The 115,343-nt window shown below is 39.0% G+C and carries 105 protein-coding genes, 3 tRNA genes and 2 pseudogenes (1 of these 110 running past the window's edge); 69 read left to right on the plus strand and 41 right to left on the minus strand.

All coding sequences use genetic code 11. From position 1 onward, the window contains the following. A pseudogene (locus JEP36_RS17755) lies at positions 1-311 on the plus strand (MFS transporter); the annotation flags it as partial. A gap of 63 nt (positions 312-374) precedes the next feature. On the opposite strand, the gene ppa reads toward JEP36_RS17755, so the two are convergent. Together ppa and fbp are read right to left on the minus strand one after the other, a co-directional pair. Continuing rightward, on the minus strand, positions 375-902 hold the full coding sequence (gene ppa / locus JEP36_RS07385) for an inorganic diphosphatase (protein WP_072069581.1): 528 nt from the start codon (positions 900-902) through the stop codon (positions 375-377). 199 nt (positions 903-1,101) lie between these two features. Next, entirely contained in the window at positions 1,102-2,109 is a 1,008-nt protein-coding gene (fbp, locus tag JEP36_RS07390) for a class 1 fructose-bisphosphatase (RefSeq protein ID WP_023583589.1), read from the minus strand. Positions 2,110-2,273: 164 nt separating this feature from the next. On the opposite strand from fbp, the gene mpl reads away from it, so the two are divergent. Then, positions 2,274-3,653 (plus strand): UDP-N-acetylmuramate:L-alanyl-gamma-D-glutamyl-meso-diaminopimelate ligase, encoded by a 1,380-nt coding sequence (gene mpl, locus JEP36_RS07395; protein WP_109372688.1) that lies wholly within the window; start codon positions 2,274-2,276, stop codon positions 3,651-3,653. Positions 3,654-3,711: 58 nt separating this feature from the next. Here the strand turns inward: mpl and argR are convergent, their stop codons facing one another. Further along, the gene (argR, locus tag JEP36_RS07400) at positions 3,712-4,182 is read right to left on the minus strand and encodes a transcriptional regulator ArgR (RefSeq protein ID WP_006535714.1); all 471 of its coding nucleotides are present in this window, start codon (positions 4,180-4,182) and stop codon (positions 3,712-3,714) included. Between the two features lie 447 nt (positions 4,183-4,629). Here argR and mdh point away from each other — a divergent pair, with 447 nt between their 5' ends. Then, positions 4,630-5,568 carry a malate dehydrogenase gene (mdh, locus tag JEP36_RS07405; RefSeq protein WP_196533556.1) on the plus strand — a complete coding sequence of 313 codons (939 nt, stop codon included), beginning with the start codon at positions 4,630-4,632 and terminating at the stop codon, positions 5,566-5,568. Positions 5,569-5,670: 102 nt separating this feature from the next. Here the strand turns inward: mdh and JEP36_RS07410 are convergent, their stop codons facing one another. Continuing rightward, the gene (locus JEP36_RS07410; protein ID WP_198620218.1) at positions 5,671-5,937 is read right to left on the minus strand and encodes a helix-turn-helix domain-containing protein; all 267 of its coding nucleotides are present in this window, start codon (positions 5,935-5,937) and stop codon (positions 5,671-5,673) included. Positions 5,938-6,123: 186 nt separating this feature from the next. On the opposite strand from JEP36_RS07410, the gene JEP36_RS07415 reads away from it, so the two are divergent. Next, on the plus strand, positions 6,124-6,474 hold the full coding sequence (locus tag JEP36_RS07415; protein WP_109372684.1) for a DNA-binding protein: 351 nt from the start codon (positions 6,124-6,126) through the stop codon (positions 6,472-6,474). 82 nt (positions 6,475-6,556) lie between these two features. After that, positions 6,557-6,973: a DNA-binding protein gene (locus tag JEP36_RS07420; protein ID WP_023583583.1), complete on the plus strand. Its 417-nt coding sequence runs from the start codon at positions 6,557-6,559 to the stop codon at positions 6,971-6,973. 49 nt (positions 6,974-7,022) lie between these two features. Here the strand turns inward: JEP36_RS07420 and ispB are convergent, their stop codons facing one another. Next, the gene (ispB, locus tag JEP36_RS07425; RefSeq protein WP_196571106.1) at positions 7,023-7,994 is read right to left on the minus strand and encodes an octaprenyl diphosphate synthase; all 972 of its coding nucleotides are present in this window, start codon (positions 7,992-7,994) and stop codon (positions 7,023-7,025) included. Between the two features lie 263 nt (positions 7,995-8,257). Here ispB and rplU point away from each other — a divergent pair, with 263 nt between their 5' ends. The 3 genes from rplU (at position 8,258) to cgtA (ending at position 10,146) form a co-directional block, all read left to right on the plus strand. Continuing rightward, on the plus strand, positions 8,258-8,566 hold the full coding sequence (gene rplU / locus JEP36_RS07430) for a 50S ribosomal protein L21 (protein ID WP_006535707.1): 309 nt from the start codon (positions 8,258-8,260) through the stop codon (positions 8,564-8,566). A 19-nt stretch (positions 8,567-8,585) separates the two neighbouring features. After that, complete coding sequence (gene rpmA / locus JEP36_RS07435) at positions 8,586-8,843, plus strand: 50S ribosomal protein L27 (RefSeq protein WP_006535706.1); 258 nt, start codon at positions 8,586-8,588, stop codon at positions 8,841-8,843. 130 nt (positions 8,844-8,973) lie between these two features. Beyond that, positions 8,974-10,146, plus strand: coding sequence for an Obg family GTPase CgtA (gene cgtA / locus JEP36_RS07440; protein WP_036914694.1), 1,173 nt, complete (start codon positions 8,974-8,976; stop codon positions 10,144-10,146). A gap of 85 nt (positions 10,147-10,231) precedes the next feature. On the opposite strand, the gene dacB is transcribed toward cgtA, so the two are convergent. Then, positions 10,232-11,674, minus strand: coding sequence for a serine-type D-Ala-D-Ala carboxypeptidase (gene dacB, locus JEP36_RS07445; protein WP_198626352.1), 1,443 nt, complete (start codon positions 11,672-11,674; stop codon positions 10,232-10,234). Between the two features lie 409 nt (positions 11,675-12,083). Here dacB and greA point away from each other — a divergent pair, with 409 nt between their 5' ends. Beyond that, positions 12,084-12,560 carry a transcription elongation factor GreA gene (gene greA, locus JEP36_RS07450; RefSeq protein WP_088493984.1) on the plus strand — a complete coding sequence of 159 codons (477 nt, stop codon included), beginning with the start codon at positions 12,084-12,086 and terminating at the stop codon, positions 12,558-12,560. 120 nt (positions 12,561-12,680) lie between these two features. On the opposite strand, the gene yhbY is transcribed toward greA, so the two are convergent. Beyond that, positions 12,681-12,974: a ribosome assembly RNA-binding protein YhbY gene (yhbY, locus tag JEP36_RS07455; protein WP_036914752.1), complete on the minus strand. Its 294-nt coding sequence runs from the start codon at positions 12,972-12,974 to the stop codon at positions 12,681-12,683. 145 nt (positions 12,975-13,119) lie between these two features. On the opposite strand from yhbY, the gene rlmE reads away from it, so the two are divergent. The 16 genes from rlmE to JEP36_RS07535 all read left to right on the plus strand — a co-directional run bounded on the left by rlmE (position 13,120) and on the right by JEP36_RS07535 (position 31,260). After that, positions 13,120-13,749: a 23S rRNA (uridine(2552)-2'-O)-methyltransferase RlmE gene (gene rlmE, locus JEP36_RS07460; RefSeq protein ID WP_036939360.1), complete on the plus strand. Its 630-nt coding sequence runs from the start codon at positions 13,120-13,122 to the stop codon at positions 13,747-13,749. 47 nt (positions 13,750-13,796) lie between these two features. Continuing rightward, complete coding sequence (ftsH, locus tag JEP36_RS07465; protein ID WP_198620216.1) at positions 13,797-15,743, plus strand: ATP-dependent zinc metalloprotease FtsH; 1,947 nt, start codon at positions 13,797-13,799, stop codon at positions 15,741-15,743. 82 nt (positions 15,744-15,825) lie between these two features. Next, positions 15,826-16,668 (plus strand): dihydropteroate synthase, encoded by an 843-nt coding sequence (folP, locus tag JEP36_RS07470; protein WP_198620215.1) that lies wholly within the window; start codon positions 15,826-15,828, stop codon positions 16,666-16,668. Continuing rightward, positions 16,665-18,002, plus strand: a complete 1,338-nt coding sequence (gene glmM, locus JEP36_RS07475) for a phosphoglucosamine mutase (protein ID WP_088493982.1) — start codon at positions 16,665-16,667, stop codon at positions 18,000-18,002. Before folP ends, glmM begins: the two co-directional genes overlap by 4 nt. Positions 18,003-18,167: 165 nt before the next feature. Further along, complete coding sequence (gene secG, locus JEP36_RS07480) at positions 18,168-18,512, plus strand: preprotein translocase subunit SecG (RefSeq protein WP_036914692.1); 345 nt, start codon at positions 18,168-18,170, stop codon at positions 18,510-18,512. Positions 18,513-18,570: 58 nt separating this feature from the next. Next, positions 18,571-18,660 (plus strand) — tRNA-Leu (locus JEP36_RS07485). 60 nt (positions 18,661-18,720) lie between these two features. Then, positions 18,721-18,797: transfer RNA gene (locus JEP36_RS07490), tRNA-Met, on the plus strand. A 202-nt stretch (positions 18,798-18,999) separates the two neighbouring features. Then, complete coding sequence (gene rimP / locus JEP36_RS07495) at positions 19,000-19,452, plus strand: ribosome maturation factor RimP (RefSeq protein ID WP_036914691.1); 453 nt, start codon at positions 19,000-19,002, stop codon at positions 19,450-19,452. A gap of 20 nt (positions 19,453-19,472) precedes the next feature. Continuing rightward, positions 19,473-20,981: a transcription termination factor NusA gene (gene nusA, locus JEP36_RS07500; protein ID WP_006535691.1), complete on the plus strand. Its 1,509-nt coding sequence runs from the start codon at positions 19,473-19,475 to the stop codon at positions 20,979-20,981. Between the two features lie 22 nt (positions 20,982-21,003). Next, positions 21,004-23,760, plus strand: coding sequence for a translation initiation factor IF-2 (gene infB / locus JEP36_RS07505; RefSeq protein WP_196533553.1), 2,757 nt, complete (start codon positions 21,004-21,006; stop codon positions 23,758-23,760). A 302-nt stretch (positions 23,761-24,062) separates the two neighbouring features. Continuing rightward, positions 24,063-24,464, plus strand: coding sequence for a 30S ribosome-binding factor RbfA (gene rbfA / locus JEP36_RS07510; RefSeq protein ID WP_006535687.1), 402 nt, complete (start codon positions 24,063-24,065; stop codon positions 24,462-24,464). Further along, positions 24,464-25,417 carry a tRNA pseudouridine(55) synthase TruB gene (gene truB, locus JEP36_RS07515; protein WP_198620213.1) on the plus strand — a complete coding sequence of 318 codons (954 nt, stop codon included), beginning with the start codon at positions 24,464-24,466 and terminating at the stop codon, positions 25,415-25,417. The genes rbfA and truB overlap by 1 nt, the downstream gene beginning before the upstream one ends. Positions 25,418-25,540: 123 nt before the next feature. Continuing rightward, on the plus strand, positions 25,541-25,810 hold the full coding sequence (rpsO, locus tag JEP36_RS07520; RefSeq protein ID WP_023583571.1) for a 30S ribosomal protein S15: 270 nt from the start codon (positions 25,541-25,543) through the stop codon (positions 25,808-25,810). Between the two features lie 250 nt (positions 25,811-26,060). Next, complete coding sequence (pnp, locus tag JEP36_RS07525) at positions 26,061-28,190, plus strand: polyribonucleotide nucleotidyltransferase (protein ID WP_109419174.1); 2,130 nt, start codon at positions 26,061-26,063, stop codon at positions 28,188-28,190. Positions 28,191-28,302: 112 nt separating this feature from the next. Next, positions 28,303-29,190 (plus strand): lipoprotein NlpI, encoded by an 888-nt coding sequence (gene nlpI / locus JEP36_RS07530; protein ID WP_098941350.1) that lies wholly within the window; start codon positions 28,303-28,305, stop codon positions 29,188-29,190. Positions 29,191-29,361: 171 nt separating this feature from the next. Beyond that, positions 29,362-31,260: a DEAD/DEAH family ATP-dependent RNA helicase gene (locus JEP36_RS07535; RefSeq protein ID WP_160229903.1), complete on the plus strand. Its 1,899-nt coding sequence runs from the start codon at positions 29,362-29,364 to the stop codon at positions 31,258-31,260. Between the two features lie 195 nt (positions 31,261-31,455). On the opposite strand, the gene btsR is transcribed toward JEP36_RS07535, so the two are convergent. Next, on the minus strand, positions 31,456-32,172 hold the full coding sequence (gene btsR / locus JEP36_RS07540; protein ID WP_109372676.1) for a two-component system response regulator BtsR: 717 nt from the start codon (positions 32,170-32,172) through the stop codon (positions 31,456-31,458). Positions 32,173-32,174: 2 nt separating this feature from the next. Beyond that, a complete protein-coding gene (locus JEP36_RS07545) occupies positions 32,175-33,878 on the minus strand; it encodes a sensor histidine kinase (protein WP_109372675.1) in 1,704 nt (567 codons plus the stop codon). Between the two features lie 234 nt (positions 33,879-34,112). Between JEP36_RS07545 and JEP36_RS07550 the strand changes: the two genes are divergently transcribed. From JEP36_RS07550 to JEP36_RS07560, 3 genes are read left to right on the plus strand one after another with little or no spacing between them, the layout of a single operon-like run. Next, positions 34,113-35,084, plus strand: coding sequence for an HlyD family secretion protein (locus tag JEP36_RS07550; RefSeq protein WP_198620212.1), 972 nt, complete (start codon positions 34,113-34,115; stop codon positions 35,082-35,084). A 9-nt stretch (positions 35,085-35,093) separates the two neighbouring features. After that, positions 35,094-36,239: an ABC transporter permease gene (locus JEP36_RS07555; protein ID WP_100157966.1), complete on the plus strand. Its 1,146-nt coding sequence runs from the start codon at positions 35,094-35,096 to the stop codon at positions 36,237-36,239. After that, positions 36,239-37,402, plus strand: coding sequence for an ABC transporter permease (locus tag JEP36_RS07560; RefSeq protein WP_196533589.1), 1,164 nt, complete (start codon positions 36,239-36,241; stop codon positions 37,400-37,402). The genes JEP36_RS07555 and JEP36_RS07560 overlap by 1 nt, the downstream gene beginning before the upstream one ends. Before the next feature lie 220 nt (positions 37,403-37,622). Here the strand turns inward: JEP36_RS07560 and JEP36_RS07565 are convergent, their stop codons facing one another. Together JEP36_RS07565 and ubiU are read right to left on the minus strand one after the other, a co-directional pair. Continuing rightward, a complete protein-coding gene (locus JEP36_RS07565; protein WP_198620211.1) occupies positions 37,623-38,501 on the minus strand; it encodes a U32 family peptidase in 879 nt (292 codons plus the stop codon). A 13-nt stretch (positions 38,502-38,514) separates the two neighbouring features. Next, on the minus strand, positions 38,515-39,510 hold the full coding sequence (ubiU, locus tag JEP36_RS07570) for a ubiquinone anaerobic biosynthesis protein UbiU (RefSeq protein WP_088493968.1): 996 nt from the start codon (positions 39,508-39,510) through the stop codon (positions 38,515-38,517). Between the two features lie 216 nt (positions 39,511-39,726). Here ubiU and ubiT point away from each other — a divergent pair, with 216 nt between their 5' ends. Continuing rightward, the gene (ubiT, locus tag JEP36_RS07575; RefSeq protein ID WP_109372670.1) at positions 39,727-40,260 is read left to right on the plus strand and encodes a ubiquinone anaerobic biosynthesis accessory factor UbiT; all 534 of its coding nucleotides are present in this window, start codon (positions 39,727-39,729) and stop codon (positions 40,258-40,260) included. Further along, positions 40,254-40,757: a GNAT family N-acetyltransferase gene (locus JEP36_RS07580; RefSeq protein WP_196533542.1), complete on the plus strand. Its 504-nt coding sequence runs from the start codon at positions 40,254-40,256 to the stop codon at positions 40,755-40,757. Before ubiT ends, JEP36_RS07580 begins: the two co-directional genes overlap by 7 nt. Positions 40,758-40,770: 13 nt before the next feature. On the opposite strand, the gene JEP36_RS07585 is transcribed toward JEP36_RS07580, so the two are convergent. Then, a complete protein-coding gene (locus JEP36_RS07585; RefSeq protein WP_109372668.1) occupies positions 40,771-41,055 on the minus strand; it encodes a GIY-YIG nuclease family protein in 285 nt (94 codons plus the stop codon). A 286-nt stretch (positions 41,056-41,341) separates the two neighbouring features. Here JEP36_RS07585 and JEP36_RS07590 point away from each other — a divergent pair, with 286 nt between their 5' ends. Next, positions 41,342-41,593, plus strand: a complete 252-nt coding sequence (locus tag JEP36_RS07590) for a YdgH/BhsA/McbA-like domain containing protein (RefSeq protein ID WP_198630040.1) — start codon at positions 41,342-41,344, stop codon at positions 41,591-41,593. Positions 41,594-41,707: 114 nt separating this feature from the next. After that, complete coding sequence (locus JEP36_RS07595; protein WP_198630041.1) at positions 41,708-42,148, plus strand: YhbP family protein; 441 nt, start codon at positions 41,708-41,710, stop codon at positions 42,146-42,148. A gap of 25 nt (positions 42,149-42,173) precedes the next feature. Here the strand turns inward: JEP36_RS07595 and JEP36_RS07600 are convergent, their stop codons facing one another. The 5 genes from JEP36_RS07600 to JEP36_RS07620 form a co-directional block, all read right to left on the minus strand. Further along, entirely contained in the window at positions 42,174-42,536 is a 363-nt protein-coding gene (locus JEP36_RS07600; protein WP_232799445.1) for a hypothetical protein, read from the minus strand. Between the two features lie 159 nt (positions 42,537-42,695). Then, a complete protein-coding gene (locus JEP36_RS07605; RefSeq protein WP_023583554.1) occupies positions 42,696-42,905 on the minus strand; it encodes a hypothetical protein in 210 nt (69 codons plus the stop codon). A gap of 31 nt (positions 42,906-42,936) precedes the next feature. After that, complete coding sequence (nrdG, locus tag JEP36_RS07610) at positions 42,937-43,401, minus strand: anaerobic ribonucleoside-triphosphate reductase-activating protein (protein WP_196533539.1); 465 nt, start codon at positions 43,399-43,401, stop codon at positions 42,937-42,939. 4 nt (positions 43,402-43,405) lie between these two features. After that, positions 43,406-45,544 (minus strand): anaerobic ribonucleoside-triphosphate reductase, encoded by a 2,139-nt coding sequence (gene nrdD, locus JEP36_RS07615; protein WP_198620209.1) that lies wholly within the window; start codon positions 45,542-45,544, stop codon positions 43,406-43,408. A 344-nt stretch (positions 45,545-45,888) separates the two neighbouring features. Further along, a complete protein-coding gene (locus tag JEP36_RS07620; RefSeq protein ID WP_006535650.1) occupies positions 45,889-46,275 on the minus strand; it encodes a RidA family protein in 387 nt (128 codons plus the stop codon). Between the two features lie 490 nt (positions 46,276-46,765). Here JEP36_RS07620 and JEP36_RS07625 point away from each other — a divergent pair, with 490 nt between their 5' ends. Together JEP36_RS07625 and JEP36_RS07630 are read left to right on the plus strand one after the other, a co-directional pair. Then, positions 46,766-48,076: an AAA family ATPase gene (locus JEP36_RS07625; protein WP_098941338.1), complete on the plus strand. Its 1,311-nt coding sequence runs from the start codon at positions 46,766-46,768 to the stop codon at positions 48,074-48,076. A gap of 2 nt (positions 48,077-48,078) precedes the next feature. After that, positions 48,079-48,690, plus strand: coding sequence for an HNH endonuclease (locus JEP36_RS07630; RefSeq protein ID WP_198630042.1), 612 nt, complete (start codon positions 48,079-48,081; stop codon positions 48,688-48,690). A 53-nt stretch (positions 48,691-48,743) separates the two neighbouring features. Here JEP36_RS07630 and pyrI read toward each other — a convergent pair whose 3' ends face one another. From pyrI to argF (JEP36_RS07650), 4 genes are all read right to left on the minus strand, one after another. Then, positions 48,744-49,202, minus strand: a complete 459-nt coding sequence (gene pyrI / locus JEP36_RS07635) for an aspartate carbamoyltransferase regulatory subunit (RefSeq protein ID WP_109372664.1) — start codon at positions 49,200-49,202, stop codon at positions 48,744-48,746. Positions 49,203-49,215: 13 nt separating this feature from the next. Beyond that, entirely contained in the window at positions 49,216-50,151 is a 936-nt protein-coding gene (gene pyrB / locus JEP36_RS07640; protein WP_109372663.1) for an aspartate carbamoyltransferase, read from the minus strand. Further along, positions 50,148-50,321, minus strand: a complete 174-nt coding sequence (locus JEP36_RS07645) for a hypothetical protein (RefSeq protein ID WP_162558370.1) — start codon at positions 50,319-50,321, stop codon at positions 50,148-50,150. The genes pyrB and JEP36_RS07645 overlap by 4 nt, the downstream gene beginning before the upstream one ends. A 178-nt stretch (positions 50,322-50,499) precedes the next feature. Continuing rightward, complete coding sequence (gene argF / locus JEP36_RS07650; protein ID WP_198620208.1) at positions 50,500-51,504, minus strand: ornithine carbamoyltransferase; 1,005 nt, start codon at positions 51,502-51,504, stop codon at positions 50,500-50,502. 184 nt (positions 51,505-51,688) lie between these two features. On the opposite strand from argF (JEP36_RS07650), the gene rraB reads away from it, so the two are divergent. Next, positions 51,689-52,123, plus strand: a complete 435-nt coding sequence (gene rraB / locus JEP36_RS07655; protein ID WP_088493956.1) for a ribonuclease E inhibitor RraB — start codon at positions 51,689-51,691, stop codon at positions 52,121-52,123. 109 nt (positions 52,124-52,232) lie between these two features. Here rraB and JEP36_RS07660 read toward each other — a convergent pair whose 3' ends face one another. The 6 genes from JEP36_RS07660 to pepA form a co-directional block, all read right to left on the minus strand. Then, positions 52,233-53,102 (minus strand): pirin family protein, encoded by an 870-nt coding sequence (locus JEP36_RS07660; RefSeq protein ID WP_198630043.1) that lies wholly within the window; start codon positions 53,100-53,102, stop codon positions 52,233-52,235. A 363-nt stretch (positions 53,103-53,465) separates the two neighbouring features. After that, complete coding sequence (locus JEP36_RS07665; protein WP_036914671.1) at positions 53,466-53,633, minus strand: YhfL family protein; 168 nt, start codon at positions 53,631-53,633, stop codon at positions 53,466-53,468. Between the two features lie 420 nt (positions 53,634-54,053). Next, the gene (locus JEP36_RS07670) at positions 54,054-54,563 is read right to left on the minus strand and encodes a GNAT family N-acetyltransferase (RefSeq protein WP_198620261.1); all 510 of its coding nucleotides are present in this window, start codon (positions 54,561-54,563) and stop codon (positions 54,054-54,056) included. 375 nt (positions 54,564-54,938) lie between these two features. Beyond that, a complete protein-coding gene (locus tag JEP36_RS07675) occupies positions 54,939-57,827 on the minus strand; it encodes a valine--tRNA ligase (RefSeq protein ID WP_198620206.1) in 2,889 nt (962 codons plus the stop codon). A 13-nt stretch (positions 57,828-57,840) separates the two neighbouring features. Further along, positions 57,841-58,290 (minus strand): DNA polymerase III subunit chi, encoded by a 450-nt coding sequence (locus JEP36_RS07680; RefSeq protein ID WP_023583544.1) that lies wholly within the window; start codon positions 58,288-58,290, stop codon positions 57,841-57,843. A gap of 105 nt (positions 58,291-58,395) precedes the next feature. Beyond that, the gene (gene pepA, locus JEP36_RS07685; RefSeq protein ID WP_006535637.1) at positions 58,396-59,904 is read right to left on the minus strand and encodes a leucyl aminopeptidase; all 1,509 of its coding nucleotides are present in this window, start codon (positions 59,902-59,904) and stop codon (positions 58,396-58,398) included. 286 nt (positions 59,905-60,190) lie between these two features. Between pepA and lptF the strand changes: the two genes are divergently transcribed. After that, positions 60,191-61,288, plus strand: coding sequence for an LPS export ABC transporter permease LptF (gene lptF / locus JEP36_RS07690; protein WP_198620205.1), 1,098 nt, complete (start codon positions 60,191-60,193; stop codon positions 61,286-61,288). Further along, positions 61,288-62,367, plus strand: coding sequence for an LPS export ABC transporter permease LptG (gene lptG / locus JEP36_RS07695; protein ID WP_196533526.1), 1,080 nt, complete (start codon positions 61,288-61,290; stop codon positions 62,365-62,367). Before lptF ends, lptG begins: the two co-directional genes overlap by 1 nt. A 66-nt stretch (positions 62,368-62,433) precedes the next feature. Here the strand turns inward: lptG and ampH are convergent, their stop codons facing one another. Then, positions 62,434-63,663, minus strand: a complete 1,230-nt coding sequence (gene ampH / locus JEP36_RS07700) for a D-alanyl-D-alanine-carboxypeptidase/endopeptidase AmpH (RefSeq protein WP_198620204.1) — start codon at positions 63,661-63,663, stop codon at positions 62,434-62,436. Between the two features lie 1,472 nt (positions 63,664-65,135). On the opposite strand from ampH, the gene JEP36_RS07705 reads away from it, so the two are divergent. Then, positions 65,136-65,220: transfer RNA gene (locus JEP36_RS07705), tRNA-Leu, on the plus strand. A 123-nt stretch (positions 65,221-65,343) separates the two neighbouring features. Beyond that, positions 65,344-65,588, plus strand: a pseudogene (locus tag JEP36_RS17760) (tyrosine-type recombinase/integrase); the annotation flags it as partial. Between the two features lie 445 nt (positions 65,589-66,033). Here the strand turns inward: JEP36_RS17760 and JEP36_RS07715 are convergent. From JEP36_RS07715 to JEP36_RS07735, 5 genes are all read right to left on the minus strand, one after another. Further along, a complete protein-coding gene (locus JEP36_RS07715) occupies positions 66,034-67,095 on the minus strand; it encodes a fimbrial protein (RefSeq protein WP_198626344.1) in 1,062 nt (353 codons plus the stop codon). 9 nt (positions 67,096-67,104) lie between these two features. After that, positions 67,105-69,618 carry a fimbria/pilus outer membrane usher protein gene (locus JEP36_RS07720; RefSeq protein ID WP_198630044.1) on the minus strand — a complete coding sequence of 838 codons (2,514 nt, stop codon included), beginning with the start codon at positions 69,616-69,618 and terminating at the stop codon, positions 67,105-67,107. Between the two features lie 18 nt (positions 69,619-69,636). Then, complete coding sequence (locus JEP36_RS07725; RefSeq protein ID WP_198626342.1) at positions 69,637-70,317, minus strand: fimbrial biogenesis chaperone; 681 nt, start codon at positions 70,315-70,317, stop codon at positions 69,637-69,639. Positions 70,318-70,375: 58 nt separating this feature from the next. Further along, positions 70,376-70,948 (minus strand): fimbrial protein, encoded by a 573-nt coding sequence (locus JEP36_RS07730; protein ID WP_198620195.1) that lies wholly within the window; start codon positions 70,946-70,948, stop codon positions 70,376-70,378. A gap of 647 nt (positions 70,949-71,595) precedes the next feature. Further along, positions 71,596-73,398, minus strand: coding sequence for a sigma-54 interaction domain-containing protein (locus tag JEP36_RS07735; protein WP_198630045.1), 1,803 nt, complete (start codon positions 73,396-73,398; stop codon positions 71,596-71,598). Positions 73,399-73,762: 364 nt separating this feature from the next. Here JEP36_RS07735 and dpaL point away from each other — a divergent pair, with 364 nt between their 5' ends. The 4 genes from dpaL (at position 73,763) to JEP36_RS07755 (ending at position 79,225) form a co-directional block, all read left to right on the plus strand. Further along, positions 73,763-74,980, plus strand: a complete 1,218-nt coding sequence (gene dpaL, locus JEP36_RS07740) for a diaminopropionate ammonia-lyase (protein WP_198620193.1) — start codon at positions 73,763-73,765, stop codon at positions 74,978-74,980. Between the two features lie 31 nt (positions 74,981-75,011). Next, complete coding sequence (locus JEP36_RS07745; protein ID WP_198630046.1) at positions 75,012-76,196, plus strand: YgeY family selenium metabolism-linked hydrolase; 1,185 nt, start codon at positions 75,012-75,014, stop codon at positions 76,194-76,196. 72 nt (positions 76,197-76,268) lie between these two features. Next, the gene (locus JEP36_RS07750) at positions 76,269-77,855 is read left to right on the plus strand and encodes an N-acyl-D-amino-acid deacylase family protein (RefSeq protein ID WP_100157995.1); all 1,587 of its coding nucleotides are present in this window, start codon (positions 76,269-76,271) and stop codon (positions 77,853-77,855) included. A gap of 95 nt (positions 77,856-77,950) precedes the next feature. Then, the gene (locus tag JEP36_RS07755; RefSeq protein ID WP_109372631.1) at positions 77,951-79,225 is read left to right on the plus strand and encodes an MFS transporter; all 1,275 of its coding nucleotides are present in this window, start codon (positions 77,951-77,953) and stop codon (positions 79,223-79,225) included. Between the two features lie 221 nt (positions 79,226-79,446). Here JEP36_RS07755 and prfH read toward each other — a convergent pair whose 3' ends face one another. The 4 genes from prfH to deoC form a co-directional block, all read right to left on the minus strand. Then, a complete protein-coding gene (gene prfH / locus JEP36_RS07760) occupies positions 79,447-80,058 on the minus strand; it encodes a peptide chain release factor H (protein ID WP_198620192.1) in 612 nt (203 codons plus the stop codon). Continuing rightward, on the minus strand, positions 80,058-81,194 hold the full coding sequence (locus JEP36_RS07765; RefSeq protein ID WP_232805431.1) for an RNA ligase RtcB family protein: 1,137 nt from the start codon (positions 81,192-81,194) through the stop codon (positions 80,058-80,060). Before JEP36_RS07765 ends, prfH begins: the two co-directional genes overlap by 1 nt. A gap of 314 nt (positions 81,195-81,508) precedes the next feature. After that, complete coding sequence (locus tag JEP36_RS07770; protein ID WP_196533494.1) at positions 81,509-82,285, minus strand: DeoR family transcriptional regulator; 777 nt, start codon at positions 82,283-82,285, stop codon at positions 81,509-81,511. Between the two features lie 55 nt (positions 82,286-82,340). After that, positions 82,341-83,009, minus strand: a complete 669-nt coding sequence (deoC, locus tag JEP36_RS07775) for a deoxyribose-phosphate aldolase (RefSeq protein WP_198630047.1) — start codon at positions 83,007-83,009, stop codon at positions 82,341-82,343. Positions 83,010-83,188: 179 nt separating this feature from the next. Here deoC and rbsK point away from each other — a divergent pair, with 179 nt between their 5' ends. The 9 genes from rbsK (at position 83,189) to JEP36_RS07820 (ending at position 92,451) form a co-directional block, all read left to right on the plus strand. After that, the gene (gene rbsK / locus JEP36_RS07780; protein ID WP_072064518.1) at positions 83,189-84,109 is read left to right on the plus strand and encodes a ribokinase; all 921 of its coding nucleotides are present in this window, start codon (positions 83,189-83,191) and stop codon (positions 84,107-84,109) included. A 236-nt stretch (positions 84,110-84,345) separates the two neighbouring features. Then, positions 84,346-85,257 (plus strand): N-acetylmuramic acid 6-phosphate etherase, encoded by a 912-nt coding sequence (gene murQ / locus JEP36_RS07785; protein ID WP_198626334.1) that lies wholly within the window; start codon positions 84,346-84,348, stop codon positions 85,255-85,257. A 42-nt stretch (positions 85,258-85,299) separates the two neighbouring features. Further along, positions 85,300-86,664, plus strand: a complete 1,365-nt coding sequence (locus JEP36_RS07790) for a PTS transporter subunit EIIC (protein ID WP_198630048.1) — start codon at positions 85,300-85,302, stop codon at positions 86,662-86,664. A 24-nt stretch (positions 86,665-86,688) separates the two neighbouring features. Further along, the gene (locus JEP36_RS07795) at positions 86,689-87,540 is read left to right on the plus strand and encodes a MurR/RpiR family transcriptional regulator (protein ID WP_198626333.1); all 852 of its coding nucleotides are present in this window, start codon (positions 86,689-86,691) and stop codon (positions 87,538-87,540) included. Next, the gene (locus tag JEP36_RS07800; RefSeq protein ID WP_109372622.1) at positions 87,540-88,328 is read left to right on the plus strand and encodes a sulfite exporter TauE/SafE family protein; all 789 of its coding nucleotides are present in this window, start codon (positions 87,540-87,542) and stop codon (positions 88,326-88,328) included. The genes JEP36_RS07795 and JEP36_RS07800 overlap by 1 nt, the downstream gene beginning before the upstream one ends. Before the next feature lie 313 nt (positions 88,329-88,641). Beyond that, positions 88,642-88,743, plus strand: coding sequence for a leader peptide SpeFL (gene speFL / locus JEP36_RS17845; protein WP_109372621.1), 102 nt, complete (start codon positions 88,642-88,644; stop codon positions 88,741-88,743). Between the two features lie 136 nt (positions 88,744-88,879). Then, on the plus strand, positions 88,880-89,872 hold the full coding sequence (gene argF / locus JEP36_RS07810) for an ornithine carbamoyltransferase (RefSeq protein WP_109372620.1): 993 nt from the start codon (positions 88,880-88,882) through the stop codon (positions 89,870-89,872). 15 nt (positions 89,873-89,887) lie between these two features. Continuing rightward, positions 89,888-90,835 (plus strand): carbamate kinase, encoded by a 948-nt coding sequence (arcC, locus tag JEP36_RS07815; protein ID WP_196533486.1) that lies wholly within the window; start codon positions 89,888-89,890, stop codon positions 90,833-90,835. Between the two features lie 104 nt (positions 90,836-90,939). Next, positions 90,940-92,451 (plus strand): YfcC family protein, encoded by a 1,512-nt coding sequence (locus JEP36_RS07820; RefSeq protein WP_198620188.1) that lies wholly within the window; start codon positions 90,940-90,942, stop codon positions 92,449-92,451. 190 nt (positions 92,452-92,641) lie between these two features. Here the strand turns inward: JEP36_RS07820 and JEP36_RS17920 are convergent, their stop codons facing one another. Then, positions 92,642-92,809 (minus strand): hypothetical protein, encoded by a 168-nt coding sequence (locus JEP36_RS17920; protein ID WP_420902346.1) that lies wholly within the window; start codon positions 92,807-92,809, stop codon positions 92,642-92,644. 90 nt (positions 92,810-92,899) lie between these two features. Between JEP36_RS17920 and ilvB the strand changes: the two genes are divergently transcribed. Continuing rightward, positions 92,900-94,594: an acetolactate synthase large subunit gene (gene ilvB / locus JEP36_RS07830; RefSeq protein WP_198620187.1), complete on the plus strand. Its 1,695-nt coding sequence runs from the start codon at positions 92,900-92,902 to the stop codon at positions 94,592-94,594. A gap of 3 nt (positions 94,595-94,597) precedes the next feature. Further along, on the plus strand, positions 94,598-94,882 hold the full coding sequence (gene ilvN, locus JEP36_RS07835; RefSeq protein WP_109372615.1) for an acetolactate synthase small subunit: 285 nt from the start codon (positions 94,598-94,600) through the stop codon (positions 94,880-94,882). Positions 94,883-94,975: 93 nt separating this feature from the next. Here ilvN and JEP36_RS07840 read toward each other — a convergent pair whose 3' ends face one another. Continuing rightward, on the minus strand, positions 94,976-95,554 hold the full coding sequence (locus JEP36_RS07840; protein ID WP_151434082.1) for a helix-turn-helix domain-containing protein: 579 nt from the start codon (positions 95,552-95,554) through the stop codon (positions 94,976-94,978). Between the two features lie 184 nt (positions 95,555-95,738). Between JEP36_RS07840 and JEP36_RS07845 the strand changes: the two genes are divergently transcribed. From JEP36_RS07845 to JEP36_RS07870, 6 genes are all read left to right on the plus strand, one after another. After that, on the plus strand, positions 95,739-96,485 hold the full coding sequence (locus JEP36_RS07845) for a sulfite exporter TauE/SafE family protein (protein WP_160229926.1): 747 nt from the start codon (positions 95,739-95,741) through the stop codon (positions 96,483-96,485). Between the two features lie 200 nt (positions 96,486-96,685). Next, positions 96,686-97,873 carry an MFS transporter gene (locus JEP36_RS07850; protein ID WP_198630049.1) on the plus strand — a complete coding sequence of 396 codons (1,188 nt, stop codon included), beginning with the start codon at positions 96,686-96,688 and terminating at the stop codon, positions 97,871-97,873. Positions 97,874-98,618: 745 nt separating this feature from the next. Beyond that, on the plus strand, positions 98,619-99,965 hold the full coding sequence (locus JEP36_RS07855) for an NCS2 family permease (protein ID WP_099075192.1): 1,347 nt from the start codon (positions 98,619-98,621) through the stop codon (positions 99,963-99,965). 127 nt (positions 99,966-100,092) lie between these two features. Beyond that, positions 100,093-100,596, plus strand: a complete 504-nt coding sequence (locus tag JEP36_RS07860; RefSeq protein ID WP_198620184.1) for a GNAT family N-acetyltransferase — start codon at positions 100,093-100,095, stop codon at positions 100,594-100,596. 400 nt (positions 100,597-100,996) lie between these two features. Next, complete coding sequence (locus tag JEP36_RS07865) at positions 100,997-102,646, plus strand: Na+/H+ antiporter (RefSeq protein WP_198630050.1); 1,650 nt, start codon at positions 100,997-100,999, stop codon at positions 102,644-102,646. 2 nt (positions 102,647-102,648) lie between these two features. Then, positions 102,649-103,521: a carboxylate/amino acid/amine transporter gene (locus JEP36_RS07870; RefSeq protein ID WP_198630051.1), complete on the plus strand. Its 873-nt coding sequence runs from the start codon at positions 102,649-102,651 to the stop codon at positions 103,519-103,521. On the opposite strand, the gene metR is transcribed toward JEP36_RS07870, so the two are convergent. Further along, a complete protein-coding gene (metR, locus tag JEP36_RS07875) occupies positions 103,436-104,389 on the minus strand; it encodes an HTH-type transcriptional regulator MetR (RefSeq protein WP_196533479.1) in 954 nt (317 codons plus the stop codon). The two genes, JEP36_RS07870 and metR, sit on opposite strands and share 86 nt — an antisense overlap. Positions 104,390-104,495: 106 nt before the next feature. Here metR and metE point away from each other — a divergent pair, with 106 nt between their 5' ends. Then, on the plus strand, positions 104,496-106,769 hold the full coding sequence (metE, locus tag JEP36_RS07880; protein ID WP_198620181.1) for a 5-methyltetrahydropteroyltriglutamate--homocysteine S-methyltransferase: 2,274 nt from the start codon (positions 104,496-104,498) through the stop codon (positions 106,767-106,769). 180 nt (positions 106,770-106,949) lie between these two features. Then, on the plus strand, positions 106,950-107,777 hold the full coding sequence (locus JEP36_RS07885) for a hypothetical protein (RefSeq protein WP_198620180.1): 828 nt from the start codon (positions 106,950-106,952) through the stop codon (positions 107,775-107,777). 83 nt (positions 107,778-107,860) lie between these two features. Here JEP36_RS07885 and JEP36_RS07890 read toward each other — a convergent pair whose 3' ends face one another. Next, positions 107,861-108,253, minus strand: coding sequence for a YidB family protein (locus JEP36_RS07890; RefSeq protein WP_198626327.1), 393 nt, complete (start codon positions 108,251-108,253; stop codon positions 107,861-107,863). Positions 108,254-108,843: 590 nt separating this feature from the next. Here JEP36_RS07890 and udp point away from each other — a divergent pair. The 7 genes from udp to ubiB form a co-directional block, all read left to right on the plus strand. Beyond that, positions 108,844-109,602, plus strand: coding sequence for a uridine phosphorylase (gene udp / locus JEP36_RS07895; protein WP_196571057.1), 759 nt, complete (start codon positions 108,844-108,846; stop codon positions 109,600-109,602). Positions 109,603-109,754: 152 nt separating this feature from the next. Continuing rightward, a complete protein-coding gene (locus JEP36_RS07900; protein ID WP_198630052.1) occupies positions 109,755-110,537 on the plus strand; it encodes a tyrosine-protein phosphatase in 783 nt (260 codons plus the stop codon). A 69-nt stretch (positions 110,538-110,606) separates the two neighbouring features. Then, positions 110,607-111,137: a DedA family protein gene (locus tag JEP36_RS07905; RefSeq protein WP_198620177.1), complete on the plus strand. Its 531-nt coding sequence runs from the start codon at positions 110,607-110,609 to the stop codon at positions 111,135-111,137. Positions 111,138-111,239: 102 nt separating this feature from the next. Beyond that, the gene (gene rmuC, locus JEP36_RS07910) at positions 111,240-112,580 is read left to right on the plus strand and encodes a DNA recombination protein RmuC (protein ID WP_109372603.1); all 1,341 of its coding nucleotides are present in this window, start codon (positions 111,240-111,242) and stop codon (positions 112,578-112,580) included. Positions 112,581-112,663: 83 nt separating this feature from the next. Continuing rightward, a complete protein-coding gene (gene ubiE / locus JEP36_RS07915) occupies positions 112,664-113,419 on the plus strand; it encodes a bifunctional demethylmenaquinone methyltransferase/2-methoxy-6-polyprenyl-1,4-benzoquinol methylase UbiE (protein WP_075672293.1) in 756 nt (251 codons plus the stop codon). A gap of 1 nt (position 113,420) precedes the next feature. Further along, positions 113,421-114,062 (plus strand): ubiquinone biosynthesis accessory factor UbiJ, encoded by a 642-nt coding sequence (locus tag JEP36_RS07920; protein ID WP_075672295.1) that lies wholly within the window; start codon positions 113,421-113,423, stop codon positions 114,060-114,062. Continuing rightward, a protein-coding gene (gene ubiB / locus JEP36_RS07925; protein ID WP_196533472.1) for a ubiquinone biosynthesis regulatory protein kinase UbiB crosses the window boundary here: on the plus strand, positions 114,062-115,343 show its 5' portion. The gene runs 356 nt beyond the window's last position; the window shows 1,282 of its 1,638 coding nt (coding positions 1-1,282); it begins with the start codon at positions 114,062-114,064; its stop codon lies beyond the right edge, outside the window. The genes JEP36_RS07920 and ubiB overlap by 1 nt, the downstream gene beginning before the upstream one ends.

The following is a 115,343-nucleotide window of genomic DNA, read 5'->3' on the forward strand; positions in this document are numbered from 1 at the left end:
TAATTATATTTATTATTTGCTATGCGGTTTCAATTATTGGAAAAGTCTTTTCAGGTAATATACTGAGAATATTAAGAATAGAAATTATTCCCATAAATCAGCTCGCTAGCGTTTCATCATTGGTTATTTTATTAAATCAGATGATATTACCCATTGTTGGTGGGCTTTTGTTTTTCTCTATGGGGGAGGTCACCGTTATTTACACACTGATGATTATTTCTATAGGAATAACATTGATAAGTGGTGGATTGCTTGTAATACGCTTAAAAAAGAGACGTCGTTATCATAAAAAAAGCCCTTCAATAAAATGAAGAGCTTATTTATTAGTAAATTATTAAGTTATAATTCACTTAGTTATTCTGAGTGGGTCAGAATTATTTTTTAGCGCGTTCGAAAGAAGACAGAATTTCAGCTTTAGCTGCTTCTACGCCTTCCCAACCGTCAACTTTAACCCATTTGCCTGCTTCTAAATCTTTGTAGTGTTCAAAGAAATGTTTGATTTGTGCTTTTAAAAGCTCTGGCAGATCAGTCACATCTTTAATGTGATCGTATTCTTTGCTCAGTTTAGTGTGTGGAACTGCAACCAGTTTCGCATCTTCACCTGATTCGTCAGTCATTTTCAGTACGCCAACAGGGCGGCAACGAATAACTGAACCTGGTTGTAATGGATATGGAGTTGGAACCAGAACGTCTACTGGGTCACCATCTAAAGATAACGTGTTGTTGATGTAACCGTAGTTGCATGGGTAGAACATTGCAGTTGACATAAAACGGTCAACGAACAGTGCGCCACTTTCTTTATCAACTTCGTATTTGATAGGATCAGCATTTGCTGGGATTTCAATAACAACATAGATATCTTCTGGTAGTTCTTTACCAGCAGGAACATGATTCAGGCTCATAAAAAATTTCCTATAAAAAAATTAATTTTACGTGGGCTTTAGTATAGCGAAAAGTTTTTAACAATACCCGTTTTTTGCCGAACATGTTGCGTTCTGACGTAAAAATAAGCAGCAAATAAAAGAAAGAGTTATTTTCAAAGATGAAAAAACCGGACGAATAAGAAGTCCGGTTTATCTATGTTAGTGCTAAACGAATGGATTATTCTTCGTCTGGATATTGCGCCATAAAGCTTTCAGCTTGTTCAACCATCGATTTAGTCCCTACAAAGAAAGGCATACGTTGGTGAAGTTCTTTTGGTTCGATATCAAGAATACGCTCTTTACCGTTACTTGCTTTACCGCCAGCTTGTTCGGCTAAGAACGCCATTGGATTGCATTCATAGAGTAAACGTAATTTACCAGTAGGGTGGCTTGCAGTACTTGGGTAAATATAAATACCGCCCTTCAGTAAGTTGCGGTGGAAATCAGCAACTAAAGAGCCAATATAACGTGTGGTATAAGGGCGATTTGTTGCTGCGTCTTGTTCTTGGCAATACTTAATGTATTTTTTTACACCTAATGGGAATTTGATGTAGTTACCTTCGTTGATTGAGTACATGTTTCCTGTTGGTGGGAAATGTACGCTTTCATGAGATAAACAGAATACACCTAAAGATGGATCGTAAGTAAAGGCATGAACACCACAACCTGTTGTATAAACTAACATGGTTGATGAGCCATAAACGACATAGCCCGCGGCTACTTGGCGATGACCTGGTTGTAAGAAGTCATCTAAAGTGACAGATTGGCCAATAGGCGTAATACGGTGGTAAATAGAGAAAATTGTTCCGACGGAAACGTTTACATCAATATTCGACGAACCGTCTAAAGGATCCATTAGTACAACATACTTAGCATTTTCAGCACGATCACCTTCAAAGATAACAATATCATCTTCTTCTTCTGATCCGATACCCGCAACTTCACCACGCGCTTTTAATGCAGCTTTTAGTTTCTCATTCGCGTAAAGATCCAGTTTCATCTGGGCTTCACCTTGAACATTAGAAACACCGTTAGTACCAAGGATATCGACTAACCCTGCTTTGTTAATATCACGGTGGATAATTTTAGCCCCAAGCTTAATCGCCGAAAGTAATGCAGTAAGTTCGCCAGTTGCATGGGGAAAATCTTGTTGTTTCTCGACGATAAATTCGCCTAATGTTTTCATGACGCAGGTCCTGAATGTGAGTGGGTAAAGTAAAAAAGGAGAAAAATCTCCTTGGTGGTGGCAAGTTTAGCCAAAGAATCGCACGATTCAAAGGTTAATCCGTTTCTTATCTGCTTTTTGATCGTTAGAATAGTGACCAACTTCATGCTATTGGACAGAAATTCATGCACATTCATATTCTTGGTATTTGTGGCACCTTTATGGGAAGTCTTGCCATTTTAGCTAGAGCGAAGGGACATAAAGTCACAGGCTCAGATGCTAATGTCTATCCACCCATGAGTACTTTATTAGAAAATCAGGGAATCGAACTGATTGAGGGATATGACCCAAAACAATTAGAACCTGCCCCTGACATGGTGATTATTGGTAATGCGATGACACGAGGAAATCCTTGTGTTGAAGCTGTACTTGAAAAAGGTTTACCTTATACCTCAGGCCCTCAGTGGTTACATGATTATATTTTACCTGAACGTTGGGTGTTAGCCGTTGCTGGAACCCACGGTAAAACCACAACAGCAGGTATGCTGGCTTGGGTTTTAGAAGACTGTGGTTATAAACCTGGTTTTTTAATTGGTGGTGTGCCGGGTAATTTCCAAGTATCTGCACAGTTAGGCGAAAGCCCTTTCTTTGTGATTGAAGCTGATGAATATGATAGTGCTTTCTTTGATAAACGCTCTAAATTTGTTCATTATTCTCCACGCACACTGATTTTAAATAATCTTGAATTCGATCACGCCGATATTTTTGATGATTTAGCGGCAATTCAAAAACAATTCCATCATTTAGTTCGTATCGTCCCAGGCACAGGAAAAATCATCATGCCTGATAGCGATATGAATTTAAAACAGACCATTGGTATGGGATGCTGGAGTGAACAAGAATTCACAGGTGAAACAGGAGATTGGCAAGCTAAAAAACTCAGTAATGACAGTAGTCATTTTGAGGTATTTCACAAAGGTGAGCGAGTTGGTGAAGTGTGTTGGGGACTTTCTGGTGAACACAACATGCAAAATGGCTTAATGGCGATTGTTGCAGCGCATCATGTTGGTGTTTTACCTGCTGATGCTTGTGAAGCGTTAGATAAGTTTATTAATGCGCGTCGTCGCTTAGAGCTACGTGGTGAGGTTAACCAAATAAGTGTTTATGATGACTTTGCACATCATCCCACAGCGATTTTGGCAACGCTTGAAGCGTTACGCAGTAAAGTCGGTGGAACTGCTCGTATTATTGCGGTGTTAGAGCCTCGTTCAAATACCATGAAAATGGGAATTAGCAAGGATGATATCGCACCTGCATTAGGTCGTGCTGATGAAGTCTTTTTATTTCAGCCACCTAATATTCAGTGGTTAGTGAGTGACATTGCAGAGCATTGTGTACAACCTGCTCGTTGGAGTACGGATCTTGATACATTAGTCGATATGATTGCGAAAGAAGCTCAAGCGGGCGATCATATTTTGATTATGAGTAATGGCGGTTTTGGTGGTATTCACGAAAAACTGCTCGCAAAATTAGCACAGCCTAAAGATCTTGATAGCCAGTATTAAAAATAAATAAGCCACTGAAAATTCAGTGGCTTATTTTTTGAAGCTGTAGAAAGGCTAATTATAATTCCTGATCAAAAAGATTCAGAATAGCGTCTCGTAATTCTTCTGTGGAAAATCCTGGTGCCGGTGTTGAAAAAATGGTGTCATCACCCGCAATACTGCCAAGGATCCCTTCTGCTTTGCCTAATGAATCTAATAAACGTGCAATAAGTTGTGCCGCACCCGGACTTGTTCTTATCACCACAACAGAATGGTTATGATCGATATCGAGTACCAGATTTTTTAGTGGGCTGCTTGCTGTTGGTACGCCAAGCTCAGTAGGAAGACAATAAACCATTTCCATTTTGGCGTTACGGGTTCTTACTGCACCAAATTTTGTTAGCATACGAGAGATTTTGGACTGATTAATATTATCAAATCCAGCCTCTTGTAATGCAGTCACAATCTCGCCTTGTGAACTGAATTTTTCTTCTTTCAGCAGGGCTTTAAACGCTTTAACCAAGTCTTCTTGCTTAGAAGGAACGCGCATAGTTCACCTTTAGTGAGTTATCAATAACCTGTGTATTATGCAGAGAAGTGAATTTTTATGCAACAAAAGACGAAGAAAGGCGCGTGATAGCCTCCTCAAAATTGTAAAGTAGAATGTACTGCAAAAAAAATTTATTTACGGCGCGTGAATGTGATAATTTAAGGAAGGTAAAATATTTGTTAAATAAATGATAAGGTTAAATGATTATCATAAGGATGATGGTGTACTTAACACTTTGTCATGTTTATTGAAATTATTTATCAAAAGAGTGTCCACTATCTCATTAACAGATAAGCAATTTGTTTAGAATAACCAAAGTATTATTTTTCACTGTAAATGCCTTATTATGCAATATTGCTGTTAAATAATTGTTTTTTACAAGGTGAATTGCGTAATAGTGAATATCTCTAAGGCGTTCCACTATCTTGTAAACTAAGGAGTATCAGAATGAAAGTAGCAGTTCTCGGTGCAGCAGGTGGTATTGGTCAAGCACTGGCACTTCTTCTTAAAAACCAGCTTCCTGCTGGTAGTGAACTCTCTTTATATGATATCGCTCCCGTCACGCCGGGTGTCGCAGCTGACTTAAGCCATATCCCGACTCAAGTTACTGTAAAAGGTTTTGCGGGTGAAGATCCTTCTCCTGCACTAAAAGGCGCTGATGTTGTTCTGATTTCTGCGGGTGTTGCCCGTAAGCCAGGCATGGATCGTTCAGATCTTTTCAATGTTAACGCGGGTATTGTGCGTAACTTAATTGAAAAGGTTGCACAAAACTGCCCTAAAGCACTTATCGGTATCATTACTAATCCAGTGAATACAACGGTTGCTATTGCCGCTGAAGTACTCAAAAAAGCAGGCGTTTATGATAAAAAACGTCTCTTCGGAATTACTACACTCGACATTATTCGCGCCAATACCTTTGTCGCTGAACTAAAAGGTAAAGATCCACAAAAAACCAATGTTCCTGTAATCGGTGGACACTCTGGTGTGACTATCCTTCCTCTATTATCTCAAGTTGATGGCGTTTCATTTACTGATGATGAAATTGCTGCACTGACTAAACGCATTCAAAATGCAGGTACTGAGGTAGTAGAAGCAAAAGCTGGTGGCGGATCAGCTACATTATCAATGGGCCAAGCAGCGGCTCGTTTTGGTCTTTCATTAATTCGCGCTCTAAATGGCGAGAAAAATGTTATTGAATGTACCTATACAGAAGGTGACGGAGAATATGCCCGTTTCTTTGCACAACCTATTCTTTTAGGTAAAAACGGTGTAGAGGAATATTTATCTATTGGTAAATTAAGTGATTTTGAAAAGCAATCTCTTAATGGCATGTTAGATGTATTGAAAAAAGATATAATTCTTGGTGAAGAATTTATTAATAAATAAAGAAATACTTTTTTTGCTATAAAAATAATGCAAATTTAAATAAAAACCGCTGATACTATATCAGCGGTTTTTTTTATTAATTATAATGTCTGTAATTATTAGTTAATTATTAGTTTTGGTACGAATCTTTCGCTCAAGTAATTCTCCTGTTTCAGGGTGAAAATAACGGCTAGGCCAAATTTCAGAGGGGGAGATACCAAGATAATCAGCAATGATTTTTTCTCCTTTAGGCCAAGGGCGTGATAGCGCATTAGCGAGTGTTGAAGAGCTTAACCCTGCTTGGCGAGAGATGGCAGCAAGTGTTGTTCCTCGTTTTCTAAGTGCGGCAATAATATCGGCAGGATGCCAATCAGATTTCCTTGAAATCATTTTTAATCCTTTTTCTATAAAATTAATTGCTGTGTTAGTGGTATAAATAACAGTTTATTAGAAATGTCCTAAAGCATTTAAACTGATTATTTAGAAAATAAAATAACATTATTTTTCTAAAAAGATTTCTGATTTTTTTCTTAATAATTTCTTTTTTGAAGTTGATAACAATTTTAGAGAAACATAATGAAAAAAGAGTGGTATACGGCAAAGGAATTGACGGGTATAGGTGGATTACCTAAATCACCACAAGGTATAAATTCAAAAGCAAGACGCGAATCTTGGCAAAAACAGAATGTAAAAAATAAGCAAGGTAATGGTGTTGAATATCATTATTCTTGTTTACCAGAAGAAACTTTAATTGCTCTAGAACTTTATGAGCCATTAGCACATTACAAATTAAATAAAAAAGAGGAGCCACTCGTTATCTGGGTGAAAGCATTCCAACAACTAAATGATGGTGAACAAAAAACCTTAACAGAGCTGATATTGCGGGATGGTATTAGAAGTTTTTTAGAAAAAGTCGTCAATGATTAAGCGATTTTAAAGAATCTATTATTGCGTTATCCGCAACAGATATCTATCTGACTAACCTCTTAGTTGAATGTGAGATGAGATCATGAAAAAAGAATGGTATACAGCGAAAGAATTAGTGGGGCTTGCGGGGTTACCTAACTCACCGCAGGGAGTTAACTTGATGGCGCGTCGTGAAGGATGGGAAAACCGTCGTAAACGTGGCGTGCAGGGAAAAGCTGTTGAGTATTCTGTAAAAAGTCTGCCTGATGAGGTGATCAGTGTGCTCGCTGCACATGAACCTCCGGCTGAGTATTTATCGAAACGTCAGGATGCCTTTTTGATTTGGGTTGAAGCCTATTATCAACTGACTAAATCAGAACGAGAGAAAATTGTAAAATTTGTGCTCCGTGAAGGATTAGCAAAGCTCATTAGTTATATTGATGCAGATAATCAAGATGCTATTGAACGAGAAAACGAAGAAGTTCTCAATAAATTAAAAAGCCCACCAGAGTCGACGTAGTTGCTCTAGCGGGCTTCTTTACATAACTAATAGGGATTATATATCAAAGTTATGATTGACGTTGTACAGCGACGTGAGCAAGCCCAATAAGCGCATCTTTATACGGTGAGTCAGGTATAATTGATAAAGCTTCAATCGCTTTGTCTGCTTCTTCTTCTGCTTTTTGGCGGGTATATTCCAAAGAGCCACACTGTTTCATAGTATTTAAAACAGTATCCAATAAATGGCGGCCATTACCTTGTTCAATGGCTTGGCGAATTAATTGGGATTCTTCTTCATTGCCGTTATGCATAGCATGAAGTAATGGCAACGTTGGTTTACCTTCATCAAGATCATCACCAGTGTTTTTACCCAACTGGTTGTTATCTGCATCATAATCAAGTAAATCGTCAATGAGCTGGAAAGCAGTCCCAAGATAACGACCATAATCTTGGAATGCTTTTTCTTGCTCAGGTGTCGCACCTGAAAGGATCGCTGATGCATGAGAAGCCGCTTCAAAGAGACGAGCTGTTTTGCTGTAGATAACTTGCATATAGTCATCTTCAGAAATGTCGGGATCGTTACAATTCATTAATTGTAAAACTTCACCTTCAGCGATCACATTGGTGGCGTTAGACATTAATTTTAATACACGCATCGAATCAAGATCCGTCATCATCTGAAAGGATCGTGTATAAATAAAGTCGCCAACAAGTACACTGGCAGCATTTCCAAAGACGGCATTTGCCGTTTGTTTTCCTCTGCGCATATCAGATTCATCAACAACATCATCATGTAACAACGTTGCAGTATGAATAAATTCGATAAGCGCTGCGACCGAGATATGTTTGTCACCTTGATAGTCCAATGCTCGTCCAGTGAGCACTGCGATCATTGGTCGGATCCTTTTACCACCACCACTAATGATGTAGTAACCAAGTTGGTTTATCAAAGAAACATCTGAATTAAGCTGGTAAAGGATTGCCTCATTTACCGCAGTCATATCAGCGGATGTTAGTTTTATAATAGATTCTAAATTCATGTTTTTTCGACTTTGGCTCGCCAATGAGCGCGTTATTATTAATAAAAAATGATCATGCCATAGATTTTACTCTCTTATAATTTAGATTGTACTTTAAAAATGGCTGAAATAAATATCGTGTAAAAAACTCTTTTTTTTAACGCTAGTTTGCGATCTGTACTTGTCATCGGCACTAAATTTGCGTAGAATTCGCGCCCTATGTGAATATTTTAATTGTGCACTCAAATTATACATATTGGGAGTGTGCGGAAAGCGGAGTTTATATGTACGCGGTTTTCCAAAGTGGTGGTAAACAACACCGAGTCAGCGAAGGTCAAACTATTCGTTTAGAGAAGCTGGAAGTAGCTACTGGCGAAACAATCGAGTTTGATACTGTAATGATGGTCGCTAATGGCGATGACATTCAAATTGGCGCTCCAATCCTTGCGGGCGTTAAAGTTAAAGCGGAAGTGGTTGCTCACGGTCGCGGCGATAAAGTTAAGATTGTTAAGTTCCGTCGTCGTAAACACAGCCGTAAACAACAGGGCCACCGTCAGTGGTTTACTGATGTTAAAATCACTGGTATCGCTTAAGGTTTAGGAGAGTAGTTCAATGGCACATAAAAAGGCTGGCGGCTCGACTCGTAACGGTCGTGATTCCGAAGCAAAACGTCTGGGTGTTAAACGTTTCGGTGGTGAAGCTGTATTAGCAGGTAGCATCATCGTTCGTCAACGTGGTACTAAGTTCCATGCAGGTACTAACGTTGGTTGTGGTCGTGACCACACCCTGTTTGCATTAGCTGACGGAAAAATTAAGTTCGAAGTTAAAGGTCCAAACAACCGTAAATTTATCAGCATCGAAGCTGAATAATTACTGGTCCTTTAAGCACCGAGTCAAAAGCCCTGCAAATCTGTTGCGGGGCTTTTTATATTTAAAAAAGGCCATCTCTGGGTAATTTCGGCCATCCAGCACGTTAATGGCTACTATACGGAGTAAAATCATGAAATTTGTTGATGAGGCCAAGATCCTAATCGTCGCGGGCGATGGTGGTAACGGCTGTGTAAGCTTTCGTCGCGAAAAATATATCCCTAACGGGGGACCAGACGGTGGTGATGGTGGTGATGGTGGTGATGTCTACATGATTGCAGACGAAAACCTTAACACCTTAATTGATTACCGTTTTACTAAATCTTATCGTGCAGAGCGTGGTGAAAATGGCCACAGCCGTGATTGCACCGGTAAGCGTGGTCAAGATATTACTATCAGTGTTCCTGTCGGAACGCGTGTCCGTGATTTAGCAACAAATGAAGTCATTGCTGACTTGACTGCTCACGGTCAAAAGCAAATGGTTGCTAAAGGTGGTTTCCACGGTTTAGGTAATACGCGTTTTAAATCGTCGGTGAACCGTGCTCCACGTCAACGTACAATGGGAACGCCAGGTGAATCTCGCGAAGTCCTATTAGAGCTAATGTTATTAGCTGATGTGGGTATGCTTGGTATGCCAAATGCGGGCAAATCTACATTTATTCGTGCAGTATCAGCAGCAAAACCTAAAGTTGCTGATTATCCATTTACAACATTAGTACCAAGCCTAGGTGTGGTGCGTATGGATAATCACCAAAGCTTTGTGGTTGCAGATATTCCCGGATTAATCGAAGGCGCTGCTGATGGTGCAGGTCTTGGGATCCAATTCTTAAAACACTTAGAACGCTGTCGTGTGTTATTACACTTGATCGACATTGATCCTATTGATGGATCGGATCCTGTGGAAAATGCAAAAATTATTATCTCTGAATTAGAGAAATACAGCGAAAAATTAGCACAAAAACCACGTTGGTTAGTGTTCAATAAAGTTGATCTTCTTGATGCTGAAGAAGCAAAAGAGAAGGCAAAAGCAATTGTTGAAGCGCTAGGTTGGGATGAAAACTATTACATGATAGCGGCAATCAACCAAGAAGGTGTGAAAAAACTTTGCTGGAATATCATGGAATTCCTGAATGTTACTCCGCGTGAGCAAGATATTGTTGCAACAAAAGCAGAGCCAGGAAAAGTTGACTTTATGTGGGATGATTACCATAAAGAACAACTAGAAAATCCTGATTTCGAAGAAGATGACGATGATGATTGGGATGAAGAGGATGACGACGGTATCGAGTTTATCTACCAACGTTAATCATTATTTTCATCATGATAAAATAAAAACGCCTGATTAATCAGGCGTTTTTCATATACATTGACTACATTTACTGAGTGTAAATCTAGCGGTTGTTGTACATATCTTTATACAGATTAGTTTCAAAACGCACTAAATAAGCACGTCCAGCATTGCGATTCTGTGTAGGAGGTGAATACGCCGAAACGTATTGTACAAACGCAACTTTTTGCCCATTTGCCGTGGTCATAAAGCCCGCTAGATTGTAAACCCCTTTTAATGATCCCGTTTTGGCAGAAACCTTGCCATCCACACCCGCTTCATGAAAACCGCCTCGATATTGTAATGTACCGTCATGTCCTGCAAGGGGAAGCATAGTGATAAAGTTTAATTCACTTTCATGTACTCCAATATATTGAAGGATTTGCATCATGGTTGCAGGTGAAATGAGGTTATGGCGAGAAAGACCAGAGCCATCAACTATAACGGTATTTGCTAAATCAATTCCGGCTTTTTGTTTTAAAATAGCGCGGGTTGCTTCTGCGCCAGAGCGCCAAGTACCTGCAACGCCATAATACTCACGACCAATAGTTCTAAATACGGTATCTGCAATCATATTGTCAGACTCTTTTAGCATGGTCGTCAGTAAGCTATGTAACGGTTTTGATTGTGTCTGTGCCAGTACAGTAACAGGCGCTTTTAGTTGAGATCGACGTTTGATATATCCATCAAGTTCAATATTGGCGCGTTGTAACTCTTCTTTTAAAATTGTACCCGCCCAATGAGCACCATCTTGAATAGAAAACATTAAAGGTACTGCATCATCACGTTTAGGAATACAACCTGTGATTACATAGGTATTTAAGTCACGAACCGTGACATCTAATTCACAAAAACGGGTACGAGTTGATCCTTTCTCATAAGTTTCAACTTCACTTAAAACAGTGACAGGATAGAAAGAAGCTTTACGTATTGTGGCAATATCACCTTCTTTTTTGCCACTTTGCAGTAAGACGGAAAAGCAGTTCTTATCAACAATTGCAGCACTAGGAGGGGCACTAAAGCATTGTGTCAGATCATTCCAAACCCAACCTGGGGCCTTGTCGTGGCTTGAAAAAGCAGAAGTATCAATAAGCAAATCACCATGTACTTTTGTAACACCTGATTGCTTTAATATGGCAACCATTGCTCTTAATTGCTGACGGGTTAATGTAGGATCGCCAGTAAAACGAAAGATCAAATCACCATTAAGCTGATTGTCTTTTATCTTGCCTTCTGTTTCCATTGTTGTGGTGAATTGATAATTTCCACCTAATTGAAGTAATGCAGTAAGTGCAGTCACCACTTTCTGAGTACTTGCTGGAAGTGCTAATTGCTCGGCATGATAGTTAAGATTAGGAGAAGCCGCGCCAACGGGTTGAGTTATTAAACCTACTTGTGTTCCTTCAGGAAGAAGGGATGTGTAGTTTTCAACAGGTATTGCTTGGGTTGAAAAACTAATGATACTTAATGTGTAAAGTATCCGTCGAAATGTTGATAGTAAGTGCATAATTTCTCTATCCGTGACTATAGCGTGTAACGTTACAGTATTGATTGCCAGAGGCTAATACTAAAGGGCAATGAGGGCAAAAGTAAACGGTAACAAGCAGGATTAGCTCATTATCGGAAAAAGTCTGTTTATCTCTTTATAAAGAGAGATAAGGCGTGAAGCAATGCGTCTGTTGTGTTAGATTTAGTTTTAAGTATGGGAGGTTTAGTTTACGTCCCAATAGCATGAGTTGGGAATATAATAGCGTCCCCTCATTTACCGAATATATGTAGAGACAGGCCCAATTTAAGGTTGCCTGTGTCTTTTTTTGTCTTGAGAAGAGTAAATAGATCCTTTTCTCTGTGTTGTTAGTATAAAAAATCAGGATGATACCTATTTTTTATTAGGAATAGTATTGAGGTATTAACACATGAATCAGATCCCTATGACAGTTCTAGGTGCAGAAAAATTACGCGAAGAGCTGGAATATTTAAAAGGTGTTCGTCGTCCCGAGATTATTGCTGCTATCGCTGAAGCTCGTGAACATGGAGACTTAAAAGAAAACGCGGAATATCATGCTGCAAGAGAGCAACAAGGTTTCTGTGAAGGCCGCATACAAGAAATTGAAGCAAAATTATCAAATGCTCAAGTCATTGATATTACAAAGATGAATAACAATGGTCGTATTATTTTTGGTTCAACAGTGACACTATTGAATGTTGAGACTGAAGAAGAGCAAACTTACCGCATTGTGGGTGATGATGAAGCGAACATTAAAGAAAACTTAATCTCTGTTAACTCACCGATTGCGCGTGGGTTAATTGGTAAAGAGTTAGATGATGTCGTGGTTATCACAACACCTGGTGGACAAGTCGAGTATGAAGTTTTAAACGTAGAATATATTTAATTTGTAATTTACGTTTCTATAGAAAACTAGACTGTTATCCTGTGGTAATATAAAAAAGGCCTTAAAAGGCCTTTTTTGCCATAGAGTTACTTATGGCATTTTTATATAAAGATACAAGTTTTATTTCGGTAAAATGATCTTACGTGCTTCTGAAGGACGATAAAGAACAAGAATTTTTCCGATAACTTGTACATTCTGTGCACCGCTTTCGCGTACAATCGCTGCCACGATCAAGTTTTTAACATCTCGGTCTTCGCCTGCGATTTTGACTTTGATAAGCTCATGGTGTGCCAGAGCGAGTTCAATTTCTGCAAGAACGCCTTCAGTCAGCCCGTTGTTACCAATCATAACGACTGGATTCAGGTGATGAGCGAGCCCTTTCAGGTGTTGAATTTGTTTTTTGTTAAGAGTCATCATTAATTTTTGCTTTGTTGGGATTGAAAACGATCTATTCTAACGCCATCTCTCACTTATCACCATAAAATGTCGTTAAGACGAGGTTAAATGAGTGAAAGAGTAAAAATTTTGATAGCTAAGTGTATGATAGTTGGAAAACGCAATGGCCAATAAGAAACGTTCGGCAAGCTCTAGCCGCTGGTTACAAGAACATTTTAGTGATAAATATGTTCAGCAAGCAAAGAAAAAAGGGTTTCGCTCTCGTGCTTGGTTTAAACTGGAAGAAATTCAGCAAAGCGACAATATCTTTAAACCAGGTATGACCGTTGTCGATTTAGGAGCAGCCCCAGGTGGGTGGTCTCAATATGTTGTACAGCAGTTAGGAAGCAAAGGTCGAATTATCGCATGTGACCTTTTACCTATGGATCCTATTGTTGGAGTCGATTTCCTTCAAGGCGATTTTCGTGATGAACTTGTGTTGAAGGCGTTGCTTGATAGAGTAGGTGAAAACAAAGTCCAGGTTGTCATGTCTGACATGGCTCCAAACATGAGCGGTACACCCGCGGTCGATATCCCTCGATCCATGTATTTAGTAGAGTTAGCGCTTGATATGTGTCGTGATGTACTGGCTCCCGGGGGAAGTTTTATTGTCAAAGTGTTTCAGGGAGAAGGCTTTGATGAATACCTGGGGCAAATACGCTCCCTGTTTACGAAAGTGAAAGTTCGTAAACCAGACGCTTCGCGGTCTCGTTCTCGTGAGGTATATATTGTAGCCACAGGGCGTAAACTTTAGTACCCTAAAGCTATTTGTTAACACAGTTGTAATATGAGGTTAATCCCTTGAGTGACATGGCGAAAAACCTGATCCTCTGGCTAGTTATTGCAGTCGTTTTGATGTCATTATTCCAGAGCTTCGGACCCAGCGATTCGAATAGTCGTAAGGTGGATTACTCTACCTTTATCAATGAGTTAACTAATAACCAATTACGCGAGGTCAGCATAAGTGGTTATGATATTAATGTAACTAAAACAGATAACTCAAAGTACAGCACGTATATGCCTATGCGTGATGATAACCTGCTGACCACTTTAATGAACCGTAATGTAAAAGTAACGGGTGAACCACTTGAAGGCCAAAGCCTTCTGACTCAAATTTTTGTGTCTTGGTTCCCAATGCTATTACTGATTGGTCTTTGGATTTTCTTTATGCGCCAAATGCAAGGTGGTGGCGGTAAAGGTGCGATGTCTTTCGGTAAAAGCAAGGCGCGCATGTTGACAGAAGACCAAATCAAAACAACCTTTGCTGATGTAGCGGGTTGTGATGAAGCGAAAGAAGAAGTAAGCGAATTAGTTGAGTATTTACGTGATCCAGGTCGTTTCCAGAAGTTAGGGGGTAAAATCCCTAAAGGTATTCTGATGGTAGGGCCTCCAGGTACAGGTAAAACATTATTAGCAAAAGCCATCGCGGGTGAAGCTAAAGTCCCATTCTTTACCATTTCAGGTTCTGATTTCGTTGAAATGTTCGTGGGTGTGGGTGCTTCTCGTGTTCGTGATATGTTTGAACAAGCTAAAAAAGCAGCACCTTGTATTATCTTTATCGATGAAATCGATGCGGTTGGTCGTCAACGTGGTGCTGGTTTAGGCGGTGGTCATGATGAACGTGAACAAACACTGAACCAAATGCTAGTTGAAATGGATGGTTTTGAAGGTAATGAAGGAATTATCGTTATCGCGGCAACGAACCGTCCAGATGTGTTAGACCCAGCATTACTTCGTCCAGGTCGTTTTGACCGTCAAGTGGTTGTTGGTTTACCTGATGTGCGTGGACGTGAGCAAATACTTAAAGTCCATATGCGTCGCGTACCTTTATCACCAGATGTTGATCCAGCAATTTTAGCGCGTGGTACTCCAGGTTTCTCTGGTGCTGACTTAGCTAACTTAGTTAACGAAGCGGCTTTATTTGCTGCTCGTGGTAATAAACGTGTTGTCTCAATGGTCGAGTTTGAGAAAGCGAAAGATAAGATAATGATGGGCGCAGAGCGCCGTTCAATGGTGATGACTGAAGAACAAAAAGCATCAACCGCTTATCATGAAGCTGGTCACGCAATTATTGGTCGTTTAGTACCTGAACATGATCCTGTGCATAAAGTGACGATTATTCCTCGTGGACGTGCATTAGGTGTGACTTTCTTCTTACCTGAAGGCGACCAAATTAGTGCGAGCCGTCAGAAGTTAGAGAGCCAAATTTCAACACTTTACGGTGGCCGTTTAGCTGAAGAAATTATCTATGGTGTAGAGCATGTTTCTACGGGTGCTTCTAATGACATCAAAGTTGCAACCAATATTGCACGTAACATGGTGACACAGTGGGGTTTCTCTGAAAAATTAGGGCCATTGCTGTACGCAGAAGAAGAAGGTGAAGTGTTCTTAGGTCGTTCTGTTGCTAAAGCGCAACATATGTCTGATGAAACAGCTCGTACAATTGACGAAGAAATTAAAGCTATCGTTGATCGTAACTATGTTCGTGCTCGTCAGATCTTAATGGACAACCTTGATATTCTACACTCAATGAAAGATGCACTGATGACTTATGAAACTATCGATGCGCCTCAAATTGATGATTTAATGAATCGTCGTGATGTTCGTCCACCTGCGGGTTGGGAAGGCAATAATGGCAATAGTGGTGCAACGACTACTGCCCAGCCAGCACAAACGCATGTAGCGAGTGAGCCAAAAGACAAGCCTGAGTCAGAAAGTGATACGCCTTCTGATAACAATACTCACTAATCCTTATTGGGTTACGCATATTGAGTAAGCTATAAATACAAACCCCAGGCTTCTGGGGTTTTTTTATGAAGGTATCAATGAAATGAAATTAATGGCTAGAGGAACCGAACTTAACTTATCAACACCTCAAGTTATGGGGATTTTGAATGTCACTCCAGACTCTTTCTCTGATGGTGGCACTCATAATTCACTTAATGATGCAGTTGACCATGCAGCAAAATTGATCGCTGAAGGGGCTTCTATCATCGATATTGGTGGTGAGTCTACCAGACCTGGTGCAAGTGACGTCTCTATTGATGAAGAGTTACAGCGTGTTGTTCCTGTTGTTGAGGCTATTCGTCAGCGTTTTGATGTTTGGATCTCTGTTGATACATCTAAAGCTCAAGTCATTACTGAATCCGCAAATGTAGGTGCTTCAATTATCAATGATATTCGCTCATTACAAGAGCCGGGAGCACTTGAAGCAGCCGCTAAAACAGGTTTGCCAGTGTGTATTATGCATATGCAGGGTGACCCTAAAACCATGCAACAGTCACCACATTATGAGAATGTGATGATGGATGTTGATCGTTTTTTACAAGAAAATATTCAACGTTGTGTTGATGCAGGTATCGAAAAAAATCAAATTATTCTTGATCCAGGATTCGGCTTTGGTAAAAATTTAGCGCATAATTACCAACTATTAGCACACCTAAGTGAATTTCATCACTTTGGTTTACCCATACTTGCCGGAATGTCACGCAAATCAATGGTTGGACAACTATTGAATGTACCACCACAAGAGCGTGTTGCTGGTAGCGTGGCATGCGCAGTCATTGCAGCGATGCAAGGCGCACAAATTATTCGTGTACACGATGTTAAAGAGACGGTTGATGCGATGAAAATCGTACAAGCGACTCTTTCTGCAAAGGAAAATAATGAATGAGCGAACGTAAATACTTTGGAACAGATGGTATCCGTGGAAAAGTAGGTGATAGTCCAATTACACCTGATTTTGTATTAAAACTGGGTTGGGCTGCGGGCAAAGTATTAGCACGTCATGGCTCTCGTAAAATCATTATTGGTAAAGATACACGTATCTCAGGCTATATGCTGGAATCTGCATTAGAAGCGGGTTTAGCAGCGGCAGGTTTATCCGCCTCATTTACAGGGCCAATGCCAACACCTGCTGTTGCTTATTTAACGCGTACATTCCGTGCTGAAGCAGGGATTGTTATTTCAGCTTCTCATAACCCTTATTACGATAACGGGATCAAATTCTTCTCTATTGATGGTACAAAATTACCAGATGAAGTAGAAGAAGCCATTGAAGCCGAAATGGAAAAGCCAATTACCTGTGTTGAATCAGCAGAGCTTGGTCGTGCAAATCGTATCGTGGATGCGGCAGGTCGTTATATTGAATTCTGTAAAGGGACTTTCCCAAATGAAAACAATCTTAATGGTCTAAAAGTGGTTGTCGATTGTGCTCATGGTGCAACATACCATATTGCACCAAACGTATTTCGTGAATTAGGTGCTGAAGTGATCACTATTGGCTGTGATCCAACGGGTATCAATATCAACGAAGAGTGTGGCGCAACAGATGTTCGTATGTTGCAAAAACGCGTCTTAGAAGAAGGCGCTGATGTTGGTTTAGCTTTTGATGGTGACGGCGACCGTATCATCATGGTTGACCATCAAGGCCTAAAAGTTGATGGTGACCAAATTCTCTACATTATTGCGAGAGAAGCGTTACGCCAAGGTCAATTACGCGGTGGCGCAGTTGGTACTCTAATGAGCAATATGGGATTAGAGATTGCACTTAAACAACTGGGTATTCCTTTTGTAAGAGCAAAAGTGGGCGACCGCTATGTGCTTGAAAAATTACAAGAGAAAGGCTGGCGTTTAGGTGCTGAAAACTCAGGCCACATTATTTTATTAGATAAAACGACTACAGGTGATGGTATTGTTGCAGGTTTACAAGTTTTAAGTGCAATGGTGCGTAACCATATGAGTCTGCATGATCTATGTAGTGGTATGAAACTATTACCACAAATTTTAGTGAATGTTCGCTTTACCGGTAGCCACGATCCGCTACAAACACCTGAAGTTCAGAAAGTCGCTAAAGCGGTTGAAGAAGAACTGGCTGGTAAAGGTCGTGTATTACTGCGTAAATCAGGAACAGAACCTTTAATTCGTGTCATGGTTGAAGGTGAAAATGAAGAGCAAGTCACTGCGATGGCAAATCGTATTGCTGACGCTGTGAAGCACGTTGGTTAATTGATGCTTTTTTCTTCAATCAATCACTTTGTAGAAAAATAACCTTGCTTGTCAGTTCAGCTTTGGTTAGTATTCACACCCGCTTAGTAAGGTCTTGAACTAAAGCGGGTGAAGCAATCGAAGGTTATCGTTAAGACGATAAGTTCCATAGAAAAGGTAACGCAAATGTATACGGCACTCATTGTTATTCTTATCATTGTAGCAACAGGGCTAGTTGGTCTGATCCTGTTACAGCAGGGTAAAGGTGCTGATATGGGCGCTTCTTTTGGTGCAGGTGCTTCTGGTACAGTATTTGGTTCAAGCGGTTCAGCTAACTTTATGACCCGTATGACCGCTGTTTTAGCGACAGCTTTTATTGTACTTGCCCTTATTTTAGGTAATCTAAGTGCCAATAAAACTGTGCGTGAAGACAGCAAATGGATGTCTATCGAGCAGACTACAGAAGAAGCTAAAAAAGCTGAGCAATTAGCAGCGCCTGTAGCGCCAGCAAATACAGATATTCCGCAGTAAACTAAGTAAAGATTTAAATGAGATTGTTAATTTTTACGCAGTAACAGTCTCATTAAGTGCCGAGGTGGTGAAATTGGTATACACGCTACCTTGAGGTGGTAGTGCCTATAAAACGGGCGTACGGGTTCAAGTCCCGTTCTCGGCACCATTATTCCAGATAGCTTGCGTTTTGCTTGTTATCAGCGTAAAATTTGCCACGTTTTTCGAACGCGGGGTGGAGCAGCTTGGTAGCTCGTCGGGCTCATAACCCGAAGGTCGTCGGTTCAAATCCGGCCCCCGCAACCACTTCTAACAATACAGCACTTTTCTCATTAATCATCTTGTTGAACCGATTATGATCCTGAGTGGAATGTGCCGTAAGAAGAGGTTATTCTCGAATGGCAAGTTACAGGGTCCAGTTGCATAAAGCCCCGAATTTCGGGGTTTTTTGTTATCAGAGAATAGAATACTGGGCTATAGGCCCTTTTTTTATGCCTTGGGGGTGGGTTTGTCCACATTAGAGCAAAAATTAACAGCGATGGTTTCAGCACCAGTAGAAGCATTAGGCTTTGAATTTGTCGGTCTTGAGTTTATTCGTGGCCGAGAATCAACATTGCGCATCTATATTGATAGTGAAGACGGTATCACTGTTGATGATTGTGCTGATGTTAGCCACCAGGTCAGTGCTGTGCTGGATGTTGAAGATCCAATTCAAACAGTTTATAACCTTGAGATTTCTTCTCCTGGTTTAGAACGACCTTTATTCACTGCAACGCATTATGAGCAATTTATCGGCGAAGAAGCCGCTATCGTATTACGAATTGCAATGCAAAACCGCCGTAAATGGCAGGGCATTATTAAGTCTGTCGCTGGCGAAATGATCACGGTTACTGTGGATGGTAAAGACGAAGTGTTCGCACTGAGCAACATCCAGAAAGCTAACCTGGTACCCCACTTTTAAGTTTTGAAGAGGCAACTAGGATGAACAAAGAGATTCTGGCTGTTGTGGAAGCGGTCTCTAACGAAAAATCTCTTCCTCGTGAAAAGATTTTTGAAGCACTGGAAACCGCACTAGCGACAGCAACTAAGAAAAAATACGAGCAAGAAATTGACGTTCGTGTATGTATCGACCGTAAAACGGGTGACTTTGATACATTCCGTCGTTGGGTTGCCGTTGATGAAGTCACTCAACCTACTCGTGAAATCACACTTGAAGCTGCTCAATATGAAGATCCTAGTATTGAACTAGGTGGTTATATTGAAGATCAGATTGAATCTGTCACTTTCGACCGTATTACAACACAAACCGCTAAACAAGTTATCGTACAAAAAGTACGTGAAGCTGAAAGAGCAATGGTTGTTGATCAATTCCGCGAACAACTCGGCGAAATTATCACGGGTGTTGTGAAGAAAGTGAACCGTGAAAATATCACTTTAGACTTAGGCAACAACGCTGAAGCGGTTATTTTACGTGAAGATATGTTACCGCGTGAAAACTTCCGTCCAGGTGACCGTTTACGTGGTGTTTTATACGACGTACGTACAGAAACCCGTGGTGCACAACTTTTCGTGACACGCTCTCGCCCTGAAATGCTGGTTGAACTTTTCCGTATTGAAGTACCAGAAATTGGCGAAGAAATCATTGAAATTAAAGCTGCAGCGCGTGATCCAGGTTCTCGTGCCAAAATCGCAGTAAAAACTAACGACAAGCGTATTGACCCTGTGGGTGCTTGTGTTGGTATGCGTGGTGCGCGTGTACAAGCCGTTTCCAGTGAATTGGGCGGCGAGCGAATTGATATTGTTCTGTGGGATGATAATCCTGCACAATTCGTCATTAATGCAATGGCTCCGGCAGATGTTGCTTCTATTGTTGTCGATGAAGACAAATGTACAATGGATGTTGCAGTTGAAAGCAGTAACCTTGCACAGGCAATCGGCCGTAATGGTCAAAACGTTCGTCTGGCAGCACAGTTACTGAAAAAACATCGTGGTGATGACAAGTGGGAATTAAACGTCATGACTGCTGATGAACTGAATGCAAAACATCAGGCAGAAGCAAACGCAGCCATTGAAATATTTACTAAGCATCTCGACATTGATGAAGACTTCGCAACTGTTTTAGTTGAAGAAGGTTTCTCTACCCTTGAAGAGTTAGTTTATGTGCCAATCAGTGAACTGCTGGCTATTGACGGATTAGATGAAGATACCGTTGAAGCTCTACGTGAAAGAGCAAAAGCTGCACTAACAACGATTGAGTTGGCTCAAAAAGAAAGCCTAGGCGATAACCAGCCAGCCGAGGACTTATTAGCTCTCGAAGGATTGGAGCGCTCTTTAGCATTTGATCTAGCTGCCCGTGGTATCTGCACACTGGAAGATCTTGCCGAACAGGGTATCGACGACCTAACTGATATTGAAGGTTTAAATAGTGAGCGCGCAGGCGAACTCATTATGGCCGCACGTAATATCTGCTGGTTTGGGAATGATGCGTAACAACTGAGCAGGAAGGAACAGAATGACAGATGAAACAGTAAAATCACTGGCAGAAGAGATTCAGACACCGGTTGAACGTTTGGTACAGCAGTTTGCTGATGCCGGTATTAAGAAGACCGTCTCTGATTCTGTCTCCCAAAAAGAGAAAGAAACCTTACTGGCTTGGTTGAATCGTGATAAAGACGTATCAACCAACCAACCAGAAAAATTAACGTTACAACGCAAAGTGCGTAGTACGTTAAGTGTTCCTGGTACAGGTGGCAAAAGTAAATCAGTAGCCATCGAAGTCCGCAAAAAACGCACTTATGTGAACCGTGACGCCGTTGAAAAAGCGCAAGCGGATGAGCAAGCTCAGCGTGAAGCGGAAGAAAAGGCGCATCGCGAAGCCGAAGAAAAAGCCCAGCGCGAAGCACAAGAGAAAGCACAGCGCGAAGCTGAAGAAAAAGCAAAACGTGAAGCTGAAAAGGCGAAGAAAGACGCCGAAGAAAAAGCGAAACGTGAAGCTGAAGAAGCAAAACGTGAAGCAGCGGAATTAGCTAAGCGCGAAGCAGCGGAAAAAGATAAAGTGAAACAAAACGATAAACCAAAAGCTGATAAAGCAGCAGATCAGGAAAAAGCACGTCGCAATGCTGAACAGGCTGAACTGAAGCGTAAAACGGAAGAAACACAGCGCCGTAAAGCGGAAGAAGAAGCACGAGTTGCAGCAGAAAAAGCACGTCGTTTAGCTGAAGAAAATGCTGAAAAATGGACTGCTGAACCTAAAGCGCCAGAAACTGAAGGCTCAGACTATCATGTAACAACATCACGTTATGCTCGTGATGCAGAAGATGAAAGTGATGCTGAGGTTGAAGGTGGCCGCGGTCGTGGTCGCAACGCTAAGGCTCCTCGTCCTAAGAAAAACAACCGCCATTCTGAAAAAGCAGATCGTGAAGAAGCACGTGCTGCTGGCCGTACTAACAAGAAAGGTAAACGTAAAGGTAGCTCATTACAGCAAGGCTTCAATAAGCCAGCTGCTGTTGTAAACCGTGATGTTATCATCGGTGAGACTATTTCTGTTGCCGAACTTGCTAACAAAATGGCAGTAAAAGGGTCTGAAGTTATCAAAACTATGATGAAAATGGGTGCTATGGCGACCATTAATCAGGTTTTAGACCAAGAAACTGCACAGCTTGTTGCTGAAGAAATGGGCCATAAAGTTATCTTACGTCGTGAAAACGAGTTAGAAGAACAAGTCATGAGCGATCGTGATACTGGCGAAGAAAGCGCAGTATCTCGTGCACCAGTTGTAACTATCATGGGTCACGTTGACCACGGTAAAACATCATTACTGGACTACATTCGTTCAACGAAAGTAGCATCAGGCGAAGCGGGTGGTATCACCCAGCATATCGGTGCTTACCACGTTAAGACTGACAAAGGTGAAATCACCTTCCTAGATACTCCAGGTCACGCCGCGTTTACTTCAATGCGTGCTCGTGGTGCTCAGGTAACGGATATCGTTGTTCTGGTTGTTGCGGCAGATGATGGTGTAATGCCACAAACTATCGAAGCAATCCAACACGCAAAAGCGGCAAACGTACCCGTTGTTGTTGCAGTGAACAAAATTGATAAACACGAAGCTGATCCAGATCGCGTTAAAACTGAATTGTCTCAATATGGCATCTTGCCAGAAGAGTGGGGCGGCGAAACTCAGTTTATGCACGTATCTGCAAAACAAGGTTTAGGTATTGACGAACTGCTGGATGCTATTCTTTTACAAGCTGAAGTTCTTGAACTGAAAGCAGTTAAAGAAGGTATGGCAAGCGGTGTTGTTATCGAATCTTACCTTGATAAAGGCCGTGGCCCAGTTGCTACTATTCTTGTCCGTGAAGGTACACTGAATAAAGGTGACATCGTTCTGTGTGGTTTCGAATACGGTCGTATTCGTGCGATGCGTAACGAATTAGGTCAAGACGTTCAATCTGCTGGTCCATCAATGCCAGTTGAGATCTTAGGTCTGTCTAACGTTCCTTCTGCGGGTGATGAAGCAACGGTTGTTCGTGACGAGAAGAAAGCGCGTGAAGTTGCATTATACCGTCAAGGTAAATTCCGCGATGTTAAACTGGCTCGTCAGCAGAAATCTAAACTGGAAAACATGTTCGCTAACATGGAGGAAGGTAAAACTTCTGAACTGAACATCGTTCTGAAAACAGACGTTCAAGGTACTTGTGAAGCGATTACTGATGCCTTAGTTAAACTGTCTACTAATGAAGTTAAACTGAAAATCATCGGTTCAGGCGTAGGTGGTATCACCGAAACTGACGCAACATTAGCAGCGGCTTCTAACGCAATCATTCTTGGCTTTAACGTTCGTGCTGATGCATCTGCTCGCCGTATCATTGAACAAGAAAGCGTTGATTTACGTTACTACTCTGTTATCTATAGCCTGATTGACGAAATCAAACTGGCAATGAGCGGTATGTTGGCACCTGAATATAAACAAGAAATCATGGGTCTTGCAGAAGTCCGTGATGTGTTTAAATCACCTAAATTCGGCGCGATTGCGGGCTGTATGGTGGTTGAGGGTAACATCAAACGTAATAACCCAATTCGTGTTCTACGTGATAACGTGGTTATCTATGAAGGCGAACTTGAGTCACTGCGTCGCTTTAAAGATGATGTCAACGAAGTACGTAACGGCATGGAATGTGGTATCGGTGTGAAAAACTACAACGATGTTCGTGTTGGCGACATGATTGAAGTCTTCCAAGTTATCGAAATCAAACGTTCTATTGATTAATTTAGTCCGTTTTGTTTTAAAAGGGAGCTCAAGGGCTCCCTTCTTATTCCTTTCTTTGCTGTATTCTCCTTTTATTTCCTCTCCATTTTTCAACATAACCGAAATAGATTGCCTTTCAGTAATTTATGAAAGTGAAATAACAGGGTAAAATAGCACCAAAGAAACATTTTATTTCTAAAGAAAGAAATCAGAGAAAGCGGTTGTTAAATATCACTTCATGTATACTCTTTAGATATCATTGATTTTAGATTTGAATTAACAATGACAATCAGGGCGATACCCTATTGTCAGGGAGAGATAAAATGGCAAGAGATTTTAGCCGTAGTCAGCGTGTTTCTCAGGAAATGCAAAAAGAAATCGCCATCATTTTACAACGTGAAGTCAAAGATCCACGTATTGGAATGGCAACGGTTTCTGGCGTTGAAATTTCTCGTGATTTGGCTTATGCCAAAGTATTTGTCACCTTTTTAAACTTATCAGGTGGTGAAAAAAGCGAAGAAGAGATGGTTGCAGAGGGTTTAACTGCACTTAATGAAGCCGCTGGTTTTATTCGTTCTTTATTAGGTAAAGCGATGCGTTTACGTATTGTGCCTGAACTGACATTTGCTTATGACAACTCATTAGTTGAAGGTATGCGTATGTCTAACTTAGTTTCTAACGTCGTTAAAAGCGATGAAGAGCGTCGTCATAAAGAGGATAAATAATGGGGCGTCGTCGTAAGGGGCGTGAGATTAACGGCGTATTGCTACTCGATAAACCCCAAGATATTTCCTCTAACGATGCACTCCAAAAAGTCCGCCGTATGTTTAATGCCAGTAAGGCTGGGCATACAGGGGCATTGGATCCTTTAGCAACAGGTATGCTCCCTATTTGTTTAGGTGAAGCAACAAAATTTTCACAGTTTCTATTGGATTCTGATAAGCGTTATCGTGTTATTGCACGTTTAGGGCAACGAACAGATACCTCCGATGCACATGGTGAGGTTATTCAAGAACGCCCAGTACAATTTACACAGCAGGCTTTAGATGACGCCTTAGAGAGTTTTCGCGGTGAAACATTGCAAATCCCTTCAATGTACTCCGCTTTAAAACATCAAGGTAAACCGCTTTACGAATACGCTCGACAAGGTATTGAGGTTGAGCGTGAAGCAAGACCCATCACGGTTTATGAACTTCAGTTTATTCGCTGGGAAGGTGATGAGCTAGAGCTAGAAATTCATTGTTCTAAAGGTACTTACATTCGAACAATTATTGATGATCTTGGTGAGAAATTACAATGTGGTGCTCACGTTATTTTCTTACGTCGATTAGAAGTCGCAGATTATCCTAAAGAGCGAATGGTCACATTAGAGCAATTAAGAGCGATGATAGAGAATGCACAAGCTGCTCAAGAAGATCCTTTCTTAGCACTTGATGCACTGTTATTACCTATGGATACCGCTGTTGCACATTTTCCTGTTGTGAATTTGACCACGATTATTGCGGGTTATCTCAAGCTGGGGCAACCTGTTCGTGTTAATCATGACATCAATGAAGGCGAATGGGTAAGAGTAACTGAAGGCGATGAAAAAAAATTCATTGGTCTTGCTATCATTAAAGATGGCCTAGTTGCTCCGAAAAGAGTGGTTGTAGACTATAGCGCACAAGATAACACTTAATAGCAATCTTGCGCTAAAAGTGTTTGAAGCGTAGAATAATGCGGCTATCTGTTTAGGTGGCTGAGTTGGATAGCTGAATTAGAGATTGGCTATCTGAAAATTTTACTTAATTTGGAGTTTATTATGTCTCTAAGTACTGAAGCGAAAGCACAAATCGTTGCTGAATTTGGTCGTGATGCTAACGATACTGGCTCAAGCGAAGTTCAGATTGCACTGCTGACTGCAGAAATCAACCACCTGCAAGGTCACTTTTCAGAGCACAAAAAAGATCACCACAGCCGTCGTGGTCTGCTGCGTAAAGTTTCCAGCCGTCGTAATCTGCTGGACTACCTGAAACGTAAAGATGTTGCTCGTTACTCTGCACTGATTGAACGTTTAGGTCTGCGTCGCTAATCAAGCGAGTTTCAGTGGAAAGGGGCCTGTTGGCCCCTTTTCTACTAAAAAGTGCTATTTTTAATATTAGTCGTTATGTTTTAATGTGGTGATTGTTATTTAATCTCTCTAGTTACGACAATTCGCGCGGCTAATGAAAGTATTTATCATTAAATGGTTAATATTTTCATTAGTCGCGAGGGGACGTAGCGGAGAAAAGATCATTCATCGTCGCTAAACATCTGGCGACAATAAGATAAAGGATATTATTTTGCTGAATCCTACAGTTCGTAAATTTCAATACGGTCAACATACTGTTTCGTTAGAAACAGGCATGATGGCTCGTCAAGCAACAGCCGCTGTTATGGTTGACATGGACGGCACTGCTGTTTTTGTTACCGTTGTTGCAAAGAAAAAAGTTAAAGCTGGACAAGATTTCTTCCCATTAACTGTTAACTACCAAGAGCGTTCATACGCTGCTGGTCGTATCCCAGGTAGCTTCTTCCGTCGTGAAGGTCGTCCTGGTGAAGGCGAAACGTTGATTGCACGTTTAATTGACCGCCCTTTACGCCCATTATTCCCAGAAGGTTTCTTAAACGAAATTCAAATCGTTGCTACCGTTGTTTCAGTTAACCCACAAGTTAACCCAGATATCGTTGCAATGATTGGTGCTTCTGCGGCATTAGCGCTGTCAGGTGTTCCATTTAATGGTCCTATCGGTGGTGCGCGTGTTGGTTTTATCGATGGACAATATGTTCTAAACCCAACTGTTGATGAGCTGAAAGTTAGCAAATTAGACTTAGTGGTTGCAGGTACTGCGGGTGCGGTACTGATGGTAGAATCAGAAGCTGATTTATTATCAGAAGAAGAAATGTTAGGTGCAGTAGTATTTGGTCATGATCAACAACAAGTCGTGATCGAAAACATCAATGCATTAGTTGCAGAAGTTGGTAAAGAGAAATGGGATTGGGCGCCAGAAGCCATCAACCAAACTTTACATGACCGTATTGCACAATTAGCACAAGCTCGCATTGGTGATGCTTACCGTATCACTGAGAAACAAGAGCGTTATGAACAAATCGAAGCTATCCGTGATGAAGTTATTGCGACGTTAGTAGCTGAAGATGAAACTTTAGATGAAGCTGAAATCAGCGAAATCTTCTCAGGTCTTGAGAAAAACATCGTTCGTGCTCGCGTATTAGCTGGCGAACCACGTATTGATGGCCGTGAAAAAGACATGGTACGTGCATTAGACATTCGCACTGGCTTATTACCACGTACTCACGGTTCAGCACTGTTTACTCGTGGTGAAACTCAGGCTCTGGTAACTGCAACATTAGGTACTGCGCGTGATGCTCAAACTATTGATGACATCATGGGTGAGCACACTGATACATTCTTGCTGCACTATAACTTCCCTCCATACTCTGTTGGTGAAACAGGCATGATGGGTTCACCAAAACGTCGCGAAATCGGTCATGGCCGTTTAGCAAAACGTGGTGTGTTAGCAGTAATGCCAACAATTGAAGAATTCCCATATACCGTTCGTGTGGTTTCTGAAATCACTGAATCAAATGGTTCATCTTCAATGGCATCTGTTTGCGGTGCTTCTTTAGCACTGATGGATGCAGGTGTACCAATTAAAGAATCTGTTGCAGGTATTGCAATGGGTCTAGTAAAAGAAGGCGACAACTTTGTTGTTCTTTCCGATATTCTGGGTGATGAAGACCATTTAGGCGATATGGACTTTAAAGTTGCGGGTAGCCGTAACGGTGTCAGCGCATTACAGATGGATATCAAAATCGAAGGTATCACTCGTGAAATCATGCAAGTTGCATTAAACCAAGCGAAAAGCGCACGTCTACATATTTTAGGCGTAATGGAAGATGCAATTAGCCAACCTCGTGCTGATATTTCTGAATTCGCACCGCGCATTCACACTATCAAAATTAATCCAGACAAGATCAAAGACGTTATCGGTAAAGGCGGCTCTGTTATCCGTGCATTAACGGAAGAAACTGGCACAACTATCGAAATCGAAGATGATGGTACAGTGAAGATTGCTGCAACAAGTGGCGATCAAGCAAAACAAGCTATCGCTCGTATCGAAGAAATTACTGCTGAAGTTGAAGTGGGTCGTATCTACAACGGTAAAGTAACTCGTATTGTAGATTTCGGTGCATTCGTTGCTATCGGTGGCGGCAAAGAAGGTCTGGTTCATATTTCTCAAATCGCAGACAAACGCGTTGAGAAAGTGAGTGACTACTTGGAAATGGGTCAAGAAGTTCCAGTTAAAGTACTGGAAATTGACCGTCAAGGCCGTATTCGCTTAAGCATGAAAGAAGCTCAAGCTAATCAGCAGGAAGCAACAGAAACTTCTTCTGAAGATTCTGCGAATTAATGATATTCTACTACCGATATCTAGACATAGGTATCGGTAGAGACTTATTATGATTGACAAGTAGGACGTCTAGAACGCTTTTTGTTGAAAGGTCTGACTTTGGGAGTGAGAAATGAAAACATTTCTGCGCAGTTGTTCTATTGCTGTTTTCATCTTTATTTCCGGATGCAGCACTAGTCCAGAGTGGCGTCAGAATGCGATTTTTGCCACACCATTGCAGCCTTCTTTACAACAAGAAGTGATATTGGCTCGTATAGAACAAATCTTAGCGAGCCGCTCATTAACTGAAGATGAATACGCACAGCTTTTATATGAGCGTGGTGTGCTGTATGATAGTCTCGGTTTACGAGCTTTAGCGCGCAATGATTTTTCAATGGCGCTATCAATACGACCAGATATGCTAGAAATTTTTAATTTTCTAGGTATCTATTTTACGCAGGCAGCGAATTACGATGCTGCTTATGAAGCGTTTGATTCTGTTTTAGAGCTTGATCCAACTTACAATAATGCGCGTTTTAATCGTGGTATCGCTTCGTACTACGGTGGCCGATTGAAATTGGCGCAGGATGATCTGCAGGCGTTTTATCAGGTCGATCCAAATGATCCCATTCGTTCGCTTTGGTTATATCTTGTAGAAAAAGAGATAAACACTGATTTGGCTAAACAACAGCTAAAACAGCGATACCAGCAGGCGGATAAAACGGGGCAATGGGGATGGAATATAGTTGAGTTTTATTTAGGCGATATTAATGAGAAAACATTAATGTTGAAACTAAATGAGGCTTCAACCGATAACACTTCGCTCGCTGAGCATCTTAGTGAAACTAACTTCTATTTAGGTAAGTATTACCTAAGTCTGGGGGACATGGATAGCGCAGAAGCGTTATTCAAGCTGACGGTTGCCAACAACGCACATAACTTTGTTGAGCACCGCTACGCATTGTTGGAATTAGCACTGTTAGGCCAACAAGAAGACCTAGCGGAATCGGACCAGCAATAGCTGACGAACATTTCTCTGATCAGTTTGAAAGCCATCATCTACATAGGATGAGGGCTTGTTTGTTCGTTTAATAATATAATTTGAGCCAGTTCACATTTTAGATGATAAAGACCGACAAACCATGCGGTATGTTATGTCAACTGGCTGCCATAATGAATGAGGCACAGTGACATGACTACTGAAACCGATATGACTTTTGCTGATCTAGGTTTATCAGCACCTATTTTGACTGCACTGAATGACTTAGGCTACGAGAAGCCTTCTCCAATTCAGCAACAATGTATTCCTTTCCTTTTAAACGGCAATGATGTTTTAGGTATGGCACAGACAGGTAGTGGTAAAACTGCCGCATTTAGCCTGCCTTTATTACACAATCTTGATGAATCATTAAAAGCACCACAAATTTTAGTTTTAGCACCTACTCGTGAACTTGCGGTTCAGGTTGCTGAAGCAATTGAAGATTTTTCTAAACACTTACCAAAAGTAAATGTTGTTGCACTGTATGGTGGTCAGCGTTACGACGTGCAATTACGCGCGTTACGTCAAGGTCCACAAGTTGTTGTGGGTACACCAGGTCGTTTATTAGACCATTTAAACCGTGGCACATTAGATTTATCTAAACTGAAGGGCTTAGTATTAGATGAAGCTGATGAAATGTTACGTATGGGCTTTATTGAAGATGTTGAAAACATTTTAAGTAAGATCCCAGCAGAACACCAAACTGCACTGTTCTCTGCAACAATGCCAGAAGCAATTCGTCGTATTACACGTCGCTTTATGAATGATCCTAAAGAAGTGCGCATTCAAAGTAGCGTAACGACACGTCCAGACATTAGTCAAAGCTATTGGATGACATTCGGCGCACGTAAAAATGAAGCGTTAATTCGTTTCTTAGAAGCTGAAGATTTTGATGCGGCAATTATTTTCGTTCGTACTAAAAACGCAACATTAGAAGTTGCTGAAGCTTTAGAGCGTAACGGCTATAACAGCGCAGCGTTAAATGGTGATATGAACCAATCACTGCGTGAGCAAACATTAGAGCGTCTGAAAAATGGTCGTTTAGATATTTTAATTGCAACTGACGTTGCTGCTCGTGGTCTTGACGTTGACCGTATCAGCCTTGTTGTGAACTATGATATCCCAATGGATTCAGAATCTTATGTTCACCGTATTGGTCGTACTGGTCGTGCGGGTCGTGCTGGCCGTGCAATTTTATTCGTTGATAACCGTGAGCGTCGTTTACTGCGCAATATCGAACGTACAATGAAGATGACTATTCCTGAAGTAGAACTGCCAAATGCAGAGCTTATCAGCCAACGTCGTCAGGAAAAATTTGCACAGCAAATCGCACAACAATTAGAAACTAGCAACCTTGACCAATACCGTGCTCTGTTACCTAAATTAGCTCCACAAGGTGAAGAAGCGCTGGATATGGAAACACTGGCTGCGGTATTACTGAAAATGGCTCAAGGTGAGCGTGCACTTATTCTGCCACCAGATCCAGTTCGTCGTCCTCGTCGTGAATTTAACGATCGTGACGATCGTCGTGGTGATGATCGCCGTCGCGGTGATAACGATCGCGAGCGTTCTCCTCGTCGTGAACGTCGTGATGCTGGCGAGATGGATTTATACCGTATCGAAGTGGGTCGTGATGATGGTGTTGAAGTGCGTCATATCGTTGGTGCGATTGCTAACGAAGGCGATATCAGTAGCCGTTACATTGGTAATATCAAACTGTATGGTTCTCACTCAACCATCGAATTACCAAAAGGTATGCCAACAGATTTATTAAGCCATTTCACACGTACGCGTATTATGAACAAACCACTGAATATGCAATTAGTGGGTGATGCTCAATCTCAGCCTTTCCGTGAGCGTCGTAATAACAGCCGTCGTGATGGTCAGCCACAAGGTGGTCGTCGTTTTAACAATGGTGATCAACCACAACGTCGTGGTAATAACGACCGTGGTGGTGAGCGTAGCAACGATCGTGGTGGCGAGCGCGGTAACTTCCGCAGTCGTAACAACGAAGGTACACCACGCCGCCGTAGCAGCTCTCATAACCAATAAGAGTTGGTAATTAACTTAATTTTTAATTGAGTTGATGACAAAAAATAAAACCAGTCAATGAAAGTTGACTGGTTTTTTTATCATTTGATTAGTAATATAAAATTTATTACGACACATTTCTGTCAATATAAACAATAGGAAAGCTTATTCAAGTAAATCGGTTAGATTTACGTGCAGATTTTAATTTATAACAAATTAGCTTAAGCCAATCGCTTCTTTTAATGGCTTTAAATATCGACGGCTGACAGGAATTTGGCTGTTATTGTGTAATATCAACTCCGCTTGCCCATTATCGCCAAAAACAATCTCATTAACATAATCCATATTCACTAAATATTGGCGATGGCAACGGACCAGCTGTGTCCGTGTTTCTAACGTGCGTAATGTTAATTCTGTAAAGCCTTCTTGACCTTGATTATTGGTTACATAAACCCCACTGAGCCTTGATGTTGCAAATACCGCTTCATCAATGGGCATTAACCAAATACGGCTATGACCTGTACAAGGAATACACTTTAAACGTTCTTCAGGAGGCGTTAAGAGATCAATATTCTGCTTATTACCTTGGCGTAAACGGTTTAATGTTTTTGTTAGGCGCTCTTGCTCTAAAGGTTTGAGTAGATAATCAAAGGCGTGCTCTTCAAAGGCTTGGATTGCATACTCTTCAAATGCGGTTAAAAAGACGATATACGGGCGATGTTCAGGATCAAGCATTGTGACCATTTCAAGCCCTGTAATGCGTGGCATTTGAATATCAAGAAAGACGACATCGGGTTTCTTACGGTGTATCTCTCCTATGGCTTCAATTGCATTACTGCATTCACCAACAATATGAATATCCTTTTCGACTTCAAGTAAACAACGTAAATTTTCACGAGCTAACGGCTCATCGTCAACGATTAATATATTCATTGTTATGCAACGTTATCCATGCTTTTTTCTAGGGGTAAGCAAATTTTCACCTTTGTATATTCATCAGCTTGGCATTCCACTAAAACACCATAAAGTTCGCCATAGCGTAATTTTAATCGCTTATCCACCAGCCTCATTCCTAACCCTAATTCATGAGAAGGGCATTGGGGTTGATAAAGCCCCGCATTATCACAGATTTCAATAATGATTAAATGGTGCTCTTGGTGTGCTCTAATTGTAATCTTTCCTGTATCTAATAACTGTGATGTTCCATGTTTAATTGCATTTTCGACCATTGGTTGAAGCGAAAAAGCAGGCAAACGGGCATTAGCTAGGCTTTCAGGAATTTGAATATCAATCTGTAATCGTTCCTGAAAACGGGCTTTTTCGATTTGCAAATATGCATTCACATGTTCAATTTCATCACTTAATGTCACAACTGCTTCAGGTCTTTTTAAATTTTTACGAAAGAAAGCAGAGAGAAATTGCACTAATTGCTTTGCTTGTTCGCTATCTCGTCGAATAACTGCTTGTAGTGTATTTAATGCGTTAAAAAGAAAGTGGGGATTCACTTGCGCATGGAGAAGTTTAATCTCTGACTCTAAAAGAGATTGCTTATTTCGCTCATATTGTCCAGCCAGAATTTGTGCAGATAATAGACTTGCAATCCCTTCACCTAGGGTTCGGTTAATAGAACTAAATAGGCGATTTTTAGCTTCATAAAGTTTTATTGTGCCAATGACTTGGTTATTTTCGCCTCTTAATGGAATAACTAAGGTTGAGCCAAGTTTGCAATGGGGTGAAAGCGTACAACGGTAAGGTGTTTCATTACCATCTGCATAAACAACTTCATTATTATTGATGGCTTGTTTGGATTGTTCTGATGAAATAGGTGTACCCGGTAAATGATGATCAGCGCCAATACCAATAAAGGCGAGGAGTTTTTCTCTATCTGTAATCGCAACGGCACTGACTCTTAGTTCTTGATAAATGACTTTTGCCACTCGAGTGCTATTATCTTGATTAAACCCTTTACGCAAAATACCTTCGGTGCAAACGGCAATTTTTAATGCTTGAGCTGAAAATGCACTGGTATATTTTTCAAATATTGCCCGTCTATCTTGTAATATTCGAATAAACATCGCCGCACCAACGGTATTTGCGACAATCATTGGGGCAGCAATATCTTTCACTAAGGCAAGCGCTTCATTAAATGGGCGAGCTAATAATAAGATAATGCTCATCTGTATTATTTCGGCAAAGAAAGTCACGGCTGCTGCGGTCCATGGATTAAATATGCGGTGCATTTGCCCGCGTTTGACGTAATAACGGTGAACTAATCCGCCAATTAATCCCTCTACAATAGTAGACACCATACAGCTAAATGCGGTCATACCGCCCAGAGAATAACGGTGTAAGCCTCCCGTAAAACCGACAAGGAAGCCGACATAAGGGCCACCTAGTAATCCGCCTAATACCGAACCAATGGCACGCGTATTGGCAATAGAATCATTAATATGTAGCCCAAAATAGGTGCCCATAATACAAAAAATAGAGAAAATGACGTAGCACATCAACTTATGCGGAAGCTTTATCGTGACCTGTAGAAGTGGCGTAAATAAAGGTGTTTTGCTTAAAAACCAAGCAATGATTAAATAAACGCACATTTGCTGTAATAACAGCAAAATAAGATCAAATTCGTACATAAGTATCGAGTACCGTTCTCTTCTTTATCTGATAAATATAAAAATACCAGATAAAACAGGGCTATTAATGAGGCGATAAAGTTTGATATAAGAATAACTTAATCGCACTTTCAAAGAAAATATTCCTTTGCGTCAGTGATCTGGCGCACAAAATTCTTAAAGAAATTCTGAGTTATTGTGTAATATAACTCCGTCAGTGAGTGTTCTACTTCACTATTAAGGTCTAATCGTTATATGAAAAAAAGAGCCATCTATCTTATTTTATTAATGCTAATACTAATTGCATTAGCCATACTTTTCCGCGCGCATAATCAATATTTATTACTGCAAGGCGAAGTGGATGCACCGGAAGTGATTGTCGCCTCTAAAGCCAAAGGCCGTGTGATTGAGCGTCATATAGAGCGAGGTGATGATGTAAAAGCGGGGCAATTGATGATCACATTAGAAAGCCCCGAACTCAATGCGCAAGTTGCTGCACTTGAGGCCGCTAAAGCACAAGCACAAGCTCAGTTAGATTTGTCATTACATGGCACAAGAGAAGAGAGTATTCGTAACCTAGAAGCCGTGTTATCTCAAGCAAAAGTGGAAGCTGCAAATTCAGCAAGAGATTATCAGCGTATCAGTGCTGTGGCGAATAAAGGCTATGTATCAGCGACAGAACTTGATAATGCACGCCGTAGCCGTGATGTTGCTTCACAACGTGTAAGAGCCGCGCAAGCTGAGCTTGATGAAGCCCAAAATGGTGATCGTATTGAATTACGCCACAAATATACGGCGGCGGTGCAACAAGCAGAACAACAACTTATTGAGTTGAAGATCCAACAAAACGATCTACAAGTTAAAGCGCCAGTGGATGGAGAAGTTGGTCCTATTCCTGCGGAAATTGGTGAGCTTTTTAATGCGAATAGCCCACTTGCTACACTGATCCGAATTCCTGATGCTTATTTTGTTTATAACCTCCGCGAAGATATCTTAGCGGATATACGTAAAGGTGATCGCATTACTATCACGGTTCCCGCATTAGGCAATAAAGAAGTAGAAGCTGAAATTCGCTATATCGCCCCAATGGGCGACTACGCAACAAAAAGAGCAACAAGAGCAACAGGTGATTTCGATTTAAAAACATTTGAAATCCGACTGTATCCTGTTACGCCAATTGAAGGGCTACGTCCTGGTATGAGCGCATTATGGCGCTGGGATAAATAAGGACGAATAATGAGAGTAAAGGCAGCTTGGCGTGGCTTTAGTAGCGCATTTTCACGAGAAACTCATATGGCAGTTCGTAGCCCCGTTTTTCACTGGCTAAGCTGGCTGTTTCCATTGATGTTGTTTACGTTAATTAGTGCTAACTTTTCTGAAGGCACATTGCTGAACTTGCCTGTTTCCGTGATTAATAATGACAATAGTCCATTATCAAGGACCCTGATTAGAGACCTAAATGCAGGCTCTCATGCACAATTAAATACGCTAGACGGTAATCCTCGCACAGCAATGGAGCGATTAGGTAGCGCAAAAGATTACGCGATACTGACCATCCCTCGACACTTTGAAAGTAAGGTATTAGCAGGAAAGCAACCGACCACACGGATGTATTACAACGGATTGTATTATGCGGCGGGGAGTTATGCGATTCAGGACTTTAGCGGACTCATTGCAGAGCTTAATGCGCAATATCGCACTGTTTTAGCGCAAGAGATGAATAAGCCCGTTCCACCATTGGCAAAAGTTACGCTCTCTTATGACAGTTTGTTTAATGCCAGCGGGAGTTATATTTATTACCAGCAATTTGCGGCTACGATCCATATGCTCCAACTGTTCGTCGTGACTTGTACTATTTATTCTTTGTCACGAGGAAATATGCTCCTGAATATTAAGCCTTTTACTTTTGCGCTTATTGGGAAGCTTACACCTTATACGCTGTTTTTCTTAACCTTATTAATTGTCGAACTCGCGGCATTAGTGCATTTTTCAGGGGCAAAGGTGAACGGTAATCCGCTATACATGGTGTTAGTGGGATTCTTCTATATTATTGCAGCTCAAAGTGTGGGGTTGCTGCTCTTTGCGTTTACCAATAGTGCGATAACGGCATACAGTATGATAGGTATGTTGGTGAGTATCGCATTGGCATTTTCAGGCATGGCTGTGCCCGAGCTTTCGATGATATTGCCTGCAAGGATCATCTCTAACTTAGAACCATTAACGCACGCCTTAAATGCGATGTTTGATATCTTCTTAAGAGAAGTATCACTACAAGGCATTTTATATGTGTGTTCACTTTTGCTGATTTATCCTTTTGCTATCGCCTTTTTAGTTCGTAAACGTATTTTTAAACGATTGGAATTACAGGTAGGTGTTGCATGATGCAAATGTATTTCCAAACCTTTAAGCGTGTTCTATTGGGTATGTTAGAAAAACCCATGTGGATGTTACTTATTGTTTCTCTGTGCATTATGAGTTTGGTTTATGCCAAGCCTGTACTGTGGGATCTTCCTGTGGCTGTTATCAATCAAGATCACAGTCCCGCAAGTTATTCACTGATCCGCGCATTAAACTCCACACCAAAACTAAGTATCAAGAATTACGATAATTTAGATGAAGCTCGCCACGATATGATTATGCGAGAGTTATTTGCCATTATTATTGTTCCAACCGATTTTGAGAAAAAACTACTCAATGGTAAAGATGTTACTGTGCCTGTATTTGGTGATGCGACAAACCGTCTGGCTAGCGGGCAAATTCAACAAGAGTTGATGTTGGCTTATCAGCAGTTATTAGATGCTTACAATGGACGTATTTTGAGAAATGCAGGCTTTAGTGTTGAACAATCAAAAATCCTATTAAAGCCTATTCAAGGCGAAACCATTGCGATGTATAACCCTGGGGTAAGTTTTGCTGCGATTATTTTCCCTGGCTTATTAGTGATGCTATTACAGCACTCACTTCTAATAGCTTGTGTCCGCGTCAGTATCGCGGTGAGAAGTACCCCGAAAGGAAAGCCACCTTTAGCGGTTTATCTAGGGGCATTATCTGCACTTATTCCGATTTGGTTATTTTTATCTGCGGTATTCTTTGCATTGTGGCCGTGGGTATTGGGTTACCGCCAGGAAGCGCCGCTTTACCAGATTTGGATGCTGACTTTCCCATTCTTATTGGCGGTCTTAGGGTTAGGTAAGTTAATTACAGAATGCTTACGCAGTGTTGAGATGATTTATCTGACACTAGCCTTTGTGACAACACCAGTGTTCTATATTTCTGGCACAATCTGGCCATTACAAGCAATGCCAGATTGGGTATTTGCCATTTCATCTGCATTACCTTCTACATGGGCTGTAAACGCCATGGCGGGAATCAACCAAATGGGGCTGTCATTCCAAAGTATATTGGGTGATATCGTGATGATGCTCGTTTTAGGTGTGATTTATACGGTATTAGGTGTGCTGGTGGGTATGCTACGTAATGGTGAGTTAAGACATATTACGCATCAGTTTAAGCATTGGTTACATCATCGTGGTGAGTCAAAATAAAAAGCCCTTAAGGGCTTTTATTTATCAATATTGTAGATCTTATCTTTACTAATAATATTTACTATGTGGTGGCAACAATCCATTGATAATTTTCTTGGTTCCCATTTTGAAATATCTATTAATGAAAGACCGTGGTAACTCCAAGGAATAATACCGCTTACACCACATCCATAATGATTTAATTGATCTATAAATGTTTTGTTAAGTGTATCATATATCTTTACTTCACCAATTCTAATCCTGCCAACTTACGCCAATAACCATTACAGTCATGATGATGAATCGTTGTAAGAGGTTGTTGACCTTGCTCATTTTGGCGAAATTGTTGCAAGGTATCAAAAATAGCGTCAGATTCAGGTGAAAGGCGAATAATATCCACTAAACCTGCCATTGAAGCTTGATCGTTACCCAAGTTATAGCAATAACCACTTTGTGTTTGAATGCCATTAAGCACAAACACTCGCTGATTTTCTTGTGATAATACTTCACGGCCTTGAGGGTATTTTTGACAACAGGTTTCACAATCATCTTTAGAGCGATTTTCAGAACGCGCAGTAAAACAACGTGCTGAATAAGCGAGAGGAAGATGCCCATAAGCCAATACTTCAACTTCAAACTTATTGCGAATGCCTAATTTTTCACATTGATTTAAAAGATTATTTAACCACTCGCGAGAAAGCTCAACAGGCATACACCAACGCATCATGCCTTGTTTATGCAACAAACGTAGTGCATAAGCGTTGTAGCAGTTAAGCCCGTGGCCTGCAACAAAAGGAAGATTGCGCTCGTAAAGCATATTAATCACGCCAAAATCATGTGCTTCAACTAAAAACTCACCGTTATCAACCAGCTTAGCAATTTCTTTCAATTCAGAAGGTGCTTGTAATAACGCTAAGGTAGAAAGAACCACTTGTTTGCCACTTTTAGCGACTTCTTTGGCGAGGTTTATCCAATCTTGAGGTTTGGTTTCTCGGCGTTTACTGCAAACTGTTTCGCCTAAATAAATAATATCAGCGTCGCATTGTTTTGCTTTTTCGTAGAACGCTTCAAGTGTCTCTTTTTGCCAATAATAAAGTACAGATCCTAATGCATATTTCATTTTCGTATCCTTATTATTGCCATTTACGGTGATAAGCACCCAGTGTTGTTTGTGTTCCTTCTGAAATCTTTCCTAGCGCGTTCATCCAACGTGGATTAGTACTAAAACCTTGAGGATCTTTCTTACATTGATCAATGGCTGCACGCCAAACTCTCGCCACTTCTGTCACATAGGCAGGGCTACGTTGACGACCTTCAATTTTAACTGACGCAATATTCATCGCCATTAATTCAGGTAAGAGTGAAAGAGTATTGAGGCTCGTAGGCTCTTCTAATGCGTGATAACAGTGATCATCAACAAAATAGCGACCTTTACACAGTGTTGGGTAGCCTGCATTTTCATCAGGTGAATAGCGGTCTATCAAGACATCATTAAGGCGAGATTCCATCCCTTGTGGTGTTTGTTGCCAACGTACAAAACGTGCAGGAGAGCAAGCACCTACCGTATTTGGCGATTCACCTGTTAAATAAGAAGAGAGATAGCATCTACCTTCAGCCATAATACATAAACTGCCAAAGGCAAAAACTTCTAAAGGTACAGGGCTAGTTTGTGCTAATTGTTTGACTTGATGAATAGATAGAACACGAGGAAGAACAATACGAGCCACATCGAAGTTACGTTGATAAAACTCAATAGCTTGTGTATTGGTTGCTGAGGCTTGTACTGAAACATGACGTTCAATATGAGGATAACGCTCTGCAGCGTACTCTAACATGGCGATATCCGCCAAGATAAGAGCATCAGCCCCTAAAGATGCCGCCATATCAACGGCTTTTTGCCAGCGTTCAAATCCATCAGGGTGAGCAAAGGTGTTTATTGCAATATGCAATTTTCGCTGGTGGCGATGAACATAATTAACCGCTTCTTGTAACTTCTTTTCTGTGAAATTTAAACCAGCAAAATGTCTTGCATTAGTATCATCTTTTAAGCCGATATAAACGGCATCCGCACCATTATCTATGGCCGCTTTTAAGGCAGGTAAATTACCCGCTGGGCACAGCAATTCCATCTTCACTTCCCTTTAGAAATTAAGAATGATCAGAAATTGTAATGAGCAGGATAAAAAAAGGTTTTGATTTAGGGCAGAGAACTTCGTTTTTTGCTTAAGTAAAATCAAAGAACACAAAATGTGAGCAACGGATTAACCGAATATTGATATAGGATCGCAGAATATCTGTCTATATCTGGCACAATAGCCCGTAATTTTATTTATAGGAGTCCGAACGTGTTTAACAAAATTCGTACCCATTTGGTTAAAGAGGGACCTCGTTTTTTACGTTACCCTTTACAAGTTACCCCATTTGCTCTGCAACGCGATATTTTAGAACAGTTTTTAAGCTGGCAATTTCGTGAATCTTTAGCGGAAGGCGATTTGCACTTTCTAGAAAATAAATGGCTAAAAGTTGAGATAAGAGACTTACATTTACAGTGGTTTATCAGTGTTTGTGATGATAAATTAGTGGTCAGTCGCTTAGAAAAAGAAGATGTCAGCTTTAGTGGAAATGCAAATGATCTTATTTTAATTGCTGCGCGCAAAGAAGATCCTGACACCTTATTTTTCCAACGCCGTCTACAAATTGAGGGTGATACAGAACTCGGGTTATATGTTAAGAACCTGATGGACGCAATTGAATTAGACTCAATGCCATCTGTGTTGCGTTTTGGTTTATTACAACTGGCTGAGTTTGTAAAAAGTGGGCTTCAAGAAGAAACCGAAGACACTCTACACAGCCATGAACTGAGCTCAACTTCATGCTAATACGTGTTGAAATTCCCGTTGATATTCCAGCTATTGATAACCTTTTACGTCAAGCGTTTCCTACAGGTGCAGAAGCTGATTTAGTGGGACATTTACGAGAAGAGGGACTGCTGACATTAGGTATGGTCGCAGTCGATGATGAAGGCCACGTTATGGGTTACATTGGCTTTACACCCGTTGATGTTGATGGTGTCGATTGCCAATGGGTAGGGCTTGCGCCTCTTGCTGTTGCACCTGATTTCCAGAACCAAGGTATTGGACGCCAACTGATTAATGAAGGGTTAGATAGCCTAAATGAATTTGGTTATGGCGCTGTGGTGGTATTAGGTGAGCCAGAGTACTATCAAAAATCAGGCTTTATTCCTGCAAAATCACAAGGGTTACATTGCAAATGGCCTGACACCGAAGAGGCATTTCAGTTCTATGCTCTCGATAATGGTAATGTTGAAAATATTCATGGTTTAGTGAATTTCTCGCCATTATTTGATGAGGTTTAATCGAACAGATTGTCTATCGTGTTAAATACAACGCAATGTCTGAAGGCTGGTCTTTGATCAGCTTTTCTTTTTGCGTTTTCTTCAATTGTTTTAATTGGTATTCCAGTTGAGAAGCACGTTGCCGAGAGCCTATTTGGCAATGAAACTCTAATAATAAAGGTCCTTTTCCTTTCAGTGCTTTAGCACCGGTTCCATTCTGGTGTTGAGTAAAGCGTCGCTCAACGTTTGTCGTTATCCCTGTATAAAGATAGCCAAGACGATTTCTGACAATATAGAGTGACCACACTGTATCAGCCATCATTTTTTCCTTTTCGTGCTACTTTTTTTTTGATAAATAATATTTCTTAATTTTTGAATTGAGTAATTTATCGTTTTATCAAAATGAAATCTATTAGATATATCAATATGTTGTGAAATATTTGTGACAGAATGCTTTGTTATTTATGAAATGACATTCAATTTTTTTGAAAATGAACAGCAATTATTGCTAATTTTAAAGTTAAATTAAAGCGCATAGTATGATCCATATCACAGAGAGACACTCCGCGATACCTAACAAAATTAGAATTTAATTGGAGTTTATTATGAAAAAATCTACATTAATCGCTGCAACATTAGCTTTAAGTGCTATTTCATTCGGTTCAATCGCATCTGATAGCGTATCAAAAAGCCCTTTTGTTAATGGTGAGTATATCACAATCACAGGTAGCGATACTTTAGATGGTTTAACCACTAAAATTGCTCAAATTGCAAAAGATGAAGGTGCAAAAGGCTTTAAAGTTGTTGGCGCAACAGGTGACGATTACCTCACTGTAAATGCTGAAATTTATCGTTAATTTTAATTATTTTCGATAAATAACCTGTAATAAGAGACACGCGGTAAGACGCTCGTTTTGATGATATAATTATCAGCTAAACAGCGTCTCTTTTTGTATCTATACAGGTGTATTATGTCTTCTTTAGACTCGATCAAAATAATTAAACAATACATTCGAGATAACCATGTGTTTACCTTATGTACAACTCGTTCATTAGGTGATGTTTGGTGTGCAAATTGTTTTTATTGGTTCGATGAAAGCCAGATGAGGCTTGTTTTTCTTTCTGAAAAGAAAACGCGTCATGCTCAAATGATGCAGGAAAATTTATTAGTTGCAGGAAGTATTAGTACGCAAGAAATTGCAGTATCCGATCTACAAGGTATTCAATTCACGGGTTCTGTTGCTTTACTGGCAGGTAAGGACGACATCAACGCAAGAAAACATTATTGTTTACACTTTCCTGTCGCATTAGCCGCCATCCATGTGCCTTTATGGGAATTACAATTACAAGAAATTAAGATGGTCAATAATCAGTTAGGTTTTGGGACTAAGCTGTATTGGCAACGCGATTAAGCTGATTATTTTTCTCAAATTTCTTTTATTCCCAAAAATAATGATTTTTCTGTTCCCACCCTTTTAAAGACATACATGAAGTATAGAAGGTTCTTCTGTCTTCTTGATTAATGTCCTCAACATAACTTTCTGTCATTGGTACGCGTTCAGTGTAGGTTTTTTTATCACCACAATGGTCTTTATCATCTTTACGACACGTTCTTTGTACATCACGATAAACAGTACGTTGTAGCACTTCTTTGCGGATAGGGTAACGAGTATTGGCATCGAGATCACAAATTAGCTTTGCTTCTTGTAATGTGTAATCTGATGCGCCTTTGGGTTCCCAAGTACTACTGCAACCCGAAAGTAAAATCATTGAAAATAAAGGGAAGAGTGCTAATTTCATATCAAATATCATCATAAAAAGAATAGTCAAGAGCGTTAATAATAAAACAAAACTAATCACTTTGACCATCTTTTTTGAAAATGATTCGCATTTGATAACAGGAGTGATTAAGTAAGAATGGTAAGAAAAAAGCCCATTATATAAATGGGCTTTTAGGGATTACTCAAATGATGAAAGATTTTTTTCTATCTCAGCATCTATTTCAGTATGCTGGAGATGTTTAGCACCGAGTTTCTTTTTCAATTCGGTGCCTAGCTTCACGAGTTGTTCTCGATTCGCTTTAGACTGCTTTTTACCCCATTTTTTTAAATGGTAGTTCAGTTCATGATCTTCAGAAAAGCTTACATATTTATTATCACTTAAAGGCATACATCCTCCAGTTAATTTAATTCAATGTGTATTACTTCAATTTATGGATCACCTGATTACTACTACCACGCCACAGTAATGCGGGATCATAAAGTTCTTGTACGAACTTCCCATCAATCAGTACGTTAATAAAGTTAACGACTTCTTGCTGCTCTGGGGTTAAGTCAGCCAGTAAGTAGCCAGTCCAAACCCAAATATCTTTCTCAGGGCATTCCGTTTTAACGCGTTTTACCAATTTTAATATAGCAGAAAGATTTTGAGGGTGTAGTGGATCTCCACCTGAAAGTGATAATCCTTGTCGTTTAATCCGACTGTCTTGAAGATCAGCAATGATCTGATCTTCCACTTCTTGTGTAAATGGCTTGCCCGACGTTAATGACCACGTTGATTTGTTATAACAGCCTCGGCATTGGTGTATGCACCCTGCAACAAACAGGGTGCAACGAGTACCAGGACCATTTACCACATCAACAGGATAATATTGATGATAATTCACTCTGTTAGCCTAACTGACCATTTGCCAGATGTTTAACTCGACGTTTAACTTCTTCCTGTTTACCCGCATTAAATGGACGTGAATCGGGGCTACCTAAATATCCACACACACGGCGAATAACAGAGACTCTAGCAGGGTTGTGATTACCACAACGCGGGCAAGTAAAGCCTTTACTGGTGCAAGAGAATTCACCGGTATAACCACAGTCGTAACATTCGTCTATTGGAGTGTTTGTTCCATAGTAAGGAACTCGGGTATAGCTATAGTCCCACACATCCTCTAACGCTTTAAGGTTATGCTGTAAGTTTGGATATTCGCCATAGCAGATAAAACCGCCACTTGCTAATGGAGGATAAGGCGCTTCAAAATCCAGTTTGTCGTATGGGTTTACTTTTTTCTCAACATCTAAGTGGAAGCTGTTGGTGTAATAACCTTTGTCGGTAACACCAGGAAGAATACCGAACTCTGCGGCATCTAAACGACAGAAACGGTCACATAAGTTTTCGCTTGGTGTGCTATAAAGGCTAAAGCCATAACCTGTTTCAGCTTTCCATTGATCTGTGGCTTCACGTAGACGATTAATAATCGCTACCGCTTTTTCTCTTAAGGTTTCGTCGTCAAAAACGTGTTTTTGAGTACCAAACAGTGCATTAATGGTTTCATGAACACCAATATAACCAAGAGAAATTGAGGCTCTACCATTTTTAAAGATTTCAGCCACATTATCATCTGCTTTCAAGCGAACACCGCAAGCACCTTCCATATAAAGGATAGGGGCAACACGCGCTTTGACGTTTTCTAAACGAGCAATACGTGTCATCAGCGCTTTTTTCGCTAATTCAAGGCGGTCATCAAGTAGTGACCAGAATGTCGCTTCATCACCTTGAGCTTCAATAGCAATACGCGGTAGATTCAGGCTGATAACGCCAAGGTTATTACGCCCCTCGTGGATCATTTCGCCATTTTCTTCGTAAACACCTAAGAAACTACGGCAACCCATTGGAGTTTTAAATGATCCCGTCACTTTCACAACTTGATCGTAATTTAAGATATCGGGATACATGCGTTTACTTGCGCATTCAAGAGCAAGTTGTTTGATATCGTAATTAGGATCACCAAACTTATGGTTTAAGCCATCTTTAATGGCAAAAACGAGTTTAGGGAAAACAGCCGTTTTACGGTTTTTACCTAAACCTGCCATACGGTTTTCAAGAATAGAGCGTTGAATTAAACGCGCTTCTTTTGATGTACCAAGACCAAAGCCAAAAGTGACAAATGGGGTTTGTCCATTAGCCGTATGCAGCGTATTGACTTCATACTCTAAAGATTGGAATGCGTCGTAACACTCTTTTTCAGTGCGTGCAGTGGCATAGGCTTCTTTGTCAGCAATTTGCCATTCTTCTGCCACTTTATAGTGTTTGTCATAACTTGCTTTTACAAATGGCGCTAATACTTCATCGATACGATTTATCGTTGTACCGCCATAAATATGGCTTGCCACTTGTGCGATAATTTGTGCAGTTACTGCTGTTGCTGTTGAAATAGATTTAGGGGGTTCTATTTCCGCATTTCCCATTTTAAAGCCATTGTTTAACATGCCCTTAAGGTCAATTAGCATACAGTTAAACATAGGGAAAAACGGTGAATAATCGAGATCATGATAATGAATTTCACCACGCTCATGAGCGAGTACCACATCTCTTGGCAGGATATGCAATTTTGCGTAATGTTTAGCCACAATACCCGCAAGTAAATCACGCTGGGTAGGGATAACCTTACTGTCTTTATTCGCATTTTCATGAAGAATAGAGACATCACTTTGTTCGATAAGACCTCGGATTTCCTGAGTTAGTCTTCCACGTTGCTCACGAGCAACATCTCGGTCATGACGGTATTCAATGTAGGCTCTGGCGACATCTTTATGTTCGCCAGCCATCAGCTGATTTTCTACGGCGTCTTGGATCTCACGGATATCGACATTCGAACGTCCTGCGAGAGATTGTGAAACGGATTGCGCGACAGAATCGCAATAATCATCATCAGTGATCTCACAAGCTACGGCGGCTCTTTTGATAGCATCGCTGATGCGGGTTTGGTCAAAAGAGACTTTACATCCGTCTCGTTTTATCACTATGGTTTTCACAATCTTGCTCCTTAACTATTTATCCACAGGCTCAAATCCCATAAAAACAGGTGATGGCACAGCATTCAGGCTTATTGTGGATAAGATGTGTATAATTACTATATGTTGTAGGTCGGTATGTATTAAAGCACAATATATAGTTATTGGAAGGGAAATAATCTTCATTAAAACTGATCTATATCAAGGTATTTTTGCTACGTCAGGTATCAAGAGGGATTAGCCGAATTGTAAATATGTGCCAAAAACAGAAGTGATAAATTATTCATCAAAAAGTGAGAACATAAAAAAAGCAAAGTGCTCATTAAGAGACCTTTGCTTTTTTATGACTCATTATTGAGACGAAATTAACGGATAGCGATAACTTCGATTTCTACTTTTGCATCTTTTGGTAAACGTGCAACTTCAACACATGAGCGAGCTGGGAATGCGGCATTATGCTCTTTAAAGAACGCTTCATAAGCCGCATTGATTGTACCAAAATCATTTAAATCTTTTACGAAAACAGTAGTCTTGATGATGTTAGCAACGGTTAAACCCGCTTTTTCAATGATTGCTTTTACGTTTTCTAAAGATTGACGAGCTTGCTCTGCGGCATTATCAGAAACAAATTCACCGGTTGCAGGATCAACAGGTAATTGACCTGAAGTGATCACTAAGTTACCTAAATCAACACCTTGTACATAAGGGCCGATTGCAGCAGGGGCTTTATCGGTATTAATTTCGTAAGACATGTAGAACTCCTGTTTTTATAAGATTAACGCTAACATTCGATTAGTGTGGCGCTATTATAGCCAGTGCTTTAGGTTAGCAATATGACAGATGTCAGGCTTTATCATAAAGTCTGCAATTATAAAAAGAAAACGAACTCATGTAATTACTTCATTTTAATGTGTGTTTTTACCTGAATAAATGGGCTTTTTATAGAAAAATTTTTCATAAAAAATGAATTATATATAAATTTCATTTTTCAAAAATATCCCATTTATGCTTTTAGAGAGGAATTATTCTTTTTTGCTTAAAAAGTTTATGTCTTTTTGAAAAAGTGTATCTATAAATAATCACAATAAAGAAGATATTATTTTGATAGATGATTGTTTTAGATTGCAGCTATTAATATTTAATAAAAAACAACAAATTATCTATGTTAAAGAATAGATTTGATATAATCTTTGGTAAGTGAATATAGGCTAGAGTATTTGATTTAGAGAAAAGAAGGTGTTTATGAAAATAGCTAAAATAGCGTTAACTAATTTTCGTTGTTTTGAATATCTTGAAACAACCTTTGACCCTCATTTAACAGTACTTATTGCTCGCAATGGTGCAGGAAAATCAACATTACTTGATGCTATAGCCCTTTCTCTTGGTTCTTTTTTAACCCGCCTACCTAAAGTAAAAGGATTGAGTTTTAAAAAAACAGATTTTCTGGTTAATCAAGAAGGATTGCATCCCCCTTTTATGCGTATCCGTTGTGAAAGTATGGATGGCATAATTTGGGATAGAACTGAGCGAAGAGATCAAGCCAAAAAGACGTTAAAGGCTATTCCTGCAGGCGTTGGCCTTAAATCATTAAATGAACACGTCGATAAATATATCAATGCACACAATGAAGAAGCACCATACACTTTACCTATTTTTATCTATTATGGAACAGGCCGAGGTGTATTTGATATACCATTACGGAAAAGGGCTTTCAGTAAACATTTTTCAAGATTTGAAGCGTTTGATGGTTCGTTAGAAAGCCGAACTAATTTTAAGCGTTTTGTACAATATTTTTATCAATTAGAAGAAAAAGAATCAAGGTTACAAAAACAAGAGCGTTCTTTTGATATTGAATTACCTGAGCTTAGTGCGATACGGTTAGCAATACAAAAGCTCCTTCCTCAATTCAGCAATATCCGATCCGCTGTACCCGCAGGTATTATGGTCGATTGGGAGAGAATGGAAGGTGGGAAAAAGGTTATTCAACCATTAAGAATTGAGCAACTCAGCGATGGTTATCGTACAACATTAGCAATGGTGATGGATATAGCTTCTCGGATTGCCGAGGCCAATCCTTTTTCTCAAAATCCTTTAAATACAGAAGGGATCATCCTTATTGATGAGATTGATCTTCATCTTCACCCTGAGTGGCAACGTGAGTTTTTACCTCGATTAATCAGTGTTTTTCCAAATATTCAATTTATTGTTTCTACTCATTCTCCTTTTATTATTCAATCAGTTAAAAATGGTAAACTCATTGATTTAGATAAAGATGATGTAATGCGTAATGCGCTTTTAGATCAAGAACTGAGTATTGAAGATATTGCAGAAGATATAATGGGAATGGAAAATGTTCAGCGCAGTGCTTTATTTAATGAACAAGTTGAAATATCGGATAACTATTATAGATTACTTAAACAAGGAAAATCGCTGAATGATGCCGAAGTTCAACGTATTTCCCAACGGTTGGATGAGATAGAGTCTTCTTTTGGTGATAATCCTGCCTGGGTTGCATTAATGCGAGCTGAAAGAAGAAAAAGTGAGAAGAAATAAATATGCGCCCTATATCTCGTCCTCAATATACAGGAAATACAGTCACTCAATATAAAAGCTATTTATCTCATTTGATTGATGCATATGGAAATTATTGTTCGTATTGTGAATGTAAGAATAAAGTTGATGTAGAGCACGTTGTTCCTACATCACACAATGCTGCACTTAAGCTTGAATGGACTAATCTTATTTTAGGATGTCCTCGCTGTAATCGAGATTTTAAAAACAATAAGAATGAATCAAGAATAGGATATGTTTGGCCTGATGAACATAATACATATCATTTATTGAAATATCATATAGATGGCAGGGTAGAACCCGCTTTAAACCTCACTACCTCCCTTAAAAGGCAAGTACAAAATACTATTGAGCTTGTTTGTTTAGATGATTCAGAACAACCTCAAAAGCCTTTATGTCTTGGGCGGAGGGATGTATTCAAAATGGCGAATATAATTAAGAAGCATTATGTTAATGGCTATCAAACGTTAGATGAAGTAATGGATTGCGCAAAAACTAATTTTTGGTCTATATGGTATACCGTGTTTTATGACATACCTGAAGTGAAACGCTCGCTAGAAACGTTATTACCTAATACTGCTGCCGACCGAGTATAAATCTATTTTTTATCGAAAAACTATCTGCCCTTTCGAGCAGATAGTTAAAAGAATTAACGAATTACCGCATGGCGTTCGAACTCTTTTTCACAGTATTTGCAGGTTAATACAACATCTGAGGCCAGTTTTTTCACACGGAAACTACTTTGTACTGGCTCGTTATGGCTAATACAGTTGCTGTTCGGGCAAGGCACCACATCTTCAAGTAATTCAGGTAAGCTTAATGCCATCTTATTAATCACTTGATAATCATCGATAATATTTACCGTTGCTTGCGGTGCATACATTGCTAAACGGTTTGCTTGTTCTGGGGTTAAAAAGACATTCTCAATTTTAATTAAGTCTTTTTTACCTAAATTTTCTGAAGGTAAATTAAAACCCACTGTTATTCTTTCATCAGTTTCAGTTAAACGAAACAGTGAAAGAATTTTAAAGCCCACCTGCGCTGGAATATGATCAATAACAGTCCCACGTTTGATAGCTTCAACTTTTAGTTTGTGATCATGTGTCATGGTGTGCTCCTTATTAAAGAACTAAGTTTTTATTCAGAACTAAGGCAAGTAATGCCTGGCGTGCGTAGATACCATTGCCCGCTTGTTGGAAGTAGTAAGCGTAAGGTGTTTTATCTACATCAGTAGTGATTTCATCAATACGTGGCAGTGGGTGTAGGATCTTGAGGTTATCTTTCACATTCACAAGATCTGCACTGGTTAAGATAAATTGTGCTTTCACATTCGCATACTCAGATGGATCTAAACGCTCTTTCTGTACACGAGTCATATAGAGAATATCCAGCTCAGGCATGACTTCATCTACTGTTTCATGCTGGCTATATTCAACACCATTCTCTTCCAGTAAGTGAAGAATATGCTCTGGCATAGCGAGTACTTTAGGGGCGATAAAATAGAGATGATTACCTTTAAATTTCGCTAATGCTTGTGCTAGTGAGTGAACTGTTCTGCCATATTTTAAGTCACCGACCATCGCGATATTAAGATTATCTAAACGACCCTGTGTCTCTTGAATGGTAAACAAATCCAGTAAAGTTTGTGTTGGATGTTGGTTTGCGCCATCACCCGCATTAAGTACTGGAATATCGCCAGCAAACTCAGAAGCTAAACGCGCTGCACCTTCTTGAGGATGGCGAATAACAATGGCATCAGCATAAGTGCGAAGAACCGAAATGGTATCCGCTAAAGTTTCACCTTTTTTACCCAGTGAAGTGTTGCTTCCATCAGAAAAACCGACAACAGATGCGCCTAGGCGATGAATCGCAGTTTCAAATGATAGGCGAGTACGTGTTGATGCTTCAAAAAAGCAACTCGCAATCACTTTATCTTTTAACAATTCGTTATTAGGTTGCTGTTTTAATTTATTAGCAACGTGAAGAACAGCTTCCAAATCTTCCCTGTCCAGATCATTGATGGAGATAATATGCTTTTGGTAGAGCGGATTAGTCATTTGAGTTCTCCTTTAGCGATGAATTGTGCGATAAGTGGTTTTTTACAGGCCAAAAAAAACCCCTCAATAAGAGGGGTTTTAAAAAATTGGGCTATTGGAAAAAAGAGAATGCGCTTGCGACCAGTTAAGGTGCTTGTTTTAGTAACAAATTGGAATAGGCGCTGTTTCATCTTTCCTCCTGACAAATTGTGGCGCATTATACGCATCTTAGATTTGCACGCAAGCGTTTGCTTTTGTTTTTTTCTAAAAATTTTTTTTTGATTTAAAAATCAATAAGCTTGGGATAAAACAAAGAAAACACCTATTTTTTGATAAATAAAAAATAGGTGTTTTGCATGATTATGTATTTTAGAAAGGATTTGCAAGGGTAGCGACCATCACTGCTTTTATGGTGTGAAGACGATTTTCTGCTTCATCAAACACAATGCTGTGTTTTGATTCAAAAACCTCATCAGTGACTTCAAAACCACCATATAGGTTAAATTCTTCAGCTAATGCTTTACCCATCGTTGTTTCTTCATCATGAAAAGCGGGTAAACAGTGAAGGAATTTAACATCTGTATTTCCAGTTAATTTTATAACATCCATATTGACCTGATAAGGCTTGAGTAAAGCAATACGCTCTTTCCAAACCTCTTTCGGTTCACCCATAGAAACCCACACGTCAGTGTAAAGAAAATCTGCATTTTTAACGCCTTCAGCGACATTTTCAGTGAGTGTGATTTTTCCACCATTTTTTGTTGCAATTTCTTGGCATTGAGCAACTAAACCTGCTTCTGGCCAACATGCTTTAGGGGCAACTAAACGTAAATCCATACCTGTTAATGCTGCCGCTTCCAGCATGGTATTTCCCATGTTATTACGAGCGTCACCAAGGTAAGCAAACACAGTTTCTGATAACGGTTTAGTTTGATGTTCAGTGATAGTGAGTAAATCTGCTAGTAGCTGTGTTGGGTGAAATTCATTGGTTAAACCATTCCAAACAGGTACACCTGAATATTGTGCAAGTGCATCTACCGTTTTTTGCCCGTAACCCCGATACTGAATACCATCATACATACGACCTAATACTCGAGCGGTATCTTTTATCGATTCTTTATGCCCAATTTGGCTTCCTCCTCCTAAATAAGTCACTCTTGCGCCTTGATCAAATGCAGCAACTTCAAACGCACAACGGGTACGTGTTGAGTCTTTTTCAAAAATCAGTGCGATATTTTTTCCAGTAAGATATTGAGTTTCTTGACCTGATTTTTTGGCTTTTTTCAATTGCGTTGACAGTGTAAGCAGTTGCTGAATTTCCACAGGTGAAAAATCAAGCAAACGTAAGAATGATTTTTGATAAAAAGGGTTCATAGAGCGATATCCTGTTATTCAATTTATATTCAATTTATATTAATAAATATTCATCATCAACCCCTAAGACAAAACTTTTAATTTAAACAGTCTGCGATAAGGGCATCATATTAAGTATGGAGTGTTGATCCTGCCTGTGGGAGAATGAACGAGATACCTTTTCAGACTATTGCGGAGCATGATTATGGCGGACAGCAAAGAGTTAGCAGAACAACGTGAAGAAACACGTCTTATTATTGAAGAGTTACTGGAAGATGGCAGTGATCCTGACGCACTGTATGCCATTGAGCACCATATTTCTTGTGAAAACTTTGAAACACTAGAAAAAGCAGCAGTTGAAGTCTTTAAGTTAGGTTATGAAGTGACTGAGCCTGAGGAAATTGAAGTCGAATCAGGTGAGATCCTAGTTTGTTTTGATGCTGTGAGTGAAAGTGGTTTGAATGCTGAACTTATTGATGCCCAAGTTGAGCAATTAATGAATTTAGCTGAAAAAATGGGTGTCTATTACGATGGTTGGGGGACTTATTTTGAAGATCCTGACGCAGAGTATGATGATGAAGAAGGTGAAGACGAAGACGACGAAGAAGAAGAGTCTGATAAGTCATCTCGCTTACATTAATTTTTGCTAAATGTTGTCCTTTTATACCTGATTTATCAGTGCAAAATAATAGCACCAGCCACAAAATAATTACTTTGTGACTGGTGTTATTGGTTTTAAGATCGAGCGATTAGTTCATCACCCCAAATCTACCATTGTCATAATCATCAAAAGCTTGTTGTAACTCTTCTTGCGTATTCATCACAAAAGGTCCTTGTCCAGCAATCGGCTCATTAATCGGCTCACCTGTTAGAATTAAAACAAGGGTGTTACCCATTGATTCTAATGTCAGCGTATCGCCATGATTATCTAACACGACCATGTCATGTTGGCGTGCTATTTCACTGTCATTGATATGTACAGCACCTTTTACTACAAACAGCATTGCATTATGGCCTTCGGGAATACTGTAATGTGAAACACCTGCGTGATTTAAATGCAGATCCCACACATTCAGTGGTGAATAGGTCATTGCGGCACCTTGGGTATTGGCATAATTACCCGCAATGACTCTGACATAACCCTGACCATCAGGTAATTCAACATGAGGGATATCCTCTGCTTTTAGCGCCTGATAACGAGGCTGTGTCATTTTGTACGCTGTCGGCAGATTCACCCAAAGTTGCACCATTTCCAATACACCGCCTTCTTTGGTCATTTTTTCAGAGTGATACTCTTTATGCAAAATGCCAGAAGCAGCAGTCATCCATTGCACATCACCTGCGCCGATGGTTCCAGCATGACCTTTAGAGTCATGATGAGAAACTTCGCCTTGATAAGCGATTGTCACGGTTTCAAATCCACGATGAGGATGCGCTCCTACACCACGGGCATTAGTAACAGGCTTAAATAGTGTTGGCTCGGCATAATCCATCAGCAGAAACGGGCTATGTTTTTCACCATTTTCCTGATAGGAAAATAAGGTGCTGACTGGAAAGCCATTACCTACCCAGTGTGAATTTGGCGCCGAATAAATATGATTAATCTGTCTGATAGTCATGATTGTTCTCCGAGTTAAGGAAAGAAACCGCAATAACCAAGACACAGAAGGAGGTAATACAGATTATCGCGATTTCTTAATGAAGCTGATCATAAAGTGTTCGCGAGATGAACAAAATAGGGGGAATTTGTTGATGGTGTTCAAAAAAAATGAATGATTTTAATAGATAGAAATAAAAGAGATGTAATAAAGAAAATAGAAATAATAAATAGGCTATATTTAAATAATTGAATAAATAGTTTTTAGTGTAATAGATTTAATTTTTATTCATTTCTTCTCAAGAAATGAAAAATAAAAAACTACATTCTTTCTTAGCAACAATAAGTCAGAATGCAGTTTATTAATATGTTTATTTTTTAGTTCTTATTTGCTTGTGTCGCCACAGCCGCCAATAATTTTAGAAATAGAAACTGCTGGGTGCAGTAAGTAGTCGTAGTTACAGTCTTTTTCTTTATTGTATACGCTACCAGTACAACCAGTCATTACGGTAATTACAGAAGCAATAAGTGCAATTTTAACAAAGTTTTTCATGAAAAAATTCCTTTTAAATTTTAGAGTTATAAAAGCCATCACATGACTTTATCTGCATAAAGATATTAAATTAGCGATAAATAGCAATATAAAAAAGAAGGAGAATTAAAATAAAATAGAAGCTAAGAGATATTTAATTTAAGAAGTTAAATAGAGTTATCTAGAGTGAAATGAATAATAAATTAAACTTGTAGATTTTAATAAAATATAAGATAAGAATTTCATTAATAATACTTTGATAATAATTAATTAAGAAATTAATTGTGAGAATAAGTATAAAATATACTGTATTTATATCATTTTGATAAACAGAATTTGTGTTAATAGGTGCTATTTTTGACAATAAAAACCCGTATCAGAAATACGGGTAAAGTAAAACTTATTTTATTTATTGTATTACTTAGGGAACAGCAAGAACGCTTAAAGTGGCTTCACCATACGGATCTCACAATCACTATGTCCAGTGTTGCCTAATGCTTCATCAATAAATTCGAATCCTAGCTTTTCGTATAAACCGACAGCCGCTTTTAAGATATCTGTGGTTTCTAAATAGCAACGGTTAAAGCCTTGCTCTTTACCAAATTCAAGAGATTGTAGAACGATTTTTTTCGCAATACCTTTGCCTCGTAGTTTGGATGAAAGGTATATTTTTTGTAATTCACAAGTATTGCCATCACCTCCAGCAAGTGGTGCGACACCGCCGCCGCCAACAACTTCTCCATCCATCTCAACAATCCAGTAAGCACTGCGTGGCTGATGATAAACTTCATAAAGGGTATCTAAAATTGGGTCGGCAACAGCAAAGCCTTTATCGGCAGTTAAACCGTGCTCTGCGGAGACTTCACGAATAACGCGTGCAATACCTGCGTTGTCTTTTTCTTCAATTGCTCGGATAACAATATTTGAGGTTATAGCTTGGGTTGCAGTCATAGTTGCACTCATCGTTTTCACTTATTAGTAGAATACTTTTTGATTATTTATTGAGAGAGCACCGGAAAGGAACTTCTTCATTGAAAGTAGCGCGGGTGGCTACAAAAACTATCTTAATTGATTAAGCGTGTTTGTAAACCGTTAACCCTTTTTCTTTGCTTACTTATCCCCTTTATTTCTAGCGTTATATTTTAGCGAGTGATTAAATTTAAGCGAAAATAAGGGGGAGAAAGGCGGATTGACGAGAATAGAACCGAGAATAACAAGAAATGAAGTGAAAAATGGTTTTATTTTTTAGCTGAATGATATTAAGTCAAAACCCGCGATAAACGCGGGTTTTTATTATTAATCTCAGTGTCTTTAAAGCGACTATGCTTATAAAGAGGCGATAGAGATTTTTTGTGCGATTAGTTTTTCTTTTGCACTTAAGCATGTTGCTAAGCGTTCACGCTCTTTAGCAACAACCGCTTCTGGCGCACGGCTAACAAAGCCATCGTTAGATAATTTGCTGTCTAAAGTTGTGATATCTTTTTCTACTTTTTCAAGCTCTTTATCTAAACGTGCAAGCTCCGCATCTTTATCGATAAAGCCCGCCATTGGGATCAGCAATTCTGCACCGTTAACCAGTTTATTAACTGATAATGGCGCTTCTTCGCCTTCTGCTAATGGACGAATATCCGCTAAACGACCCATTGCTTTTAAGAAACCAATATTGTCACTAACGCGACGTTTAGCATTGTCGTTGGCACCACGTAAGATAACTTCAAGTGGTTTACCTGGGGCAATATTCATTTCAGCACGGATATTACGTACAGCAACGATAACTTCTTTGATCCACTCAAGATCGTTAAGTGCAGCTTCATCAACAAGTGATGCATCGAATTCAGGGAAAGCTTGTAGCATGATGGTTTCACCGTCGATGCCTTTCACTTCCTTCACACGTTGCCAGATTGTCTCTGTGATAAATGGAATAATTGGATGAGCAAGGCGCAGTAAGCCTTCTAACACTTCAATCAGTGTATGACGCGCTGCGCGTTTTTGTGCATCATTACCTTTGTGTACCGCAGGTTTTGATAGCTCAAGATACCAGTCACAGAATTGGTTCCAAGTGAACTCATATAAAATACCAGCAGCGATATCGAAACGATAGTTGTCTAACGCTTCACGATAGGCTTTAACGGTATTGTTAAATTCAGCTAAGATCCAACGGTCAGCCAGTGAGAATGTCATCTCACCACCTTGGTAGCCACAATCTTGATCTTCTGTATTCATCAGCACAAAGCGGCTTGCATTCCACAGCTTGTTACAGAAGTTACGGTAACCAGATAGACGTTTCATATCCCAGTTAATATCGCGACCCGTTGAGGCTAACGCGGCTAAGGTAAAGCGCAGGGCATCTGTACCGTGTGCTTCAATACCTTCTGGGAACTCTTTGCTAGTACGTTTAGCAATTTTTTCAGCCATTTGTGGCTGCATCATATTACCAGTACGTTTTTCTAACAGGTTCTCTAATGAAATACCGTCGATCATATCCAGAGGATCAAGTACGTTACCTTTAGATTTTGACATCTTCTGGCCTTCTTCATCACGAATAAGACCTGTCATGTAAACCGTATTAAATGGCACTTGTGGTTTACCGTCTTCGTCTTTGATAAAGTGCATGGTCATCATGATCATGCGAGCGATCCAGAAGAATATAATATCGAATCCACTGACTAAAACATTTGTTGGATGGAATGTCTTCAGTGCTTCAGTATTTTCAGGCCAGCCTAATGTTGAGAATGTCCATAGTGCCGATGAGAACCACGTATCCAGTACGTCATCATCTTGGCGTAATGCAACATCAGCTGCGATATTGTTTTCACGACGAACTTCTTCTTCGTCACGACCAACATAAACGTTGCCTTCATTATCATACCAAGCTGGGATACGGTGACCCCACCACAGTTGACGAGAAATACACCAATCTTGGATATCATTCATCCATGAGAAGTACATATTTTCGTACTGCTTTGGTACAAATTGGATATCGCCATTTTTAACAGCTTCAACTGCTGGTTTCGCTAAAGGTGCTGCGCGAACATACCATTGGTCTGTTAATAAAGGCTCGATAACGACACCACCACGGTCGCCGTAAGGTACGGTTAAATCGTGAGGCTTGATCTCTTCTAATAAACCTAGACGTTCAAATTCAGCGACCATTGCTTTACGTGCAGCAAAGCGTTCCATACCTTGGTAGGCTGCTGGAATTTCAGTGCTATAAACATCAGATTCAACACCATTGGTGTCTAAGACTTCTGCGCTTACACGGATATTGCCGTCAAAATCCATGATATTAATCATTGGTAATTGATGACGACGTCCAACTTCATAGTCATTAAAGTCGTGAGCAGGGGTGATTTTTACGCAACCTGTACCTTTTTCCATATCAGCGTGTTCATCCGCTAAAATAGGGATACGGCGGTTAACGATTGGTAGAATAATTTCTTTACCAATTAAATCTTTATAGCGAGGATCTTCTGGGTTAACAGCAACACCTGTATCACCTAACATGGTTTCAGGACGTGTTGTTGCAACAATGAGGTAGTCTTTACCTTCGGCTGTTTTCGCCCCATCCGCTAAAGGATAACGCAGATGCCACATAGATCCTTTAACTTCACGGTTTTCGACTTCAAGATCAGAAATCGCTGTGTGTAATTTAGGATCCCAGTTTACGAGGCGTTTACCACGGTAGATTAGATCTTCTTTATGTAAGCGAACAAAAGCTTCTTTAACCGCTTTAGATAACCCTTCATCCATTGTGAAACGTTCACGTTCCCAATCAACAGAGTTACCTAAACGACGCATTTGGTTAGAAATGTTACCACCTGATTCTGCTTTCCATTCCCAAATTTTGTCGATAAATGCATCACGACCATAGTCATGACGATTTTTACCTTCTTCAGCGGCAATTTTTCGCTCAACAACCATTTGCGTTGCGATACCCGCATGGTCAGTACCTGACTGCCATAAGGTATTTTTACCTTGCATACGCTGATAACGGATCATGGTATCCATAATAGTCTGCTGGAAAGCATGACCCATATGTAGGCTACCTGTGACGTTTGGCGGTGGGATCACGATACAGAAGCTTTCTTTCGTTGTATCGCCATTGGCTTTGAAATAGCCATTTTTTTCCCAATGCTGATACAGAGGTTGTTCAATCTCTGCTGGATTATATGTTGTGTCGAGCGATGGCTCTTTCGGTGCGGATTTATTTTCCATATTCTTTACGTATTCAATAGGTTGGCGGCGTAGCCATTGTCAAAGTAAAGCCGACGCTACGATAAATTTTATATCGTTCACGCGCCAACTGTTTCAATTGTTCATCAATAGGTACAAAGTCTATCACTTCATGGAAAGCTGTGGCAAAGTCTACGAATTGCGATTGCAAATTAATCAAGAGATCACGAGGTGCATTACCACGTTTTCCAGGCCAACATAATTCAACAGGAGAGCCATAACGAGGACCTTCACCTGCAAGATTATGAGGAACAAACTGATGAGGTTCTCTTGCCCATAATGCCTCATCAAGCAATTCAGCTTGAGCTTGAGACTCACAAACCAACAAAATACGTTTGCCTAATCGCCAATGTTCAGCGGTAAGTTGACAGGCAAGCCACTCATGAGCCTGTAAATCATCGTGTATTGATGGGTGTTCCATTAAATAAAACGTGGCGTTTTTCATGATATCCCGATAACAGAAGGGTATTGCGTTGCAATACCCTTCTTGGAGTCTGCTCTATTTACCATAATAATAGGGTAATACCTTAACCCTGATAATTATGCGGTATTACTCGTCGCTATTCAAACCCGCGCGATTAAGTAAGAACTGAGACAATAAAGAAACAGGGCGGCCTGTCGCGCCTTTTGCTTTACCAGAACGCCATGCTGTGCCTGCAATATCCAAGTGAGCCCAGTTATATTTAGTCGCAAAGCGCGCTAAGAAACAACCCGCAGTAATTGCGCCACCTAAACGGCCACCAGTATTAGCTAAATCAGCAAAATTAGATTCGATTTGTTCATAGAACTCATCGCCTAATGGTAAACGCCAAGCGCGGTCACCTGCTTGTTCTGATGCATTCATTAATTCATGTGCTAATGGATTATGATTAGACATTAATCCGCTGTAGTGATGTCCTAAAGCCACCATACAAGCACCTGTTAATGTAGCGATATCGACAACTAATTCAGGCTCAAAGCGCTCAACATAAGTTAACGTATCACACAGCACTAAACGACCTTCAGCATCGGTGTTTAATACTTCTACGGTTTGTCCTGACATGGTTGTTAAAATATCACCTGGGCGATACGCTTTTCCACCCGGCATATTTTCGCAACCCGCAAGTACACCAATGACATTGATTGGTAACTGGAGTTCAGCAACAACACGCATCACACCGTAAACCGTTGCCGCACCACACATGTCGTATTTCATCTCATCCATGCCATCAGCAGGCTTGATGGAAATACCACCCGAGTCAAATGTCAGCCCTTTACCTACTAACACAATTGGGCGAGCTTCAGGATCTTTATTGCCTTTATATTCGATAATCGACATTAAAGATTCATTTTGAGAGCCTTGTCCTACTGCGAGGTAAGCATTCATATTTAGCTCTTTCATTTGTTCTTCGCCAATAACACGCGTAGAAACATTTGAAGATGAGTCTGCTAGTTGACGAGCTTGAGATGCTAAATAAGCGGCATTACAGATATTTGGTGGCATGTTAGCTAAATCTTTACATGCTTTAATACCTGATGCGATGGCTAAACCGTGTGCAATTGCACGTTCACCACTTGGTAGTTCACGACGAGTAGGTACATTAAAGACCATCTTACGTAATGGGCGACGTAATTCTGTCTTATTGCTTTTCAGTTGATCAAAGGTATAGAGGCAGTCTTTTGCAGTCTCAACCGCTTGACGCACTTTCCAGTAATTATTACGACCTTTAACATGTAACTCAGTCAGAAAGCATACGGCTTCCATAGATCCAGTTTCATTGAGTGTGTTAATGGTTTTTTGAATGATCTGTTTATACTGGCGTTCATCCAATTCACGCTCTTTACCGCAACCAATTAGTAAAACGCGCTCAGAGAGAACATTTGGTACATGATGTAACAGCAATGATTGTCCGACTTTGCCTTCCAGTTCACCTCTGCGTAACAAGGCGCTGATATAGCCATCACTGATTTTATCAAGTTGCTCCGCGATCGGAGATAAACGACGAGGCTCAAACACCCCCACGATAATACAAGCGCTGCGTTGTTTCTCTGGGCTGCCGCTTTTTACATTAAACTCCATGCGTTCTCCTGAATATTAAAGACAAAAACGGAAAGTATCGTTTAGAATAGTGATCCGCATTAATCTACCCCATAGAAAGTTTACTTTTTATGTTAAGCTAAATGCATTAATTGAACACAACTAATTTAGCTAACTTATAAGCTTGTTCTTATTGGGAACCTGTTTATAGCATGTTTTGATATCATTTGGGCTGCAAGAATGTCTAACTGAGATGCACAAATGATAGATATACAACGAAGTTAGCGATTTTCCTGCAAAAAGACAAGTTTTCACAGGCATAACTAGCGTGATTATAATTCGATATTTAGCTCGGGAAACCCTTAAAAGTCAGATAGCCATCTTATTTATTTTGATGCTTATCTTTTTTAGCCAGAAACTGGTTGAAATTTTAGGGGCTGCTGTTGAAGGTAACATTCCTACAAACCTCGTGATTTCTCTGCTGTGGCTGGGAATTCCTGAGATGGCACAGCTTATTCTTCCATTAAGCCTTTTTCTTGGGCTTCTGATGACTTACAGCAAACTTTATGTTGAAAGTGAGATAACCGTCATGAATGCGTGCGGAATAGGTAAAAAAGCATTAGTGCAAGCTGCACTGTTGCTTTCATTACTCACCAGCGCATTAGCCGCAGGAAATGTCATTTGGCTTATTCCTTGGTCTTCGGTGCATCAAGAGCAAGTCCTTGAGGATGCTAAAGCAAACCCAAGTTTAGCTGCATTGATGGAAGGGCAATTTAAAATGTCCAGTGACCGCAATATGGTGCTCTATCTTGGCAGTGTAAAAGGGAATCAATTCCAAGATGTATTCCTTGCACAGTTGCGTCCAACACAAGATCAACGTCCTTCTGTCGTGGTGGCAGATAAAGGCTATACCAAAGAATTACCTAACGGGAATCAGATAGTTGTATTAAGTGAGGGTACTCGCTATGAAGGTACGGCTGTGCTACGTGATTTTCGTATTACCGATTTTAATGATTACCAAGCTGTTATCGGGCACCGTGAATCTACCATTAGCAGTAATCGTGTAGAACAAAAAACGATGACTGAACTTTGGCATTCAAATGAAACTGAGTCTATCGCTGAATTCCATTGGCGTTTAACTTTGATTTTCTCTGTTATCATTATGGCGGTGATGGTCGTGCCTTTAAGTGAGGTAAACCCACGTCAAGGTCGCGTATTAAGTATGCTACCTGCCATGTTGCTTTATCTGGTGTTCTTCTTACTACAAAGTTCATTGCACTCTAACGGTGAAAAAGGAAAACTGGACCCTCTAATTGCAATGTGGAGTGTTAATGGTGCTTATCTTGCCTTGGCTATCTTATTGAATATTTGGGATACCTTGCCTATGCGTAAATTCCGCGCTCGCTTTAAGAAAGGAGTTGCCTGATGTTTGGTGTACTAGATAGATATATCGGGCGTACTATTTTACAGTCGATTTTGATGACACTGTTTTTGCTAGTTTCACTATCTGGCATTATCAAATTTGTCGATCAACTCCGTAAAGTAGGGCAAGGGGATTTCACCACACTGGATGCGGGTATTTACGCCATTTTAAATATCCTTAAAGATGTGCAGATTTTCTTTCCTATGGCGGCATTACTTGGTGCGTTATTAGGATTAGGCGCATTAGCAACGCGTAGTGAGTTGGTGGTGATGCAAGCATCGGGATTTACCCGTTTGCAAATTGCAGGCTCGGTAATGAAAACCGCTATTCCCTTGGTACTATTAACTGTACTGATTGGCGAATGGGGCGCACCACAAGGTGAACAGTACGCACGTAACTACCGTGCCGAAAAAATCATGGGTAACTCTTTAGTTTCGACTAACCGCGGTATGTGGGCTAAAGATGGCAATCAATTTATTCATATCAACCGAATAAAGAGCCAAAATGAGATGCAAGGCATCACACTCTATGATTTTAATAATGATAGAAAACTAGAAACGGTACGTTATGCATCAAGTGCAACCTACGATGTGAATAAAAAAACGTGGATGTTGAAACAAGTTGAACAGTCAGATTTAACTGATCCACAAAAAATCACAGGTAAAAAACAGGTATCACTTGAATGGCCAACACGATTAACGCCAGAAAAATTAAGCGTTGTGGCGTTAGATCCAGATGCATTATCGATCAGCGGGCTTTATCAGTACGTTAAATATCTAAAACAGAGTGGGCAAGAGTCAGCAAACTATGAGCTGAATTTCTGGAAAAAAATCTTTGCTCCAATCTCTGTTGCTGTAATGATGTTAATGGCATTGTCATTTATTTTTGGCCCATTACGTACTGTACCAATGGGATTAAGAGTTTTAACGGGTATCTCTTTTGGTTTCTTATTCTATATCGTCAATGAAGTTTCAGGACGATTAAGTTTGGTTTATGGCATACCCGCAGTGATTGCCGCATTAGTACCGGGAATACTCTTCTTAACGTTGAGTTTATGGTTATTGATGAAGCGTAATCGCTAGATAACATCAGACTGAAAAATAAAAAGCGCCTTATTAGGCGCTTTTTTATTGCTATTGAGTATGCGATCACTGATAAAAATCTTTTGCTAGCGCACGAACAAGAGCATTAGTACCCTGAGTTACTTCACTAAATTTAGTGCCGTTAGGTTTACGGGTGATCACCACAAATACACCGATATTTAATTCAGGGATGGTTGCCATATAAGTATTAAACCCACCGCCGCCACCTGTTTTTTGGTAAATGGCCGGAACACCATTGGCGGGAGCCATATAAACCCAGCCTAAACCCACGCCATCAGCACGACCCGCTACATCCATCCCTTCTATTGAAGAGAGTCGATTACGAGGAAAGTAAACAGACTGCTCTTTACTTGCTGTTGCCTTTCGCATGGCATTATGAGAAGTCAAAAAGCCTTGCATCCAACGTTGCATATCGGCAGGCGTAGAGTACACACCACCACTTCCAGCTGCTGCAATGGTGTCAGAGCATGGGCTTGGTTTATATCCTACTAATAGTCGTTGGCATTGTGCTGGAGTCGGCGTCAATGTGGTATTCGTCATGCCTGCGGGCTGAGTGACATATTGTTGTAAAAGTTGAGGATAACTTTTACCTGATGCTTTCACCAAGGCATCCGCTAATAGATCGTAAGCGAGGTTTGAATAAGCTGCTTGTTCCCCAGCGGTAGATGTCAATGTCGCCTTTTTCAACCAGTTCCAGCGGTCGCCATGCGTTGGCCATATAAAAACAGGTCTTCCCCATTTTCCACCGGGTTGTTCTCGTGGAAAACCACTGGTGTGACTCGCTAAATGATAAAGACGGATAGGGGATTGAGCGCTGACTAATGGAATGTCTACACCATAGTAACTGTATTTTTGTAGTGGATCGGTGACTAATAATTTTCCATCATCTTGTAACTTTAATAGCACTTCACTTGTCATCAACTTAGTAATTGAAGCGATACGAATAAGCGAGTTCATTGATGGTGCATTGCGGCTTTCAGGTGTTGTCGTCCCAAAAGAACGATTCAAGGTTTGAGAGTTATTGATCATGACAATAACCATGCCTTGAGGATTACTCTTTTGATAAATCTGTGAGGCATATTTATCAAACAGCGCGCTTGCATTGCTTACATTAGGGCTTAATGCCGTAGGCCATTGCGTTAACTCAGGCACACTGTTCTGTTGATTTAACATAGAAGGTTGTGTCGCTGGTGGTAATGACGAACGTTGGCTACACGCATTCAATGTCAGTAAAGCGATTGGGATCATAAGATATTTTAGAAAATGTTTTTTCATTTTTACTTTCAACAGAAGTCAGTGAGGTGAAAGGAATGCGATCAACATAAAATGGTTTATGTTTTAATTTGGTGCCTTTCTTATCGCGTTATTTTTTCTTTATCATTTTTAATACGGCACCTAAGATAATACCAACAAATATGCCCGTTATAATCCAGCCAACAATGCCCATAACACCGCCTTCTAATCAGATTTAAACCAAATTTTGATTATATTATCAGAAATAAGAATGTCTATCAGTGCAAGAGTCAGTTATCAAAAAGTTGGCATTAAATGTGTCAAATTGTCTCTAAGAAAAGGATAGTGGAGAAAAACTGCATCATAAAAAGACATTTTTCTCATGTTTCTCCTCTAAAAGTGAGGTAAGTATTACCGTTAAGTTACAATCTTCCTCAGTTACCCTAGTTTTTAACCCTATTATTAGATTTTCTTTATTATTAAGTTAGGATATGTATATCAAGAAAATGTTAATGAATGGTTTTTTTATTCAATAAATCGCTTTTAGATAACGTATTCATCTTTAATTTATCTTATTTTGATGAAATTATGGTATTATGTAAAGATAATATAAGAGTGTGACATATTTTGTAATAATTTATTGATTGTGAGATTGTGAAATTAAACTTATTATAGCTTCATCAAGTCGAGAGACTGAGAATATAAGAGTTATAGAGCAAAGATAACACAGCAATAATAGAGTGAAGTAATAAGAAGGCATATTATAAAATAGCCTCTTCAATAATAAATAAGTTATATATTAGTCGTAATATTTCAACACCATTATATTAAATAGTAGTACATTCGTTTTAGATGTAATAAATGCCTTTATATTAGATAGTAGTACCTTTGTTATAGTAGTAAATAAGTACCTTTGTGTTAAATAGTAATTTCCTATGTAGTAGTAAGAAGTATCTTATTAAAGTAGTAAATCCTTTATATCAATAATATGCAGTATAGATAAAGAAGTACATTATATTAATAAAACATAACTACCTTCTTCCTCACACCAGGGAAGAAAAGGGCAGTGACGCTACAAAAATAATTTATAGTCATTAAAATAAAATTAAGCCCTCGTTTAGCAGTACTGTCGGATCAAAACACTAACCCAAGTTTTGATCCTTTTTTTATTTATCGATATATAAATTAAAATATATCGTTTAAATAAGTTAGTTTTAATGAATTTATATAATGACGATATAATCTTTAAAAGAGAAAAAGATAAGATAAGAAAAAAGTAGAAATAAGATGGCGAATAAACTTAGATACAAGAATAACAAGATAATTGATTTATCGATACAACATGATTAAATCATTAACGATAGATACCTAGATGCAACTTATAAGTCGTGTTTTATGATAGCAACAAACCCCAAATGCACTTTTTTTCGCCAATCAAACTGAAAACTAACAATAATTGTTGCGAGGGTTCTTCACGCAAGTATAATGGGCAGGTTTTCCAGACACACTTCAGTGCCGGAGTGGCGAAATTGGTAGACGCAGTTGATTCAAAATCAACCGCCTTCGGGTGTGCCGGTTCGAGTCCGGCCTTCGGCACCAAAAATTAGACGCTAAAAGTGTCTTTTTTTATGCCTAAATTTTATGATTTATAGGGCGTTACCTACCTTTTGGTTTTTCAAAGCATCCTTCTGCTGAATGTGAGGAGATAAATACTTACATCACGATTCAAAAATGCATACTCCTCACTGAGTGCCTTTAAGCAGACAAGCCATTGAGATCTTAAAACAGATCTATCAATTCAGTGGTAATCATAAATTGATCTTTATCGGTGACCATAATCCTAGAAAGCCTATGAGTGAAAACACGGTAAACAATGCGTTACGTGTGATGGGCTATGAAACTAAAACGAAGTTTGCGGACATGGTTTTAGAACAATGGCGTGTAGCTCGTTGATTGAGTCTGGATTACCCAATCAAGTCCTGAAATAACTGAGTCAAAAGTATTATAGAAATAGCCATTAGGATTACGACAGCCTTTGTTAAGTGCTATTTCTAGCTCGCCAATTTTTTTCCATATTGCCACAGTACTTTTGCTGTTTATTCATATACATAAGGTCTATTTCTGAGTAGATAATAAAAAAATACAGCAGAGCCACATAAACTCGTTCCACCTTGATTGGGATAATCGAAATGGTCTAAACGCATTTTTAATTCCATCTAAAATAGGCTTTTTTAAAAGGGAACTTTAATGCTTCCCACTAGATACTCTTTTGCAATAAATTGCCTCTCAGGTACAGTGAATTGTAATTTTATGGTGTTATCATCTTCATTAACTGGTTTTGTTTGTCCACTTGATTCGAAATAACAGGAAAATTCCCTTTTTTGATTAATAGCATACAATGCGCAGTAATAACTAATTAAACTCCAATACAAAATTTGCAGTGGCATTAAGTTTGCCGGGTTTAATATCATCACCATAACGATAATATTCTGCTTTTAGTGGTACGCTATTGCTGCCACTGGTTAAATCAGCCAGTGGAACAAACTGGTTATTAATTAACACAGTATCACCACTTGAAGGGGATGAAACAACAAATCCTACACCTTTGGCATTATTACTGTCGCCTTCATTATCAGGTTTGATAATGGTTTTTTGCCCGTCGTAACTTGTGGTGTTATGCGCCATTAGTTTAATTTTAGCGGAAGCATTACCTGTGCAATTTATTCTCAGATTATCTTCAGCATATTGATTATCACGAGGAAACCCAATGCTAGAAAATGCAGTAATAGGCATTTTAGGCAAATTCATTTCAAGGTTCGTATTTTCTGCACTACAAGATGTTGGCGCGCTAATAATATTTACGGATAGGCGATAACTAAAACCAACAGCTGTTGTACCGCCACCTGAATTAAAGCGATTAATTAATATAGAGCCAATATATTGAGTCGTAAAACGCTGGGATTTAGGGTTATCTTTGGTGGAGTAAACAATAACGGTAGCATCCCTTGTATTAAGTTTAGGGCTGTTAACAGGAACTTCTTGTCCTGGCTGACTTCTAAATGACAAACCTGACTCATTTTCAATTAAAACATAAGCATAATCATCTAAGCCTGTAATATGACCGTTACGTACAACATAATAAGCAGGTCTGCCATCGATATCCATATAATAGGTTGGCATTACGCCACTGGCTTCGCTATATGTTGCATAAGCATAGAACTCAGCTCCATCTGGGCAATCAGCAACGGCGACATCAGAGCCATCACGCTTAAATGTAAAACGTGCGATCTCTTGATTCTTTTTAATCATTCCTTTTAGTTCAATGGTGCCACCTCTCGCATCCATCGTGCCATGTTTAATACCGCCATTATTGACACAATCAGGCGCGGCATGACTGTAAAAAGAGAGGGTAGATAAACTAAGAATAAAAATTAGAAATAATAATTTATTCATTTTATTTTTTAAGTTAGTCATTTTATTTCCTTATTTACACTCAGTATCTAAAATATATAAACCATTAACTGGCGCTTTATTATTAATGTCATAAATTGCATGGCAGGTTTTTTGCTCACCATTAATTGTCCACGAAACTTGAATATTGCCTTGTGGTTTATTGGCAACAAAATAGAGTTGATGGAAGCTTGCGACTAATTGCGTATCATCGTTATCAATTTCAGCTTTAGCACCCATAGGGATGGTACTTTTATCTGGTGTTTGTAATGTCAGTAGGAATTTAAAGCCTTTTTTAGCATCGAAATCAGCCAGTACTAAAGCACCTTTTGTTGGAACAATATTACTAATAATATTATTCGAAATTTCAGTATCACTCGGAATAGAATTGGTATTAACACTAATGCTATTTTTTTGGTAAGGTGACATTCCAGAAATAACTGCTAATCCACTATTATTCGTTTTAATAGACTGACCATTAATGACTTCTACACCAGAGGTATTTTTAGTCAGTATTAATGCATTCGTCTGTTGCAATGAAGGGGCAAATACTGCGCCATATTGTGTTGCAACTAATGCACCACTAATACCGTAGTTAATATTTTGCTTATCTTGAGTATACGAATAACCCGCATTAAAAACAGCGCTTTGTGTTTTGTAAGAGCCATTTAAACCACCGCTATAATTAACACCTTTATTACCATAGCCTTGATAAACATCCCAGTTTGCTTGGTTTTTATCACCATAGGTTCCACTTAAACGTGCGGTCTGTAATACTTGGTTATCATTGTTCGTTGATATACCGTAATTAGCCCAAATGTAGTTTTCATTCCATGAAAAAGGAATACTGACATTCATACTCAAATCATGGCTATTTTTTTTATTACTCTCGTTATAACGACTACCATCGTAATAAGTGTAATAAACGCTATAGTTAACTTTATTAATAGCGCTATTAAAACCCATATTATAAGAATGAACGGTTTTACCACTAACGTACTTATAAATAACTGAATTTAAATTAATCGAAGCGTTATTAGAAAATAAAGGTTGATTAATCGAGAGCGTATATTCATTTTTTAACCCATTGCTTGGATGGTATTTGCTGTCTTTGTATTCCATCGCTTGAGTAAAATTGAGAAAATTGGCATCGAAGTGACGATAACCGACTAACGAAAGAGTCGTATCTGTGACTGATATATTTTTAGAATAATTAACTCTAAAAGCATTGCCATGTAATGAATCATTGCCATTGTTAGTGGAAGATTTCGCATACAATAAATCAGTGGTGATCGCGCCGTAGCTACCTAAATTTACCCCAGTACCCACACCAACAGATTGATATTTTTCACCAATAAGTACGCCGCCATAAAGGGTGACATAGTCAGTTAAACCATAGAAAGCTTCGGTCTGAACAACATAAGCGCCATCCCCGCTATTATTACCGTCGTATTTACCCGTTGAGAAGCTATATTTTAATTCACCTTTTCTTTCTAGATTGGCAATAGAGGAGAAAGGCACAATAAAATTCTTTTCAGAGCCATCCGCTTCAGTAACGCTGACATGTAAATCTCCGCCGCTGTTCATCGGATAATAATCAGTAATATTAAAAGGCCCAGCGGGTACACTGCGTTTATAAATAACTTGGCCATTTTGGGTGATAGTGACGATAGATTCTGTATTAGCAATACCCGAAACGCTAGGTGCATAGGTTCTATTTTGTGTCGGTGTCATTAGTCTATCGGTGACTAATTTAATTCCTCTAAATTTTACTGAATCAAAGAGTTGTGAAGAGGTATAGAGATCACCCATCATTAATTCACTATTAATACTGGTGATCGCTCTGGAAAGAACATTACTCAATGTATTCCATTTTTTCTCGCCATTTTCATTCTTTGTCCAGGTTGAATAGTTATTAAAACGCCAAGGACCTAAATTAACTTGGGTTTGAATGTTGCCATAATAGCTATCCGTCGTATTACCCTGACTACGACTATTAAATGAAGATAATGCGTAATTAACTAATAATGCAGGAATACCTGAATCCCAGTTTTTTATTTCATTTTCTTTTAATCTATCTTCATTAACATATAATTGTGGTAATGTTAGAACATATTGTTTTTTATTTAAATCTAAATAGCCGTTCGCATTATTGATCTCGTTGAGATTAATAAAATCATTATTTTTGTTTTTATTAATCACATCATAAGGAAGATCAACACCAGCTTTATACCACTCTTCTGCTGAAAGACGTGGCGCTAATATTGGGTTACCCTCTTTATCTTCCATCAAAATAAAATCAAAGTCGCGTGTTAATACGCGATTATCATTGATAAAAAGAGTAACTTTATAGTGACCTGGGGCGATATTATTCTCTCTAAAGACATTTAGATCTTCATTTGTCACTTGTTGAGCGCTTCCTTCAATATTTAATAGATTAGCAGGATAATAGTCATTTGCTGATGTATTAAAAGAAGTGAATAAAGCGCCAGCAATAAATAAATAGAGTGGTGATTTATTAAAATAATTATCCTTTATTTTTTTCATATTGAATAATATCTCTTATTATAATGCGAATTCCATTGGAAGGCTTTTTCCAAAATCGTCGATATAAAATAATTTTATTTTTTCTTTACCCGATAATGTTTTGTTAACGCTAATAGTGGTTTCTGATTTTGGCGAAAGAAAACTGGGTAATTGTTCAATCTCTCTTCCATCAATAAAGAGTTTGCTAATATTAATAAAATAAGGTGAGCTATTTGATACTACAAGATCGTTATTCTTTGGTGACCATTTTAACTCTTTGATTTCTTTTTCAATATTGTCATTTTTTAGAGATTGTGGTCTGTAAATTAACTTAATTCTATTTGTCATTGAATAACGCAGAACATTTTCTAAATTTTCATTGCTTGGTGCGACAAACTTAACATTGATCCAATACATGGATTCAATATCATTAGGCAGTGTTGTATTTTTAGTGACTTGTAGTGTATTTTTTTGTTGCGACATTAATTTAATTAATGGTGGAGTGATCACAAAATCTTGAGTGAGTTTGCCATTAAGATCTTCAACCCAGGATTGTAATAAATAATTAGTATTTTTATCACTGTTAAATGCAACGAAACCTTCATTTTTATTTGTTTCATTATAAACAACGCGAGTTGTTTCTAAACCAAATCCAGCAAAGCTTGATGTTATTGAGCTGAATATTAACCCCAGTCCTAAAAGTGTTTTTTTAAATTTCATCGGTAAATACCTTTTTAATAAAAGCAGGTTAACAGGATTATTAACCTGCGATTTTTTATTATTGATAAGTCAATGTATAATTCAATGTTGCATCAGCACGGCCAGCTTCTACGTTATTGCTTGTACTAACGTATTTAGCAACAAAATAAAGTGTTTTAGATTTAAGATCACCCGTATCTTTAATTTTATATTCTCTCGTTATATTGAGATCGAAAGGTGTGCTCAAATCATCTCTATCATAAATATGGATACCAACATTTTTTGCTGTATTCGAACCATTAGGATCATCTAAGGCTAAGATTTGATCTGAGCTACTATCTGTTTTACCTTCTAGCTTTAATTTTACAGTACCTTGTGGTGGGCAATTAATTAAAGAGATATCTAATTTACCATTACCATTAGCTCCGCCAACTTCACTACCGGTACGATCAAATTCACTTGTTGCATAACGTCCCATATTAACGTTACCGTCAGAACCGGAGCCATTAATATCAATGGTGCAAGTAGATGAATAAATTAAACCTGAAAAAGAAATTTGTCCTGTTTGCTCATCAGCGAAAACTGTTGCACTTGCCGTTATTGCTGAAATAAGAAAAGCCATTGGAAGCAGTTTTTTTGTTAAAATAGGCATTTTTAACCCCTAGTGATTGATATAAAAAGTATTTAATAAATCATATTAATCGCTATTTTTTTACAATTAGTCTGTTATTACTATTTCTTAATCAATTAAAGGTATACTGCAATATAAGCACGTTGAACAGATTAACTTAATAGTAAATATAATCTTAATAAAATAGGTTTTTAGTATTAATCATAAAATTTGCAAAGCATTTTCATTATTTTGCTTTTTATCATTAATATTAAAATTTAATATGAAAATTCACTTCAGTTTTTGTGTAAACGGATTATATGTAGTTTATTTTTTGGTGTCTCATGCACAGTGTTACAAAATTTGCTTATGTAATATGAAAAAATCATTAATAAGATAATAGATTTAATTTTTTTTATTATTTATTTTCAATTGGTTATGCTTTTGTGGGGAGTTATGGATAAAACGTGATAGTTTAAATTTACTTTATGGAAAATATATTTAGTTACAAATTCTATTAAGTTTAAAATATTATGATGACAATACTTTATAAAAGCTAGTCATTAAAAGAATGGTTTCTAATAATATATATAGAGTAATTAATGAAAATAATTCTTATTAAGTATATTATATTAAATTAAATCTATTGATTAAATTATTAATATTCAAAAAATCATCTTAAATATCTTTTATCGTATTTTTATTTTCCTATATAGAGTAGCAATGCTTATCCCTAAAATTTCTGCCGCTTTCTTCTTTCCTTCTAATGTTGTCCCTGTTTTTTCTAATATGTTCATAATGGTTTGATACTCTGATGTCTGATTTTGAGTTTTGAGAAATTCTTGTGCGTTTAACGGTTGATTTTTATCTTTATTATCTGTTTTAGCTGCCGTATAGATACCACTGGTTTTTTCTTTTTCTAAAGGATCAGAATGAGGTGTTTCTAACAAATAAGGTGGAAGGTGGCTGAGGTTTAAATCCACTGTATCGCCTTGCATAACATACATATATTCAATCACATTACGTAGCTCTCTGATATTGCCCGGCCAATCATAGGAATATAAGTAGTTAATAACAACGTTGGGGATCTTTGCAGCAGGCCGTTGATAGGTTGAAGCCAGATCATCAGCAAAGAATTGTGCAAGTTCTGCAATATCTTCTCGGTGATCACGTAATGCAGGTGTATGGATCGGAACAACATTGAGGCGATAAAATAGATCTTCACGAAATTGTCCTTTATTTACCATTTCACGTAGATCTTTGTTGGTGGCAGCAATGATCCTTACATCAATATTGATCATATTATTAGAGCCAACACGAGTGATGCTTTTTTCTTGAAGAACACGTAAAAGCTTGGCTTGTAGATGTAAAGGCATATCTCCAATTTCATCTAGGAAGAGGCTTCCACCATGTGCCAATTCAAATTTACCAATACGTCCTTTAGGATCAGCACCACTAAATGCACCGCGTACATAACCAAAAAGCTCACTTTCTAGTAGTTGTTCTGGGATTGCTGCACAGTTAATAGTAATAAAAGGTTGCTTCGTGCGTAGGCTTTGTTGGTGAATAGTGTAAGCAACCACTTCTTTACCTGAACCGCTTTCTCCGGTGATAAGTACGCTGGCGTGGCTAACAGCAACTTTACTTAACATGCTTTTTAATTGGAGCATATTTTGTGAGTTGCCAATTAAAGGGGAGTGAGGATTTTCATCAACCGATAAGGTATTCACCTGTGTCATATAATCGCGGGCATCATGGAAGATAACCATTGTGAGTTGGTCATTATCAACAGATGAAAAGGTGATTTTTTTACACAGAACATGATAGCGTTGTTGATTTAATATTAGCCATGCTTCTTCATCACCATAAAGAATATCGCCAGTCATATCGATATCAAGAGATTGCCCAATTAATTCACAATCAAAAAAACGTAGAGCAGAAAGATTGGCATGCCAAATTTTATTTTGGCTATCGATTGCAATCACACCTCTATCCATCACATCAATCAAGTTTCTAAAAGTCCCAAATCGCTCTTGCTCTCTAAGCCTTTCAAGACATTCAAAAATACGACTTGAAATCATCTCCGAAAACTGTTCGATAAAGGTGATAAAGGCTTGTTTTTGTTTCATTAAAAACATCTTTTGTTCTCGGTTAGAACAAATAATGCCGATTACACCAATCACTTGGTTATTGAGAAAAATTGGCGCATTGAGATCAAGTTCTTCAGTGCAAGTTAATCGGTTTTGACACAGTTGGCACAGGCTATTTTCTTTGGGATCTTCAATCAAAATGGTTTTTTGTACTTGCAGTACATGGCGATAAATATGCCCATTACTAGAGACATCTTGATTGAGCATATAGCGATAACGCCCTGTACCTGCAATACGAACCAAGTTGTTATCAATAATTTCAACATCGGTACCAGTGATACCAGCAATGGCATCGGTGTACTTGCTGATTTCATCTTGTAGAGTACTTAGTAATGAGTGCATCACATTCTCACCTTAAAATTATCAATATTGATAATAAATTATCACTTCGCATTTAGAGTATTAAATTTAATTATTATTTATTAGTTAGTTATGTATTTTTTGTATAAAGCTCACACAGTTTCTTATTATTGATAATTTATCACCTAAATAAAACCGCCTAGATCACAGCTTTTCTGTATCATTAATTTCAATTCTTAATTGTTAAAACAATAAATGTATTTTAAATCAAATGGTTATGTCTTTATTAAATGCTTTTTGAATGAGTTGGCATACATATTGCGATATAGGAGATAACCCTATGTATTCCGATTAATCGCGATATTGGGTTATCGCGAATTTTAAAGTGTGATTAAGAGGTAATTCCATGCAGGAGCAATTGCAGTACCTGATTAACCAAAGTTCATTTACGCGAAAACCAACCGCTGAGCTTGCCCCTTTTCGTTATGAAGAGTTAGTCAAAGCGTTAGATTTTCATAGAACTATTCCAGGATACGCACCTACACCGTTATTTCATTTACCCCAGTTAGCCAAAACCTTAGGGATTGGTGAGTTATATCTTAAAGATGAGTCTTTTCGTTTTGGTTTAAAAGCATTTAAAGCGTTGGGTGGTGCTTATGCGATGGCTCGCCATATTGCTGATTTCCTTGAAATGGACATAAGTGAATTACCTTATGAGGTAATGATCAGTGATGAGATCAGGAAAAAGTTAAATGGCGTGACTTTTGCGACAACCACTGACGGGAATCATGGACGTGGTGTTGCTTGGATGGCAAGACAGTTAAAGCAAAAAGCGGTGGTCTATATGCCAAAAGGATCATCACAAGAACGTTTAGATGCCATTTTGCGTGAAGGTGCAGTCGCTGAAATCGTTGATATGAACTATGACGATGCAGTGAGAATGACGGCTGAAATGGCTGAAAAATATGGCTGGATAGTGGTTCAAGACACTGCATGGGATGGCTATGAAGAGATCCCACTTTGGATCATGCAAGGCTATGGCACTTTAATGCTGGAATCTCTTGCTCAATTACATGAAGTCCCCCCAACGCATATTTTTGTGCAAGCTGGTGTGGGCTCTTTTGCGGGTATGGTGCAAGGCATGGTAACAGCTGCTTATGGCAAACAAGCACCGAAAGTGATTGTGGCTGAAGCACGTATTGCCGACTGTTTATATCAATCTGCGGTATCAGGGAAAGCAGATGCTATTCCTGTTGGTGGGGATTTACAAACAGTCATGGCAGGGCTTGCTTGTGGTGAAGCGAATAGTATTGGTTGGAATTTATTACGCGATTATTCAGCGGCATTTTTCTCTTGCCCTGATGCTGTTGCGACGAGGGGAATGCGGATTTTAGGAAACCCTTTACCCGGTGATCCGCACATCATTTCTGGTGAATCTGGTGCCGTGACAACAGGCTTGCTCTCTATTTTGATGCAATCACCTGTTTATCAGAGTGCAAAAGAAGCGCTGGGATTAGATGAAAATGCAAGAGTGCTTGTGATAAGCACTGAAGGTGACACCGATCCTGAGCGTTATCGCGATATCGTGTGGGATGGCGAGTTGCCTAGCTTCAAACAATTTTAAAAAAACAAATAAGTCTTTTGGAGTGAACAGTATGTTATCAGCAAACCGATTTGATGAAGTTATTAAGAATTGCCAATTATTAATCCAACAAAAAAGCTATTCAGGTGAAGAAGGTAACGTTGTTAAAGTCATAGAAGAGATGATGAAAAACTATGATTTTGACGACATTCATATTGATAAATACGGCAATATCATTGGCGGAATTATAGGTCAACACCCAGGGAAAACCCTTGTTTTTGATGGTCATATCGACACTGTACCGGTTAGTGAGCGTGATTGGAAAGAAAAGCCTTATGGTGCAGAAATCAAAGACGGCAAGATTTATGGTCGTGGCACCAGTGATATGAAAGGTGCCGTCGCTGCCATGATTTCAGCGATAGGTTTTTATGGCCAAGATAATCAGCGCAATTTTGCTGGTCGTATTTATGTTTCTTGCATTGTGCATGAAGAGTGTTTTGAAGGCGTTGCCGCAAGACTCGTTTCTGAACGTTATAAACCAGACTATGTGGTAATTGGTGAAGCCTCCGAATTAAACCTCAAAATTGGGCAACGTGGTCGTGCTGAAATTGTTGTTGAAACCTTTGGCAAACCTGCTCACTCCGCCAATCCAGATGCAGGGATCAACTCTGTTTATAAAATGGCAAAACTGATCGAGAAGATCAGAACGTTAACGCCTTCCGTTCATCCTGTATTAGGAAAAGGGATCTTAGAACTTACGGATATTAAATCATCACCTTATCCGGGCGCTTCAGTTGTACCTGAATATTGTCGTGCCACTTACGATCGCCGTTTATTAGTGGGTGAAACTAAAGAAGAAGTGCTTGCACCATTACAACAAGCCATTGATGAACTTGCTTCTCAAGATGCTGATTTTAAAGCTAAAGTCTCTTATGCCTATGGTACGGAAAAATGTTATACCGGCGCCATCATTGAAGGTGAGCGTTTCTTCCCTGGTTGGGTATTAGAAGAGAGCGATCCTTATGTACAAAGCGTTTTAAAAGGGCTGCATGAGTCCGGCTTTAAACCTACCGTCACACAATACTCTTTCTGTACTAATGGTAGCCATTATGCGGGTGAAGCAGGTATTAAAACCATTGGTTTTGGCCCATCTCGCGAAAACTTAGCGCACACCATTGATGAATATATTGAAATTGAACAGTTAAAAGGTGCTGCGAGCGGTTATTACAGCATTATGAACAGCCTTTATCACCTTTAATTCTTACGAAATAAATCCTTACTAGAAGAGTATCTGGCGAAACAGTCAGATGCTCTTTGGAGAAATAACAGAATGAAAACAATATTTAAAAACGCCACTGTTATTGATGGAACAGGGGCAAGTGCATTTCAAGCTGATGTTGTGGTTAATGAAGGGAAAATAATAAAAATCGGTCAGTTTGATGCAAAAACAAATGATCAGATCATTGATGCAACAGGGAAGATAGTCTGTCCTGGTTTTATTGATACTCATACTCACTCTGATCTTTCTGCTCTGCTTAATCCCGCTTTATCCGCCAAAATCCGCCAAGGGATCACTACTGAATTGTTAGGGCAAGATGGTGTCGCGTTAGCGCCATTACCAGAACAATATATTTCAGCATGGCGCAAGAATATTGCGGGTTTAGATGGTGATTCTGACAGCATTGATTGGCATTTTAAAAATACCGAAGGTTACTTAGGTATGTTAGAAGCGAGAGGCTCTGCAACGAATCTTGCTTACCTTGTTCCTCATGGCAACATTCGAATGGAAGCCATGGGATTAGAAGGTAATCCTTCTACTCGTGAAGATGTCGCCAAGATGTGTGAAATCTTAGAGCGTGAATTAAAAGCAGGGGCGTTTGGTTTATCAACAGGGCTGATTTATATGCCTTGCGCCTTTGGTGATACCGCTGAAATGATCGAACTTTGTAAGGTTACAGCAAAGCATAATGGTATTTTTGTTGTTCACCAGCGTAGTGAAGCTGACGATATTATTCAGTCGACTCAAGAGCTTATTGATATCGCCAAAGCATCAGGTGTTTGGTTGCATATTTCCCATATGAAGGTTTGCGGTAAGAAAAACTGGGGATTAATCGACGAAATGCTTGGCATGTTAGAGCAAGCACAAAAAGAGGGTATTCGTATCTCTTTTGACCAATATCCGTATGTGGCAGGCAGTACCATGCTTGGGGTGATTTTACCACCTTGGGTTCACGCAGGAGGCACAGAGAAATTATTAGAACGTTTAGCTTCTCCAGAACTGCGTAAAAAGATGATTGAAGATATCGAAAAAGGCATTCCAGGTTGGGATAACTTTATTGATTTCGCAGGGTTAGAAAATATTTATGTGACTAGCTCTAAAACAGAAAAAAACCAAGATGCCGTTGGACTTAGCCTTGTAGAACTAGGCAAATTGAGAGGTAAAGATCCATATAACGCAACCTTCGATCTGCTATATGAAGAAGAAAATGCGGTAGGAATGGTGGATTTTTACGGTACAGAAGAACACGTTATTAAATTCTTATGTCGTCCTGAACAAAACGTCTGTACTGATGGGTTAATGGGAGCAGGTAAGCCTCATCCTCGTGTATTTGGTGCATTCCCTCGTGTTTTAGGGAAATACGTCAGAGAAGAAAAATGCCTCACTTGGGAACAAGCTATCCGCAAAATGACAGGTAAACCAGCTGAAGTCCTTCGATTAACCGACAGAGGCTTAATTAAAGAAGGGTATGCCGCAGATATTGTGATGTTCGACCCTGAAACCATTATTGATAAAGGCACGTTTGTTGAACCAAACCAATACCCAGAAGGGATCGATTTAGTGATGGTCAATGGTCGTATCGCATTAATTAATGGGGTCGAAAGTTACGCCTGTAGTGGCCATGTTTTAAGAGCATAACCGCACAATAGCGCTCTTAAACGTTAAACCTTATCTCTGTTTATCACGGTTGTTCTTCAACCGTGATGGTTTCCCCTTACCTGAGGAACAGGAAAATGAGTTCAAATATTATTCCAAACCTTCAACAGAAGAAAACATGGAAAGCTCGTTACACCGTTTTATCCTTAATTTGGTTAGCATGGTTACTTTCGTTCTTAGATAGAATGGTAATGAGTGTTTCATTACCCTTTATTGGACGTGATCTGAATCTTGATACCACACAACAAGGCTTAATAATCAGTGCGTTCTTTGTCGGTTATGCGGCATTCCAAATACCGGGTGGTTTCTTAGCTGACCGCTTTGGCGCACGTAAAATTATGGCAATCGGCATTGCATGGTGGTCAGTTTTCACCAGTTTAACGGGGATGGTGTTTACATTGCCGTTAATGTTAGCGGTGCGATTCTTATTTGGTATTGGTGAAGGCTGTTTTCCATCGGCTTCTTGGAAAATGATCTCAACTTATTTCCCATCTAAAGAGCGTGGTCGTGCAACGGCAATTCAATCAACAGTAAATACCTTGGGGCCAGCATTAGCTGTAATTGTTGCGGCGAGTATTATCGGTGCTTTTGGCTGGCATATGGTGTTTATTGTTTTAGGTATTCCTGGCCTATTAATTGCAGCTGGTATTTATTTTTTCACTCGTGATAATCCAAAAGATCACCCAAGTATTACCCAGCAAGATCTCGATGAGCTAGCAGCAGATGGCACATTAACGGATAAACCTGTTGAAGCTGTACCCTTTAAAGATGTTTTAAAGATGCCAGTGTTGTGGCAAATGGCAGCAATTTGGTTTCTGTTTGATATTACCTTTTGGGGATTCTCAACATGGTTACCAAGTTATTTAATTACTGTTCGTGAATTCTCTTTGGCTAAAACAGGGGTAATGGCGGCTATTCCATTCTTATTTGGTGCTGGTGGTACATTATTAGGTGGTTATGTTTCTGATAAATGTAAATCACAGCGTAAATGGTTATATATGGTTACCGCAGTGATTGCAGCTGGCTTCTTATATATGACATATACTGTTGAAAGTGCTGATATGGCGGTTGTATATCAGTGTATTTCAGCATTATTTATGTTCTTCGCCATGGCAATGTTCTGGGGTATTTTAATGGATACTATCCCAAATAAAATCATGGGGCGTGCTTCAGGGATTGTTAACTTCGGTGGTCAAATGGCGGGTGTTGTTTCCGCACCTGTTATGGGCTTCTTAATTAAAGCGAGTGGTGGTAGTTACGACAGCGCATTTATGTTTATGATAATTGCATTAGTTGCCTCTGCGGTTGTGACGTTCACGGTTAAAATGCGAAATACACCAGCAGCCATTTAATTAATTAGTATTAATAATATTTATATCTAAATAAGTGTGATGTTATTAAAAGAAATAAGATTAATTAAATAAAATAAATGTATTAACTGTAAGATTTATTTATTAAAATTCACTATACGCTTTATTGATTTTTTAATTTAAAAAATCTTATTGCAGGGTACTTTTGTCTTAAAAAAGCCACGATTAAAAATCGTGGCTTTGCTTTTGTTAGATTAATAACATTATTTGCTTATAAGTATAAAGTCGTTGCCACTAAAACAGAGTGTGGCATCGCCACGAATAACGCGGTGATGGGCAATATGGCGTTGACTATTTAATGAAGCGTGCTGTTTCATCATATAAGCCTCTAAATGCCATGCAATAAGTTGTTTAGCGAGCTTTTTATTCGCGTGCTGGCTACGTTCTGATTGCACTTTGACACTAATACCTGTGGCAATATGTGTTGCTCTGACCGCAGATTCTGTTTTATTAACATGCTGACCGCCGGGGCCATTTGAACGCATGGTTTCAAAGACAATTTCTTTGTCATTAATTTCATCAGGTTGTTCAAAACAAGCAACACCAATAAACCAATTTTTACGTTTATGCCGCGGTCGTAATGTGCTTGCACATTGCCATTGTATAGAGCCTGCCCACTGTTGCGCGATAGCCTGTGCATCAGCACCTTCAAGAGACACTAACGCCGATTTTAAGCCATAACGTGAAGGCTCTTTTTCAAGAACCGTGACGTTCACTTGCTGTTTTGTTGTTGATTTCAAAAAGTAATTTAAGGCTTTTTCAACCGCTAAACAGCACTCTTCAGGGCCTTGTGCGGAGGTGAATTGTAATAACATTACGCCATCTCCCCACTTGTTTTATAGGTGATCACGGGTTTTAAACGTGCGATGACTTCGATTAGCCCGATACTCACCATACTTTCAATTACAGTCTCAATCGATTTATAAGATTGCGGTGCTTCTTCATAAATCAGTTGTTTATTGGCACAAATAATACGGCTACCTAATGCCGTTCGTGAAAGTTGTAAAGGTGTAAAACGGTGTGATAATCGGCCTTTGCACTCTGTACGCATCCATTTTCTACCTGCACCATGGGGTAAGGAATGAAGGCTTAATTCAGACACAATTGGCTTAACAATATAGCTGTAATCACCGCGTGAACCCGGAATAACCACCATATCGTGATGTGCGGGTGTTGCACCTTTACGATGTAACCAACCTTGTTGACCATGTAATTCACAAGGCTCTACAAGGTTATGATTTACATCAGAAATAACTGCACCTTGAGTGCGAATTTGGCGCATCATTCTTTCACCAATAAGGCGACGATTAATCTTTGCGTAATCAAGTGCATTATTGTGGGCTTGCAAATATTCATTTGCCTCTTCGGTGTTAGCAACAAGCCCTTTATGACCAAACTGTTCTGTATGAGCACGTAAGATAGATTGTCCTAAACCTCTCGATCCGCTGTGAACTAATAGCAATAACTGTTTTTTATTGATACCACTTGCAGCGAAAAGCGTTTCATTAATCACTTGGTCAATTTGTTGGAATTCAGCAAAGTGATTACCACCACCAATAGAGCCTAAAGAGCCAGCAAAAGGATGATTTTGCATTTCAGTCGGTAGATGCGTTTCTAGCCATTCTGAAGGTGCGATATCACTCATTTCACTCAACTGTTTCTCTGCTTTATCTAAGTTGAGTTTGCTGTTTTTAAATTCCGTTTGAAAGAGCGTCATGCCACAGCCAATATCATTTCCGACCAAAGCAGGGTAAAAACGATTAACAGAAAAAAAGGTAGCGCCAATGGGATAACCACGCCCCGGATGTAAATCAGGCATACCTGCGACATAAGCCATATCAGGAAGTTGAGCGGTTGTTTCTAATTGTTGGATTGCTTTGCTTTCAATCCAAGTATTATCCGATGCGATATAACAAACGCTATCAGATAAATAATGAACACACTTGTCCATATACCAATCCATATAATGTAAAGGATAAAAAAATAAATTGATTGGCGGACAGCAAAAAGAAGGAAAAAAGGATTACTTCTGAGATTGTCCGCAAAGAGTATTCATATTTGTAGTTGTCATGGGATACCTCCTTGCAGTTAATTGAAATGGATGAAAAATAATAAATCGCGGGCATATTAACCACTTTTTTTTGCATTGGCAATCAAAAAGTGGTGTGGTTTTTCTTTATTTTTTAAAAAAAGAATGAATAGATTTTATTTAATTTAAGGCTAACTTCCTTTTATTTGCTATTTCAGTTAGTTCTCTATTTTTAATTAATAAATTACTTTTACTGAGCTTTTTCGGCAATAATCTTCGTAATCATCCGTTAATTTTCTATCTGTGATAACAACATCAAACTGAGCTAAATCGCCCATATTGGCTGTCGCTGTTTCATCAAAATAGTGATATTTGGTGAGTAAGATCTTACGAATAGATTTATCCATCGCCTTTTTCTTCATATAAAGATCGTCGATGTTATAACAGGTAACGCCAAAATCGAGATGAACGCCTTCGGCTGAAATAAAGGCTTTTTTGGGATTAATGCTATCAAGATAAGAAGGTTGGGTAGGATTGTAGAAAGAGTCACTTTTAGGACGATATTCACCTCCGCAGAGTAATACGGTGGCATTTTTTTTCTGGCTTAATGCCAAAAATACTCGATGAGAATAACAGATCCCCGTGAAATGCAGATTATCAGGAATAAGCTCAATCAGTGTGGGAATAAACTGCCCGTTATCGAAAAAAAGAACATCGCCGTCAGATACCATGCCAGCAGCAAGATTAGGAATATGAAGTTCTTCAGTTTGATCTGGCGTAATGATATTAGAGGATGTTGAGATTAACCCTGAATGGGGCTGGGCTAATGCAACAATGTAGCCACCTAATAATGACATCGGAAAAGGGTTTTCGGCGTCAGAACTAAGGTCGCGCCTAATTGTCATTTCAGAAACTTCAAGGATCCTTGCGGCGTCTTTAAGATGTATGCGACCTGAGCGTTTTATACATTCACTGAGGCGGCGCAAACGTTCGTGCTGTTTGGTCTCTATCACCGAAGGATCCTTGTGTTATCGAATAGCGTACTCCAAGAAAATATACGCTAAATAATTAGTAGTTTGATTCAGGTGCATTTGAATCTGTTGCGATAGCGACACTTGCGCTAGCGCCGATACGTGTTGCACCTGCTTTGATCATGTTTAATGCTGTTTGGCGATCGCGAACACCACCTGATGCTTTCACACCAACTTCATCACCCACTGTTTTGCGCATTAAAGCAACATGATGTTCTGTTGCGCCCATTGTACTGTATCCTGTTGATGTTTTCACAAAATCAACGCGGATCTCACGACACATTTCACAAACTAAACGTACTTCGTCGTCAGTTAATAAGCAAGTTTCTAAAATAACTTTCAGAGTTGTATTACCACAAGCGGCTTTTACTGCTTCGATATCTTGTTTTACGAAGTCTAAACGGCCGCTTTTTAACATACCAATATTGATAACCATATCGACTTCTTGTGCGCCTTGGCGAATAGCTTCAGCCGCTTCAAAGGCTTTTGTTGCTGTTAAACCCGCACCAAATGGGAAGTCGATAACACAACATACTTTTACATCACTTCCTTCAAGGCAAGTTCTTGCTAAAGGGATGTAAGAAGTGTTAATACAAACAGAGAAGAAACCATGTTCAACTGCTTCAGCACACAATTTTTTGATTTGCGCTTCAGTTGTATCTGCAGCAAGAAGGGTATGATCGATATAATTAGCTAATGGACGCATAGTATATTCCTTAATAAGAAGATTGTTATTCATCACCCATGTGATTTTGGCAACATATTAGTGCCGTTTTAACGGGATAACAATCACAAATGATATTTAAATAACATGATACTGTTATACATCTATCAAAATGTCACTATTTTCACATTTAAAAATTTCACATAAGAGTAAGAGGCGCTATGGATATCGCAGTGATTGGTTCAAATATGGTGGATTTGATCACCTATATAGACAGGATGCCAAAAGAGGGAGAAACCCTTGAGGCGCCAGCATTTAAGATTGGCTGTGGTGGTAAAGGGGCAAATCAAGCTGTTGCTGCTGCTAAATTAAATTCAAAAGTGATGATGTTAACAAAGGTTGGCGATGATATTTTCGCGGATAACACCATCATGAATTTAGAGTCTTATGGTATTAACACGCGCTATGTTGAAAAAGTGCCTGGTACAACAAGTGGTGTTGCGCCCATTTTTGTGACTTCTCAATCATCAAATAGCATTTTAATTGTTAAAGGTGCTAATCAGCATTTATCGCCAGAGGATATTGATAGAGCCACAGATAGCCTGAAAAAATGCAAAATAATCGTATTGCAATTAGAAATCCCGCTTGAAACGGTGTATCACGCTATTGAGTTTGGTAACAAACATCATATTCCTGTGTTATTTAACCCAGCGCCTGCTTCAAAAGCATTAGATCTTGATATTGCAGCTCGTTGTGACTTTTTTGTTCCGAATGAAACAGAACTTGAAATTTTGACTGGTATGCCAATCACTACAATGGATGAAATCCGTGAAGCCGCTTGCTCTTTACTACAAAAAGGCTTTAAGAATGTCATCGTTACATTAGGTGAAAAAGGCGCATTATGGATGAATGGTGAAATTGAAAAATATATTCCTGCCATTAAAGTTGATGCAATTGATACTAGTGGGGCGGGGGATGCCTTTATTGGTTGTTTCTCCCATTATTATGTTCACACCAATAATATTGAAGAAGCGTTAAATAAAGCCGTGATGTTTTCTGGTTTAAGTGTTGCAGGAAAAGGCACACAATCTTCTTATCCGAGCATTGAAGAGTTTGGGCAGTTTTTAGCGCAAGCCAAGTAGTACACTTCTGCACTATCACATCTTTGTATTCCACTTGCTATCTTATTTAGAAAGTAAGTGGAATTTCTTTAAAATTAATAGTTTGCTGTGTTTTTATAGTCACTGTTGGATTTCTTACAAAGAAAAACGGTTTAACTTAATGTGACTGATTTCACAGAGTGGTGACAATTATTGTTGAAATCTTATTTCATAAAATGTAATTTTAATTGAAATTTGGTTTCATTAGGGTTGTTATGATGAAAGAAGATGCATTAAGCGAATGTCTTAAAAATGAAAGCAATCAAGAAACAACACAGTTTTCTGAATTAAGCGCTTTAGAGTTGGTTACGCTTATCAATAGTGCAGATATGACTGTTGCAAATGCAGTTAAAAAAGAATTACCCGCTATTGCTAAAGCAGTAGAAAGAATTACTGAACGTCTGCAAAAAGGTGGACGTATTTTTTATGTTGGTGCAGGAACAAGTGGACGATTAGCGGTACTAGACAGTGCGGAATGTCCACCTACTTTTGGTGTATCTCCTACATTAGTACAGGCGATTATTGCTGGCGGTCATGATGCAATGCTAAAAGCGGTTGAAAATATTGAAGATAGTCAAGAGGCGGCAATTGAAGAGCTCCAACGTCGTCATGTCAGTGATAAAGATGTCGTTATTGGCATTGCCGCAAGTGGTCGTACTCCCTTCACTGTCGCAGCTTTGCAATATGGCAAGAAGCTAAAAGCATTGACAGTATCTATTACTACGCGTGGCAAAAGTATGATGAGTGAAATTGCCGACTTATCTATTGCACCAGATGTGGGCGCAGAAGTGTTAACAGGTTCCACAAGAATGAAAAGTGGCACAGCTCAAAAAATGATTTTGGGTATGTTAAGTACTAGCGTGATGACTAAACTTGGAAAAGTGCATAAAAACCTTATGGTGGATGTGATTGCGAGTAATGAGAAATTGCAACGTCGTGCTGAAGGTATTGTCAGCGAGGTGTGTGGAATTTCACATGAAACAGCCAGAACCCTGTTACAAATGGTTAATTATCATCCTAGAAAAGCCATTTTAATGTATGAACTTCACCTGAGTGTGGAGAAAGTTGAGCAAATTACACAGCAATATCCTTATCGTTCGTTACAACAGCAACTCGCCCTATTTAACTAATAACAATATGAGTAAACACTCTGAACTTTAGCAGGCACGCATATGGCTAATAAAATAGAACATCTCGACACGTTAGCAATAGAAATAGAAAAACATGCTGGTGGGTTTCAAAATGTGGCAACCCTAACACATTGTATGACTCGTATTCGACTGATTTTAAAAGATAGCTCGCTATTTGATGCCAACGCTTTAAAACAAGTCGAAGGCGTTAAAGGTGTTGTATTTAATGGCGAACAGCACCAAGTGATTGTAGGAATGGGAACCGCGGCAAAAGTTTATTCCATCATGAATAAGCGTATGCAAAACAGTTCAGCAAGTAGTGAAGATGAGCCTGCGTCAACACCAGTGAAAAAAGGCTTCTCCATTCGTCGTATGCTAAATACATTAGCGGCTATTTTTGTCCCGACAATTCCTGCTTTAATTGGCTGCGGTTTGATTATGGGGTTAATTAATATTATCCGTTTAGTCGCACCAGGCTTAGTTGAGCAATTCCCTGAGCTATTTAAATTATTCAAATTAATTGGTAGTACGGTATTTGCATATCTCTCTATTATGATTGGGATAAATACAGCTAAAGAATTGGGCGCGTCAACGTCGATTGGTGCTGTAATGGCTGGGTTATTAGCCATGCCTGGGCTTGCTGATATCACCTTATTTGGTGAGAAATTACAGCCAAACAGTGGCGGGATCTTTGCAGTATTAATGGTGGTCGTGTTCTCTTCAAAATTAGAATTATGGTTTCGTAGTATCGTTAAAGAGAGCCTAGATCTTATCTTAACGCCGTTTGTGACTATTTTAGTCTCTTCTCTTGTGGCGATTATGATATTCCAACCAATCGGCCATTATCTTAATCAGTTATTAGCACAAGGCGTATCATTATCACTTTTAAATCAAGGTGGTGGTGCGGTTGTAACGGGTGCTGCGCTAGGGGGAAGCTTCTTATTTTTACTCTTAACGGGATTGCATCAAGGACTAATTCCTATTCATACCGAAATCTTAAATACTTTTGGTTTAAATTACCTGTTCCCTATTTTAGCCATGGGTGGAATGGGGCAAGTAGGCTCTTGTTTTTGGGTTTATTTACGCACTAAAAACCAACGTTTAAAGAAAACATTAATGGGTGCATTACCTGTTGGTATTTTCGGTGTCGGTGAGCCTTTATTATTTGGTGTTTCCCTTCCATTAGGAAAACCTTTTGTAGCGGGATGTATTGGTGGTGCGGCTGGTGGTGCATTAATGGCATATTTCCAAGTTGGGATCATTATTCCATTTGGTACAGCTGGGTTATCATTAATTCCATTAGTGGGAGATGGGCAAATTATTAAGTTCCTGATCGCAGTATTAGGTGCATGGATTGTCGGTTTTATTGCCAGTATGCTAATGGGATTTACCGATCCAGAGAAATAAGTCAGAAATAAAAAGGATAACAGAATGTCGACACTGACCAAAAAGCTTGAAAGTTTGCTAATACAAGGCAAAGGCACAGAACAACGTATTGCTCATTATTTATTAGAGAATAGTGAGAATATTGCCAGTATGAATGCGGCTGATCTGGCACTTAAAGCAGGTGTAAGTAGTGCTTCTGTTATCCGTTTTTCACGTCAAATGGGGTATCGCGGTTATCCTGAATTTAAAATTGATTACCTTTCAGAAGAAAAGCAACAAAAAAGCAGTGGCGATATTCTCTATGGCAATCTCGCGAAAACAGACCCGACAGAATTAATTATTTCCAAAACAGGGCATCTGTTTACCAGTGCTATTCAAGATTCATTAGCGTTGTTAGATCCTAATACCATAGATCTATTAGCTGAAAAAATGGTATTAGCAAAACGCATTGTATTGTTTGGTATTGGCGCATCCGCCGTTGTGGCGAGCGATATTTTTCATAAATTAATTCGTGTAAATAAAAACACCTTATTTAGTCCTGATCTTCATGCTCAATTGGCTTATTCCGCTAATTTATCTACTGATGATATTGCCATTGCTGTTACCGCTAGAGGAAATACGACAGATATTAATCGGATGCTGAAATCAGCAAAAAATGAAGGTTGTTTAACTGTGGCATTAACGCGTTTCGGACAAGATGAAGCAACTCGATTATCTGATTATACATTGCCTTATTTTTATGATGAACAACACTCTCAATTAGGCGTGATTACGCCACAAGTTTTACAAATGGTGGCTTTTGATGTGCTGTTTTTTAAATATATGACATTAGCGAGTGAGTCAGCAGAAAAAGCATTATTAAAAGGGCGAGAAGCTGTTATGCAAGGAAATCAATAATGTTACTTATCACCACATTAGCGGTGGGTGCGGCTATTGGTTTAATTATAAGTACGACGGGTGTGGGCGGCGGTGTTATTGTTTTACCTGTATTGACCTATTTCTTTGGTATGAATGCGTTAATGGCAGTTGCAACAGCGAATTTATTATCCATGTTGATGAAAGTTACTTCGTCTTATATGCATTTTCGCCTTGGAAATATTCCTTTTAAAAGAGCGATGATTGTCTTAGGAATAATGCTACCAAGTACCTTTTTAGCCAGTGTTTTGGTTAATTATTTAGGTTCGTTAGCGCAGTATCAGCAACAAGTTGAATGGGGAATTAATGCGCTTGTTGTTAGTGCTATTGTTTTTTCTCTATTTCTCTTTGTACAGAGAATGTTTTTCTCATTACCTCCCGTTGTGGTTGAAAATACAGCGTTAGCTCCTTTAAATATAAAAGCGCTATTACTTCCTGCGATCGCAGCAGGTGTTGTTTTAGGGGCAACGGGGGTGGGTGGTGGTGTGGTTGTGTTACCGTTATTGCTACGCTACGCGAACCTTTCTATTAAGCAAGCTATTGGCACTTCTATATTTACCACAACATTGTTATCGGGATCTTCAGCACTAGCCTATATGCAAGATGGGCATACGGATATTCATTTGGCACTTTTGTTATTTTTAGGCTCGCTAATCTCTATTCCGCTGTCTAAGTGGCTGTTGATCAGAATGCCTGACAGAATATTTCAGTATGCAACGCTGATTTTAATTATTTGTAGTGCGGTGATGATGCTAGCTAAATTATTTTAGTATTTAAATGTATCATTAATGTTAATTATAAAAGTGATATAAAAAAAATAGCTAAATAATAGCTAAATAAAAATAAATTTTTATTGGTTATTTCTTGATTATCTTATTAATTTAATTGAGGTCATTCTTAATATAGAAGCGATTATCCATTTTTTATTTGTGTGTTAATGGAATGTATTCTTGATGATTTATTTTTACTGATATATGGTTTTTATCATAAATAGATAATTGAGATGATAATCACATTAAAGTTAATTCCTATATGTTTCACTGTAACCCTCATTTAATACCTATAAGTGAAGGTACTAGTATTATGGAAAATAATAATAGGAAAACGCCTCATATTAGACGTATTGCCCACATTATGATGTATAAACAACGTCAGTGTTTCCATTTCTCCGTTTTTAACGGGTAAGCCCTCTTTTTACATGCTGAAAATATAAAGCATATTTCCTAATAACGTGTGTTATTGGGGAGACATCTATTTTTCATAAATAATGAATCATTTTTTAACTCTATTATTATCAAAATAATTAGGAGATAGGATTATTATGTCTATTAATATTAAAGGTAGAAGTTTTTTAAAATTACTCGACTTTTCATCAGCTGAAATTCAATATTTATTAAATCTTTCTAAACATTTTAAATCATTAAAAATGGCAGGTATTCCTCACCGCTCTTTGGAAGGTAAAAATATCGTTTTATTATTTGAAAAAACCTCAACACGTACACGTTGTGCTTTTGAAGTGGCAGGTTACGATTTAGGAATGGGAGTGACTTATCTTGATCCAGGCTCATCACAAATGGGTAAAAAAGAGTCTATTGAAGATACTGCACGTGTATTAGGGCGTTTCTATGATGGTATTGAATATCGTGGTTTTGATCAGTCATTAGTTGAAGAACTTGCGGCAAAATCAGGTGTGCCAGTATGGAATGGTCTTACCGATAAATTCCATCCAACTCAGATGTTGGCGGATATGCTAACAGTTGAAGAAAATTTTGGTCATTTAAAAGGGCTTAAGCTGACTTTCTTTGGTGATGCGCGTAATAACGTTGCTAACTCTTTAATGGTGGTCTGTGCCAAATTAGGCTTACATTTTACAGCATGTGGCCCAGCATCTTTAATGCCAGAAGAGCAACTTGTGAAGGAGTGTCGTGCAATCGCGGCTGAAAACGAAGGCTCTATCACATTAACAGAAGATATCGAGAAAGGGGCAAAAGAGGCTGATGTTCTCTATACCGATATTTGGGTTTCAATGGGAGAGCCAGATAGTGTTTGGGATGAGCGCATTCGCTTACTGAAAGCTTATCAAGTCAATGAATCTATGATGAAAATGGCAAATCCTCATGCGATTTTCTTACACTGTTTACCTTCATTCCATGATCGTTTAACGCTCATTGGTGAAGATATTTATCAGAAGTTTGGTTTGAGTGAAATGGAAGTGGCAGACGAAGTTTTTGAGTCACGCCAATCAAAAGTTTTCGATCAGGCTGAAAACCGTATGCATACCATTAAAGCCGTTATGTTCGCGACTTTAAGCTAAAGCAAGGAGTTAACAATGCCTAAGAAGGTATTTATTGCTTTAGGGGGAAATGCATTGGGCAGTACGCCACTAGAGCAAAAGCAGATAGTCCGAAAAACCGCAAAGCCCATTGTGGATCTGGTTGAGAAGGGTTACCAAGTCATTATTGGTCATGGTAATGGCCCACAAGTTGGGATGATTAACTTAGCTATGGATTATGCATCGCAACAGAACATCGGCACGCCTTATATGCCATTTGCTGAATGTGGTGCCATGAGCCAAGGTTATATTGGTTATCATCTACAACAGGCTATTAATGACGAATTATGTGCGAGAAATCTGAATAAAAATCATGGTTGTGCCACCATTGTGACCCAAGTGGTTGTTGATAAAAACGACCCTGCTTTTTTATCACCGACAAAACCGATTGGTGCTTTTTATACTCAACAGCAAGCTGAGGTTATTCAAAAAGAGCACGGTTTTCACTTTATGGAAGATGCTGGACGTGGATATCGTCGAGTGATCCCATCACCTAAGCCGTTAGAAATTGTAGAATCGCCGATTATTAAACAGTTGGTTGAACGTAATATTGTGGTGATTACTGTTGGTGGCGGTGGTATTCCTGTTATTCGGAAAGGGGATTTATTAGAAGGTATTGATGCTGTTATTGATAAAGATAATTCTAGCTCAAAATTAGCCGTAGAATTAAAAGCAGACATTTTATTAATATTAACGGCTGTTGATAAAGTTGCTATTAATTTTAATAAACCAGATCAAATGAATTTAGATAAATTAACGCTTTCTCAAGCGCAGAAATATATTTCCCAAGGGCAATTTGCTAAAGGAAGTATGCTACCTAAAGTTGAGGCTTGCCTTAACTTTCTAAAAGAGAGTGATAAAGGTGTACAAGCTATTATTACTTCTTTAGAGAATGCATTATCTGCTTTAGAAGGAAAAACAGGTACAACAATTATTTCTGATTAATATCATACTTATCATTATTCTACATTTAATTCTAATAATAGACTCTGCCAGATAGATATTATTTCTACTGGCAGAGTAGCCTCTTATTTAAGTCGAGGACGCTTATGAAACTTAAAAAGTTTGCGTTTCCGACCGCATTTACTATTTTATTTGCCATTACAGTAATTGTGGTTGGATTAACGTGGATAATTCCAGCTGGCGAATATCAGCGATTAAGTTATAACTCAGCGGGGCCATCATTAGTGGTTGCGAAAATAGATGGTTCTCATGAAGTGTTACCTGCAACTCAGGCAACATTAAATGATTTAAATGTCTCTATTGAGATTAATAAATTTACAGATGGGACAATTAAAAAACCGATAGCGATACCTGGAACCTATGAACGCGTAGCACAGCAACCCAAAGGGATTATGGATATTACCGAAAGTATGGTGAAAGGAACGATAGAGGGAGCTGATGTTATTGTTTTCATTCTTGTCTTGGGGGGGCTTATTGGAGTTGTTAATAAAACTGGTGCATTCAATGCAGGTTTAACAGCACTAGCGAATCGAACCAAAGGCAAAGAGTTTTTAGTCGTGTTTGGGGTCACGATTATATTATCCATCGGCGGGACAAGCTGTGGGATTGAAGAAGAAGCCGTTGCCTTCTATCCCATATTAGTACCCATATTCTTAATCTTGGGTTATGACGCTATTGTGTGTGTTGGTGCTATTTTCCTTGCCTCTTCAATGGGGGCTGGGTTCTCAACTGTAAATCCTTTCTCAGTTGTTATCGCATCAAATGCTTCGGGGATCAGTTTTATTGAAGGGATCGGCTTTCGTACTATTGGGTTGGTGATTGGTACGATGGGGGTTTTGGTTTATTTATATTGGTATTGCAAGAAGATCAAAAAAGATCCGACTTTCTCTTACAACTATGAAAATGCCGAAAGTTTTAAACAGCGCTTTTTAAGTAATTACGATCCTAATGAGATATTAGAATTTTCGTGGCGTCGTAAAGTGATCCTCTGCTTATTTGTTGCTGCTTTTCCTATTATGGTTTGGGGTGTTATGGACATGGGCTGGTGGTTTCCACAAATGGCAGCTCTTTTCCTTGCTATCGCAATCATCATAATTTTTCTCTCTGGATTAAAAGAGAAAACAGCCATTGATGGATTTATTCACGGGGCATCGGAATTAGTCGGTGTTTCATTAATTATTGGTTTAGCGCGTGGTGTTAACCTTGTGATGGAACAAGGTAAAATTGCTGATACCATTCTTGAATTTATGTCTCATATGGTTGCAGGAATGCCACCAAGTTTATTCTTATTGGCACAGCTCGTTGTCTTTATCTGTTTAGGTTTTATTGTTCCGTCTTCTTCAGGGCTTGCGGTTTTAGCGATGCCAATCATGGCGCCATTAGCGGATGCAGTTGGTGTTCCTCGTTATATGGTGGTATCGGCATATAACTGGGGGCAATATATTATGTTGTTCTTGGCGCCTACTGGGCTGGTGTTAGCGACATTGCAAATGTTAGATATCTCCTATAATAAATGGCTTAAATTTATTATGCCGATGGTGATATTTATGTTTGTACTCTCGGCAACACTATTATTGGTTCAAGTTGCTTTTTTATAAAATTGAGTCGATGTGTTTACGTTGAGAAACGAATTTTTGGTTATTCTGTAATGTGAAATTAATCTAGATTTTTATGCTGCAATCAGGGTTATTTTTTGATTTTCACTAGAAGTGATCTAGCTCTCGTTTTTGGCGGTGATAAAAAATAAACCGAAAAAAAAGGTTGTTAATTTGTAGAAGTTATGTTTTTTTAAATACAGATAACACGTAAACACATCATTAAATTAATTGATAGGTAACCCATGATCATCACTACTCTACTACAAAGCCTACGACTAACAGCGCACATTGCGGCTGTGGTTGTCGTGCGTGTGGTGGTGGTCGTCGGCAAAGCGCCGTAACGGGTCCGAATCAACACAGTTTCGCAACCCCGCCGGCGCACTAACCGGGCGGGGTTTTTCTTTTCTACCGCCCATAAAGTCCGGCTTAGAACAAAGGACAGAGAAAAATGGGTGCTCAACAAGATAACGCCACAAGTAGAACCTTTACTGGCGCACAATTAATCGTTTATTTACTGGAACGGCAAGGCATTACGACAATTGCAGGGATCCCCGGTGGTGCGGCGTTGCCTTTGTATGACGCATTAAGCCAAAGCAAATCTATTCGCCATATCTTAACTCGCCATGAACAGGGCGCAGGTTTTATCGCTCAAGGTATTGCAAGAGCAAATGGTAAACCTGCTGTTTGTATTGCCTCAAGTGGGCCGGGGGCGACGAATTTAGTCACTGCAATCGCAGATGCTAAATTGGATTCTATTCCTTTGGTGTGTATTACTGGTCAGGTATCTTCTGCAATGATTGGGACAGATGCCTTCCAAGAAGTTGATACTTATGGCATGTCTATTCCCATTACTAAACATAATTATTTAGTGCGCGATATTGCTGATTTACCCGAAATTATTTGTGATGCGTTTCGTTTAGCTATGTCAGGGAGACCGGGCCCAGTTTGGGTTGATGTACCAAAAGATATTCAGCAAGCCACAATTACATTAGAAGCGTTACCACCTATTCCACAAAAAGATCCCGTTCCCGCATTTAATACTGATTTAGTGATACAAGCGGCGCAAATGATCAACCAAGCTAAAAATCCAGTTTTATATTTAGGCGGTGGAATAATTAGCTCAGAAGCATGCAAAGAAGCGATTGAATTAGCAGAGAAAAATAATCTGCCAACAACGATGACCTTAATGGGATTAGGATTAATGCCACCTTCACACCCTCTGTATTTGGGGATGTTGGGTATGCATGCGACGCGTAGTACTAATTTTATTTTAGAAGAAGCGGATTTGTTGATTGTATTAGGTGCGCGCTTTGACGATCGTGCTATTGGTAAAGCAGAGAAGTTTTGCCCTAATGCCAAAATTATTCATGTTGATATCGATCGTGCTGAAATTAGTAAAATCAAACGCCCAGATATTGCGATCCACGCTGATGCGAAATCAGTGTTATCACTGTTATTACCATTGATTAATACCAATAAGCGTAATGAATGGATAGAGCGTGTTACGACACTGAAACAAGAATATCCATTGGAGATGAAAAACTCTGAAAATATTCTGAGTGGTTATGGCATTGTATTAGCGGCCGCAAATTGTGTTGATGATGATGCCATTATTACAACAGACGTTGGGCAACATCAGATGTGGGTTGCACAAGCGTATCCGTTAAATCGACCTCGACAATGGTTAACATCTGGCGGTTTAGGCACGATGGGATTTGGTTTACCAGCAGCGATTGGTGCCGCATTAGCGGAGCCAAGTAAGAAAATCCTCTGCTTCTCTGGGGATGGTAGCATTATGATGAATATTCAAGAGTTTGCTACGGCGGCTGAACACCAATTAGATATCAAAATTATTTTGATAAATAATCAGGCATTGGGATTGGTTCACCAACAACAAACGCTGTTTTTTGAAGAGCGTATTTATGCGGCGGCTTACCCTTATCAAACAGATTTTATTCGTATTGCACAAGGCTTTGGTTTAGACACCTGTGACTTAAATCAGGAAGCGGATCCTGCGAGTGCATTAAAAGCAGCAATTGAAAAACCAGGTCCGTGTTTAATTCATGTCATGATTGATATTCATGAAAAAGTATTTCCAATGGTACCGCCAGGGGCGGCAAATATTGAGATGATAGGAGCTTAATTTATGTCACAACAATCACAACCTATCGCGCTGGAATTGATTGTTCGCAACCATCCCGGTGTTATGACCCATATTTGTGGGCTATTTGCTCGCCGTGCCTTTAACGTTGATGGTATTTTGTGTTTACCGATGAAAAATAGCGATAAAAGCCGTATTTGGCTATTAGTGCAAAAAGATGATCGCCTAATGCAGATGGTGAGTCAGGTAGAAAAGCTTGAAGACGTAAAAGAAGTGAGATTCAGCGACGATTTACGTGTTTTTGAACAAATGGAAAGTTATCTAAGTTAATTTGTCATTTTTATTTTATCAGTGGCTTTATTCTTAATTACGGTATTTTTAATTAATAGGAATAAAGCCATATTTTTATCGCAAATAAAAAAGCTAAGGACGATGATGATAATGCTGTTGATTGGGGCTAGACATAATGACGGATGCACGCAAATGCCCTTCAACACAAATATAAGAGTGAGGGGTATTACCATGAAAGGCGTAAAAATCACCTGTTTCGAGTAAGACCGTTTCATCATTGTCAAAACGCATCATTAATTTACCCGAATAGACCATGATGTGTTCTTGAGTTCCATCTGCGTGAGCTGGGCTATTGATGATCGCGCCATGCTTCATTTCGATATGCCAAATTTCAGTAATATTGCCGATACCAATACGAAATTTAAACTCTTGGGCATAATCACCCACGATAGGCTTATGTCGTTCTAAACGAGGATATTCTTCTCGTGTGAAACTAAATAAATCCCCTAACGGAAAGCCAAGCGCTATTGCGATAGCCTCTAAGGTATCGATTCTAGGATTAGAATCACCCGATTCTAATTTTGACAATGCAGCCTTGGATATTCCCGATTTTCTTGATAACTCATTAAGTGACAAGTTTCGAGACTGTCTTAATTGTTTGACTTTATTACCAAGGTATTCATTCGTTTTTTTAGGAGGTTGTGGGTTCATTGCCAATTCAAAATATCGTTAGTTTAAAAGAGTTATTCCGATTAGATAATAACACTAATTAACCGTATTCGGAAAAATGAGATCCTGTTTCTGCTGTATTTTGTGAATAGTCTTACGATCACTGTTCGATTTTTAATAATTACGCTAATATTCTTCATTAAATGATAATTATTCAAGGTTTATTATGATGGACTTACTCAGTTGGTCTGATCTTTTTATTTGCCTACTTACCTTATTCTTTGCTTATGTTATTTTCGGTATGGCTGGGTTTGGCTCTGCGTTAATTGCAGGCCCTGTATTAGCACTTTATTTACCTCTTTCAATGATAGTGCCTTTATTGGCATTAATCGATTTAAGTGCTGCCATAGTGAATGTTTTAAGAGATGGCAAACAGGCTGATTTTAAAGAGATACGCTATCTTATTCCGCTGATTATTATTGGTAGTCTGGTCGGTGCGACGATTTTATTAACCACACGACCTGATTTGCTTTCTCTTCTTTTAGGTATCTTTGCCGCTTGTTATGCCATTTATGCCTTGTTTTGGAAAAAACAAGAAAGCCAATTTTCTCAACGCTTGGTTTATCCTTTTGGGTTAATTGGTGGTGTATTTAGCGCATTGTTTGGTAGTGGTGGCTTTTTATATGCAATCTATTTATCAGGCAGAATTGCAGATAAAAACAAGTTTCGCATTACACAAACGACATTGATTGGCTTTAGCACACTAACGCGAGTGGTGATTTTCTTATTTGCGGGTATTTATTGGCAATTGGATATTCTTAAGTTAGCTGTCATTTTCTTGCCTGCTATGTTTGCGGGAGTTTGGTTAGGGCGAAATTTAACATTACGTATGTCGAAAGCTCGATTTATGAGTGTGATTTATACCATTGTATTGGCATCAGGTACTGTGCTTATTTATCGTTATTTTTCTTAAGCGTTGCAGGATAAATGACGGTGAAGTGAGAATATTGTGAAAGGCAAAGATCTTGGTGAGTCAAACGGAGATCTTTCTCTGATTAATGTTACTTTTTAAGCATGTTTATCTATTTCTTATCCCCTATAATAAAACAATATTTTATTTAACCACCTTCCTTTTATTACAGAGGTTTCTGTTATTCGCAGAAACAAAATAACATGTCACATCAAAATTATCGCCAATCTGAAGTTTTTGCGATAACAACTATCACGGTAAGTATTGGCGTTATCGGGATTGTTATCGGATTAACTATTCCTATGGTTGCACTGCGCCTTAATTTAGCGGGAATTAGTGAATCTATCATTGGACTTATTTCCGCTGCACCCGCTATTGGGATGTTAATTATTTCGCCTTTTGCTCGGCGTATTGTGCAATGGATAGGCAAACGCTTTGCCATGCTATTAGCAACCATTGTTTCTGCAATAAGCTTATTACCTTTAATGGGGAGCTTGCCTTTAGAGGTTTTATTTCCTCTACGATTAATCACTGGGATTGCCAGTGGTGTGATGATTTGTTTAGGTGAAACGTGGATTAATGAGCTTTCACCAGATAATAAACGTGGGCGGATTTTAGCGGTATATACTACGGTATTTACTATTAGCCAGTTATTAGGGCCTTCAATTATTGCGCTTTATGGCGTCGCAGATAAGACACCTATTTTAATTAGTGTCTTTATTCATATTATCTCTATTGTCCTGTTTTTAATGATGGATCAGAAAACAGGTGATAAATTACCGAAAGATACGCAAGAGCCTAATTTTTCTATTATCCGCTTTGTTAAAGTGGCACCCGCAATCTGTGGTGGTATTGTTTTCTTTGCTTTTTTTGATGGCACCGTACTTTCTATGTTTCCTATTTATGGCCTAAGTATGGGACACACTGAAGCTATTGCCGCAATGATGATAAGCGCTATTTTAGCGGGTGATGCCATTATGCAAATGCCATTTGGCTGGCTTGCTGATCATATGAACAGAACACGGTTATATCGAATTTGTGGTGTAGTGACTTTACTTGCAAGCTTATTATTACCTATCACTATGTCCCATATATTTTTGATTTGGCCTTTATTGCTGGTGTTGGGTGCAACAGCTGGTGCGATATACACCATTGCGTTGGTACAAATAGGGCAATATTTCTCAGGCAATGATCTGATGGTTGCTAATGCGTCAGCTGCGATGTTATGGGGAATTGGTAATTTAGCAGGGCCTTTGCTGGCTGGCGCGATGTCAGAAATTTCTTCATCTTCACTACCATTTTTATTGGTTGCTATGACAGGTTTATTCTTAGTTTCAACGATGGAACGTTGGAACCTAGGTGTTGAAGCACTCAATAGTAGCTCATCTTAATATTATTTCTTCTCTATCGTATTCCATTTAGGGTCAAAGTAATGCGATAGAGGAAGCCTTTCTTTTCTCGATTTCTAAATATTAAAAATTTATCTTATTGTTTTTTATAAATGATTATGATTATCTTTTGTAATTGTAACTATTTTAAAATTTATTAAGAATAATCTAGAAATGCTTATGCAAAACGGAAAACTATTTGCTAAAACTGCGCTTACTCATCTAACGTTAGAAGTAGAAGATGACACTATCTTCAGATAAAAATAGTGAATACTGCAAATCATTAATCGCCACACATTGGGAACGGGAGGTATTATTTATCTAAGCAACTTATTAAAGTTACTAATAATAGATAGATATACCTAGTTATCATATCGTGTAATATAAATTCAATAAAAACAATTGATTAATCTGTTTTTCTACTGTGAGATAAGCATGATATTAGATGATTGTACAAAAGTAGAATGATGAGGAAAGTCGGTAGCTGCTTTCCTCTTTTTCTTTTTTCTAACTTTAAATTATCTTTTTATGACATTTTTATTAAAAATGTATTTTTTCGCTTGATTCTTACCCTAAAAGCACCAGATAATCGTTTGCGTCAAATTCTCTCACTCAATCCACACGAAAAACCAAACGTTTGCTTTTGACTCCCTCTTAAGATTTTTCATCGACAAGAGGTTATTCTAATTGATACGTAATCGTTTTCGTTTTTTTGGAGAGTGAACCGTTTTTATGTCAGAGGAAAGTAATGTCTGCTAATCAATCAGCAAGCACAGGTAAACTGGATAGCTATTTTAAACTTACAGCACGCGGCACAACTGTTCGCAAAGAAATGATCGCTGGTTTGACGACATTTCTGGCTATGGTGTATTCCGTTATTGTTGTTCCTAGTATGTTAGGACAAGCCGGTTTTCCACATACAGCGGTTTTTATTGCAACCTGTTTAGTCGCGGGATTAGGCTCCCTTCTAATGGGATTGTGGGCAAATCTTCCTATGGCAATTGGTTGTGCTATTTCATTAACAGCATTTACCGCTTTTAGCTTGGTCTTGGGACAAAACATCTCTGTGCCCGTTGCATTAGGTGCCGTGTTTTTAATGGGGTGTTTATTCACCGTTTTCTCATTAACTGGCATTCGCACTTGGATCTTAAAAAATATTCCAATTGGTATCGCACATGGTGCAGGAATAGGGATTGGGCTTTTTCTGCTTTTAATCGCAGCAAACAGTGTTGGATTAGTGGTTAAAAACCCATTTGATGGTTTGCCTGTCGCAATGGGTAAATTTACATCATTTTCTGTTCTGATGTCACTTGCTGGATTGGCCGCTATTTTCGGATTAGAAAAACGTAAAGTGCCGGGTGGCGTTCTATTAGTGATTGTGGCTATTTCGATTATCGGCCTTATTTTTGATCCTAATGTAAAATATCAAGGCATCTTTAAAATGCCTCAATTAGGTGAAGATGGACTTTCTTTATTGTTTGCAATGGATATTAAAGGTGCCTTACAGCCTTTAGTATTACCGAGTGTTCTTGCGTTAGTGATGACTGCCATTTTTGATGCCACTGGGACTATTCGCGCTGTTGCAGGTCAAGCAAACTTATTAGATAAACGCGGGCAAATTATTAATGGCGGAAAAGCGCTGACTTCTGACTCTGTCAGTAGTATTTTTGCGGGTGTTATTGGTGCTGCACCGGCTGCGGTTTATGTTGAATCAGCCGCAGGAACAGCGGCTGGTGGTAAAACAGGATTAACCGCAACAGTAGTCGGTATTTTATTTTTACTGATCCTTTTCTTATCGCCTCTTTCTTATTTAGTTCCTGCTTATGCAACGGCACCTGCGTTAATGTATGTGGGTTTATTGATGCTAGGTAACGTCACTAAGTTAGATTTCAGTGATTTTGTTGATGCAATGTCAGGTATGGTGTGTGCTGTATTTATTGTTTTAACCTGTAATATCGTCACAGGTATTATGTTAGGTTTCGGCTGTTTGGTGATTGGCCGTATATTTGCAGGTGAATGGCGTAAACTCAATATTGGCACAGTATTAATTACTATTGCTCTAGTGGCATTTTATGCGGGTGAGTGGGCAATTTAATTTAAATAATCGGTTTTAAAGACAAAAGGCGGAATATATTTTTATTCCGCCTTTTTGCTATTTATTTCTCTACTTTTATTCGCTATTGTCGAAATTAAATCTAGTAATTAAATAGTTGGTAGAAGATATGCAAGAAATAAAAATACGCCATGGTGAACCTGACGACGCATCAGCAATTCAACAACTATATACACATCCTGATTTATATATTTGCACTTGCCAATTTCCTTATCCTTCAGTCACGATGTGGAAAAAAAGATTACTTGAATTTTCAGAACAAAATATCCCTAATTTTGTTGCAACTATTGATGGCCAAGTCGCGGGACATTTAGCACTGATAATCGATAATCATCCTCGTCGTCGCCACATTGTGAGTTTTGGTCTTGGTGTTGGTGCTGAATATTCCGGAAAAGGCGTTGGTAAATTACTTATCAATACAGCAATTGATTATGCTTTCAATTGGTTAGCAGCCACTCGATTAGAATTAGAAGTGTATTCAGACAACGAAAGAGGCTTACATTTGTATAAGAAATTGGGTTTTGAAGTTGAAGGTATACGCCGTAAAGCTGCTTTTAGAGAAGGTAAATATTGTGATGTTGTCATGATGTCGATGTTAAGAACAATTGAATAATCATTAGCATTACGAGTTAGCTCTCAAATTTAATCGCTATTGTCATTTATCTATTATTTTTTATTTAATTACTTAACGTTTTACGTTTTTATACGGTCTATTACATTGTTTAGACTGAAAAAGAGGAATAAAAACGTATGCTTTCTATAATTAATGCCGTTAATAAATAGAGAGCAATAAATAGCGTACAATGTGCGGTGTTAGATACGATTAGTCTTAATTTTTAAATATTCTCACAGAGTCTGAGTGGGATCTGTTTAAAATAAGCAGTGATGCATAGATAAAGAAATGTATGATGCGCGAATTTTACATAATATGTTTCTTTATTGTTCGGTAGGTTTTCCTTTTATAAGGGAAAGATGTCAGGTTTTCAGGATAAAAATAGGCATGTAAGGGTAACATGGAAATTTTCTTTACTATTTTGATTTTAATACTGGTGGTTTCAGTTTCGGGAGTTATCACAAAATTAATTCCCTTTCGTGTTCCGTTACCATTAATACAGATTGTGATAGGGGCTTTATTGGCATGGCCTCAGTTTGGTTTACATGTCACTTTTGATCCTGAATTATTCCTCGTTCTATTGATCCCGCCTTTACTTTTTGTTGATGGTTGGAAAACACCGACACGAGAATTTATCCAGAATGGGCGTGAGATTTTTATTCTTGTGCTTGTTTTAGTCATGGTGACCGTTGTTGGTATCGGTTATCTGATTTATTGGATGATGCCAAGTATTCCCCTGATTTCGGCATTTGCATTGGCGGCAGTACTTTCGCCAACGGATGCGGTCGCACTCTCTTCTATTGTTGGTAAAGGGCGAATACCAAAACGAATTATGGGCATCTTAGAGGGTGAAGCATTAATGAACGATGCTTCAGGTCTGGTTGCCTTGAAATTTGCGGTTGCTGTGGCAATGGGAACGATGGTGTTTACTGTTGGTGGTGCAACCCTTGAATTCTTTAAAGTCGCCGTTGGCGGATTACTGGCAGGTATCGGTGTCACCTTAGTTTACAGTAAATCTCTGCGATTAATGAGTCGTTGGAGCGGCGACGATCCTGCTACACAAATTGTCTTTATGTTGCTGCTACCTTTTGCCTCTTATCTTATTGCGGAACATATTGGTTTTTCAGGCATTTTAGCGGCTGTTGCTGCCGGTATGACTATCAGTAAATCAGGCGTTATCAGAAATGCACCTCTTGCGATGCGTTTACGTGCTGATAGCGTGTGGTCAATGCTTGAATTTGTCTTTAACGGTCTTGTCTTTATCATGCTTGGCTTACAGCTTCCTATTATCTGGACAAGCTCTGTTATTCAAGCCGATCTTGACCCAGAAGTTGAAGTCTGGATGCTGTTTGCAGCAGTTTTTGTTATCTACTTTGCACTGCTGATCCTGCGATTTACGTGGTTATGGCTAATGAAGAAAATGAGTCGGATCTTTATGAAAAAGCATCCACTTGATTTCGCTAATTACACAACGCGTGAGTTGTGGTTATCGTCATTTGCAGGTGTTCGTGGTGCAATTACATTGGCGGGTGCGCTTTCTATTCCACTCTTTTTAACCGATGGCAGCACTTTCCCTGGGCGTTATCAAATAATCTTTATTGCTGCTGGTGTTATTTTACTGTCGATTTTAGTGGGCATTATTTCACTTCCTTTCCTATTAAAAGGCGTGAAGGCAACTGACAAAGAAGCAGATAAAAACGAAGTTCGCTACGCACGTAAAGTAATGGCAGAAGTGGCAATTGTTAGTCTGAATAAAATGGAAGAGCGCTTAGCTGCAAGTAGTGAAGAGCAGTTGGATGCAGAAGAAATTAATGAAGTTGCTTCTCGTGTAACGGGTTATTTAAGACGCCGTACTGCGGAACAAGATGAAATGGTTCATAACGCGTTAGAAGAAGATCTCGAAAGGCGTTTTCGTTTAACGGCATTACGTGCTGAACGTGGTGAGCTTTATCATCTAAGAGCAACGCGAAAAATCAGTAATGAAACACTCCAATTATTGCTACATGAATTGGATTTAATGGAAGCACTGTTAGTAGAGAAAGACAGTTAATTATGTGGTTATTGGTTATTACAACACTATTATGGGCTGCTTCTTTTAGTCTGATCGGTGAGTATCTCGCCGGTCAGGTTGATAGCTGGCTCTCTGTTCTGATCCGCGTTTCTTTAGCCGCTTTGGTCTTCTTACCTTTCTTACGTTGGAAGGGGATCCGCTTTAAGGTGATTTTGCTTTATATGCTTGTGGGGGCTTGCCAACTAGGGATTATGTACCTGTTTGTCTTCCACGCTTATAACTATTTAACCGTCGCAGAATTTTTACTTTTTACCGTATTAACACCGCTTTATGTCACGTTAATTTATGATTTATTAGAACGTCAAAGATTACGTTGGGGTTATGCCTTTAGCTCATTATTAGCGGTATTAGGTGCGGCGATTATTCGCTATGACCATTTAAGTGATGATTTTTGGTATGGCCTGTTATTAGTACAACTGGCGAATATTTTCTTTGCGATTGGTCAGGTTGGTTATAAACGCTTAATGGAAGTTCATCCACTTCCACAACATCATGCTTTTTCTTGGTTTTATCTCGGTGCTGTTGCGGTGGCACTTGTTGGCGCATTGTGTTTTGCCGATTGGCAGAAAATGCCAACAACATCACTACAGTGGGGTGTTTTACTCTGGTTAGGAATTGGCGCTTCTGGAATAGGGTATTTCATGTGGAATTATGGTGCCACACAAGTTGATGCTGGAACCTTAGCGATTATGAATAACATGATGGTTCCAGCAGGGTTATTAGTGAATTTCTCTATTTGGCAACAACATCCGAATTGGCCAAGTTTCATCATAGGCGCGAGCCTGATTGTTGCATCACTTTGGATCCATCAACGCTGGATACGCCGACCTGTTTTACAAAAGGAAGATTGTTAACAGCGTGCTGGCCTGATAAGCGAATAAACTCACGGATCGCTGGTTGATGTTGCTCTCCACTACGGTTGGCAGCATATAACCGGCTCCATAATCCCTCACCTAATGTTTTTGTCACCACTAATCCCTGTTTTTCGAAATTCTCAACCGCCCAGTGTGGTAATGCCGCAATTCCCATGCCAGCTGCAACCATTTGAATTAGCAGTAATGTATTATCGACATGTTTGAAATGTGGCGTAATACCCGCGGGTTGTAGAAAATGACGCCATACATCAAAACGCTCTCGTTGAACGGGATAAATAAATAAGGTTTCTGCAATCAAGTCTTGTGGCTGAATATGCAAGCGATTAGCAAGAGGGTGATCTGGTGATAAAACTAATTTGACTTCATAGTCAAACAACGGCGTGTAGTGTAAACGAGAGTCATCTAAGATATCTGATGTCAGTACTACATCTAATTCACGTTGTAATAACGCAGGTTGTGGATCAAAAGTCACACCCGAATGAAAATCAACAGTCACTTCAGGCCATGTTTGGCGATATTGTTGTAATGCAGGGGTTAACCATTGAATACAACTATGGCATTCAATCGCTATATTTAAATTCACACTACCTGGCTCATTACACGCTTCAATAGCTCTACGAACGATAGGCAATACTTCTTCTGCTAATTTAACGAGCACTTCTCCTTGTGAAGTAAAGCGCAGTGGCTGGCTTTTACGCACAAAAATTCGATAACCAAGGCGATGTTCTAATTCACTAAATTGATGTGAAAGAGCCGATTGCGTTTGATGCAATTGATTTGCTGCGTTAGCAAGAGAGCCTGTGTGCTTTAAGGCTAATATCGTTTTTAAATGTTTTATTTCTATCATGAGAAACCTTCAAGTTATTGATGAAAAGTTTGCGCTTGTGATTTATACACTACCTGTAGATTATGGATGTGTAAACATCTAGACGGCTAAAAATAGGATTTTAATTATGACAATTCGCAATCACACACTCGGCTTCCCTCGTATTGGCTTAGATAGAGAGCTAAAAAAGGCACAAGAAAATTATTGGGCAGGTAAGATTTCACAGGAAGAATTAGTTGCAGTGGGTAAAGAGCTTCGTGCTCGCCATTGGCAACAACAAGCAGATGCGGGTGTTGAATTATTACCTGTTGGTGATTTTGCTTGGTATGACCAAGTGTTAGGGACAAGCCTACTGCTAGGTAATGTACCGCCTCGTCACCGTAATGAAGACGGCTCACTCGATCTTGATACTCTATTCAGGGTCGCTCGTGGTAGAGCGCCAACAGGTAAACCTGCGGCTGCATCTGAAATGACGAAATGGTTTAATACCAACTACCACTATATCGTACCTGAATTTCAGCAAGGTCAATCATTTACCTTTGCATGGAAAGAGCTATTAGACGAAGTCGATGAAGCATTAGCATTAGGTCATAAAATAAAACCTGTTTTACTTGGTCCGGTGACTTACTTGTGGCTAGGTAAAGTAAAAGGCCCTGAATTTGATAGATTAACGCTTCTAAAAGATATTTTACCTATCTATCAACAAGTGATTTCTGCATTAAAAGAGAAAGGTATTGAGTGGGTGCAAATTGATGAGCCTGCATTGGTACTGGATTTACCTGTTGAATGGCAAAATGCCTATCAAACAGCTTATCAAGCATTAACGGGACAAGTTAAATTACTGCTGACAACCTATTTTGATGGTATTTCTCATCATCTTGATATTATTAAAAACTTACCTGTTAATGGGCTTCATGTTGATATTTCAGCAGGGCAAGATGATTTGCAGCACTTACACCAAGCATTACCCAAAGATTGGGTACTGTCATTAGGTGTGATTAATGGTCGAAATGTGTGGAAAGCAGATTTAAGTGCACGTTATCAGCAAGTGATTGCGCTAAAAGGGAAACGCCCTTTGTGGATTGGAACTTCATGTTCATTACTGCATAGCCCAATTGATTTAAATGCAGAGACGAAACTTGATGATGAAGTAAAAAGCTGGTTTGCTTTTGCTGTTCAGAAATGTGAAGAAGTCGCTTTGTTAGCTAAAGCATTGAATGCACCAGAAGGTGAATATGATGAACAACTGACACAGTACAGTGCGCCAATTCGTCAACGTCAACACTCGACTCGTGTACATAATGCAACAGTTGAAGCTCGTTTACAGGCAATTGAAGCGCAAGATAGTGAAAGAAATTCACCTTATACCCAACGCGCAGAAGTACAACGTACTCGGTTTAATTTGCCATTATGGCCAACCACCACAATTGGCTCATTCCCACAAACAACAGAAATTCGTACTGTTCGTTTAGATTTTAAGAAAGGGCGTATCGATACGGCAGCTTATCGCACAAATATCAGCGAACATATAAAGCAAGCAATATCCGAACAAGAAAACCTTGGTCTTGATGTATTAGTTCATGGCGAAGCAGAACGTAACGACATGGTGGAGTATTTTGGTGAGCATTTTGATGGTTATGTGTTTACGCAAAATGGCTGGGTACAAAGCTATGGTTCACGTTGTGTAAAACCACCTGTGATTATCGGTGATATTAGTCGCCCAGCCCCTATTACCGTGGATTGGGCAACTTACGCACAGTCGTTAACTGAAAAGCCAGTCAAAGGCATGTTAACAGGCCCTGTGACAATTTTATGTTGGTCTTTCCCTCGTGAAGATGTGACGCGTGAAACGATTGCAAAACAGATCGCGTTAGCACTGCGTGATGAAGTGGATGATTTACAAAAAGCAGGTATTGGTATTATTCAAATCGATGAGCCTGCATTACGTGAAGGATTACCACTGCGCCGTAATGAGTGGCAGGCTTACCTTGATTGGGCAGTCGATGCCTTTAAATTAAGTGCCGCCATTGCTGATGATGAGACACAAATCCATACCCATATGTGTTATTGCGAATTTAATGACATCATGGATTCAATCGCAGCGCTGGATGCGGATGTGATTACAATCGAAACATCACGTTCAGATATGGAATTACTAGAAGCTTTTGAGCACTTTGATTATCCAAATGAAATTGGACCAGGTGTTTATGACATTCATTCACCTAATGTGCCAAATGTGGAATGGATCGTTGGATTATTAAGAAAAGCGCAATCGCGAATTCCAGCAGAACGTTTATGGGTAAATCCAGATTGTGGATTAAAAACACGAGGCTGGCCTGAAACACGCGCAGCATTAGCGAATATGGTTGAGGCGGCTAAATATTTGCGTCAGAACGCGTAATAAAAGAATTAATTGTTTATTAGCCTGTTATTTTTGAACTGTCACTTTAGATAAGTCGCATAGTCAAAATAGCAGGCTAACTTTATATAAAATTAAAAAAAAGGCATTCATTAAAACCCAGAGCAAATCTTATTATTGATATTCTTGATCGTTGCTATACTGCGAAAACTCTTTAATTTTATGGATATAATTATTGTGCAAACTAGCATTAAACTTTCGGATAAGGTATTAGATGCTTTTCCAACTCGACCTTTGAAATTAGTTCCACTAAGAGGAGACGGTGGATTATTTCGCACCTTATTCTTAGTTATTTTCATGTTAGCAATGACTGTATTTAGTGCTTATCAAATTCCCAATATTCTTTATGATTATAAAATCAGTGAGAATGCAGTACCTGTTGATGCTACGGTGAATGGCTCTTGTCGCTCTCAACTCTTTGTTCTGACTAACTGTAGTGTTGATTTACGTTATAAAGGCAATGAAGTTTCGCGTAATTTTACTTTTTTAGATTTAGGCCCTAAAGATGTGTTAGTTGAACCCGTCGCTGATGCAAATGATCTCAGTAAAATGACCGTTGATGTGGCGATAGATAATATTTGGCTTCGCTTAATGAGTACGATTATTTTTATCGGCTTGTTTGGTTTTAGTGTGATCTTTTTTATTTATCGTCAAATACTGATCAGTAAAGTAAAAAAAGCATTATTATCAGTAGGCACTCAACCTTTAAAGTTAATAGCCATTCCCGCAAAAATGGTTGTGAGTAATAAGCAATTTATTGCAACTTATCATCTTAATTTAGAGGGTAAAGATATTCGTATTGCTTATTCAGGGAATAAGAAAACACCGCCTATTGTGATTGAGCAAAATGGAAATACCTACGTATTAGCCGTTTATTCACCACAACAAAATATCCCTTATGCTTTGGATGTACCTTTAGAACGTATTCAGGCAACACCTGAAGAAAAACAACGTTTTCATGAAGCGTTGATTGAAGAAGGTTTGCTGTAATCAAATTTGATTATTAAGAACGTGATGCGTTTTCTCTTATGGGATGGGATGTAAGGGAAAACGCATTAAAACAGTTTGTTTATTTATCCACCGAAAATCTTCGCTTTTAAAATATCCATTCCCGCACTGACTAAATCTAAGTCTTTAGGTACAACGCCATCAGGTGTGACTTTATCAATTAATTTAGGTAAATATTGCGCGGCCATTTCAGAAGCTTCTGTCGCATTTAAATTAATTTTCGCCGCAAGATCATTAATCACTGGAGATGAAAAAACAGCGACGATTTGCTCTGCACTGATCGGTAAATTGGCGTTGGTACTTATCCATGATTGAATAAGCTCACTTAAACCCGCGGTATCAAATTGCTTTACTAAGCCTTCAATGCCACCTTGAGATCCAACCCACTCAAGGACGGTTTTGTATTGATTGATTTTTTCGCCGCCTAGTAGGCTCGCAATTTGGTTAAATAAGCTCATGTTCACTCCAGTGACGATGTGTTTGTCACATTAGATGTTTGTTTTAAGGGCGGGTAGTGTACGCGCTATGCTCGTTATACTTCAAGTTACTCGTCATACTTCAAGCTACAGCGTTGTTGACTTCGTTTATTCGCACTAGTCACATACTGATGTATGCTTCTAGCGACTCCTTCACTTGTCGCCTAGCCACTCGTCATACTTCAAGGTGTAGCGTTGTTGACTGCGTTCATTCGCACTAGTCACATACTGATGTATGCTCCTAGCGACTCATTCACTCGTCGCCTAGCTACACCTCGAATTATTTAGAGTGTATATATTGAGGTATTTATATTCGATAATGTATTTATCGCATCTATACTGATGAGAGAAATGTTTACTTTAGTTAATGATTGATGCTGGCGAATATTGATAATGTATTCGTGGATAATGTATTTAAAATGTCACTTTTTGTGATAATAATCACAATTTTATGAAATTGTTACTTTGTTTGATGTCCTGTAGGTGATGTTTATCACTAAAAAGGACTGAAAAACTGATACAGTAACTTTTAATTTAATGATCATTGGTTTTGTCCCATTGAGGAGTCCGATATGTCTGATGTATTTCACTTAGGTTTAACCAAAAATGACCTACAGGGTGCCACTTTAGCAATTGTTCCAGGTGATCCTAAGCGTGTTGAAAAAATTGCAAAATTAATGGATAACCCAGTTCATCTGGCTTCTTTACGTGAATACACGTCATGGCGTGGCGAAATTGATGGCAAAGCTGTCATTGTTTGTTCAACAGGTATCGGTGGCCCATCTACTTCTATCGCTGTTGAAGAATTAGCACAGCTAGGTATCCGTACTTTCTTGCGTATTGGTACAACTGGTGCAATTCAAGAACATATCAATGTAGGTGATATTCTTGTAACTACGGCTGCGGTTCGTTTAGATGGCGCAAGCTTACATTTCGCACCAATGGAATTCCCAGCTGTTTCTGATTTTGAATGTATGAACGCACTGTACAAAGCCGCTAAAGACAATGGCTCCACTGTACACGTCGGTATTACTGCATCTTCAGATACATTCTATCCAGGACAAGAACGTTACGACACCTATACAGGTCGTGTTGTTCGCCGTTTCAAAGGCTCTATGAAAGAGTGGCAAGAAATGGGCGTAATGAACTATGAAATGGAATCTGCAACATTATTGACAATGTGTGCAAGCCAAGGTTTACGTGCAGGTATGGTTGCGGGTGTTATCGTAAACCGTACTCAACAAGAAATTCCAGATGCGGAATTACTGAAGAAAACTGAGAATAATGCACTCGGTATCGTGATTGAAGCGGCTCGTAATTTAATGAAATAATATTTCGAATCGCTGATAGAAGCCCTTAATACGTAAGTGTTAAGGGCTTTTTTTATGCAATAATTCATTAGCTTAATATACTATGTCAATAGAACTGCATTTTTGATAATGTAATTGAGAATTATTTACAACACAACAATGAGAAAATAAATATGACTGATATTTTGCAGACACACCCTTCAGTGTTGCCTTTAACCGGTGGAATTAACTTCCGTGATTTAGGAGGTAAAAAATTAAGCAACGGTGGTATTATCAAGCCAGGTATGTTATTTCGAGCTGGAGCACTGGATAGGCTGACGGATACGGATCAATCCCTTCTTATTGATAAAAATCTTTTTCAAATCATTGATTATCGCGATAGTGGTGAAATTGTTGATAAACCAGACCGTATCTGGGAAGGTGCGCAATATTACCATGCTCCTGCAAACCCGCTATCCAAAGAAGTTTCTGCAAACCTTGAAAAGCTGACTCCTGAAATACTTGAGCAATTTGATGCCAAAGCTTTTATGTTTCAGTTATATAAATTACTTCCTATTAATAACCCTGCATATAAACAATTGGCAACATTATTAAAGCAACCTGAGAAAGGGGGCGTTGTGCAACATTGTGCTGTGGGTAAAGACAGAACAGGTGTTGGCTCTGCTTTAGTGTTATTTGCGCTGGGTGCATCTTTAGATGTAGTGATGGAAGATTACCTACTTACCAATGAAACATTAGCGCCTTATCGCGCTTATCTTTTAGAAGAACATGCTAAAACAATGAGTGATAACATTGTTGATAAATTTGCCTATGTTTATTCAGTACAAGAAGAGTTTCTGCAAACAGCATTGGCGAGTATTAATCAGCATTACGGTAATGTGGATATTTGGCTAGAGAAAGATATCGGTCTAGATGCGTCTAGCCGAGATTCCTTACAAAATTATTTTCTCGAATAATAAAGTGATTTATATTCGGTTAATCAATTTATTATTTCACTTAGGTTAACCGAATTTAAGGTCTCTATTTTGACAGTACAAGACATTATTCATACCATCACTCTCTTTGTAAAAGAGCACGAAGTCTGGGCTATTCCGATCGTGTTTTTTCTTGCTTTTGGTGAGTCACTTGCATTTATCTCTTTGCTTATTCCTGCCACAGTTATTTTATTGGGATTAGGTGCTTTAATTGGTGAGAGTGGTCTGTTTTTCTGGCCGATTTGGCTTGCTGCTGCATTAGGCGCTTTCTTTGGTGATTGGGTATCCTACTGGGTAGGATTTCACTATAAAGATGGGGTGAGAAACTTGTGGCCCATTTCACGTTCACCACAAACATTAGTTAGAGGTCATCAATTCTTTAATCGTTGGGGAATTTGGGGGGTGTTTATTGGACGATTTTTTGGACCTTTTCGTGCAATTGTCCCATTAGTTGCGGGTATTTGCGCAATGCCACAACGTTATTTTCAAATTGCTAATTTAATATCAGCGATGATTTGGGCATTTGGTATTTTGGCGCCCGGTGCTTTTGGTTTGCAATGGCTTGCGAAATGGATGGGATAACTGCGTCCTTTATCGCAAATCAAGTCATGATGTAAATTGTTGCTAGACAATATTACCTATGCGTTTTAACGTAGCCCGCTGGAAAGTAAAAAGGTCACTTTAGTGGATATTCAGTTGTTATACGGGATCATTGGTTTATTAGGTGGAGTGCTTGTTGGCGGCGCGCTGGTTTGGTGGTCTATCCAACAACGTTTATCCGATAAAGAAGCCATGCTACGTGAAAATCATACACAGCTTGCTATCGCCCAAGAAAAAGCGGTGATTATCCCCTCTTTACAACAAAATATAGAACAGCTAGAGCAAGAATTACGTGCTCAGAGAGAAATTATTACTTCTCAAGAAGCTGAATTAAGAGAAGTGACAACTCGTTGGGAAGAAAGCCGAATATCCGCAGAAGAAAAACAGCGATTATTAATTAATAGTGAGCAACGGCTTGCAACACAGTTTGAGAACTTAGCTAATCGTATTTTTGAACAGAGTGGGCGTAAAGCCGAAGAGTTAAATCGCCAAGGATTAACCCATTTACTGTCACCATTTCGTGAGCAACTCGAAAGCTTTCGGCGACAAGTTCAAGATGGTTTTGGGCAAGAAGCCAGAGAGCGACATACTTTGGTTCATGAAATTCGCCAGCTCCAACAATTAAATGTAAAAATGGCGCAAGAAGCCGTTAACCTAACCAATGCCCTCAAAGGGGATAATAAAGTTCAAGGTAACTGGGGTGAAACGGTATTAGCACGTATATTAGAATCGTCAGGGTTACGCGAAGGTCATGAGTTTGAAACACAGGTGAGTATTCGTCATGAAAATGGTGGGCGTTATCAACCTGATGTCATTGTACATTTACCTCATGGCCGAGATGTTATTATCGACGCTAAAATGTCGCTGGTGGCGTATGAAAAGTATTTTAATAGTGAAGATGATAATCAACGTAAGCAGGCGCTTTGTGCGCATGTAAACTCAATTAGAGCGCATATTAAAGGATTGAGTGTAAAAGATTATCATAAACTACCGGGTATAACGTCTTTAGACTATGTTTTAATGTTTATACCTATTGAGCCCGCTTATCTTGTTGCAATTGGTCATTCTCCAGACTTGCTAGAAGAAGCATTGAAAAACAATATTATGTTAGTTGGGCCATCTACTTTACTTGTTGCTTTGCGTACAATAGCCGCATTGTGGCGTTATGAATATCAAAGCCAAAATGCGCAAGAAATTGCAGACAGAGCGGCTAAAATGTATGACAAATTAAGACTTTTCGTTGATGATATGCAAGGGCTAGGAAATAGTATTCAAAAAGCGCAATCTGGCTATCTATTAGCGATGAAAAAACTCTCTGAAGGTCGTGGAAATCTTATCAGTCAAGCGGAAGGCTTTAAATCCTTAGGGGTTGAGATAAAAAAAACGATTGATAATGATCTCATTGAAAAATCAGCATCTGATTGATTTAATAAAATAAAGAGATAAAGACTTCTGAAAACGGCCAGTACTGAATTTACTAAATTTTGATTAATTAGCGGGCAAATAATATGACTCAACAAACTAAGGAAACAACAGATTTTGGTTTCCAAACCGTTGACAAAGATGATAAACAAACCATGGTTGCAAGGGTTTTTCACTCTGTCGCGTCTAAGTATGATTTAATGAATGACTTGATGTCTTTTGGTGTTCACCGTATCTGGAAACGCTATACCATTGAAGCGAGTGGTGTAAGACGTAACCAACGTGTTCTTGATCTTGCGGGTGGTACTGGTGATTTAACAGCTAAATTTTCTCGTCTCGTGGGCGAAAATGGGGAAGTTGTTTTAGCTGATATCAATGACTCAATGTTGAAAATGGGTCGTGAAAAGCTACGCGACCACGGTATTGTCGGCAATGTTAACTATGTGCAAGCAAATGCTGAAGAGTTACCTTTCCCTGATAACCATTTTGATTGCATTACAATCTCCTTTGGTTTACGTAATGTGACTGATAAAGCAAAAGCTTTACGCTCAATGTTCCGTGTATTAAAGCCAGGTGGACGTCTGCTGGTGTTGGAATTCTCTAAACCTGTTCTTGATCCTTTAAGTAAGATTTATGACGCTTACTCTTTCCATATCCTACCTAAAATTGGTCAAGTGATTGTGAATGATGCTGAAAGTTACCGTTATTTAACGGAGTCCATTCGCATGCATCCAGACCAAGAAACACTAAAAGGTATGATGGAAGAAGCAGGATTTGATCAAGTTACCTATACCAATATGACCGGAGGTATAGTTGCATTACACAAAGGATTTAAATTCTGAGATGGAAAAAGCCACTTTTTCTCATGATATTGCTTCTCAAGTACTGTATCCGCTGCTAACCGCATCCATGGAGACAGCGCTTAATCACGTTTTATATCAGGAAAATGTGCTTAAACCTGCCCGCAATCGCCTTGCGGGCAAAGTGTTGGCGCTTTCTATCAATGAGTTTCCTCGTTCCATCTACTTAGTCTTTAGCGAACAACAAGTTGATGTATTAAGTCAGTGGGATGATGAAACCGATTGTTTGATAAAAACAAAACTATTAACACTGATTAAGCTTCGTGATCGTCAAAAAATGTCAGAACTGATCAACCGTGGTGATATTACTATTGATGGTGATATGCAGGTTGTTCAAAATTGGTCTGCATTATTAGATATGGCGCAGTGGGATCCCGCGCAATATTTAGCTCCTTATATTGGTGATATTGCGGCGCAAAGTCTGACTGTTGTTGCAGGAAAGGGCGTTCAGTTATTTTCTTCACTCTTAAGTCACCAAAAAGACTATTTACGTGACGCGTTAATTGAAGAGTGGAAAACCGCACCTAGTGCATTAGAAACAGTCCATTTTTATGATGAAATAGAAGAACTTGCACAGCAAACCGCCGAACTGGAAAAACGGTTAGGCACATTGGAGAAAAAATAATGCTCCTTAGTGAGTTAAAGCGCCTCTATCATATTATTCAGGTATTTTTATCTTATGGGCTTGATGAGTTAATTCCTAAACACCGAATTACTTTACCTGTAAGATTAGGATGCCGAGCACTATTTTGGATCAAAAATAAACATCCAGAAAAACCATTAGGTGAACGCTTACGACTCGCATTGCAAACATTAGGTCCTGTTTGGATTAAATTAGGCCAAATGTTATCAACTCGACGTGATCTTTTCCCTCCTCAAATCGCTGACCAGCTTGCTTTATTGCAAGATAAAGTAGCTCCTTTTGATGGTAAGAAAGCACGACAATATATTGAAAACTCATTTGGTTGCCCTATCGACCAATGGTTTGATGATTTTGATGAAACTCCACTCGCTTCCGCTTCTATTGCGCAGGTTCACACTGCAAAATTAAAAGAAAACGGCAAAGAAGTGGTACTAAAAGTTATTCGTCCCGATATTCAACCAGTGATCAAAGCGGATATCCGTTTGATGTATCGCTTGGCAAATCTATTACCGTTTTTACCTGATGGTCGTCGTTTACGGCCAAAAGAGGTGATCCGCGAATACGAGAAAACATTACTTGATGAGCTAAATTTACTGCGTGAAGCTGCGAATGCTATTCAGCTACGTCGTAATTTTGAAAATAGCTCAATGTTGTATATTCCTGAAGTGTATTCAGATTATTGCCATGAAAACGTGATGGTAATGGAGCGTATTTATGGTATTCCCGTTTCTGATATTGAAGCGTTGAATGCACAAAAGACAAATATGAAGCTTCTTGCAGAGCGTGGTGTAAAAGTCTTTTTCACTCAGGTGTTTAGAGACAGTTTTTTCCATGCTGATATGCATCCTGGTAATGTGTTCATTAGCTATGATCACCCTGAGAACCCATATTATATCGGTATTGATTGCGGTATTGTTGGCTCATTAAATAAAGAAGATAAACGCTATTTAGCTGAAAACTTTTTAGCTTTCTTTAACCGTGATTATCGAAAAGTTGCAGAATTACATGTTGATTCAGGCTGGGTGCCGGCAGATACCAATGTGGAGGATTTTGAATTTGCGATCCGCACTGTGTGTGAACCGATTTTTGAAAAACCACTTTCTGAAATCTCATTTGGACATGTGTTACTTAATCTTTTCAATACAGCACGTCGTTTCAATATGGAAGTACAACCGCAGTTAGTTTTACTTCAAAAAACATTGCTTTATGTTGAAGGGCTTGGACGCCAATTATATCCACAATTGGATTTATGGAAAACGGCAA

The organism is Proteus sp. PR00208 (assembly GCF_016238545.1).
In the GTDB taxonomy this organism is placed as follows: Bacteria; Pseudomonadota; Gammaproteobacteria; order Enterobacterales; family Enterobacteriaceae; genus Proteus.

What these genes read in the sequence shown, in the direction of transcription:
- ppa (WP_072069581.1), bottom strand. Translation starts at nt 902, where the DNA reads ATGAGCCTGAATCATGTTCCTGCTGGTAAAGAACTACCAGAAGATATC.
- fbp (WP_023583589.1), bottom strand. Translation starts at nt 2,109, where the DNA reads ATGAAAACATTAGGCGAATTTATCGTCGAGAAACAACAAGATTTTCCC.
- mpl (WP_109372688.1), top strand. Translation starts at nt 2,274, where the DNA reads ATGCACATTCATATTCTTGGTATTTGTGGCACCTTTATGGGAAGTCTT.
- argR (WP_006535714.1), bottom strand. Translation starts at nt 4,182, where the DNA reads ATGCGCGTTCCTTCTAAGCAAGAAGACTTGGTTAAAGCGTTTAAAGCC.
- mdh (WP_196533556.1), top strand. Translation starts at nt 4,630, where the DNA reads ATGAAAGTAGCAGTTCTCGGTGCAGCAGGTGGTATTGGTCAAGCACTG.
- JEP36_RS07410 (WP_198620218.1), bottom strand. Translation starts at nt 5,937, where the DNA reads ATGATTTCAAGGAAATCTGATTGGCATCCTGCCGATATTATTGCCGCA.
- JEP36_RS07415 (WP_109372684.1), top strand. Translation starts at nt 6,124, where the DNA reads ATGAAAAAAGAGTGGTATACGGCAAAGGAATTGACGGGTATAGGTGGA.
- JEP36_RS07420 (WP_023583583.1), top strand. Translation starts at nt 6,557, where the DNA reads ATGAAAAAAGAATGGTATACAGCGAAAGAATTAGTGGGGCTTGCGGGG.
- ispB (WP_196571106.1), bottom strand. Translation starts at nt 7,994, where the DNA reads ATGAATTTAGAATCTATTATAAAACTAACATCCGCTGATATGACTGCG.
- rplU (WP_006535707.1), top strand. Translation starts at nt 8,258, where the DNA reads ATGTACGCGGTTTTCCAAAGTGGTGGTAAACAACACCGAGTCAGCGAA.
- rpmA (WP_006535706.1), top strand. Translation starts at nt 8,586, where the DNA reads ATGGCACATAAAAAGGCTGGCGGCTCGACTCGTAACGGTCGTGATTCC.
- cgtA (WP_036914694.1), top strand. Translation starts at nt 8,974, where the DNA reads ATGAAATTTGTTGATGAGGCCAAGATCCTAATCGTCGCGGGCGATGGT.
- dacB (WP_198626352.1), bottom strand. Translation starts at nt 11,674, where the DNA reads ATGCACTTACTATCAACATTTCGACGGATACTTTACACATTAAGTATC.
- greA (WP_088493984.1), top strand. Translation starts at nt 12,084, where the DNA reads ATGAATCAGATCCCTATGACAGTTCTAGGTGCAGAAAAATTACGCGAA.
- yhbY (WP_036914752.1), bottom strand. Translation starts at nt 12,974, where the DNA reads ATGACTCTTAACAAAAAACAAATTCAACACCTGAAAGGGCTCGCTCAT.
- rlmE (WP_036939360.1), top strand. Translation starts at nt 13,120, where the DNA reads ATGGCCAATAAGAAACGTTCGGCAAGCTCTAGCCGCTGGTTACAAGAA.
- folP (WP_198620215.1), top strand. Translation starts at nt 15,826, where the DNA reads ATGAAATTAATGGCTAGAGGAACCGAACTTAACTTATCAACACCTCAA.
- glmM (WP_088493982.1), top strand. Translation starts at nt 16,665, where the DNA reads ATGAGCGAACGTAAATACTTTGGAACAGATGGTATCCGTGGAAAAGTA.
- secG (WP_036914692.1), top strand. Translation starts at nt 18,168, where the DNA reads ATGTATACGGCACTCATTGTTATTCTTATCATTGTAGCAACAGGGCTA.
- nusA (WP_006535691.1), top strand. Translation starts at nt 19,473, where the DNA reads ATGAACAAAGAGATTCTGGCTGTTGTGGAAGCGGTCTCTAACGAAAAA.
- infB (WP_196533553.1), top strand. Translation starts at nt 21,004, where the DNA reads ATGACAGATGAAACAGTAAAATCACTGGCAGAAGAGATTCAGACACCG.
- rbfA (WP_006535687.1), top strand. Translation starts at nt 24,063, where the DNA reads ATGGCAAGAGATTTTAGCCGTAGTCAGCGTGTTTCTCAGGAAATGCAA.
- truB (WP_198620213.1), top strand. Translation starts at nt 24,464, where the DNA reads ATGGGGCGTCGTCGTAAGGGGCGTGAGATTAACGGCGTATTGCTACTC.
- rpsO (WP_023583571.1), top strand. Translation starts at nt 25,541, where the DNA reads ATGTCTCTAAGTACTGAAGCGAAAGCACAAATCGTTGCTGAATTTGGT.
- nlpI (WP_098941350.1), top strand. Translation starts at nt 28,303, where the DNA reads ATGAAAACATTTCTGCGCAGTTGTTCTATTGCTGTTTTCATCTTTATT.
- JEP36_RS07535 (WP_160229903.1), top strand. Translation starts at nt 29,362, where the DNA reads ATGACTACTGAAACCGATATGACTTTTGCTGATCTAGGTTTATCAGCA.
- btsR (WP_109372676.1), bottom strand. Translation starts at nt 32,172, where the DNA reads ATGAATATATTAATCGTTGACGATGAGCCGTTAGCTCGTGAAAATTTA.
- JEP36_RS07545 (WP_109372675.1), bottom strand. Translation starts at nt 33,878, where the DNA reads ATGTACGAATTTGATCTTATTTTGCTGTTATTACAGCAAATGTGCGTT.
- JEP36_RS07550 (WP_198620212.1), top strand. Translation starts at nt 34,113, where the DNA reads ATGAAAAAAAGAGCCATCTATCTTATTTTATTAATGCTAATACTAATT.
- JEP36_RS07555 (WP_100157966.1), top strand. Translation starts at nt 35,094, where the DNA reads ATGAGAGTAAAGGCAGCTTGGCGTGGCTTTAGTAGCGCATTTTCACGA.
- JEP36_RS07560 (WP_196533589.1), top strand. Translation starts at nt 36,239, where the DNA reads ATGCAAATGTATTTCCAAACCTTTAAGCGTGTTCTATTGGGTATGTTA.
- JEP36_RS07565 (WP_198620211.1), bottom strand. Translation starts at nt 38,501, where the DNA reads ATGAAATATGCATTAGGATCTGTACTTTATTATTGGCAAAAAGAGACA.
- ubiU (WP_088493968.1), bottom strand. Translation starts at nt 39,510, where the DNA reads ATGGAATTGCTGTGCCCAGCGGGTAATTTACCTGCCTTAAAAGCGGCC.
- JEP36_RS07580 (WP_196533542.1), top strand. Translation starts at nt 40,254, where the DNA reads ATGCTAATACGTGTTGAAATTCCCGTTGATATTCCAGCTATTGATAAC.
- JEP36_RS07585 (WP_109372668.1), bottom strand. Translation starts at nt 41,055, where the DNA reads ATGGCTGATACAGTGTGGTCACTCTATATTGTCAGAAATCGTCTTGGC.
- JEP36_RS07590 (WP_198630040.1), top strand. Translation starts at nt 41,342, where the DNA reads ATGAAAAAATCTACATTAATCGCTGCAACATTAGCTTTAAGTGCTATT.
- JEP36_RS07595 (WP_198630041.1), top strand. Translation starts at nt 41,708, where the DNA reads ATGTCTTCTTTAGACTCGATCAAAATAATTAAACAATACATTCGAGAT.
- JEP36_RS07600 (WP_232799445.1), bottom strand. Translation starts at nt 42,536, where the DNA reads ATGAAATTAGCACTCTTCCCTTTATTTTCAATGATTTTACTTTCGGGT.
- JEP36_RS07605 (WP_023583554.1), bottom strand. Translation starts at nt 42,905, where the DNA reads ATGCCTTTAAGTGATAATAAATATGTAAGCTTTTCTGAAGATCATGAA.
- JEP36_RS07620 (WP_006535650.1), bottom strand. Translation starts at nt 46,275, where the DNA reads ATGTCTTACGAAATTAATACCGATAAAGCCCCTGCTGCAATCGGCCCT.
- JEP36_RS07625 (WP_098941338.1), top strand. Translation starts at nt 46,766, where the DNA reads ATGAAAATAGCTAAAATAGCGTTAACTAATTTTCGTTGTTTTGAATAT.
- JEP36_RS07630 (WP_198630042.1), top strand. Translation starts at nt 48,079, where the DNA reads ATGCGCCCTATATCTCGTCCTCAATATACAGGAAATACAGTCACTCAA.
- pyrI (WP_109372664.1), bottom strand. Translation starts at nt 49,202, where the DNA reads ATGACACATGATCACAAACTAAAAGTTGAAGCTATCAAACGTGGGACT.
- pyrB (WP_109372663.1), bottom strand. Translation starts at nt 50,151, where the DNA reads ATGACTAATCCGCTCTACCAAAAGCATATTATCTCCATCAATGATCTG.
- JEP36_RS07645 (WP_162558370.1), bottom strand. Translation starts at nt 50,321, where the DNA reads ATGAAACAGCGCCTATTCCAATTTGTTACTAAAACAAGCACCTTAACT.
- argF (WP_198620208.1), bottom strand. Translation starts at nt 51,504, where the DNA reads ATGAACCCTTTTTATCAAAAATCATTCTTACGTTTGCTTGATTTTTCA.
- rraB (WP_088493956.1), top strand. Translation starts at nt 51,689, where the DNA reads ATGGCGGACAGCAAAGAGTTAGCAGAACAACGTGAAGAAACACGTCTT.
- JEP36_RS07660 (WP_198630043.1), bottom strand. Translation starts at nt 53,102, where the DNA reads ATGACTATCAGACAGATTAATCATATTTATTCGGCGCCAAATTCACAC.
- JEP36_RS07665 (WP_036914671.1), bottom strand. Translation starts at nt 53,633, where the DNA reads ATGAAAAACTTTGTTAAAATTGCACTTATTGCTTCTGTAATTACCGTA.
- JEP36_RS07670 (WP_198620261.1), bottom strand. Translation starts at nt 54,563, where the DNA reads ATGACTGCAACCCAAGCTATAACCTCAAATATTGTTATCCGAGCAATT.
- JEP36_RS07675 (WP_198620206.1), bottom strand. Translation starts at nt 57,827, where the DNA reads ATGGAAAATAAATCCGCACCGAAAGAGCCATCGCTCGACACAACATAT.
- JEP36_RS07680 (WP_023583544.1), bottom strand. Translation starts at nt 58,290, where the DNA reads ATGAAAAACGCCACGTTTTATTTAATGGAACACCCATCAATACACGAT.
- pepA (WP_006535637.1), bottom strand. Translation starts at nt 59,904, where the DNA reads ATGGAGTTTAATGTAAAAAGCGGCAGCCCAGAGAAACAACGCAGCGCT.
- lptG (WP_196533526.1), top strand. Translation starts at nt 61,288, where the DNA reads ATGTTTGGTGTACTAGATAGATATATCGGGCGTACTATTTTACAGTCG.
- ampH (WP_198620204.1), bottom strand. Translation starts at nt 63,663, where the DNA reads ATGAAAAAACATTTTCTAAAATATCTTATGATCCCAATCGCTTTACTG.
- JEP36_RS07715 (WP_198626344.1), bottom strand. Translation starts at nt 67,095, where the DNA reads ATGACTAACTTAAAAAATAAAATGAATAAATTATTATTTCTAATTTTT.
- JEP36_RS07720 (WP_198630044.1), bottom strand. Translation starts at nt 69,618, where the DNA reads ATGAAAAAAATAAAGGATAATTATTTTAATAAATCACCACTCTATTTA.
- JEP36_RS07725 (WP_198626342.1), bottom strand. Translation starts at nt 70,317, where the DNA reads ATGAAATTTAAAAAAACACTTTTAGGACTGGGGTTAATATTCAGCTCA.
- JEP36_RS07730 (WP_198620195.1), bottom strand. Translation starts at nt 70,948, where the DNA reads ATGCCTATTTTAACAAAAAAACTGCTTCCAATGGCTTTTCTTATTTCA.
- JEP36_RS07735 (WP_198630045.1), bottom strand. Translation starts at nt 73,398, where the DNA reads ATGCACTCATTACTAAGTACTCTACAAGATGAAATCAGCAAGTACACC.
- dpaL (WP_198620193.1), top strand. Translation starts at nt 73,763, where the DNA reads ATGCAGGAGCAATTGCAGTACCTGATTAACCAAAGTTCATTTACGCGA.
- JEP36_RS07745 (WP_198630046.1), top strand. Translation starts at nt 75,012, where the DNA reads ATGTTATCAGCAAACCGATTTGATGAAGTTATTAAGAATTGCCAATTA.
- JEP36_RS07750 (WP_100157995.1), top strand. Translation starts at nt 76,269, where the DNA reads ATGAAAACAATATTTAAAAACGCCACTGTTATTGATGGAACAGGGGCA.
- JEP36_RS07755 (WP_109372631.1), top strand. Translation starts at nt 77,951, where the DNA reads ATGAGTTCAAATATTATTCCAAACCTTCAACAGAAGAAAACATGGAAA.
- prfH (WP_198620192.1), bottom strand. Translation starts at nt 80,058, where the DNA reads ATGTTATTACAATTCACCTCCGCACAAGGCCCTGAAGAGTGCTGTTTA.
- JEP36_RS07765 (WP_232805431.1), bottom strand. Translation starts at nt 81,194, where the DNA reads ATGGACAAGTGTGTTCATTATTTATCTGATAGCGTTTGTTATATCGCA.
- deoC (WP_198630047.1), bottom strand. Translation starts at nt 83,009, where the DNA reads ATGCGTCCATTAGCTAATTATATCGATCATACCCTTCTTGCTGCAGAT.
- rbsK (WP_072064518.1), top strand. Translation starts at nt 83,189, where the DNA reads ATGGATATCGCAGTGATTGGTTCAAATATGGTGGATTTGATCACCTAT.
- murQ (WP_198626334.1), top strand. Translation starts at nt 84,346, where the DNA reads ATGAAAGAAGATGCATTAAGCGAATGTCTTAAAAATGAAAGCAATCAA.
- JEP36_RS07790 (WP_198630048.1), top strand. Translation starts at nt 85,300, where the DNA reads ATGGCTAATAAAATAGAACATCTCGACACGTTAGCAATAGAAATAGAA.
- JEP36_RS07795 (WP_198626333.1), top strand. Translation starts at nt 86,689, where the DNA reads ATGTCGACACTGACCAAAAAGCTTGAAAGTTTGCTAATACAAGGCAAA.
- JEP36_RS07800 (WP_109372622.1), top strand. Translation starts at nt 87,540, where the DNA reads ATGTTACTTATCACCACATTAGCGGTGGGTGCGGCTATTGGTTTAATT.
- speFL (WP_109372621.1), top strand. Translation starts at nt 88,642, where the DNA reads ATGGAAAATAATAATAGGAAAACGCCTCATATTAGACGTATTGCCCAC.
- argF (WP_109372620.1), top strand. Translation starts at nt 88,880, where the DNA reads ATGTCTATTAATATTAAAGGTAGAAGTTTTTTAAAATTACTCGACTTT.
- arcC (WP_196533486.1), top strand. Translation starts at nt 89,888, where the DNA reads ATGCCTAAGAAGGTATTTATTGCTTTAGGGGGAAATGCATTGGGCAGT.
- JEP36_RS07820 (WP_198620188.1), top strand. Translation starts at nt 90,940, where the DNA reads ATGAAACTTAAAAAGTTTGCGTTTCCGACCGCATTTACTATTTTATTT.
- ilvB (WP_198620187.1), top strand. Translation starts at nt 92,900, where the DNA reads ATGGGTGCTCAACAAGATAACGCCACAAGTAGAACCTTTACTGGCGCA.
- ilvN (WP_109372615.1), top strand. Translation starts at nt 94,598, where the DNA reads ATGTCACAACAATCACAACCTATCGCGCTGGAATTGATTGTTCGCAAC.
- JEP36_RS07840 (WP_151434082.1), bottom strand. Translation starts at nt 95,554, where the DNA reads ATGAACCCACAACCTCCTAAAAAAACGAATGAATACCTTGGTAATAAA.
- JEP36_RS07845 (WP_160229926.1), top strand. Translation starts at nt 95,739, where the DNA reads ATGATGGACTTACTCAGTTGGTCTGATCTTTTTATTTGCCTACTTACC.
- JEP36_RS07850 (WP_198630049.1), top strand. Translation starts at nt 96,686, where the DNA reads ATGTCACATCAAAATTATCGCCAATCTGAAGTTTTTGCGATAACAACT.
- JEP36_RS07855 (WP_099075192.1), top strand. Translation starts at nt 98,619, where the DNA reads ATGTCTGCTAATCAATCAGCAAGCACAGGTAAACTGGATAGCTATTTT.
- JEP36_RS07860 (WP_198620184.1), top strand. Translation starts at nt 100,093, where the DNA reads ATGCAAGAAATAAAAATACGCCATGGTGAACCTGACGACGCATCAGCA.
- JEP36_RS07865 (WP_198630050.1), top strand. Translation starts at nt 100,997, where the DNA reads ATGGAAATTTTCTTTACTATTTTGATTTTAATACTGGTGGTTTCAGTT.
- JEP36_RS07870 (WP_198630051.1), top strand. Translation starts at nt 102,649, where the DNA reads ATGTGGTTATTGGTTATTACAACACTATTATGGGCTGCTTCTTTTAGT.
- metR (WP_196533479.1), bottom strand. Translation starts at nt 104,389, where the DNA reads ATGATAGAAATAAAACATTTAAAAACGATATTAGCCTTAAAGCACACA.
- metE (WP_198620181.1), top strand. Translation starts at nt 104,496, where the DNA reads ATGACAATTCGCAATCACACACTCGGCTTCCCTCGTATTGGCTTAGAT.
- JEP36_RS07885 (WP_198620180.1), top strand. Translation starts at nt 106,950, where the DNA reads ATGGATATAATTATTGTGCAAACTAGCATTAAACTTTCGGATAAGGTA.
- JEP36_RS07890 (WP_198626327.1), bottom strand. Translation starts at nt 108,253, where the DNA reads ATGAGCTTATTTAACCAAATTGCGAGCCTACTAGGCGGCGAAAAAATC.
- udp (WP_196571057.1), top strand. Translation starts at nt 108,844, where the DNA reads ATGTCTGATGTATTTCACTTAGGTTTAACCAAAAATGACCTACAGGGT.
- JEP36_RS07900 (WP_198630052.1), top strand. Translation starts at nt 109,755, where the DNA reads ATGACTGATATTTTGCAGACACACCCTTCAGTGTTGCCTTTAACCGGT.
- ubiE (WP_075672293.1), top strand. Translation starts at nt 112,664, where the DNA reads ATGACTCAACAAACTAAGGAAACAACAGATTTTGGTTTCCAAACCGTT.
- JEP36_RS07920 (WP_075672295.1), top strand. Translation starts at nt 113,421, where the DNA reads ATGGAAAAAGCCACTTTTTCTCATGATATTGCTTCTCAAGTACTGTAT.